We start from the raw sequence: 111,153 nt of genomic DNA, 5'->3' as shown, positions 1-111,153 counted from the left end.
CCGCGCGTGCCGATCATCGCCTTCTCCCCCGACCAGTCGATCCGCCGCCGCCTCTCGCTCTACTGGGGGGTGGTGCCGAAGGTGATGGCGCCGGTCATCGACCCGGACGTGATGAGCGACATGGTCTCGCAGCGGCTCCTCGAGGAGGAGCACGCCCGGCCGGGCGACCGCGTGGTGCTGGTCTACGGCTCGCCGCTCGGGATCCGCGGCGCCACCAACTCGATGCGGCTCCACGAGGTGCACCCGCCGGTCGCCCCGCGCAGCGGGGAGTAGCGTCCGCCGCCCGGCGGCGGTAGATCCGGCCGCATGGACATCGCCGCCCTGCAGAAGACGCTGCGTGAAGAGCGACTCGACGGCTGGCTGCTCTACGACTTCCACGGCCAGAACCCGACGGCGCGCGACGCGCTCGGCCTCGGCGGCCACATGCTCACCCGGCGCTGGTTCTACCTCGTGCCGGTGGAGGGACCGCCGCGCCTCCTCGTGCACGCCATCGAGCTCGGGAGCTTCCCGAAGGACGTCCCCGGCGAGCGGCTCGCCTACACCTCGTGGCAGTCGCTCCGCGCCGGGCTCGAGCGGCTCGTCGGCGCGCTGCCGCCGCGGCCGCAGGTGGCGATGGAGTACTGCCCGCTCGCGACCATCCCGTACCTCTCGCGCGTGGACGCCGGGACGCTCGAGCTCATCCGCGCCCTCGGCGTGAGCGTGGTCTCCTCGGCCGAGCTGGTGCAGCGCTTCCTCTGCCGCTGGAGCCCGCACCAGCTCGCGAGCCACGTGCGCGCGCTGCGCGCCATCGACGACGCCAAGGACGCCGCCTTCGAGCAGATCGGCCTCGCACAGAAGGCGGGGCGCGAGATCACCGAGACCGCGGTGCAGCGCTTCCTGATGCAGGAGTTCGCGCGGGCGCGGCTCCAGACCGACCACGCGCCCATCGTGGCGGTGAACGGCCACGCCGGCGACCCGCACTACGAACCCTCCGAGACGCGCCCCACGCCCATCCGGAAGGGCGACCTCGTGCTCATCGACCTCTGGGCCAAGGGCGAGAAGCCGGACGACGCCTACGCCGACATCACCTGGGTCGCCTTCTGCGGCGACCGCCCGCCGGAGAAGCTCCAGGAGATCTTCTCGGTGACCGCCGGCGCCCGCGACGCCGGGCTCGCCGCGCTGCGCGAGGCCTGGGCCGCGAAGAAGGTGCTGCAGGGCTGCGAGGTGGACCGGGTGGTGCGCGACCACATCGCCGCGCGCGGCTACGGCGACCGGTTCCTGCACCGGACCGGCCACTCCATCGGCGCCTCCAACGTCCACGGCGACGGCGCCAACCTCGACGACCTCGAGACGCACGACACGCGGCTCCTCATCGAGGGGCTCGCCTTCTCCATCGAGCCGGGCATCTACCTGCCGGAGCAGGGGCTCGGGGTGCGCAGCGAGATCGACGTGGTGATGACCGGCGACGGGCCGCAGGTCTTCTCCAAGGTGCAGGAGGAGGTCGTGCGGATCTCGTGACGGGGCGCTACACTCGAGGTGCAGCGCAGCCCTCGTCCCGCGACATGAGCGCCACCTTCCCCGGCCTGCCCCCCGCCCCGCCCCCGACCGATCCCGTGCCCGCCGCCGCGGTGGTGCTCTGGCGCGCCGGGCCGCAGGGGCGCGAGCTCTACTGGGTGCGGCGCGGCGAGCCGCTCCGGTTCGCGGGCGGCTTCCACGCCTTCCCCGGCGGGCGGCTCGACCCGGCCGACCGGGAGCTGCCGGTGCGCGGCGCGGCGGGCGAGCAGGCGGCGCTCGTGGCCTGCGCCTGCCGGGAGCTGTTCGAGGAGACGGGCGTGCTCCTCGCGCGCGGCGCCGAGCGGGTGCCGGCGGCGGCCCGCGAGTCCGCCCGGCGGGCGCTGCTCGAGGCCTCCACGGTCCGGCTCGCGACGGCTGGCGTGCCGGTTCCGGGCGGCGCGGGGCTCTCTTCTCCCCCGCCGCGCGGAGGAGCTCCGGAGGGGGCCGGCGAGCCGACCGACGCGGCCCTCTTCGCCCGCTTCCTCGAGGCGCAGCGGCTCACGCTCGACGCCGCGCTGCTCACCCGCGCCGGCCGCTGGATCACCCCGCACTTCCTCCCGCTCCGCTACGACGCGCGCCTCTTCCTCGCGCCCCTGCCCGCGGGCGAGGCCCCGGAGGTCTGGCCCGGCGAGCTCTCCGGCGGCGAGTTCATCCCCGCCGTCGAGGCGCTGGCGCGCTGGGCCCGCGGCGACGCGCTGCTCCACCCGCCGAACCTCTGGGCCGTCACCTGCCTCGCCCGCCACCCGCCCGACCGCGCCGCCGAGGCGATGCGCGAGCCGCCCGAGTGCGCCGCCCACGTCCCGGCCCGCATCGAGTTCCAGAAGGGCGTGTTCCTCTGCGCGCTGCGCACCCCGACGCTCCCGCCGGCGACGCACACCAACTGCTGGCTGCTCGACACGGGCGACGGCGGGCTCGCGCTCGTCGATCCCGGCTCGGGCGAGCCCGCGGAGCTCTCCCGGCTCGACGCGCTCCTCGCCCACCTCGCCGGCGAGGGGCTCCGGGCGCGGGAGATCTGGCTCACCCACCACCACCCCGACCACGTCGGCGGCGTCGCCGCGCTGCGGGCGCGGGGGCTGCCGCTCCTCGCGCACCCGCGCACGCTCGAGCTCCTCGGCGACCTCGGTCGCGGCGGCGAGCCGGTGGGGGACGCCGCGCTCCTCCACGGCCGCTGGCGCGCGCTCCACACGCCCGGCCACGCCTCCGGCCACCTCTGCTTCCACGACGAGCGGACCCGCGCCCTCTTCTGCGGCGACATGGTCTCGACCCTCTCCACCGTGGTGATCGACCCGCCCGACGGCGACATGGCCGAGTACCAGCGGCAGCTCGCGCGGCTCGTGGACCTCGCGCCGCGCACGCTCTTCCCGGCGCACGGCTCGCCCGCCCCCAACGCGGTCGCGAAGCTCGAGGGCTACCTCTCGCACCGGCAGGAGCGCGAGGACCGGATCCTGGCCGCGCTCTCGCCGCCCGCGCCGCTCGCCGAGGTGACCGCCCGCGCCTACCCGGACGCGCCGCGCCTCATGCTGCCGGCCGCCGAGCGGAGCTGCCTCGCCACGCTCCTCAAGCTCGAGCGCGAGGGGCTCGCGGCCCGCGACGAGGACCGCTGGATGCACGCCTGAGGCCGCGGGCGCCCCTCAAGGCTCGCTCCGGATCTCCTCGTGGTCCATGCGCCCGAGCTCGCGCCCGCCCTCGTCCCAGGTGGTCCAGCGGCCGCACTGGATGCCGTGGCAGTAGCGCCCCTCGACGCGCTTCCCTCCGCCCGCGAAGAAGGTCGCGAAGCGGCCGTGCAGGATCCCGCGGTCGTAGCCGGCCTCCTCCGCCGGGCGGCCGTCCTCGAACCAGGTGGTCCAGCGGCCGTCCTTCTCGCCGTCGCGCCAGGCCCCCTCGCGCGCCTTCTTGCCGTTGCGGTGGTACTCGACGAACGGCCCGTCGAGCCGTCCCATCTTCCAGGTGGACGCGAGCTGCGGCGCGCCGTCGTCGTACCAGGTCCGGTACGGCCCGTGCTTCTGCGGGCGCCCGGCGTCGTCGGGCTTCTCGCACCACTGCTCGAAGCCGTCGGGGTACGCCGCCCCGGCCACCGCGGCGCCCGGCGGGCACGCGAGGGGCGCCGGGCCGCCGGCGGCGAGCGCGAGGCCCAGGGCGAGCGCGAGCGCCGTCACGCGCCGCGCTCCAGCGCCTTCGCCGGCGCGTCGTGGGCGGCGAGCCAGTCGCGCACCGGACCGAAGACCTCCTCCGGCGCCCGGACGCCGAAGAGCAGGTCGGAGTGGCCGTAGTCGCAGGCGTGGCCGCCCGCGAGGCCGATCTCGAGGTAGGCCTTCTCGCCGCCCCAGAGGTCGCGCGCGGCGCGCACCACCTCGGGCGGCGCGAGCTTGTCCCGGTGCGCGGCGACGAAGAGCGCCGGCTGCCGGCAGCGGGCGAGGAGCGCGCGGTAGTCGGCGGCGCCGTCCGCCGCCGCGAAGCGGTCGTGGGCCACCCAGTCGCCGAACTGCCGGAGCACGCCCGGCGGCATGTCCTCGACCACGTTCGCGAGCACCCGCCGGAAGACGGGCCGCGACACGTTGCGGCCGTTGATGGCCACCTCCGAGATGGGCGGGTGCCAGAAGCCGGAGAACGGCGCGAGGCAGCGCGCCAGGAAGCGGTTCACGCGCGCGAGCAGCCGGATGGCGAGCCGCTCCGGCGGGAGGAGCGGGCGCTGGGACCGGAAGTGGGTCGGGGCGGCCAGCGCGACGACACCGGCGACCGCCTCGGGGTAGAGCGCGCAGGCGGCGAGCCCGAGCAGCGCGCCCTGGCTGTGCCCCACCCAGAGGACGCGGGCGGCGCCGGTCTCCCGGCGCACCGCGTCGAGGGCCGCCGGCACGTCCTCCCGGACGTAGGTGTCGAAGGTCCAGTCGCGCGGGAGCCCTCTCCGGGTCGGGCGGGAGGCGCCGTGCCCGCGGAGGTCGAGCGCGAAGCAGTCGAACCCGGCCGCCGAGAGGAAGGCGGAGAGCGACCACCGGACGAGGCCGAAGTCCATGGCGCCCCGGTTGGCGGCCAGGCCGTGGCAGAGCAGGACCGGGGTCGCCCGCGGGGCGCCGCGCGGGCGGCGCCGGGCGAGGGCGAGCCGCCAGCCGTCGCGGGTGTCGGCGAAGACCAGCGCGTCCTCGCGCCCCGGCAGCCGGAAGCGCCAGCTCCAGAACAGGTAGTGGAGCCAGGTGGCCAGGGCGAGCGCCGCCGCCGCGGCGAGGGCGAAGGAGACCTCTCTCATGTCGTCGAACAGTGTAGCGGGTCGTGGCCTGCCGGTTGCACCCCGAACGCCCGGCGGAGAACCTTGACCCCATCCACACCGCCAGCGTAGCGTCCGGATCCACACCGCCAACTTCCCGTAGAGGTGAGCCGTGAAGAAGGTCGAAGCCATCATCAAGCCGTTCAAGCTGGACGAGGTGAAGCAGGCGCTCTCCGAGGTCGGGGTCGCCGGCCTCACCGCCACCGAGGTGAAGGGCTTCGGCCGTCAGAAGGGGCACACCGAGCTCTACCGGGGCGCCGAGTACGTCGTGGACTTCCTCCCCAAGGTCAAGGTGGAGGTGGTGGTCTCCGACCAGCTCGTCGGCCGCGTGGTCGAGGTGATCGAGCGCGCCGCCAAGACCGGCCGCATCGGCGACGGCAAGATCTTCGTGGTCCCGGTGGAGGAGGTCGTCCGCATCCGCACCGGCGAGCGCGGCGAAGAGGCGCTCTAGCCGTTGGCGAGAGCCCCCAAGCTCCCGGCGCTCCCGGCGACGCTGGCCCGGGCGGCGCTCGACTCGCTCGGCGACGCGGTGGTGGTGGTGGGCGCCGACGGCGGCGTCCTCCACGTCAACCCGGCGGCGGAGGAGCTCTTCGGGCACAGCCGCGAGCGGGCGGTCGGCCTGCCGGCCCGCGCCCTGCCCGGCGGCGCCCAGCTCGCGATGCTGGCGGAGCGGGTGCGCGTCTCGCAGCAGGGGGCGCGCATCGACTTCCCGGCCCCCCACGACAGCGGCATCTCCATCGGCGCCGAGGCGAGCCCGCTCTTCGACGGGCCCACCTGCGCCGGCGCGGTCATCGCCATGCGCGTGCCGCGACAGGGGGAGCGGGCGCTCGACTTCGAGGCGCTGGCGGCCGGCCTGGCGCACGAGATCAAGAATCCTCTCGCGGGGTTGCAGGGATCGGCGGAGCTGCTCGCGCGCGAGGCCGAGGGGCCCGCGCGGCAGTACGCGCTCGTCATCGCCCGCGAGGCGAAGCGGGTGGACGGGCTGGTGCGCGAGCTGCTCGACCTGGCCCGCCCGGCCGCGCTCGCCACCGGGCCGGTGAACGTCCACACCGTGCTCGGCGACGTGATGCTGCTGGCGCGCGGCATCCCCGGGGCCGACCCGGTCAAGCTGGTCCAGCGCTTCGACCCCTCGCTGCCATCGGTGAGGGCCGACCAGGAGAAGCTCACGCAGGTGGTGCTCAACCTGGTGCGGAACGCCGTCGAGGCGGTCGCCGGCGCCTCCGCGCCCGAGGTGGTGCTCGAGACCACCATGTCGCCGCTCCGGCTGCGCGAGGCGAGCGGCCGGAGCCGGCCGATGATGCGGCTCTCGGTGCTCGACAACGGGCCCGGGATCTCCGACGCCATGCTGCCGCGGCTCTTCACCCCCTTCGCCACCGGGAAGCCGCACGGCACCGGCCTCGGGCTCGCCATCTCGCGCCGCATCGTGGAGGCGCACGGCGGGCGCATCGACGTGAAGAACCGGCACGGCGGCGGGGCCGAGGCGAGCGTGTACCTGCCGCTCGACGTCTAGGCTCCCGCTGGCCGCCCCTCCCCGACCCTCCCCGCCCGGCGGGGAGGGAGGGCAGCGCGGTCGCCCCGGAGCTGCCCACGACGCGCGCCGCTTCCCCTTTCCCGCGAAGCGGGGGAGGGACGGGAGGGGCCGCGGCTCACGCGAGGTCGATCAGGATCACCTCCGCCTCCTTCCCCAGCGCCCGGAGCCGCAGCGCCTCGGCGCCGGTGATCCGGCCCTGGTCCCCCTCCTCCAGGCGGGTCCCGTCCAGCGCCACCGCCCCCTCGATGACGAACAGGTACTGCCGCCGCCCTGGCCGGACGCGGTGTTCCAGCTCCACCTCCGGCACCAGGGTGCCCAGGTAAAAATCCACGTCCTGGTGGATCTTCAGCTCGCCCGGCCCGGGGTCGCGGGTGACGACGCGCTCGAGCCGCCCCCGGCGCGCGGCCCGCTCGAACCGGCGCTGCTCGTAGCCGGGGCGGAGGCCGGGGGTGTCGGGCAGCACCCAGATCTGCAAGAGGTGGGTGGCCTCGCTCTTGCTAGGGTTCCGCTCCGAATGGGCGATCCCGGTCCCTGCCGACATGCGCTGGACATCGCCGGCCACGAGCCGCGCCGAGCCGCCCGAGCTGTCCCGGTGCTCGAGGGTCCCGGCCAGCATCACGGTCACGATCTCCATCTCGCGGTGGGGGTGGCGGTCGAAGCCGGAGTCGGGCGCGATCCGGTCGTCGTTGAAGACGCGCAGCGCGCCGAACCGGACGTTCGCGGGGTCGTAGTAGTGGTCGAAGGAGAAGTGCCAGCGGGTCTCGAGCCAGCCCTCCTTGAACCCGTACCGCTTTTCCGCAGGAACGTGGGCAAGTTGCATCGCCTTTCCTTAATCACCCGCCCCGGGCCGCGCCTCGCGCCGGCCGGGGCCCGAGCGACGAGAGGATGCCGTTGATGCGCAAGGTTCTCATCGTGGACGACGAGCCCAGCGTGCGGTTCGTGCTGGGGCGCACCTGCGAGCGGGCCGGGGTGCCGTTCCTCGAGGCCGGCAGCGCCGAGGAGGCGCGGGAGCGGCTCGACGCGGCGGGCACGCGGCGGCCCGAGGGCGTCGGCCTGGTGCTCCTCGACGTGCGCCTGCCGGGCGACGACGGCCTGAAGCTCCTGGGCGAGCTCTCCGCCCGCCCCGACGCGCCGTTCGTGGTGGTGATGACCGCCGAGGACACCATGCGCTCCGCCGTCGAGGCGATGAAGCGCGGCGCCGCCGACTACCTCGGCAAGCCCTTCGATCTCGCCCGCGTGGAGAAGATCGTGCGGGACCTCGCCATCGGCCCCGACGAGCCGCCGCACGAGGAGCACCGGAACGGCGCCTCCGACTCGGGCCTCGCGCCCATCGAGCCGCTCCCCGAGCAGCGCCACTACCGCGAGATCGCGCTGCCCGACACGCTCATCGGCCGCTCCCCGGCCATGGTCGAGGTCTACAAGGAGATCGGCCGCGTCGCCCGCACCGAGATGACGGTGCTCCTCATGGGCGAGAGCGGCACCGGCAAGGAGCTCGTCGCCCGCGCCATCCACGCCAACTCGGCGCGCGCCCGCGGCCCCTTCGTCACCGTGAACATGGCCGCCATCCCTCGCGATCTCATGGAGAGCGAGCTCTACGGCCACGAGAAGGGCTCCTTCACCGGCGCGGTCGATCGCCGCCCCGGCAAGTTCGAGCTCGCCACCGGCGGCACGCTCTTCCTCGACGAGATCGGCGAGATGCCGGTGGAGCTGCAGGCGAAGCTGCTGCGCGTGCTGCAGGAGCGCGAGGTGGACCGGGTGGGCGGCAACCGGCCGCTCCCGGTGGACGTGCGCATCGTGGCCGCCACCAACGCCGACCTCGCCCGCGCGGTGGAGGAGGGGCGCTTCCGGCGCGACCTCTACTACCGACTCGCGGTGGTGCCGATCCGGCTGCCGCCCCTGCGCGAGCGCGAGGGCGACGTCATCCTGCTCGCCCGCAACTTCGTCTCGAAGTACGGCGAGCAGCTGCGCGGGCGGCCGGTGACGCTGGCCCGCGACGCCGAGGCGCCGCTCCTCGCGCACAGCTGGCCGGGCAACGTCCGCGAGCTGCAGAACGTGGTGCAGCGGGCGCTGCTCAAGCTCTCCGGCCACCGGCTCACCTCGCGCGATCTCGTCGGCTTCCTCCCGGCCGCGGGCAGCAGCGACCGCGGCCTCACCGGGCTCGTCGAGGCGCTCCTCGACGGCCCCGAGCCGGAGGGCGGCCGGCACACCGCCGCGCTCGCAGCCATCGAGGCCCCGCTCATCAGCGCCGCCCTGGCCCGCACCAAGGGGAACCAGCTCCGCGCCGCCGAGCTCCTCGGCATGAACCGGAACACCCTCCGGGAGCGGATGCGCGCCCTCGGGATGAAGCCCCGGTAGCCCCCTGTTCCACCCCGCGCCCACGCCCGCTTTCAGGGCAAGCGCTGCTCGCTTTGCAGGCAACTCGCTGCCCGCCCGACGGGCAGCCCGGACGCCTGGACCCCGCGCCCCCGGGGCTTTGAGGGGCGTTCCACCGTGGCACATGAAGTGCTAGACGATCCGCCCACGACGCACCACCTGACCCCTGGAGACAGTACAGAGATGGCGAACCTCACCCCCAAGCAGGTCCTCGCGCTCGCGGCCGAGAAGAAGGCCGTGATGGTCGATCTGAAGTTCATGGACTTCATCGGCCTCTGGCAGCACTTCACGATTCCGCTCGGCGAGCTCTCGGAGGAGATCTTCGAGGAAGGGCTCGGGTTCGACGGCTCGTCGATCCGCGGCTGGCAGGCGATCCACGCCTCCGACATGCTCGTGATGCCCGACCCGACCACGGCGGTCATCGATCCGTTCATGTCGGACGTGACCCTGTCGCTCATCTGCAACGTGGTCGATCCGATCACGAAGGAGCCGTACTCGCGCGACCCGCGCAACATCGCCATCAAGGCCGAGAAGTACCTGAAGTCCACCGGCATCGGCGACACGGCGTTCTTCGGCCCGGAGCCGGAGTTCTTCATCTTCGACGAGGTCCGTTACGAGAACACCGTCAACGGCTCGTTCTACAAGGTGGACTCGGTCGAGGGGCAGTGGAACACCGGCCGTGAAGAGGCCGGCGGCAACCTCGGCTACAAGCCCCGCTACAAGGAGGGCTACTTCCCGGTCGCCCCGACCGACAGCCAGCAGGACATCCGCTCCGAGATGTGCCTCCTGATGGAGGCGGTCGGCATCAAGGTGGAGCGCCAGCACCACGAGGTCGCCACCGCCGGCCAGGCCGAGATCGACATCCGCTTCGACTCGCTGGTGAAGTGCGCCGACAACCTCCAGTGGTTCAAGTACATCATCAAGAACGTCGCCCGCCGCCACGGCAAGACCGTGACCTTCATGCCGAAGCCGCTCTACGGCGACAACGGCTCGGGCATGCACACGCACCAGTCGATCTGGAAGGGCGGCAAGCCCCTCTTCGCCGGTGAGAGCTACGCCGGCATGTCCGAGCTGGCGATGTACTACATCGGCGGCATCCTCAAGCACGGCCCGGCCCTCGCCGCGCTCTGCAACCCCTCGACGAACAGCTACAAGCGGCTCGTCCCCGGGTTCGAGGCGCCGATCAACCTCGCCTACTCGGCCCGCAACCGCTCCGCCTCGATCCGCATCCCGATGTACTCGCCCTCCCCCAAGGCGAAGCGCATCGAGTTCCGCACCCCGGACCCGAGCTGCAACGGCTACATCGCCTTCGCCGCGCAGCTCATGGCCGGCCTCGACGGCATCGAGAACAAGATCAACCCCGGCCAGCCGCTCGACAAGGACATCTACGGCCTCTCCCCCGAGGAGCTGAAGGAGATCCCGAAGATGCCGGGCTCGCTCGACGAGGCCCTCGAGGCGCTCCGCAAGGACCACAAGTTCCTGCTCAAGGGCGACGTCTTCACCGAGGACGTGATCGAGACCTGGATCCAGTACAAGTACGACAAGGAAGTGACGCCGGTCCGCAGCCGCCCGACGCCGCTCGAGTTCTCCCTGTACTTCGACATGTAGCTCTCGGCGGGCCATCCGACAGGCCCAGCGCAGCACGGCGGCCGCTCCGATCCCGGGGCGGCCGCTTCCTTTTCGCGGGCCCCCGCCGGCGGGCCGCGCGGGCGCGCATCGACAGCCTCCGCGCCCCGCGCTAGAAGCGACGCTCCGTGACGCACCTCCGCGACCTCCTCCGCCAGCGCCTCGGCGGCCTGCCCCGCGCCTACTGGGCGCTCTGGGCCGGCGCGCTCGTGAACCGGCTCGGGACGTTCGTGGTGCCGTTCCTGGCCCTCTACCTCACCGGGCAGCGCGGGCTGCCGGTGTCCACCGCCGGGGCGGTGGTGTCGCTCTGGGGGCTCGGGGCGATCTTCTCCTCGGCGCTGGGCGGGTGGCTCGCGGACCGGGTGGGACGGCGCGCCACGGCGATGACCGGGCTCGCGCTCGGCGGCGCGGCGGTGCTCGCGCTCGGGTTCGCGCGCGGGGTGCCGGCGATCGCCGCGGCGACGCTCGCGGCGGGGTTCCTCTCCGAGCTCTACCGGCCGGCGATGCAGGCCGCGGTCGCCGACCTCGTGACCGACCCGGTGAAGCGGCTGCGGGCCTTCGCGCTGATGTACTGGGCGGCGAACCTCGGCGTGTCGTTCGCGCTGGTGGTGGCCGGGTACGTGGCGAAGCGGAGCTACCTCGCGCTCTTCGCCGCCGACGCGGCCACCACGCTCGCCTTCGCCGCCATCGTCTGGCGGTTCGTGCCGGAGACGCGGCCGCAGGCGGGCGCCCCGGCGGCCCACGCGGCGGACGGGGACGGGGCCCGGCCGGGCGCGAGGGAGCGCGGCCCGCTCGCCGACCGCGTCTTCGTCGCCTTCCTCGTCCAGAACTTCCTCTTCGCCTTCGTCTTCTTCCAGCACCAGGTGGCGATGCCGATCGACATGGCCGCCCACGGCCACTCGCCCGCCACCTTCGGCCTCGTCACCGCGCTCAACGGGGCGCTGGTGGTGCTGCTGCAGCCGCTCGCCGGCCGCGCCGTGGCCCGGCTCGACCCCTCGCGCGCGCTCGCCGTGGCGGGCGTGCTCACCGGCGCCGGCTTCGGCCTCTACGCGGTCACCACCTCGGCCGCCGGCTACGCCGCGGGCGTGGTGCTCTGGACCGTCGGCGAGATCTTCGGGCTGCCGGTGGCCGCGGCGCTCGTCGCCTCCCTCGCCCCGGCGCACGCGCGCGGCCGCTACCAGGGCGCGTACACGAGCACCTTCGGCCTCGCCGCCTTCGCCGCGCCCGGCGCGGGGGCGTGGGCGCTGCGCCACCTCGGCGCGCCGGCGGTCTGGCTCGGGTGCCTCGGCATCGGCCTCGTCTTCGCCGCCGCGCAGCTCGCCTCGGGTCCCGCGCGGCGGGAGCGGCTGGGCTCGCGCTAGCCGCGGCTCACCCGTACCGCTTCGCCGGCTCCTCCCCCGCGAGCACCCGCAGCGCCCCTTCCGCCAGCGCCCGCAGCTCGTCCTCGCCGGGGTAGAGCGCCACCGGCGCGATCCACTCGACCCGCGGCCGCACCCGCTCCACGAGCGCGGGCTCGTTCACCGCGCCCCCGGTGAGCAGGATCGCGTCCACCCGCCCCTCGAGCACCGTCGCCATCTCGCCGATCGCCTTCGCGAGCTGGTAGGCGGCGGCGTCGAGCACCAGCGCCGCCTGCGCGTCCCCCTCGCGGGCGCGGCGCGCCACCTCGCGGACGTCGCGCGTGCCGAGGTAGGAGTGGAGCCCGCCGTCGCCGAAGAGCCGCCTGCGCAGCGCCCCGCGGTCCGCGCCCGGCGCGAAGCAGAGCTCGATGAGCGCGGTCGCGGGCACGCCGCCCGAGCGGTCGCCGGAGAACGGCCCCTCGTCCTGCGGGTTCACCACGTCCACGAGCCGGCCGTCGCGCACCGCCGCGAGCGAGGCGCCGGTCCCGAGGTGCGCCACCACGAGCCGCGCCTCGGCGAACGGCCGCCCCGCGGTCCGGGCGTGCCGCCGCGCCACGGCGCGCATGTTGAGCGCGTGGCAGAGGCTGGTGCGCTCCACGCCGGCGAGCCCGGAGATCCGGGCCACCGGCTCGAGCTCGTCGAGCGAGACCGCGTCCACCACCAGCGCCGGGCAGCCGTGCTCGGCCCCGAGCTCCGCGGCGAGGAGCGCGCCCAGGTTGGCGGCGTGGTCGCCGCGCGCGCCCGCCTCGGCGTCGCGGAGCATGGCGTCCTCCACCAGGTACGCGCCGCTCTCGAGCGGCTTGAAGAGCCCGCCCCGGCCGACCACCGCGGCGAGCTCGCCGCGACGCACGCCGGCCCGCGCCAGGAACTCCCGCGCCGCCGCGGCCCGGAGCGCGCGCTGCGCCGCGACGCGCCCCAGCGCCGCGAGCGCTCGCTCGTCGTGCCGCTCCACGTGCTCGGACACGAGCGCGGCGCCGCGGAAGAGCCCGAGCTTGGTGGAGCCGGCGCCGGGGTTCACCGCCAGCAGGAGCGGCGCGGCCGGGGGGCTCGCCTCGCCGCCCCCGCTCACCGCCCACCCCGCGCCACGAGCACGCCCAGCGCCAGCGAGCAGAGCTTGTCCATGCTGCCCTCCGCGCGCGAGGGGATGAGCACCGGGGCGCGCGCCCCCTCCACCACGTGGCCGACCCGCTTCTCGGCGAGCCAGGTGAACGACTTCCCGAGCGCGTTGCCGGTCTCGATGTTGGGGACGAGGATCACGTCGGCCTTCCCCGCCGCCGGGTGGCTCATCCCCTTGGCGCGGGCGGCGCCCACCGAGAGCGCGCCGTCGAGCGCCACCGGGCCGAACGGCTCGCACCCCTCGAGCTCGCCCCGCTCCGCGAGCGCCTGCAGCGCCGCGGCCTCGGCGGTGTGCGGCATGGCCGGGGTCACGGTCTCGATGGCGCAGAGGAGCGCCACCTTCGGCCGCTCCACCCCGAGCCGGTGGAAGACCCGCACCGCGTTCTCGAGGATGCGCCGCTTGTCCTCGAGCGAGGGCGCCACGTTGAGCCCGCCGTCGGTGACGCCGAGCAGCCGCGGCTCGCCGCCGGGCGCCTCGGTGACGAGGACGTCGGAGAGGAGCCCCGGCCCGCGCAGGCCGTGATCGCGGTCGAGCACCGCCCGCAGGAGCTGGGCGGTGGAGAGGCTCCCCTTGAGGACGATCTCCGCCCCCTCGCCGCGCACCAGCGCCACCGCGCGCCGCGCGGCGCGGTCGAGGTCGGGCTCGTCCACCACCGGGTAGCGGGCCGGGTCGGCGCCGTACGACTCGAGGGCGGTCACGATGGCGGCCCGGTCGCCGATGAGCACCGGCTCGACGAGCCCCCGCGCCTCGCCCTCCAGCGCCGCGCCGAGCGCGGTCTTGGAGTCGGCCCCCGGCACCGCCACGCGGCAGGGGCCGAGCGCCGAGGCCCGCTCCACCAGCTCGCGCATGTTCCGGATGGGCGTCATGGGCGCTCCCGGTCCCCGAGTCTAACCGGAGCCCGGGGCGGCGGTCGCCTGCTCCGGCGCCCCCCGGGCGCGGGCGTCGAGGTACGACTTGAGGGCGGTCGCCCCGATGACCAGCGCGCCGCCGACCATCGTCGGCAGCCCGGGCCGCTCGCCGTGCACCGCCCAGGACCAGATGGGGTTGAGGGCCGGCTCGACCAGGAGCAGCAGCGACGCCTCCAGGGCCCGGACGTGGTGCACGCCGCGGCCGAGCAGGAAGTAGGCGAGCCCGATCTGCACCACCCCGAGGAAGAGGATGGCGGCGACGTCGGCCGCCCGGACCGGCCCGAGCGGCAGCGCCGCCGGGAGGCAGGCGGCGAAGGCGAGCGCGTTTCCGAGCACCGTCGCCGCGAGCGGGCCGCCGCCCTCCGGGTCGGCCGAGGCCCAGCGCAGGCCGAGGATGGTGAGCGCCCAGGTGACGCCCGACACGGCGGCGATGACGTTTCCCTTGAGCGGATCGGGCGCGGTGCGCAGCGGCGCGTCGGCGCCGAAGAAGAAGAGCGCCATCCCGGCGGCGACGAGGACCATGAAGCCGAGGTCGGCGCGCGACACCCGCTCGCGCAGCAGCAGCGGCCCGAGCAGGAGCACGTACAGCGGCGCCGTGTCCTGCAGGAAGATGGCGCTCGCCGAGGTGGTGAGCTTGTTGGCGGTGACGAAGAGCGTGAGCGTGGCGGCGTAGGTGACCGCCACGAGCGCGCTGCGCCGGCCGAAGCCCCGCCGCGCCTCGGGGATGAAGAGGACGAGCGCCGCCGCGGCCACCGCCGAGCGCAGGCTCGCCACCTGCCAGGCGCCGAGCGTGGTGGCCTTGATGGCGGCCCCGCCCGTGGAGAAGAGGAGGGCGGCGAGGACGATCTCGAGGCGGGCCTTGGACTCGGTGCGCACGGCGGCGGAGCATCGCACGGTCCGGACCCCGCCGGAACCCCGGCCCGGGCCGCGGGGCTGCTATGCTGCGCGGTCCATGCCCGACGCGCGCGCCCTCGCCCAGGAGTCCCGTCCGGCCGCGGCCCCGGCGCGCGCCGCCCGCGGCGGCCACGCCCCGCCGCCCCGGCTCGCGAGCGGGGCGCTCTGCGCGGTGGCGTCCGGCCTCTGCTTCGGCGCGCTCCCCATCTTCGCCCGGGTGGCCTACGCGGCCGGCGCCGACACCCAGACGCTGCTGCTGCTCCGCTTCACCTCGGCGGCCGCCTTCATGTGGCTCGTGGTCTTCCTCCGCCGGCAGCCGGTGCCGCGCGGGCGCACCCTCCTCACCCTCGCCGGCATGGGGGCGCTCGGGTACGCCGGGCAGGCCTTCTCCTACTTCACCGCGGTGCGGCTCGGCTCGGCCGGGCTGGCGGCGCTCCTGCTCTACCTCTACCCGGCATTGGTGGCGCTCCTCGCCCGCGTCGTCTTCCACCACCCGCTCTCGCGGCTGCAGCTCGCCGCCCTCGTCGCCGCGCTCGCCGGGAGCCTCCTCACCATCGGCAAGGCCGGCGAGGGCACGCCGGTGGCGGTCGGCTTCGGGCTCCTCGCCGCCTTCATCTACGCGGGCTACATCCTGACCGGCAGCCGGCTCCCGGAGCGGGCCGGGGCGGCCGCCTCGACCGCGGTGGTCACCAGCGCCGCGGCGGTGGTCTACGGGGTGGTGGCCTGCGCCGGCGGGCTCAAGCTCCCGGGCACGCCGGCGGGCTGGTGGGCGGTGGCCGGGATCGCGGTCGTCTGCACCGTGCTCGCCATCGGCCTCTTCCTGGCCGGGCTCGAGCGGATCGGCCCGGTGCGCGCGTCGGTCTACTCCACCGTGGAGCCGGCCTGCACCCTCGTCCTGGCCGCGACCCTGCTCGGCGAGCCGCTCACCGCCTCGCGCCTCGCCGGGGGCGCCCTCATCGTCGGGGCGGTGCTCCTCCTGGCGCGGGCCGACCTCGGGCCGCGCGCCCGCGGGGCCTGAGGGGCCTTCGCCAGCCAGGTACCGGCGCGCCGGGCCGCGCCCGAGCATATCGACCGGCTGCAGCCGAGCCGGAATCCGCTTGACCGGATGACTATCTGTTATTAGAGAGGGCCACCATGCGAACCCTGAAGACCGCGCTGCTCGCCGCCGTCCTCCTCGCCGCGGGCGCCGCCCGCGCCGCCCCGCCGCTCACCGTGGGCACCGAGGGCACCTACGCCCCCTTCACCTTCTTCGACCAGGCGAAGAACCTCACCGGCTACGACGTCGAGGTGATGAAGGAGGTCGGCAAGCGCGCCGGCTACGACGTGAAGTTCGTGCCGACGCCCTGGGACAGCATGTTCCTGGCGCTCGAGTCGCGGAAGTTCGACCTCATCGCCAACCAGATCGCGAAGACCCCGGAGCGCGAGAAGAAGTACGCCTTCACCGCCCCGTACCTGGTCTCGGGCGCGCAGATCATCGTGCGCGGCGACCGCAAGGACATCCACGGCCTCGACGACCTCCGCGGCAAGCGGGTCGGCACCGGCGTCGGCAGCAACTACACGAAGCTGCTCGAGGAGTACAACAAGACCCACTCCCCCAAGATCGAGCTCAAGTACTACGAGGGCAACCTCCCGGTGGTGCTGCAGGACATCGCCGCCGGCCGGCTCGACGCCACCGTGAACGACCGGCTCACCGCCGGCTACAACGCCAAGCAGCTGAAGATCGACGTGAAGCTGGTCGGCGAGCCGATCGAGCTCGTGCCGTCGCACTTCGTGGTCCGCAAGGACGCCGCCGGCGAGGCGGTCGCGAAGAAGGTGGACCAGGCGCTCGCCTCGCTGCGCCAGGACGGCACGCTCGAGAAGCTCTCCAAGTCCTGGTTCGGCGCCGACTACACGAAGTAGCGCGTGCAGCCGCTCCTCGACTTCGGCTTCATGTGGGAGGTGGTGCCCGACCTGCTCCGGGTCGTGCCCCTCACCCTGCAGATCACGGCGGTGTCGCTGGCCCTGGCCCTCCTGGTGGGGCTGGCGACGGCGCTGATCCGGATCTACCGGACGCCGGTGCTCTCCCAGCTGGCGGCGGTGTACGTGTCGTTCATCCGCGGCACGCCGCTCCTGGTGCAGATCTACCTCGCCTACTACGGCCTGCCGAAGCTGCTCGCCTGGCTCGGCGAGCGGTACGGCTGGAACGTCGACGTGGCCGGGATCCCGGCCATCACCTTCATCTACTTCGCCTTCACGCTCAACGTGGGGGCCTACTCCTCCGAGTCGATCCGCGCCGCCATCCAGGCCATCGACAAGGGGCAGCTCGAGGCGGCGCTCTCCATCGGCATGACGCCGTGGCAGGGGATGCGCCGCATCGTGCTGCCGCAGGCGCTGGCGGTGGCGCTGCCCAGCATCGGCAACACCGCCATCAGCCTGGTGAAGGACACCTCGCTCGCCTTCCTGGTCTCGGTGGTGGAGCTCATGGGCGAGGCCAAGATCCTGGGCGCGCGCGGGCTGCAGTTCTTCGAGGTCTACATCGTGGTGGCGCTCATCTACTGGGTGATCTGCATCGGCATCGAGCGGGTGGTGGCGGTGCTCGAGCGGCGCGTGCGCCGGTTCGAGGGGATGCAGCCGGCATGATCGCGGTCCAGGGGATCGAGAAGCGCTTCCACCGCACCCCGGTGCTGAAGGGGGTGAGCCTCGCCGTCCCCAAGGGTGAGGTGGTGGTGATCGTCGGCCCGAGCGGCTCGGGCAAGTCCACCCTGCTCCGCTGCGTCAACTTCCTCGAGCGGCCGGACGCCGGCACCATCACCGTGGGCGACCTCACGGTGGACGCGCGCCGCGCCACCCGGGCGGAGGTGCTGCGGATCCGGCGCTCCACCGCCATGGTGTTCCAGCAGTACAACCTGTTCCGGAACAAGACCGCGCTCGGGAACGTGATGGAGGGGCTCACCCAGGTGCGCCGGCTCCCCGCGGCGGAGGCCCGCGGGCGCGCCGAGGCGGTGCTCGCCAAGGTGGGGCTCTCGGACCGGCTGCACCACTACCCCTCGCAGCTCTCCGGCGGGCAGCAGCAGCGCGTCGGCATCGCCCGCGCGCTGGCGATGGACCCGGAGGTGATCCTCTTCGACGAGCCGACCTCGGCGCTCGACCCGGAGCTGGTGGGCGAGGTGCTGGGGGTGATGAAGGCGCTGGCGAAGGAAGGCATGACCATGGTGGTGGTGACGCACGAGATGGCCTTCGCCTGCGAGGTGGCGAGCAAGGTCGCATTCATCGACGGCGGCGTGATCGTCGAGGAGGGGACGCCGGCCGAGGTCTTCGAGCGGACGCGCGAGGAGCGCACCCGCCAGTTCCTCGCGCGGGTGCGGCGGTGACCGCGGCCGACGCGCCGGAGATGATCCGGCTGGAGCGGCTCGAGAAGTCCTTCCCGGGCGCGGGCGGCCCGGTGCCCGTGCTCCGGGGCATCTCGCTCACGGTCCGGCGCGGCGAGATCTTCGGCATCATCGGCCGGAGCGGCGCCGGCAAGAGCACGCTCATCCGCTGCGTGAACCAGCTCGAGCGGGCGAGCTCGGGCAAGGTGTTCGTGGCCGGGCAGGAGCTCTCGGCGCTCTCCGGCAGGGAGCTCCGGGCGGCGCGGCGCCGCATCGGGATGATCTTCCAGCACTTCAACCTGCTCTCCTCGCGCACCGCGCTCGAGAACGTGGCCCTGCCGCTCGAGCTCGCCGGCGAGAAGAAGGACGCCATCCGGGCGGCGGCGCTGCCGCTCCTCGAGCTGGTGGGGCTGGCGGGGAAGGCGGACCGCCATCCCTCGGAGCTCTCCGGCGGCGAGAAGCAGCGGGTGGGCATCGCTCGCGCGCTCGCCTCGCGGCCGGAGGTGCTGCTCTGCGACGAGGCCACCTCGGCGCTCGACCCGGAGACCACCCGCTCCATCCTGGGGCTCCTCAAGGACATCAACCGCAAGCTCGGGCTCACCATCGCGCTCATCACCCACGAGATGGCGGTCATCAAGGAGATCTGCGACCGGGTGGCGGTGCTCGACCACGGCCAGGTGGTGGAGGAGGGGAAGGTCTTCGACGTCTTCACCGCCCCGCAGGCCGAGGTGACCCGCAAGTTCCTCGAGGACGTGGTGGACCGGGCGCTGCCGCCCCGGCTGCGCGAGCGGCTCGCGGCGGGCGCGCCGGGGCGCGGCAACCCGGTGATCCGGGTGATCTTCACCGGCGCCCGGGCGCACGACCCGATCATCTCGGAGGTGGTGCGCCGCTACGACGTGCTCCTCAACATCCTCCAGGGCAGCATCGAGTACATCCAGGAGGCGCCGTACGGGAACCTGCTCGTCGAGGCCATCGGCTCCGACGAGGCCATCGCGGCGGCGCTCGACTACATCCGCAGCAACCACCTCGGAGCGGAGATCCTCGGCCATGTCGCAGGCGATGCTTGAGCTGCTCTGGGACGCGCTCGTCGAGACGCTCCTCATGGTCGGCGTCTCCTCGGCCCTCTCGGCGCTCCTGGGGCTGCCGCTCGGCGTGCTCCTGCACGTGACGGGGCGCGGCCAGCTCCTCGAGCACGGCCCCTTCAACCGGCTCCTCGGGGCGGTGGTGAACGCGGGCCGCTCGGTCCCCTTCATCATCCTCCTCGTGGCGATCATCCCCTTCACGCGGCTCGTGGTCGGGACCTCGCTCGGCACGGCGGCGGCCATCGTGCCGCTCACGGTGGGCGCCATCCCCTACGTGGCGCGGCTCGCCGAGGCGGCGCTGCGGGAGGTGGACCACGGGCTCGTGGAGGCGGCCCAGGCCATGGGCGCGTCGCCGCGGCAGGTGATCCTGAAGGTGCTCATCCCCGAGGCGCTGCCGGGCCTGGTGGCGGCCTTCACCATCACGGTGGTGACGCTGGTCGGCTACTCGGCGATGGCCGGCGCGGTGGGCGGCGGCGGGCTCGGGGACCTCGGCATCCGCTACGGCTACCAGCGCTTCCAGCCGGAGGTGATGATCGCGGTGGTGATCGTCCTCATCGTGCTCGTGCAGGGGCTGCAGAGCGCGGGCGATCGCCTCGCGCGGCGGCTCGACAAGCGGAGGGTGCGGCAGGAGCGGGGGTAAGGTGCTGGGCCGCTCTGGCATCGAGGAGAGCGGCGAGTCGGCCGCAGCGCCGCGCGGCACTCCCTCTCCGCAGGCCCCGAGGTACTCCCTCCCCGCTCGGGCGGGGAGGGCCGGGGAGGGGCGGCCAGCGGTGCAGCGCTCCGCCCCCACGTTCGCCGCCCGCGCCGCGGGGCCGCCGGGAGCCCACCGCTGCGGTGCTCGCTCCGGCGGCTCCGCCGGTCGCGGTTCGGCGAGCGGCGCCGTGGGCGCAGAGCGCTCGACCCCGCTGCGGTTCCGATCGGGCTGAGGCGTGCGGCTCCGGCTGCGGAGCTGCACGGGGGAGCGGCGCTTCCATCGTGTCACGCGGTCCGACGCCGGCGGGCGGCCCGCCTGCGCTGCGCTCCTCGGGAGGGCTCCCGTCGGCCTGGGGGAGCGGCGCTGAGTGGATCCTGGCGCCAGCGAGGCCCCGTTCACCCCCTCCCCGTCCCTCCCGCCGCGCCCCGCTTCGCTGGGCTCGCGGGGCCAGCGCCGAACTCCCTCCCCGCCGGGCGGGGAGGGCTGGGGAGGGGCGGCCAGGGGAACCGCGGTCGGATCGGCAGAAACGAGACCGCCCGCCACCGGCGCTGAGGCCGGGGCGGGCGGGGACGGAACGGGAGGGTCGGTCGAGCTAGAAGCCGGGCACCACGACGCCCGGGTACTTCTGGAGGATCCAGCTCTTCACCTCGGGCGAGTGGTAGGCGGCGACGATCTTCTGCACCCAGGGCTTCGCCTGGTCGGCCTTGCGGACCACGAGCACGTTCACGTACGGGGAGTCGGCCGCCTCGCGGGCGATGGCGTCCTTGGCCGGGTCGAGCTTCCCCTGGATGGCGTAGTTGGTGTTGATGACGGCGGCGTCCACGTCGGGGAGCAGGTGCGGGAGCTGCGCGGCGTCGGCCTCGACGATCTTGAGCTTCTTCGGGTTCTCGACGATGTCGGCCGGGGTCGGGCTGAGGCCGCTGCCGGGCCTGAGCTTGATGAGCCCCTTGGCCTGGAGGAGCAGGAGGCCGCGGCCGCCGTTGGTGGGGTCGTTCGGGACGGCCACCTTGCCGCCCTTGGGCAGCTGGTCGAGCGACTTCACCTTCTTCGAGTAGACGCCGATCGGGAACACGATGGTGCGGCCCACGCTCACGATCTGGAAGCCGCGGTCCTTCACCTGCTGGTCGAGGTAGGGCTGGTGCTGGAAGGAGTTCACGTCGAGGTCGCCGGCCACGAGCGCCGGGTTCTGCTGGGCGTAGTCGGAGAGCTCGAAGACCTTCAGCTCGATGCCCTGCTTGGCGACGAGCTTCTTCACCAGCTCGGCGATCTCGGCGTGCGGGCCGTTCTCGACGCCGAGCTTGATGGTCTCGGCGGCGCGGGCGGAGGGGGCGAGGCCGAAGGCGGCGAGCGCCACGGCGGCGAACAGGGTGCGGCGGAGTGCGGACGTCATCGGGGGTGCTTTCCTCTTCTCTCAGGTGGGTGTCGAGGGAGAATCTTGCATAGCGGACGGGTGTCCTGTCAAGCGGAGGAACGTGCATTCCGCTCGAAACACGACACACCGCTGTCCGTTATGACGGACGCTCCGCCTATCGCCGCCACCTATCGGCTGGCCAGGAACGACCGCAGCCGCTCCACGGCCAGCTCGAGGTTGGGCCTCGAGGTGGTGTACGCGATCCGCAGGTGGCGCTCCGGCAGGTGCTGGCCGAAGTCGCGGCCGGGCGTGAGCGCCACTCCGGCCCGCTCCAGGATCTCGAGCGCGAAGGCGAAGCTGTCGGACGAGAAGCGGGCGCAGTCGGCGTACAGGTAGAACGCGCCCTCCGGCACCACCGGCAGCCCGAAGCCGAGCTCGCGCAGGGCGGGCAGGAGGAAGTCGCGCCGGGCCTGGAACTCGCGCCGCCGCCCCTCGAGGAGGTCGATGGTGGCCGGCTCGAACGCCGCGAGCGCCGCCTGCTGCGCCACGGTGGACGGGCAGATGAACAGGTTCTGCTGCAGCTTCTCGAGCTCGCGCACGTACTCGGGCGGCGCGACCAGCCACCCGAGGCGCCAGCCGGTCATGTCGAAGTACTTGGAGAAGCTGTTCACCACGAACACCCGGTCCGACAGCGCGAGCGCGGTGCGCGCGTCCAGGCCGTAGGTGAGCCCGTGGTAGATCTCGTCCACCACGAGCACGCCGCCGCGCGCCTCGACCAGCGCCGCGATCCGGCCGAGCTCGGCGTGATCGATCATGGTGCCGGTCGGGTTGGCGGGAGAGGCCACCAGCGCCGCCGCGGTCCGCTCGCCCCAGTGCCGCCCGAGGAGCTCGGCCGTGGGCTGCCAGCGCGTCTCCGGCCCGACCGGCAGGCAGCGCGGCTCGCCCCCCATCACCCGGATGAACTGACGGTTGCACGGGTAGCAGGGGTCGGCCATCAGCACCTCCTCGCCCGGGTTCACGAGGACGCCCATGGCGAGGAGCAGCGCGCCGGAGGCGCCGGCGGTGACCACGATCCGCTCCGGCGCCACCTCGACGTGGTACCGCTCGGCGTAGAAGCGCGCGATCGCCTCGCGCAGCGCGGGCAGCCCCAGCGCCTGCGTGTACGGCACGCTCCCCTTGGCGGTCACCCGCGCCGCCCGCTCGAGCACCGGCCGCGGCGTCTCGAAGTCGGGCTCGCCCACCTCCATGTGGACGATGCTCCGGCCGGCGGCCTCGAGCGCGTGCGCCCGCGCCAGCACGTCCATGGCGTGGAAGGGCTCGATGGCGCGCATCCGGGCGGCGAGCCGGGCGGGGGAGGCGGGTCGGTCGGTCATGGGTCGGTCCTACACCTTCAGCGCCGGGAGGAGGAGCTTCAGCGAGAGCGCGACCAGCGCCGTCCCGGCGGCGAGATCGACGAGGCGCGCGGCCCGTTCGTAGACGGCCTGCGCGCGCGAGGTGGAGAGGGTGAGCGCCACGGTCGTGTACCACGCGACCGACATCGCGATGACGGCCCCGAGGACGAGCGCCCGCTCGCCCGCCGGCACGTCCGGCGCGAGCATGGCGCCGAAGATCCCGAGGAAGAAGATCACCGTGTGCGGGTTCGAGAGGTTGGTGAGGAGGCCGCGCGCGAAGTCGCCGGAGGCGGGGCGCGGCGCGGCGGCGGCCTCGAAGCGGGCCCCGGGGCGCAGCACCGCGAGCTTCGCGCCGACGAAGCCGAGGTAGAGCGCGCCGCCGACCGTGAGCGCCCGCAGCGCGCCGGGCACTCCCGCGACCAGGGCCGAGATCCCGAACAGGCTGGCGGTGGCGTAGATCGCCGTCCCGAGCGCGACGCCGAGCGCGGTGCGCGCCCCGGCGCCCCGCCCGGCGGCGAGGCTGCTCCGGGCCACCACGATCACGCTCGCGCCGGGGGTCGCGGCGGCGGCGGCGTAGGCCACGAGGATGGGGACGATGCGGGCGGAGGAGAGGAGCACGGGGGCGGGACTATAGCGCCGCGGGGGCGCGGAGCGCCTTCGCGCAGCTCTTCGGTGGCGACCGCTCGCGGCCCCGACGGGCGCGTCAGGGCCGGCGATGCCCTGGCCGCGCCGCGTTGCGGCCGTGCGAAGGTCGTAATAGGGTCATCGCACCTCGCGGGGGGTGCGACAAGGTGGCCATCCATGGCGACGAAGCCCCGGTTCGGTCTCGCTGTAGTCGTCGCGGCACTGACGGCGTGCGGAGCCGGAGGCTCCCAGTCCCCCGGCTCACAGACCAGCGGCGTGTGCTCCGTGAGCTGGACCTGCTCCGGGACGCAGTGCGCCTCGGTCATGGGCGGCTACAGCGGCACCGCGGGGCCGTTCGCGGACGCGGCCGCCTGTGAGGCCTGGCGCCATACGTACATCCTGACGTCGGTCTGCTCCTGCGAGGGAGCGGGGGGCGGTGGCTCGACGCCGCCGTCCATCACGGGCCTGAGCGTCGCGGCGGGCGCTCCAGGCAGCTCCGTGACCGTGACCGGGACCGGCTTCCCCGCCACCTCGACGGGCGTGAGCGTCTCGCTCTGCGGCGTGAGCGCCGCCGTGACCAGTGTCTCGACGACACAGGTGGTCTTCACCGTCCCGGCGATGAGCGCGTCGAGCTGCCCGGTGGAGGTCGTCACGCCGTCGGGCACGGCCTCGTCCACCGGCTCCTTCTCGGTGCTGCCCGCGCCGGTCACGCTCGGCCAGAGCGCCGGGGCGTGGGGGATCGCGGTGGACGCGACCTCCGTCTACTGGACGGAGACGGCCGGGGCGGTGAGGAAGATCGCCCGCGGCGGCGGCGCGGCGACCACGCTCGCGACCGGCCTGACGAACCCGCAGGCGATCGCGATCGACGCCACCAGCGTCTACTTCGCGGAGAACAGCCTGAGCGGGACCCTCCAGAAGGTCCCGCTCGCCGGCGGGAGCGCCACCACCTTGGCGAGTGGGCTCGCCCAGGTGACCGCGATCGCGGTGGACGCGGCCAGCGTCTACTGGGTGGAGTACCAGCCGGCCGGCGCCTTGAAGAAGGTCTCCATCGGCGGCGGGAGCGTGACGACGTTGGCCTCGGGCCTGGACTGGCCGGTCGGGGTGGCGGTGGATGGGAGCGCCGTCTACTGGACCGAGTCGAGCGGAGCGGTCAAGAAGACCGGGCTGAACGGGGGGACCGTCACGCTGCTCGCCACCGGAACGGGCGCGGGGCTCCTCGCGCTCGACGCGACCAGCGTCTACTTTCCGTCCAACTACGGCGTCGCGAGCGTGAGGAAGACCGGCGGCATCGCGTCGCTGCTCGCGTCGGGCCAGCCGAACATGGCGTACGGGGTCGCCGTCGACGGATCGAACGTCTACTGGGTCGAGCAGGCGACGATGTCGTCGATCCAGGACGGGGCCGTGAAGAAGGTCCCCCTCGCTGGCGGGGCCGTGGTCACCGTGACGACGCTCGCGTCCGGGCTGGCCTCTCCGAAGTGCATCGCCGTGGACGCAGCGAACGTCTACTGGACCGAGGCCGCCGGCCCGAGCCCGCGGAAGATCGCGAAGTAGCGCTCGCGCCGGCCCACCGGCCAGGCCGCGCTCCCGAGAGCGCCGGAGCCGCGGCACCGAGAACACCGGACGCCCCTGGCCGCCACCTCGACCGCTGGACGGCCGCCATGGACGAGCGCGCCCGGACGGACTCGGCTAGGCTCGGGGGTCCGAGGTCCCCACCGTGATCGTCTCGCTCCACGTCTACGTCGCCTTCCTCGCCGCCGGCGTCGCGCTCAACCTGACGCCCGGCCCCGACATGCTCTACGTGCTCGCGAGCGGCTCGCGCGCCGGGCCGCGCTCGGGCGTGCTCGCCGCCTGCGGCGTGGGCGCGGGCTGCGCGGTGCACACCTTCGCCGCCGCCACCGGGCTCTCGGCGCTGCTCGTCTCCTCGGCCACCGCCTTCACCGCCGTGAAGTGGGCCGGGGCCGCGTACCTGGTCTACCTGGGCGGGAAGGCGCTCCTCGCGCCGGCCGCGCTCGCCGCCACGCCGGCCCCGGGCGCCCGGGCCGAGGCGGGCCCGGCCGAGCGCGTGTTCCGCCGCGCCGTGGTGACGAACGTCCTCAACCCCAAGGTCGCCATCTTCTTCCTCGCCTTCGTGCCGCAGTTCGTGGATCCGGCGCGGGGGCGGATCTGGCTGCAGTTCCTGGTGCTCGGGCTGAGTTTCTGCGTGACCGGCACCCTCGTGAACGCGGTGGTCGGCGTCGCGGCCGGGAAGGTGCGGCGCACCATGGACGCGCGTCCGCGGGTGGCCCGCGCGCTCGACCGGATCACCGGCGCGGTGTTCCTCGGCCTGGGGCTGCGGCTGGTCTTCGCTCCCCGGAGCTGAGCCCGGCCGCCGGCAGCCAGACGGCCATGCCCCCGCCCACCCGTCCGTCGGGCGGCCCGCCCCTTCCGTGATAGGGACCGGCGGCCCATGCCCGCCGCCTCCGCTCCCCGCCGCAAGCTCTCGCTCACCCACCAGATCGCGATCGGCCTCGCGGCCGGCGTGCTCCTCGGCTGGCTCTGCCCCGGCTTCGCCGTGCAGCTCCGGCCGGTGGGGCAGCTCTTCCTCCGGCTCATCAAGATGATCGTGGGCCCGCTCGTGCTCACCTCGCTCGTGGCCGGCCTGGCCGGCGCGGGCGGGAAGATGGCCGGGCGGCTCGGGCTGAAGGCGCTGCTCTGGTTCGAGGCCGCCACCACGGTGGCGCTCTTCATCGGCCTCGCCGGCGCGCACCTCGTCCACCCGGGCGCGGGGGTGGGGCTCGCCGCCGACGCGGCCACCGCCGGCAAGCTCGCGCACGCCAAGGGCGCGGTGGACTTCCTGCTCGAGGCCTTCCCCACCTCCATCTTCGACGCCCTGGCCCGCAACGACGTGCTGCAGATCGTCGTCTTCGGCGTCTTCCTCGGCCTCGGGATCGCGGCCGCCGGCGAGAAGGCGGCGCGGCTCCGCGAGCTCGCCGAGCAGGGCGCCGAGGCGATGTTCAAGGTGGTCGGGTTCGTGATGCGCTTCGCGCCGTTCGGCGTGGGCGCGGCCATGGCGAGCACCCTCGGCGCCAAGGGGCTCGGCGTGCTCCTGCCGCTCGCCAAGGTGATCGGCACGCTCTACGGCTCGCTCCTCGTCTTCTTCGCGGCGCTCTTCCTCGCGGTGCGCCTCCTCACCCGCGTCCGCGTCTCGGCGCTCCTCGCCGCCATCCGCGAGCCGGCGATCGTGGCCTTCACCACCACCTCGTCGGAGGCGGCCATGCCGCGCGCCATGGAGGCGATGGAGCGGCTCGGCGTCCCGCGCGCGGTGGTCGCCTTCGTGATGCCGGCCGGCTACTCCTTCAACCTCGACGGCTCCACCCTCTACCTCTCGGTGGCCGTGATGTTCGTCGCCCAGGCGGCGGGGGTGCACCTCTCGCTCGTGGAGCAGCTCGCGATCATGGGCACGCTCATGCTCACCACGAAGGGCGTGGCCGGCGTCCCCCGGTCGGCCCTGGTGGTGCTGGCCGGCGCGCTCACCGCCTTCCACCTGCCGCTCGAGGGCGTCGCCATCCTGCTCGCCATCGACGAGCTCATGGACATGGGGCGCTCCTGCGTGAACGTGGTCGGCAACTGCGTCGCGACCGCCGTGGTCGCCTGCTGGGAGGGCGTGGTCCCCGCGGGCGCGCCGCTGCTGCGCGCCCCCCGGCTCGCGGCCGCCAACGCGCCCGAGGCCCCGGCTCGCGACCGCGCCTCGGGCGAGTGAGCGGAAGGCGCCCGTCCGCCCGGCCGCGGCGCATCGGGAGCCCTCCCCTTCGGCCCGCCCCGCCGCGGTTGCCGCGCGCGCGCCGGCCGCCACCATCCTTGCCCGCGGGCGCCCGTCGCGCCCGCAGGAGGATGGTGGCATGGCGAAGCTGATGGTGAAGCAGTTCTCGCAGGCGGACGAGCGCAGGCCCTTCCAGGCGCACGGCCGGGTCGAGCTCGTGGACACGGGCGAAGGGATGGTGGGCCGGGCCGTCTTCGAGCCGGGCTGGCGCTGGTCCGCCGACGTGAAGCCGCTCGCCGGCACCCGCACCTGCGAGGTGGCCCACTCCGGCTACGTGCTCTCCGGCCGGATGCACCTCGTCATGGACGACGGCGAGGAGCGGGACATCGGCCCCGGCGACTACGTCGTCATCCCGCCCGGCCACGACGGCTGGACGCTGGGCGACGAGCCGTGCGTGTTCCTCGACTTCGCGGGGGCGGCGAACTACGCGCGGGCCCAGGCGGGGAGCCGCGCCCAGCCGGGCGCGAGCGGCGCGGAGGCGGGCGCGCCGATGCACTGAGGCGCCGGGGCGGGGGCGCTGCCGACCGGGCGGCGCCCCTACCTCCCCTTCCGCCCCACGAGCTGCCCCGCGAGCCGCCCCACCAGCCGCACCGCGACGTCCACCCGCTCGCTCCAGGGCTCGCCGCAGGAGAAGCGGATGCAGCTCGCGTGGACGTGCGCCGCGGAGAAGATGTGCCCCGGCGCGATCGCCACCCCGGCGTCGTGCGCGCGCCGGTGGAGCTTGAGCGCGTCCACCGACGGCGGCAGCTCGACCCAGAGGAAGCAGCCGCCCCGCGGCCGCGACACGCGGGTGCCGGCGGGGAAGGAGCCGGCCACCGCCTCGCCCACCCGCGCCACGTTCTGCTCGAGCCGCGCGCGCAGCGTGCGCAGGTGGCGGTCGTAGCCGCCGTCGGCGAGGAACTGCACCAGCGCCTGCTGCGCCGGCGTGGCGGTCGCGATGCTGGTCGCGAACTTGAGCACCTCCACCCGCTCCTTGAACCGGCCCGCCGCGACGAAGCCGATGCGGAACCCGGGCGCGAGCGTCTTCGAGAACGAGCCGCAGTAGAGCACCGTGCCGTCTCGGTCGAACGCCTTGGCCGGGCGCGGCCGGGAGGGGGCGAAGGCGAGGTCGCCGTAGACGTCGTCCTCGATGAGCGGGATCCGCCGCGCCGAGAGGAGGGAGACGAGCCGCTCCTTCGCCTCGTCCGGCATGCTGCTGCCGAGCGGGTTCGAGAAGACCGGCACCGCCAGCACCGCCGCCACCCGGTGCAGGTCGAGCCGTCGCGAGAGCTCGTCCACGTCCATGCCGGTCTCGGGGTGGCACGGCACCTCGAGCACGCGCAGGCCGAGCGCCTCGAGGGCGAGCAGCGTGCCGTAGTAGCAGGGCGACTCGACGGCCACGGTGTCGCCGCGGTTCGTCACGGCGAGCAGCGCGAGCTGGATCGCCTCGGTGGCGCCGGCGGTGACGAGGAGGTCGTCCTCGCCGAGGGCGCAGCCGGTCGCGACGAGCCGCTGCGCCACGAGGCGCCGCAAGGACCGCAGCCCCGGCGGGTAGGCGAGCTCCACGCCGCCGGAGCCGGAGCGGCGCGTCGCCGCCGCGAGGGCCCGGGCGAGCGCGGCGCTGGGCAGGAGCGACGGCGCGGGGGTCGCGGCCCCGAGGTGCACCAGGGAGGGATCGCTCGCCGAGTGGTAGAGGTCGGCCACGAGCGCGCTCACGCCGTCGAGCGGCGTGCCCGCCTCGACGCCCGGCGCCGACGGCCGCGGCACCGGCAGGGAGGTCCGCGCCCGCACGAAGTACCCCGACCGGGGCCGCGCCTCGATGAGCCCCGACGACTCGAGCTGGGCCAGCGCCTGGAGGACGGTGGAGGCCGAGGTCCCCTCGTCGGCCCGCAGCCGTCGTACGGACGGGAGCTTTTCGCCGGGGGCGAGCGTCCCCTCCCGGATGGCCTGGGCGAAGCGGCGCGCGATGGCCTGATACCGCGGGATCTGGGCCTCCGATGCGGCCGGGGAGGCGGTCTGCTGCTCGACGGATGACGCCATTCCCCCTGACTAGCACACATCGAACAGATGCGCATCTGTACCGGTAACAGTTCGCTCGGTCTGTATCTGTACCGGGACCCGGCGCGGGCGTAAGGTCCTCGCCATGATGAACCACAGCCACACGACCCAGGGCCCCTCCATCGCTCCCCCCCGCGCCGCCGTCACCGGCACGGTGGACCTCGACGAGGGGAAGGCCTGGAGCGCGGAGGGGCGCCGGCACGGCGTCGCCATCCGCTGCGAGACCGGCACCGTCTGGATCACGGTGGAGGGCGACCCGGAGGACCACGTCCTCCAGGCCCCGGCGGTCTTCGAGACCCACGGCCGCGGGCGCGTCGCCGCGCAGGCGCTCCAGAAGTCCCGCATCACCGTCCAGCCCAACTGAGCGGGCGGGAGGCTCGTCCTCCCCGCCGGCCGGCGCGCCTCTCCGGGGTGAGGCGCGCCCTCGCTGGAACGCGCAGTAAAGCGGGCGATTCGCGGCGGCGAGGGCGGCGCGAGGACCCCCTTGCACCGCCCGGTGCGGGGGCTATGCTGCGCCGCGAGATGGGTCGCCTAAACGAACGTTTCGCCCCCGACTGCACCATCCTGGTGGACGGCCACCGCGTCCCGGCTCGCGCCGGCGAGCGCGTGACCTCGGCCCTGATCGCCGCCGGGCGGCCGCTCCTGAGCCGCAGCCCCAAGTACCACCGGCCGCGCGGTCCCTTCTGCCTCGCCGGCTCCTGCGCCTCCTGCCTGGTGCGCGTGGACGGCGTCCCCAACGTGCGGGCGTGCGAGACGCCCTGCCGCGACGGGATGCGGATCGAGACGCAGAACGCGGTCGGCGGCGCGTCGCACGACCTCCTCGGCGCCATCGACTGGCTCCTGCCGAAGGGGATCGACCACCACAAGATGGCGACCTGGAACCAGCTCGCGAACCGCGTGGCGGTGAAGGCCTCGCGCCAGCTCGCCGGGCTCGGCCTCCTGCCCGACGAGGTCCCGGCGCCGTGGCCCGCTGCGAGCGACGAGCGGTTCGAGGCGCTCGTGGTCGGCAGCGGCCCCGCCGGCCTCGGCGCCGCCCTGGCGCTCGCCCGCGCCGGCAAGAAGGTGCTGCTCGCCGAGCGCGAGCCGGCCCTCGGCGGCCGGCTCCGCTGCCGGCTCGGCCTCCCCGGAGATCCGGAGCTGGCCTGGGCCGCGGAGGTCGCCGAGGCGGTCCGCCGCGCCGGCGGCGAGGTGGCGACGGGCGCGGCCGTGATCGGCCTCTACCCCGGCCAGGAGGGGACGCAGGCGGCGGTGGTGCAGCGGGGCGAGCCCTCGCGGATGCGCCGGATCCTCGCCCCTCGGGTCGTGCTCGGCAGCGGCAGCTGGATCCAGCGGCCGGTCTTCGAGCGCAACGACCTCCCCGGCATCCACGCCGCCCGCAGCCTGGCGGTGCTCCTCGCCGAGGAGGGGGTCACGCCGGGCGAGCGGCTCGCGGTGCTCGGCAAGGGCCCGGAGGCGGCCGCGGTGGCGAAGCGGTTCTCCCAGGCCGGCCTGAAGGTGGAGCTGGTGGAGGGCGAGGTGGCGCGCGCCCGCGGCCGCAGCCGCATCTCCGGCCTCACGCTGGTGGACGGCGGCGAGGTCTCCTGCGACGCGCTCGCGGTGGCGACCGACCGGATGCCGGCGGCCGAGCTGGCCCGCGCCTGCGGCGCCACGCTGGCGCTCGACGCCGCGACCGGCGCCTTCCGGGTGAAGCCCGGCGAGGCGGGGCGGATCGCACCTGGAATCCATGCGGCCGGCGAGGTGACCGGCCCCTGCAGCGCCGCCGAAGCGGCGGAGGCCGGCCGCGTGGCCGGGGAGGCGGTGGCCCGTGGCTAGGACGTTCATCTGCACCTGCGAGGACGTGACCGTGAAGGACGTGCGGCGCGCCTTCGAGAAGGGCTACCGGGATCTCGAGTCGGTGAAGCGCTACACCGGCATCGGCACCGGGCCGTGCCAGGGCAAGACCTGCCTCGCCATCGCGGCGCGGGAGCTCCTCAAGCTCGGCGCCACGCCGGGCGAGGTGATGCCGTTCACCGTCCGCCCGCCGCTCCACCCCACCTTCTTCTCGGCCCTGGCCTCGCTCGACCCGGAGGCCCTGCCGCTCGACGAGGGCGTGCCGCGCAAGCCGGCGCCGGTCGAGAAGCCGCGCCCCTCGGGCGCGCTGCCGAAGAAGGCGCACGTGGTCATCGTCGGCGGCGGCATCATGGGGCTCGGCCTCGCCTACAACCTCGCCAAGCGCGGGGTCACCGACGTGGTGCTGATCGAGCGCGGGTACCTCACCGGCGGCGCCTCCGGCCGCAACGGCGGCGGCGTCCGCGCCCAGTGGACCACCCCCACCATGATCCGGCTGGCGCAGCGGTCGCTCGCGATCGGCGACTCCTTCGCGGCGGAGATGGGGATCAACACCTGGTTCCGCCGCGGCGGCTACCTCTTCCTCGCGCCCTCCAAGAAGCAGGTGGAGCGGATCGAGAAGAACGCGGTGCTCCACAACGAGCACGGGATGCGCACCCGCGTGCTCACGCCCGCCGAGGCGAAGGACGTGGTGCCGGAGCTCGACCCGACCCGCTTCCTCGCCGCCTCCTGGAACCCGGACGACGCGGTGGTCTTCCCCTGGCCGTACGTCTGGGGCTACGCCACCCGCGCCGAGGCCCTCGGCGTGAAGGTGCTCACCTTCACCCGCGTCACCGGCTTCGAGAGCGAGGGCAAGCGGCTCACCGCGGTGAAGACCGACCAGGGCACCATCCAGGCCGACATCGTGGTGAACGCGGCCGGCGCCTGGAGCCCCGAGGTGGCGGCGCTCGCCGGGGTGAAGCTCCCCAACGAGCCGGAGCGGCACGAGATCCTGGTGTCCGAGCCGCTCAAGCCCTTTCTCGGCCCCCTGGTCTCCAACCTCGGCAACGGCCTCTACTTCTCGCAGAGCCTCCGCGGCGAGATCGTGGGCGGCATGGCCGATCCCAACGAGCCCGAGGGGATCCAGATGGGCTCGACGCTGCGCTTCCTCTCCCGCTTCGCGCGCGCCCTCACCGAGGTGATGCCCATCACCGGCGGCGTGAAGGTGATGCGCCAGTGGGCCGGCTGCTACGACGTCACCCCCGACAACAACCCGATCCTCGGGGCGGCCGGGTACGACAACTTCCTCCAGCTCAACGGCTGGGTGGGCCACGGCTTCATGATGGCGCCGGCGGTCACCGAGCTCATGGCCGGCTGGATGGCGGGCGACCCGCCGGACGAGATCTTCGAGCGGTTCACGCTCTCCCGCTTCGAGCGGGGCGAGACCGCCGGGGAAGATTTCATCATCGGATAGCGCTAGAACACTCCTCCTTCTTTCCGTCCCCCGCACCCCGGAGGCACAGTCCATGTCGTCGTTCGGCAACTTCCGCATCCCCGCGCCCTTCAACGAGCCGGTGCTCTCCTACGCCCCCGGCACCGCCGAGCGGCGCGCGCTCAAGGCCCGCATCGGCGAGCTCTCCCGCGAGGAGCTCGAGATCCCGCTCGTCATCGGGGGCAAGGAGGTCCGCACCGGCAAGCTCGCCGACGTGCGCGCGCCCCACCGCCACGCCCACCGCCTGGCCCGCTTCCACCAGGCCGGCGAGGCCGAGGTGAACGCCGCCATCGCCGCCGCCCGCGAGGCGCGCCCGGCCTGGGCCGCGATGCCGTACCAGGCCCGCGCCGCCATCTTCCTCAAGGCGGCCGACCTCCTCGCCGGCGGCTGGCGCCCCACGCTGAACGGCGCCACCATGCTCAACCAGTCGAAGACGCCCTACCAGGCGGAGATCGACTCCTGCTGCGAGATCGCCGACTTCTGGCGCTTCAACGCCGCCTTCGGCGAGCAGATCCTGGCCGAGCAGCCGATCTCGTCCCCCGGCGTCTGGAACCGGGTCGAGTACCGCCCGCTCGAGGGCTTCGTCTTCGCGGTGACGCCCTTCAACTTCACCTCCATCGCCGCCAACCTGCCCACCGCCCCGGCGCTGATGGGCAACACGGTGGTCTGGAAGCCGGCCTCCAGCACCGTCTACTCGAACTGGTTCGTGCTGAAGCTCCTCGAGGCGGCCGGCCTGCCCCCGGGCGTCATCAACTTCGTGCCCGGCTCCGGCCGCGCCGTCGGCGACCCGGTCCTCGCCAGCCCCGAGTTCGCCGGCATCCACTTCACCGGCTCCACCGCGGTGTTCCAGGGGATGTGGCGGACCATCGCCGGCAACCTGCCCCGCTACAAGGGCTACCCGCGCATCGTGGGCGAGACCGGCGGCAAGGACTTCATCTTCGGCCACGCCTCGGCCGACCCCGACGCGCTCGCCACGGCGCTCTGCCGCGGCGCCTTCGAGGCCCAGGGGCAGAAGTGCTCCGCCGCCTCGCGCGCCTACGTGCCGGAGAGCCTCTGGCCGCGCGTAAAGGAGAAGCTCCTCGCCCAGGTGGCCTCCATCAAGATGGGCGATCCGGCCGAGGACTTCTCCGTCTTCATGGGCGCGGTCATCGACCGCGGCGCCTTCGACAGCATCAAGTCCTACGTCGAGTTCGCGAAGTCCTCGCCCGAGGCGAAGATCCTGGCCGGCGGCGAGTGCGACGACTCGGTCGGCTACTTCGTCTCGCCGACGGTGGTCCAGGTCACGAACCCCCGCCACAAGCTGATGGAGGAGGAGATCTTCGGGCCGGTGCTGACGATCTACGTCTACCCGGACGCGAAGCTCGACGAGACCGTGGCGCTCTGCGACGCCACCAGCCCCTACGCGCTCACCGGCGCCATCTTCGCGCAGGACCGCGCGGTGGTGGAGCAGCTCGGCGAGAAGCTCCGCGACGCCGCGGGCAACTTCTACGTGAACGACAAGCCGACCGGCGCCGTGGTGGGCCAGCAGCCGTTCGGCGGCGCCCGCGCCTCGGGCACCAACGACAAGGCCGGCTCGATGTGGAACCTCATCCGCTGGGTCTCGCCGCGCACCATCAAGGAGAACTTCGCGCCGCCGACCCGGATCGAGTACCCGCATCAGGCCTCGGGAGAATAGCGCGCGCGATATCGACCCTCGCCGCGATGCGGCGAGGGTCGGTGCACCTGCTCCATCCGGGACGCGTGTGTGAAATCGTCCTTCCCGGGCGGCGCGCGTTGGGGTGAAATGCGCCGCGTCGCCTCTTCCCCCGAAACGAGGAGAATCCAATGAAGAAGATGATGGGCCTCGCGCTGGCCCTCGGCCTCTCGGCCACCGGCACCGCGCGCGCGGCGGACACGATCAAGATCGGCCTCATGGCCCCCATGACCGGCTCCTGGGCCAGCGAGGGCCAGGAGATGAAGAAGAACGTCGAGCTGCTGGCGCAGGAGCAGAACGCCAAGGGCGGCGTCAACGGCAAGAAGATCGAGGTCATCGTCGAGGACGACGGCGGCGATCCCCGCACCGCCTCGCTCGCCGCGCAGCGGCTCTCCACCAAGGGCATCGCGGCGGTCATCGGCACCTACGGCTCCGCCGTGACCGAGGCCACCCAGAACATCTACAACGAGAACGAGATCGTCCAGGTGGCGAACGGCTCCACCGCCGTGCGCCTCACCGAGAAGGGCCTCAAGTACTTCTTCCGCACCTGCCCGCGCGACGACGAGCAGGGCAAGGTCGGCGCCAACACCGTGGCCAAGATCGGCGCGAAGCGCATCGCCCTCCTCCACGACAGCTCGGCCTACTCGAAGGGGCTCGCCGACGAGATCAACGGCATCCTCAAGGCCAAGCACGCCAACGTGGTCTTCTTCGACGCGCTGACGCCGAAGGAGCAGGACTACTCGGCGATCCTCACCAAGCTCAAGGCCGCGAGCCCCGACGTCGTCTTCTTCACCGGCTACTACCCCGAGGCCGGCCTGCTCCTGAAGCAGAAGAAGCAGATGGGCTGGAACGTGCCCTTCATCGGCGGTGACGCCATCAACAACCCGGACCTCGTGAAGATCGCCGGCAAGGAGGCCGCCGCGGGCTTCGAGTTCCTGTCGCCGCCGGTCCCGGCCGACCTCGACACCCCCGAGGCCAAGGCCTACCTGGCCGCCTACAAGAAGGCCTACGGCGGCGCCCCGGCGTCGATCTACGGCGTGCTCGCCGGCGACGGCTTCCGCGTGGTGGTGAAGGCCATCCAGGAGACCAAGAGCACCAAGGCCGCCGACATCCGCAACTACCTCGTGAACAACCTGAAGGACTTCCCCGGCTACACCGGCAAGATCTCCTTCAACCAGAAGGGCGACCGCGTGGGTGAGCTGTACCGCGTCTACAAGGTCGACAAGGCCGGCAACTTCGTGATGCAGAAGTAGCTTCCGCAACACCCGGGGCGGACTCCGCGCGGCCTTCCGGGGGGCCGCGGGGTCCGCCCCTCCAACGCCTGATCCCAAGAGCCCCCATGGAGCAATTCTTCCAGCAGCTCACCAACGGCCTCGCCGTGGGGGGCATCTACGCGCTCATCGCCCTCGGCTACACGATGGTGTACGGGGTGCTGAAGCTCATCAACTTCGCCCACGGCGACCTGTTCACCTACGGCGGGTACCTGGGGCTCACGCTCCTCACCTCCTTCCTGCTCCAGGACCGGATGGGCGTGATGGCCGGGATCGGGATCCTCACCGTGATGGTGATGGGGCTCGTGGGGGTGATGGGGGTGGTCCTCGAGCGCGCCGCCTACCGGCCGCTGCGCGAGGCGCCGCGCCTCTCGGCGGTGGTGTCGGCCCTGGGGGCCTCGATCTTCCTGCAGAACGCGCTGATGCTGATCTACGGCGCGCAGTTCCAGACCTACCCCGAGGGCCTCCTGCCGCAGACGGCGGTGAGCCTCGGCGGGATCCAGATCCCGCTCATCCGCATCCTGGTGGTGCTCGCCTCGATCGTCATGATGGCGGCGCTCTACCTCTTCGTGCAGAAGACCAAGATCGGCACCGCCGTCCGCGCCGCCGCGATCGACCAGGGCGCCGCCCGCCTCATGGGCATCGACGTGAACAAGGTGGTCTCGCTGGTGTTCCTCATCGGCCCCGCCCTGGGCGGCTCGGCCGGCCTGCTGGTGGGGCTCTACTACGGCCGCGTGGACTTCACCATGGGGTGGGTCTACGGCATGAAGGCCTTCACCGCCGCCATCCTCGGCGGCATCGGCAACATCCCCGGCGCCATGGTGGGCGGGCTCCTCCTCGGCGTCATCGAGGCGCTCGGCGCGGCCTACCTCTCCATCGCCTGGAAGGACGCCTTCGCCTTCTGCGTGCTCATCCTCATCCTCATCGTGCGGCCCACCGGGCTCCTCGGCGAGCGCGTCGCGGAGAAGGTCTGAGATGAGCAAGAAGCTCCTCGCCGGCTACGCGGTGGTGGCCGCGGCGCTCCTCGCCGCGCCGCACCTCCTCGACTCCTACTGGCTCGACGTGCTCAACAGCGTCGGCCTCTACGCGCTGCTCGCGCTCTCGCTCAACCTCATCCTCGGCGACGCCGGCCTGTTCAACATGGGCCACGCCGCCTTCTACGCGGTGGGCGCGTACACCGGCGCCATCGTCAGCACGCGCTTCGAGCTCCCCATCCTCTACGCGGTGCCGCTCGCCGCCGTGACCGCGGCGATCTTCGCGGCGGTGGTGGCGCGGCCGGTCATCCACCTGCGCGGCGACTACCTGCTCATCGTCACCATCGGCATGGGCGAGATCGTCCGCATCGCGCTCGTGAACGACGTGTTCGGCCTCACCGGCGGCGCCAACGGCATCTTCGGCATCCCGCGCCCGGTGCTCTTCGGCCACAAGATCCGCAAGCCCGAGGAGTTCCTCTACCTGATCTGGGGCTTCGTGGCCGCCACGGTGTTCCTGTTCCACCGGCTCGAGCAGTCGCGCTTCGGCCGCGCGCTCAACTACCTGCGCGAGGACCCGGTGGCCGCCGAGGGCAGCGGCGTCAACACCGCGCGCTACAAGCTCATGGCCTTCGTGCTCGGCGCCGCCTGGGCCGGCATGGCCGGCAGCATCTACGCGGCCAAGATGACCATCATCTCGCCCGAGTCCTTCAGCTTCTGGGAGTCGGTGGTCCTGTTCCTCATCGTCATCCTGGGCGGCTCCGGCTCGATCCCCGGGGTGCTGCTCGGCGCCGCCCTGGTGGTGGGGCTCCCCGAGATCTTCCGCGGCTTCGCCACCGCCCGCATGCTGGTGTTCGGCCTGGTGATGATGGTGATGATGGTGGTGCGGCGGCAGGGGCTCCTCCCCCTGCGCCGGATGCGCTTCAAGCCCTCCGATCTGAAACGGGCCGAGGCGGCGCGCGCCGCGCAGGCGCCGGCGGAGGTGGCCCGGTGAGCGCGCTCCTCGACGTCCACGGCATCACCAAGACCTTCGGCGGCCTCACCGCCGTGGACGACGTCAGCTTCGACGTCGCCCCGGGCTCGATCGTCGGCCTCATCGGCCCGAACGGCGCCGGCAAGACCACCACCTTCAACCTCATCACCGGGAACTACCGGGTCGACAAGGGCACGGTCACCTTCGAGGGCCGCTCGCTGGTGGGGATGCGGACCCACAAGATCGTCCAGCTCGGCGTGGCCCGCACCTTCCAGAACATCCGGCTCTTCCAGCAGCTCTCGGCGCTCGAGAACGTGCTCGCCGGGCGCCACTGCCGCACCAAGGCCGGCCTCTTCTCGGCCATGTTCCGCCCGCCGTGGCAGGCGCGCGAGGAGCGCGAGGCGGTGGGGCGCTCCATGGCCGAGCTCGAGTTCGTCGGGCTCGCCGACCGGCCGCTGGAGGAGGCGCGGAACCTCTCCTACGGCAACCAGCGCAAGCTCGAGATCGCCCGCGCGCTCGCCACCGAGCCGAAGCTCCTCATCCTCGACGAGCCGGCCGGCGGCATGAACGAGCAGGAGACCGACCAGCTCGTCGAGCTCATCCAGCACATCCAGAAGCGCGGCGTCACCGTGCTCCTCATCGAGCACGACATGAGCCTGGTGATGCGCGCCTGCGAGAAGATCGTGGTCCTCGAGTACGGCGGCAAGATCGCGGAGGGGACGCCGGCGGAGATCCAGAAGAACCCCAGGGTGATCGAGGCCTACCTCGGCACGGAGGAGGTCTAGCCATGTCGACGCCCATCCTCGAGATCCGCGACCTCCACGTGAAGTACGGCAACGTCGAGGCGCTGCACGGCATCGGCCTCACCGTGAACCAGGGGGAGATCGTCACCATCCTGGGCGCGAACGGCGCCGGCAAGTCCACCACCCTGCGCGCCATCAGCGGGCTCCTCAAGCCCTCGGGCGGCGAGATCCGCTTCGAGGGCAAGCCGGCCCACACCGTCCCGGCCCACGAGCGCGTGAAGCTCGGCATCGCCCAGTCGCCGGAGGGGCGGCGGGTGTTCGGCACGCTCACCGTGCGCGAGAACCTGATGCTCGGGGCGTTCACCCGCTCCGACAAGGCCGGCATCGCCGAGTCGCTCGCCTGGGCCTACCGGCTCTTCCCGGTGCTCGAGAAGCGGCGCGACCAGCTCGCCGGCACCCTCTCCGGCGGCGAGCAGCAGATGCTCGCCATCGGGCGGGCGCTCATGGCGAAGCCGCGGGTGCTGCTCCTCGACGAGCCGTCGCTCGGCCTCGCGCCGCTCCTCGTGAAGGCCATCTTCCAGGCCATCCGCGAGGTGAACCAGACCACCGGCCTCACCGTGCTGCTGGTCGAGCAGAACGCCCGCGCGGCGCTCAAGCTCGCCCACCGCGGCTACGTGATGGAGGTGGGCCGGATGGTGCTCGAGGACACCGCCGAGGCGCTCATCGCCGACCCCAAGGTGCAGAGCGCGTACCTGGGCGGGCGGAAGTAGGGCGACGCGGAACCGCTGGCCGCCCCTCCCCGGCCCTCCCCGCCCGAGCGGGGAGGGAGCGCAGCGAGGCACCTCGAGAGCGCCCCGCAGCGCCCCTCTTCCCCTCTCCCGCGTGAGCGGGGGAGGGAAAGGGAGGGGGCGCGGCGCCGGGAGGCCGGTGCGACTAGACCAGCGACGCCGGATCCACGAACGGCAGGCCGAGGCTCTCCGCGACCGGCGCGCAGGTGAGCTTGCCGTCGTGGGTGTTGAGCCCGGCGAGGAAGCCCTTGTCCGCGGCGAGCGCCTTCTTCCAGCCCTGGTTGGCGAGCTTGAGCGCGTACGGCAGCGTCGCGTTGGCGAGGGCGATGGTCGAGGTGCGCGGCACCGCGCCCGGCATGTTGGCGACGGCGTAGTGGAGCACGTTGTCGACGAGGTAGACCGGGTCGGCGTGGGTGGTGGCGTGGGTGGTCTCGAAGCAGCCGCCCTGGTCCACCGCCACGTCCACCACCACGCTGCGCGGCTTCATGAGCGAGAGCATCTTGCGGGTCACGATCCGCGGCGCGTGCGCGCCGGGCACCAGCACCGCGCCGATGACCAGGTCGGCCTTGGCGATCGCCTCCTCCACGTGGTGCTCGCTGCTCCAGAGCGTGTCGATCCGGTTCCCGAAGATGTCGTCGAGGTAGCGGAGCGTGGGCAGGCTCTTGTCGAGCGCCGTCACCCGCGCGCCCATCCCGGCGGCGACCTTGATGGCGTTGAGCCCCACCGTGCCGGCCCCGAGCACCACCACGTTGGCCGGCGGCACGCCGGGCACGCCGCCCATGAGCACGCCGCTGCCGCCGTTGCCGGCCTGCAGGTAGAACGCGCCCACGTGCGCGGCCATCCGGCCCGCCACCTCCGACATCGGGGTGAGGAGCGGCAGCCGGCCGGCGGCGTCGGTGATGGTCTCGTAGGCGATGCCGGTGATCCCCTTCTCGAGGAGCCCCTTGGTCTGCTCCGGGTCGGGCGCGAGGTGCAGGTAGGTGAAGAGCACCTGGCCCACGTGCATGGCGGAGATCTCGACCGCCTGCGGCTCCTTCACCTTGATGACGAGCTCCGAGCCGTCGAAGACCTCCTGCGCCGTCTTCACCACCACGGCGCCGGCGGCGGCGTACTCGGCGTCGGGGAACCCGCTCCCCACGCCGGCGCCGGCCTGCACGAGCACCTTGTGCCCCGCGGCGACCATCGACCGCGCGCCGCCGGGGGTGAGCCCCACGCGGTTCTCGTTGACCTTGATCTCCTTGGGGCAGCCGACGTTCATGTGCGTCTCCGATGCTGGAAGAGGGGGCGAGGACCCGGACCCGGGAGTATGGCGCGAATGCGCGCCGTGTCCAACCGCGGCCGCGACTCGGCCGGGCCGGGTGCGCCGCGGCGCGCTAACATGGAGCGCTTCCGGCGCCCGCGGGTCCCCGGCCGGCCCTCCCCTCGCGCGGGCGGGCCCGGGCGGCCCCGCCGCGGCGCCGGCCACGAGACGAGGAGGCGCGGCATGGCGGAGAAGGCGATGGGCGGCGTGGAGCGGGTGCGGGCGGCGCTGGCCGGGCACGGGCTGGGCTGCGAGGTGAAGGAGCTCTCCCAGAGCACCCGGACCGCGCAGGAGGCGGCCGCGGCGGTCGGCTGCGACGTGGGGCAGATCGTGAAGTCGCTCGTCTTCAAGGGCGCCGCGAGCGGCCGCCCGGTGCTGGCCCTCGTGAACGGCGCCGCCCGCGCCAGCGAGGCGCGCCTCTCGGAGCTCCTCGGCGAGCCGGTGGCCCGCGCCGACCCGGCCTTCGTCCGCGAGAAGTCGGGCTTCGCCATCGGCGGCGTGGCCCCGGTCGGCCACCGGGAGCCGCCGGTGGTCCTCATCGACCGCACCCTGCTCTCCTACGCCGTGGTCTGGGCCGCCGCCGGCGCGCCGAACGCCGTCTTCGCGGTCGCGCCGGGCGAGCTCGCGCGGGTCACCGGCGGCGCGGTGGCCGACCTCGTCGAGCCCTGAGGTATCTTCCCGCCGATGCAACCCCTCCCCGCCCACTGGACGCGCCGGGCCGAGTTCCTTGCCGGCTGCCGCGCCGAGCTGCCGATCATCCTCGGCGTGGCGCCCTTCGGCATGATCTACGGGGCGCTCGCCGTCGGCGCGGGGCTCTCCGCCTTCGCCGCCCAGGCGATGTCCTCGGTGGTCTTCGCCGGGTCGGCCCAGTTCATCGCCGCGCAGCTCATCCGCGAGGGCTCGCCCGGGCTGGTGGTGGCGGTGACGGTGCTCGTCGTGAACCTGCGCCACCTCCTCTACAGCGCCTCGGTCGCGCCCTACCTGCGCCACCTGCGCGCCGGCTGGAAGGGGCTCCTCGCCTACCTCCTCACCGACGAGGCCTACGCGGTGGCGATCGGCCGCTACCTGCGCGACGGCGACCGGACCGACGCCGACCCGGTCTCGCCCAACCGGCACTGGTACTTCCTCGGCGCCGGGCTCGTGCTCTGGGGCTCCTGGCAGGTGAGCACCGGCGTCGGGATCTTCCTCGGCGCCCTCGTGCCGGCGAGCTGGAGCCTCGACTTCACGCTGCCGCTCACCTTCATCGCGCTCGTGTTCCCGTCCCTGCGCGACCGGGGCGCCTTCGCCGCGGCGCTCGGCGGCGGCGGCATCGCCGTGCTCGCCTTCGGCCTGCCCTACAAGCTCGGCCTGATGCTGGCGGCGGTGGGCGGCATCGCCGTCGGCCTCGTCGCCGACCGCGCGGAGCGCGAGGCGTGAGCTGGCTCCCGACCCTGGCCGTCGCCGGCCTCCTCACCTTCCTCATCCGGCTCTCGTTCATCGCGCTGCTCGGGCGGGTCGAGACCCCGCCGCTCCTGGCGCGCGCCCTCCGGCTCGTCCCGCCGGCGGTGCTCTCGGCCATCATCCTGCCGGAGCTGCTCCTGCGGCGCGGCGCCGTGGACCTCTCGCTCGGCAACGTCCGGCTGCTCGCCGGGCTCCTCGCCACCGGCGTCGCGATCTGGACGCGCAACGTGCTCGCCACCATCGGCGCCGGGATGGCCGCGCTCTGGCTCCTGCAGTACCTCGTGGCGCGCTGAGGTCCGGCGGCGCCAGGCACTCCATCAGCGCCGCCCCCCCGGCCGACGGGAGCCCTCCCGAGGCGCGCAGCGCAGGCGGGCCGCCCGCCGGCGTCGGACCGCGTGACACGATGGAAGCGCCGCTCCCCCGGGCAACGCCGAAACCGGAGCCGAGCACCAGAGCCAGGACGGCACCGCAGCGGGTTCGAGCGCTCTGCGCCCACGGCGCCGCTCGCCGACCAGCGACCGGCGGAGCCGCCGGAGCGAGCACCGCAGCGGTGGGCTCCCGGCGGCCCCGCGGCGCGGGCTGCCGAGCAGGGGCAGGGAGCGGAAAAGGAGAGGGCCGCGACCTCTCGGCCGCGGCCCTCGAAGCTACGTCAGGCTCGTCTTCGACCTAGAACAGGTTGAAGTGCGACACGAGCTCGCCGCGCCACTCCTCGCCCTTGGCGCCGGAGAAGGTCTCGCGACGGTTGTAGTAGAACTCGGCGCCGACCCAGAAGCTCTTCGCCGGGCTGTACCGGGTGTTGAAGCCGGCCGTGTAGACGCTCTTGTTGAAGCCGCCGTAGGAGCCGGCCGAGGCCGCCTCGACCGCCGCCTTCACGTCGGAGTCGTCCTTGGTCCAGGTGCCGCTGCCGATGAGGTTCGAGGCCACCTGCGGCGTCCAGTTGTGGGTGAAGCCGAGCGAGGCGCCGACCACGGTCCAGAGCTTCATGTCGGTGCCGGCCACGACCACGTCCTCGGGAGCGTCGAGGGTGGTGCCGTAGATGTACGTGCCGATGCCGGGGCCGCCCGAGACGTCGAGGACGAGGGCGTCACCGCCGATGTTGAAGGCCGCGCCGACGGCGCCGCCGAAGCCGAACTTGCTGGCGACGTCGTTCTTGTACTGCTTCGCCACGCCGCGGACCGAGAAGCTGCCCATCGAGAAGGGCACGTCCACGCGGCCGATGATGTCCGGAACCGTCCAGTACGGGTTGCCGTAGGCGGTCACGTTCGCCTTGTTGCTGAGGCTCGTGTAGTACGGGTCCTCGAGGGCGAGGGTGAGCTTCACCGGCCCGGTCGGGGCGGTCAGCCGGATCATCGGGGCGCGGAGCGCCGCGAGGTTCGTGACCGGGTTCTCGTCCATCTGATCCGGGAAGGCGTTCAGATCGGCGAACGTGCTCCAGGTCTGGCCGATGAGGAGCCAGTCGCCCACGGTGCCGTAGGCGTGGCGCACGCGCAGGGTGGCCGAGTGGGTGTCGGAGGCGCCGGCGAGCTGGTAGCCCTTGGCGGCGTCGAGCTCGAAGCGCATGCCGATCGCGCCGATGCTGGAGGGCGTGGTGCTCTGGAGGCCGAACCGCGAGTAGGCGACGGTGAGGGCGGCCTGCGGGGCGTTGGTCTTCTGGCCGTCGAGGGCGATCCCGTTCGGGCAGAGGAAGTAATCGCAGGCCGTCTGCAGGTCGTGGTAGCCGCCCGAGAGCTCGTACATCACGGCCGCCTCGGCGAAGCCGTTGAACTTGAGGGTGGTGTCGGTGCCCGGGATCTTGAAGGCGCCCGGATCCTCGGCGCGAGCCGCCCCGGAGAGGGCGAGCCCGAAGGCGGCGAAGGTGGCGATGAGCTTCGTTCTGGTCATTCCTTGGTTTCTCCCCTCCGGTGCGGCTGGAGGTGCTGGGTGGAAGTCCCCCATTGCCCAATCCGAGCACAATGGTTTGGGCACGATACCAGCTTCTGGAGCCGCGTCTAATTAAAGATGTCGCGGAGTGGATTGTCCTCGAGTGAAGGGACGACAGCACGCGCCGGGCCAAAGGCTGCCCGGAAATCACTCACACTTTTGCCCGATGCCCAGGCATTCCCGATCGCGGACGACCCCAGAAAGGGTACTGCGGCGTACAAACGTTCGCTTATGGAAAAGGCTTCGTTGACTCACCGATATGTCGTGCTAAGCACTAGAGGTTTTCCCCACCCCCGGAGGATCGATGAGAATTCATCGCGCGTTGGCGGTGGCCGCCCTGGCCTTCGCCGTGGTTGGCTGCCAGCAGAAGAAGGAAGAGGCCGCGCCGGCTCAGGCGCCCGCTGCAACTCCCCAGGCCGCCCAGGCCGCGCCGGCCGGCGACAAGATCGTCTTCGGCCACGTCGGCTCGATGTCGGGCAACGAGGCCACCTTCGGCGACTCCACCGACAAGGGCATCAAGCTCGCGGTGGACGAGCAGAACAAGAAGGGCGGCGTCAAGGGCAAGCAGATCGTCGTGAAGACCCTCGACGACCAGGGCAAGCCGGAGGAGGCCGCCGTGGCCGCCACCCGGCTCGTCACCCAGGACCACGCCACCATCCTCCTCGGCGAGGTGGCCTCCAGCCGCTCGCTGGCGATGGCGCCGATCGCCGACTCGAACCAGGTCCCGATGATCTCGCCGACCTCGACCAACCCCAAGGTCACCAAGGACGGCGACAAGACCCGCCCCTACGTCTTCCGCGTCTGCTTCATCGATCCCTTCCAGGGCACCGTGATGGCGAAGTTCGCCACCGAGAACCTGAAGGTGAAGAACGTCGCGATCCTCCGCGACGTCGGCAACGACTACTCGGTGGGCCTCGCCGACTTCTTCGCGAAGAAGTTCCAGGAGCTCGGCGGCAAGATCGTCTCCGACCAGAGCTACAAGGCCGGCGACCAGGACTTCAAGGCCCAGCTCACCGCCATCAAGGGCAAGAACCCCCAGGCCATCTACGTCCCCGGCTACTACACCGACGTGGCCCTCATCTCCCGCCAGGCCCGCGAGCTCGGCATGAAGCAGCCGCTCATGGGCGGCGACGGCTGGGATTCGTCCAAGCTCTACGAGATCGCCAAGGGCGCGCTCGACGGCTCGTACTTCTCGAACCACTACACGCCGGAGGATCCGTCCCCGGTGATCCAGGAGTTCGTGAGCAAGTACAAGGCCGCCTACGGCAGCGTCCCCGACGCGCTCGCCACCCTGGGCTACGACGCGGCCAAGGTCGCCATCAACGCGCTCGAGAGCGCCAAGGACCTCACCGGCCCCTCGATCCGCGACGCCATCGAGCAGACCAAGGGCTTCAAGGGCGTGAGCGGCGTGATCACCCTCGACGCCGACCACAACGCCGTGAAGTCGGCGGTGGTGCTCGGCATCGAGAAGAACAACGCGAAGTACGCGGCCACCGTCAATCCGTAGCCGCCTGATCCAAGGAGGGGGCGGGCCGGTCGCGGGGCCGGTCCGCCCCCTCCATCATTCCCCCGACTCGCCCGCCCCCCCGGGCGGATGCTAGAAGAGATCCCGTGACAGAATTCCTCCAGCACCTCGTGAACGGCCTCTCGGTGGGGACGATCTACGCCCTCATCGCGCTCGGCTACACGATGGTCTACGGCGTCCTCAAGCTCATCAACTTCGCCCACGGCGACGTCTACATGGTCGGGGCGTTCTCCGGCCTCTACCTCGCGCGCGGGCTGGGGGTGGACGAGCACCCATCCCTCTGGAAGGCCCTCGTCGTCTTCGTCGGCTCCATGGTCATCTGCGGGGCCCTCGGCGTCATCATCGAGCGGTTCGCCTACCGGCCGCTCCGCCAGCGCCCCCGCCTGACGGCCCTCATCACCGCCATCGGCGTCTCCTTCCTGCTCGAGTACGGCTTCCAGCTGCCGCCGGCGATCGGCAGCAGCGTGCCGTTCCCGCCCGGGCCTACGCCGCGCTTCTTCCCCGAGCCCTTCCCGCGCGTGGACTTCGAGCCGTTCGGCGTCCACGTCAGCAACTACGACATGGTCTCCCTGGCCACGGCGGTCGCGCTCATGTTCGCGCTGCAGTTCGTGGTCTACCGAACCCGCTTCGGCACCGCCATGCGCGCCGTCTCCTTCGACGCCGGCGTCGCCGGGCTCATGGGCATCAACGTGAACCGGGTGATCGCCTGGACCTTCGCGCTCGGCTCGGGCCTCGCCGCCGCGGCCGCGCTGCTGGTGGCCGGGTCGCGCCCCACCATCAACCCGCTCATGGGGCTCCTCCCCGGCATCAAGGCCTTCGTGGCCGCGGTGTTCGGCGGCATCGGCAACGTGCCCGGCGCCATGGTCGGCGGGCTCGTGCTCGGCCTGGCCGAGGAGTTCGTGGCCGGCTACGCCCTCTCCTCCTACCGGGACGGCATCGCCTTCGCGATGCTGATCCTCGTCCTCCTCGTCCGCCCCGCCGGGCTCTTCGGGCGCGTCCGCGCCGAGAAGGTGTAAGCGTGGACACGCTCAAGCTCGCGGGGCGCTCGCTCCTCCCGTTCCTCGTGGCCCTGCCGGTCCTCTGGATCGCCGAGGGCTCGCTGGCCGACTCGAAGTCGGCCCAGATCATCCTCATGGCGGCCGGGATCAACGTCATCCTGGCGGTCTCCCTCAACGTGGTGAACGGCTTCACCGGCCAGTTCTCCATCGGCCACGCCGGCTTCATGGCCGTGGGCGCCTACACCGCGGCCAAGATCATCGTCGCCACCCGCGGCCTGCAGCTCGTCGGGCTGCCGCCGGCCGTGTCCGATCAGGTGCTCTTCTTCCTGGCGCTCCTCGCCGGCATGATCACCGCGGCCGGCGCCGGCCTCCTCGTCGGCATGCCGTCGCTGCGCCTCCGGGGCGACTACCTCGCCATCGTCACCCTCGGCTTCAACGAGATCATCCGGGTGATCATCGAGAACACCCCCTTCCTCGGCCAGGCCACCGGCATCTCCGGCCTGCCCCGCCGCACCACGCTCGTCTGGGTGGGCATGGGGGTGGTCGCGACCCTGGTCATGGCGCGCCGCCTCGTCGGCTCGACCCACGGCCGCGCCCTCCTCGCCATCCGCGAGGACGAGGTGGCGGCCGAGGCGATGGGCGTGGACACGGTCGGCTACAAGGTCCGCGCCTTCGTCATCTCCTCCGCCTTCGCCGGCCTGGCCGGCGGCCTGCTCGTGCACCTCATCCAGCTCTGCACCCCCCGGTCCTTCACCTTCGTGAAGTCGATCGAGGTCGTGGTCATGGTGGTGCTGGGCGGCATGGGCTCGGTCACGGGCTCCGTCGTCTCGGCGCTCGTCCTCTCCTTCGCCCTCGAGGGCCTCCGCGAGGCCCAGCAGTACCGCATGGTCCTCTACTCGATCCTCCTCATCGTGCTCATGCTCACCCGCCCCACCGGCATCTTCGGCACCCGCGAGATCTGGGACATGCTGCCCCGGCTCAAGCGGCGCCGCGCCGAGGGAGGCGCCCAGTGAGCGCCCCCGAGAACGTCACCCCCGTCATCGAGGCCCGCAAGGTCACGATGCAGTTCGGGGGCCTCAAGGCCCTCTCCGAGTTCGAGCTCGAGCTCAAGCCGCGCGAGCTCGTCGGCCTCATCGGCCCGAACGGCGCCGGCAAGACCACCGCCTTCAACGCCCTCACCGGCGTCTACGCGCCGAGCTCCGGCGACGTGTTCGTGAGCGGCGAGCGGGTGAACGGGCTGCGCCCGTACGTCATCTGCCAGAAGGGCATCGCGCGCACGTTCCAGAACATCCGCCTCTTCAAGGACCTCACGGCGGTGGACAACGTCCGCGTGGCCTGCCACCACCGGCGCGAGGCGGGCTTCACCGCCGCCTTCCTGCGGAGCGCGGCCTTCATCAAGGACGAGGCGAGCATCACCCGGCGCGCCGAGGAGTACCTCGACGTCATGGGGCTCGCCCACCGGCGCAACGAGCTGGCGCGCAACCTCCCCTACGGCGAGCAGCGGCGGCTGGAGATCGCGCGCGCCCTCGCCACCGGGCCGAAGCTCCTCTGCCTCGACGAGCCGGCCGCCGGCATGAACGCCTCGGAGAAGGTGTCGCTCCTCGAGCTCATCCGGAAGATCCGCGACGAGTTCGGCCTCGCCATCCTCATCATCGAGCACGACATGCGCGTGGTGATGGGCGTGTCCGAGCGGCTCGTCGTCCTCGACCACGGGGTGATCATCTCGCGCGGCCCGCCGGAGAAGGTGCGCAAGGACCCGAAGGTCATCGAAGCCTACCTCGGCGACGCGTACCTGGCCGAGAAGCAGATCTCCGTCCCCGGAGAGGGCGCGTAGCGTGAGCGAATCCATCCTTTCGATCAAGGACCTGCAGGTCAACTACGGCGCCATCGAGGCGCTCCGCGGCATCTCGCTGGAGGTCCCGGACAAGCAGGTGGTGGCGCTCATCGGCGCGAACGGCGCCGGCAAGACCACCACCCTGCGCGCCGTCTCGCGCATGCTCCGGCCGGTGGCCGGCTCGGTCACGTTCCAGGGCGAGGAGATCTCCCGCCTCCAGCCGCACGAGATCGTCGCCCGCGGCCTCGCCCACGCGCCCGAGGGGCGCGGCATCTTCCTGAACCTCACGGTGCAGGAGAACCTGGAGCTCGGCGCCTTCCTGCGCACCGACAAGGACGGCGTGGCCGAGGACATGGAGAAGTTCTTCGGGCTCTTCCCGATCCTGAAGGAGCGGCTCCACCAGGTGGCGGGCACGCTCTCCGGCGGCGAGCAGCAGATGCTCGCGGTGGCGCGCGCGCTCATGAGCCGGCCCAAGCTGCTCCTCCTCGACGAGCCGTCGCTCGGCCTGGCGCCGCAGGTGGTGGAGCGCATCTTCCAGGTGCTCCGCGACGTCTCGGCGCAGGGCGTGGCGCTGCTCCTGGTCGAGCAGAACGCCCACAAGGCCCTCCAGATCGCGCACCGCGCCTACGTCCTCGAGACCGGCGAGGTGGTGATGCAGGGCACCGGGCAGGAGCTGCTCGACTCGCCCGAGGTCCGCAAGGCGTACCTCGGCGAGTAGCCTCGAGGGCGCGCCGATGAACCTCACCGAGTCGCTCCTCGGCGCGCTGCGCGACCACGGCGCCCGGCAGATCTTCGGGATCCCGGGCGACTTCGCCCTCCCCTTCTTCCGGATCATCGAGGAGTCGGGGATCCTCCCGCTCCACACCCTCTCGCACGAGCCGGCGGTCGGCTTCGCCGCCGACGCCGCCGCGCGGGTGGGCCAGGGGCTCGGGGTGGCCGCCGTCACCTACGGCGCCGGCGCGCTCAACATGGTCAACGCGGTGGCGGCCGCCTACGCGGAGCGGTCGCCGCTGGTGGTGCTCTCGGGCGGCCCGGGCCGGGGCGAGTCCCGCTCCGGGCTCCTGCTGCACCACCAGGCCCGCAGCCTCGACTCGCAGCTCGAGATCTTCCGCGAGCTCACCTGCGACCAGGCCCGGCTCGAGGACGCGGCGCGCGCGCCGGCCGAGATCGCCCGGGTGCTCGCCGCCTGCGTGGACCGGTCGCTGCCGGTCTACCTCGAGCTGCCGCGCGACATGGCGGCGGCCCCGTGCGCGAAGGTGTCGCCGCTCCCGACCGCGCCCCCCGACCGCGAGGTGCTCGACGCCTGCGCCGACGAGGTGCTGGCGCGCCTCTCCCGGGCCCGCTCCCCGGTGCTGATGGTGGGCATCGAGGTGCGCCGCTACCGGCTCGAGGAGAAGGTGGCGGAGCTGGCCCACCGGCTCGGCGTGCCGACCGTCACGAGCTTCATGGGGCGGGGCCTGCTCACCGGCGCCGACGCCCCGCTCCTCGGCACCTACCTCGGCGTGGCCGGCGACCCGGGGCTGACGCGCCTCGTGGAGGACTCCGACGGGCTCTTCCTCCTCGGCGAGCTCGTCTCCGACACCAACTTCGGCGCCTCCGAGCGGTCCATCGACCTGCGCAAGACCATCCACGCCTGGGAGGGCGAGGTGAAGCTCGGCTACCACGCCTACCAGGGCGTGCGGCTCGCCGACCTCGTGGACGCGCTCCTCGCCCGCACCGCCCCCACCTCGCGCCACTTCGCCGTGAGCCGGCCGGTCTACCCGCGCGGCCTGGTGGCCGACGGCGCGCCCATCGCCCCGGCCGACCTCGCCGCGGCGGTGAACGACCTCATGGCGACCCACGGCACCATGCCGATCGCGAGCGACGTGGGCGACTGCCTCTTCACCGCCATGGACGTGGACCAGACCGAGCTCGTGGCGCCCGGCTACTACGCCACCATGGGCTTCGGCGTGCCGGCCGGCCTCGGGCTGCAGGCCGCCACCGGCCGGCGCCCGCTGGTGCTGGTGGGCGACGGCGCCTTCCAGATGACCGGCTGGGAGCTCGGCAACTGCCGCCGGCTCGGCTTCGACCCCATCGTCCTCGTCTTCAACAACCAGAGCTGGGAGATGCTCCGCACCTTCCAGCCGCAGTCGCGGTTCAACGACCTCGACGACTGGAAGTTCGCCGAGATGGCCGCCGGCCTGGGCGGCGACGGCGTCCGGGTGCGCACCCGGGCCGAGCTCGCGCAGGCGCTGGCGCGGGCCGCCGCCACCCGCGGCCGCTTCCAGCTCGTGGAGGCGATGATCCCGCGCGGCGTGCTCTCCCCGACCCTCAAGAACTTCGTCGAGGGCGTGAAGCGGCTCAACGCCGGGAAGGCCTAGCGGCCCGCGGCGAAGCGCGGCGGCTCAGCGCCCCTGCGTCGAGTCGCTGTCGTGCACGTCGCCGTCGTTGTCGGGATCGCGCGCGCTGCCGGTGCCGCCGCTCGCGCCGCTGCCGGTCCCGGTCGCCGAGCTGTCGCTGCTGCCGGTGCCCGACTCCTCCGACGTCCTGCGCGCCCGCTTCGCCTTGTGGTGCCGCATCCCGCCGTCGAGCGACTGGAGCTTGTCGTCGTCCGAGGTGCCGCCCCCGCTCTTGTCGCTGCTCGGCGACGACTCGGCGCCGAGGCCGGTCCCCGTCCCGCCCCCGCCGGCGCCCGCCCCGCCCCCACCGCCGCCGGCGCCCTGCGCCCAGGCGCCGCTCGAGACGAGCCCGGCGCACGCGGCCACCACCACCAGCTTCCGAAGTCCGTTCATGCCACCCTCCGGGGGAAACGCTGCGCACCCCGGGCCGCCCGCACAAGCGCGCTCCAGCGCCCGCCCGAGGCGCGGCCGCGCGGGCGCTCGGCGGGGGGCACGCGTGCGCGCGCCACGACGCCTCGCGCGTCCGGGGCTCAGCGCCTCTGCGCGCCGGCTTCCGCGCGGCCCGCCGCGGCCCGCGCCCCCACCGGCCACGTGCCGACCACGGCCCCGCCCACGATGAGCCCCATGGCGAGGAGCGCCGGCCCGCCGAGCCGCCCGGCGCCGAAGGCGGTGAGGAGCACCGTCGAGAGGAGCGGGGTCAGGTAGGCGAGCGTGCCGATGACGCGCGGGTCGCCGCCCTTGAGCGCCCGGTCCCAGAGGTAGAACGCCGCGCCCATGGGACCGAGCCCGATGAGCACCAGGAACGGCAGCTCCCCGGCGGACGGGACGTAGCGCGGCTCGAAGAGCGCGTGGCACCCTAGGGAAAGCAGCCCGGAGGCGAGGCAGAAGCTCGAGATGGCCGAGGTGGGGAAGCTGCCGAGCCGCTTCGAGAGCAGCGAGTACGTCGCCCAGATGAACGCCGCCAGGACCGCGAGCAGGTAGCCCAGGAGCCCCTCGCGCGCGAAGCCGAGCCGGCCGCCGGTGACGAGCAGCGCGGCCCCGCCGAACCCGAGCAGCGCGCCGGCCACGTGCCGCGGCCCGAGCCGCGCGCCGGGCACGAGCGCCGGGCTCAGCACCACGATGAGGAGCGGCCAGAGGTAGTTGAGGAGGTTCGCCTCGACCGGCGGCGCCAGCCGGAGCGCCAGGAAGAGGCAGAAGTGGTAGGCGAAGAGCCCGTAGACGCCGAGCAGCAGCACCGGCCCGCGCACGGCGCCGGCGCGCAGCCCGCGCAGCCCGCAGAGCGCGCCGAGCAGGAGCGCGCACCCGACGAGCAGGAAGGGGGGCACGCCGCGCAGCTTCAGCCCGAGGAGCGCGAGCGTACCCCAGAGCCCGATCGCCCCGAGGGCGTCGAGGGTGGCGCGCCGGGCGCGGGCGCCGCTCATCGGCCGGCCCCCGCCGCCGCCGGGCGCCGCGAGAGCGCCACCGCCTCCGCCGTGTAGATGACGAGCGAGAGCCAGATGCAGCCGAAGGCGATGGCGTGGTCGCGCGTGAAGAGCTCGCCGAAGGCGAAGACCGCGATGAGGAACTGCATGGTGGGGTTGAGGTACTGCAGGACGCCGATGGTCGAGAGCCGGAGCCGCTGCACGCCGTTGGCGAACCAGATGAGGGGGACGGCGGTGACCACGCCCGCGGAGGCGAGGAGCGCGCTCCGCCCGAGCCCCCGGCCGAAGTGGCCGGCCCCGGCGCCGCCGAGCCAGAGCAGGTAGGCGAGCGCGACCGGCGCGAGCACCGCCACCTCGGCGAGCAGCCCGGGCACCGCGTCCACCCGCACCCGCTTGCGGATGAGGCCGTAGGCGCCGAAGGTGAGGGCCAGCGCGAGCGCGATCCAGGGCACGTGGCCGGCGCGGACCACGAGCGCCAGCACCCCGGCCCCGGCGAGGCAGATCGACACCACCTGGATCCGGCTCAGGTGGTCGCGCAGGAAGATCACCCCGAGGAGCACGGTGACGAGCGGGTTCACGAAGTAGCCCAGGCTCGCCTCGAGGACGTGGCCGTTGTTGACCGCCCAGATGTAGGTGAGCCAGTTGAGCGAGATGAAGATCGCGCTCACGGCCAGCGTGGGGACGGTGCGCGGGACGCGCAGCTGCCGCAGCGTGTCGCCCCAGCTGCCGCGCGCGGTGACGAGGAGGGCCACGAACGCGGCCGACCAGACGATCCGGTGCGCCAGGATCTCCGGCGGCGGCACGCCCGCGAGCGTGCGGAAGTAGGCCGGGAAGAGCCCCCAGAACAGGTAGGCGGCGGCGGCGTAGGCCACCCCGGCGGCGGCGCGGGAGCGCTCGGGCGTTCTGCTCATCTCTCTCCTTGGCCGGACCGGGCGCGGGCCGGGCGGACAGAACTAGCGGACTCGGACCCGCCGGGAAAGCCCCCCGTTTCCCGGCGCGGCGCCCCGGCCTGCGCTACCCTCGCCCGATGTCGCTGCGCCAGGACCTCTCCTTCTCCGCCGTGGTCGCCGGCTTCGTGACCGTGCTCGTGGGCTACGGCAGCTCGGCCGCCATCGTGTTCCAGGCGGCCCGGGCCTGCGGCGCCGGCCCGGCCGAGGTGGCCTCGTGGATGTGGGCCCTCGGGGTCGGCATCGCCGTCACCGGCGTCGGGCTCTCGCTCCGCTACCGGATCCCGGTGGTCACCGCCTGGAGCACGCCGGGCGCGGCGCTCATCGCCACCGGCGCCGCCGGCCTGCCCATGTCGGCGGCGGTGGGCGCCTTCCTGGTCTCGGCGGCCCTCATCCTGCTCTTCGGCGTGACCCGCTGGTTCGAGCGCGGCATGTCGTACATCCCGGTCTCGCTCGCCTCCGGCATGCTCGCGGGCGTGCTGCTCCGCTTCGGGCTCGACGTCTTCACCTCGATGCGGACCCAGCTCCTCCTCCCGCTCGCCATGTTCGCGGCCTACCTGGCGGGCCGCCGGCTCTGGCCGCGCTACGCGGTGGTCGGGGTGCTCGCGGTCGGGACGGCGCTCGCCGCCGCGCGCGGCCAGCTCGACTTCGCCTCGTTCCACTTCGCGCTCGCCCGCCCCATCTTCACCCGGCCCACCTTCGGCCTCGGCGCGGTGATCGGCCTCGGCGTCCCGCTCTTCGCCGTCACCATGGCCTCGCAGAACGTGCCCGGGGTGGCGGTGATGCGCGCCTCCGGGTACGGCGAGGCGCCGGTGTCGCCCATCGTGAGCTGGACCGGGCTCGCCACCCTGCTCCTCGCCCCCTTCGGCGGCTACGCCCTCAACCTCGCCGCCATCACCGCGGCCATCTGCATGGGGCGCGAGGCGCACGAGGACCCGCGCCGCCGCTACGTGGCGGCGGCCGCGGCCGGCGTCTTCTACCTCCTGCTCGGGATCTTCGGCGCCGCGGTGGGCGCGCTCTTCGCCGCCTTCCCGAAGGAGCTCGTGGCGGCGCTCGCCGGGCTGGCGCTCTTCGGGACCATCGGCAACGGCCTCGCCGCGGCGATGCGCGACGAGCTGCAGCGCGAGGCGGCCCTCATCACCTTCCTCGTCACCGCCTCCGGGGTGACGCTGCTGGGGGTGGGCTCGGCCTTCTGGGGGCTGGTGGCCGGGGTGGTGTCGCTCGTCGTGCTGCGGCGGACCTGAGCGGCGGCGCGCCCCCGCCGGCCGGGCGCGGCGCCCGCGCTTGGCGCTGCTCGCGCTCCGGCTCACCTGCTATGGTTCCCCCGATGCCCAGGATCCTGGTGGTGGACGACAACCAGGAGCTGCTCACGCTCCTCGGCCGGCTCGTCTCCGGCGAAGGGTGGGAGCCGCTCCTCGTGAACCGCGGCAAGCCGGCCATCGAGGCCATCGCCGGGCAGCGGCTCGACGCGGCGATCGTGGACGTCCTCCTGCCCGACATGATGGGCTACGAGGTCGGCGCCTGCTGCAAGAACGCGGGCGTGCCGTTCGTCTTCGTCACCGGCGTCTTCAAGGGGCCGCGGGCGGCGCAGGAGGCGAAGGCGCAGCACGGCGCGGCCGGGTACTTCGAGAAGCCCTTCGACGCCAAGGCCCTGATGGCGGCGATCCGCGCGCTCCTGCCAGCCGCGCCCGCCGCCGCCACGCCCGCTCCGGCGCCCGCGCCGGCCGACGCGCCCGACGACTTCGACGTCGAGGTGGCGGTGGACGACGAGGAGGCGGAGGCGCCGGCCGACGCGGAGCCCGCGCCCACCCCGCCGCCGGAGGGAGCGCTCCGCGACAACCTGCCCGACCTGCTCGCCGCCTTCTACCTGGCGCAGCAGACCGGCGAGCTCACCGTGCAGCGCGGCCCGGTGAGGAAGACCGTCTTCTTCGAGCAGGGGCTGCCGCGCTTCGCCATCTCCAACCTGCGCTCCGATCGGCTCGGGCCGTTCCTGGTGCGGGTGGGCAAACTCACCGAGGAGCAGCTCGGGGAGGCGGTGGCGATCGTGGACGCCACCCGCCGGCGCATGGGCGAGGTGCTGGTGGAGCTCGGCCACCTCGATCCCGACGAGAAGGCCTACTACGTGGGCCAGCAGGTGAAGGCGATCATCTACACGCTCTTCGGCTGGGAGGAGGGGGCGTACCGCTTCCACTTCACCGCCGCGCGCGAGAGCGAGGAGATCAAGCTCGCCATCCACCCGGCGTCGCTCATCCTGCGCGGCGTGAAGCGGCTCTACCGGCGGGAGCGGCTGCAGCGGCTGCTGCCCGACGCGGAGCGGCTCGCGCCCTCGCTCGCGCCGGTCTTCCCGCCCGGCGAGGTGCCGCTCGCGTCGTGGGAGAAGCAGCTCCTCACCCGCGTGGACGGGGTCCGCACGGTCTCGGAGCTGGCCCGGGAGAGCGGCAAGGCGCTCGACGAGGCGCGCGGGTCGCTCTACGGCATGCTGGCGGCCCGGATCCTCCAGCGGGCCTGACCCCCGCCTCTACGCCGTCGGATCGCGCCCCACCGCGAGCGGCGGGATCCGGCCCACCAGGGCGAGGTGCTCCGGCGTGCGCAGCGCACGGCGCACCGCCGCGGGGTCGGGCGGCGGGCCGGCCCAGGCGAGGAGCCGGTCCACCCGCGCGCCGGCCTCGGCGAGCCGGGCGCCCGGGACCTCGCCGCGCTCCACCGCGGCGCGCGCGAGGTCGATGGCCCGGTGCTGCTTCTCGGGGGTGTGGCAGACGAGGAGCTGGTCCACCCCGGCGGCGAGCGCGGCCGGGACCGCCTCCTCGAGCGCGAAGTGCTCCGCCACCGCCTTCATCTCGAGGTCGTCGGAGACCACGCAGCCGCGGTAGCCGCAGGCCTCGCGGAGCAGCCGGAGCACCGGCGCCGAGAGGGTCGCCGGGAGGCGCGGGTCGAGCGCCTCGAACACCACGTGCGCCGTCATCACGGAGGCCACCCCGGCCCGGGCGAGCGCGCGGAACGGCACGAGCTCCACCCGCTCCAGCCGGTCGAGGGCGTGCGGCAGGCGCGGCAGGTCCTGGTGCGAGTCCTGGCTGGTGTCGCCGTGGCCGGGGAAGTGCTTGGCGCAGGCGGCCACGCCGGCCGACTGGAGCCCGCGCGCGAGCGCCGCCCCGAGCCGGCCCACCTCGGCCGGATCGCGCGACAGGCTGCGGTCGCCGATCACCGGGTTGGCGGGGTTCGTGTCCACGTCCACCACCGGCGCGTAGTCCTGGTCCACCCCGGCGGCGCGGAGCTCGCGGCCGAGCAGCGCGCCCACCTCGAAGGCGAGCCCCTCGTCCCCGAGCTGGCCGACGGCGCGCATGGGCGGCAGCTCGGTGAAGCCCTGCGGCGCCCGCAGCCGCGCCACCCGCCCGCCCTCCTGGTCGATGGAGACGAGGAGCGGCCGGCCGGCCGCCCGCTTGAGCGCCGCCGAGAGCGCCGCCACCTGCTCGGCGTCGGCGACGTTGCGGGCGAAGAGGATCACGCCCCCCACGCCGCGCCGCACGAGCTCCAGCACCTCCGGGGTCGGGCTCGTGCCCTGGAACCCGACCACGAAGAGCCGGGCGATCTCCTGATCGAGCGTCGGCACGCGCGTCCGCCAGCCGGAGCCTTCGCAGGCCCTCAGGCGCCCTCGATGCGCATCCCCTTGGGGATGACCACGATCCCGCTCTCGGTGACGTGGAAGCGCTTCTTGTCCTCGTCGAGGTCGTAGCCGATGGAGGTGCCCGCCGGAATGTCCACGTGCTTGTCGATGATGGCCCGGCGGATCCTGCAGTGCCGGCCGATGTTCACGTTCTCGAAGAGGATCGAGTCCTCCACGAAGGCGTAGCTGTTGATGCGCACCTTCGGCGAGAGGATGGAGTGGTGCACGTGGCCGCCGGAGATGATGCAGCCCTCGGAGACGAGCGTGTCGGTGGCGTGGCCGACGCGGTGCTCCTTCTCGTTGTTGAAGACGAACTTGGCCGGCGGGTAGTTGTACTGGATCGTGTAGATGGGCCAGCGGTCGTTGTAGAGCGAGAAGACCGGGTCCACCGCGACCAGGTCCATGTTGCACTGGTAGTAGGCGTCGAGGCTCCCGACGTCGCGCCAGTACCCGCGCTCCTTCAGGCTCTGCCCGGGCACCTCGTTCTTCGCGAAGTCGTACACGAACACCCGCTTGCGCGGGTACATCGAGGCCACGATCGACTTGCCGAAGTCGTGCGCGCTGTTCGGGTCGCCGGCGTCGCGCACGATCTCCTGGACCAGCGCCTCGGTGCCGAAGAGGTAGTTCCCCATCGACGCGAGGCAGCGGGTCGGGTCGCCCGGCATGGTCTTCGGGTCGCTCTTCGGCTTCTCCACGAAGCCGATCATGCGGCCGTCCTCGTCCACCTCGATGATGCCGAACTCGCTCGCCTCCTCCTTGGGGATGGGGATGGCGGCGACGGTGAGGTCGGCGCGCTTCTCCTTGTGGAAGTCGAGCATCTGCCGCACGTCCATGCGGTAGACGTGGTCGGCGCCGAAGACGAAGGTGTAGTCCGGCTCCTCGTCGGTGATGATGTTGAGGTTCTGGTAGATGGCGTCGGCGGAGCCCTCGAACCACTTGGGCCCGACGCGCATCTGCGCCGGCACGATCTCCACGTACTCGCCGAGCAGCGGGGTGAGCCGCCAGGCGCGCTGCACGTGGGTGTTCATCGAGTCCGACTTGTACTGCACCAGCACCTTCATCTGCAGCACGCCGGAGTTGGCGAAGTTGGAGAGGACGAAGTCGATGATGCGGTAGCGGCCGCCGAACGGCACCGCGGGCTTGGCGCGCTCGCGGGTCAGCGGGTCGAGCCGGCGCCCCTCACCGCCGGCCAGGATCATCGCGAGCACTTTTGCCATTTGTGTACGTCCCCTCCGTCACCGCCGACTGTCGCCCAGCCGCCCCGAGGTGGCAAGAAACGGGCGGTCAGGCCATCAATGTGCGCGCGGGCGGGTGCCCGTGCTATGGAGTCGGCGCCGTGAGAGAGAACGCTTCCGCAGCCCTGGCCGGGCCCGCCCTCGCGCCGGTGCCTCCTCGCTGCTACCTGTGCGGCGGCGGCCGGCTGGCGCTCCGCTTCCCCGCCCGCGGGGCCGCCCCGGCGCCCGACGCCAGGGCCTACAACTGTACGAGCTTCGGGCACCGCGCTCACCCGCCCATCTGGGGTTGCCTCGACTGCGGCCTGCTCTTCCAGTGGCCGCTCCCTCGCAACGAGGACCTGCTCGCGCTCTACGCCGACGTGGAGGACCCGGTCTACCTGGCGGAGAAGGAGAACCGGTACCTCACCTTCCGGCGCGTGCTGCCGCTGCTCGGCGCGCCGCGCGGGCGGCGCCTCCTCGACGTGGGCGCGTACTGCGGCTACTTCGTGGACGTGGCGCGGCAGGGCGGGTTCGCGGCCGAGGGGATCGAGCTCTCGCGCTGGGCGGCCGGGCACGCCCGCTCCCTCGGCCTCACCATCCACGGCGAGACCCTGGCCGAGCGCGCCGCGAGCGGCGAGGCCTACGACGTGCTCACGCTCTGGGACGTGGTGGAGCACTTCGCCGACCCGCGGGCCGAGCTCCGGGAGGCCTTCCGGCTCCTGCGCCCGGGCGGGCGGGCCTACCTGTCCACCATCGACGCCGGCAGCCTGGTGGCCCGCGCGCTCGGCGCCCGCTGGCCGTGGCTCATGGACATGCACCTCGTCTACTTCGACCGGAGCACGCTGCCCTTGCTCCTGCGCGAGGTGGGCTTCGAGGTGGAGGCGGTCCGGAACTACAGCCACACCGTCTCGGCGGGCTACCTGCTGCGCAAGCTCGCGGCCGCCTTCCCCCGCCTCGCGCCCCTCTTCCGCGCCGCCCGCTTCCTCGTGCCCGACCGGCTGCCGGTCCCCGTGAACCTCGGGGACAACATGGTGGTCCTGGCGCGGCGGCCCTAGCGGCTCACCCGCAGCAGCGGCGCGTGCGCCGCCTCGTGGGCGAGCAGCCAGCGCTTCGCGTCGAGCCCGCCGGCGTACCCGCCGAGCCGGCCGCCCGCCTGCACCACGCGGTGGCAGGGGACGAGGATGGCGACCGGGTTCCGCCCGTTGGCCGCCCCGACGGCGCGCGCCGCGCCGGGGCGGCCGAGGGCGAGCGCGATCTCGCCGTAGGTGCGCGTCTCGCCGAAGGGGATCCGGAGCAGCTCCTCCCAGACCGTCCGCTCGAACTCGGTGCCGCGCAGGTCGAAGGCGGGCAGGCGCGGCGGCGCGCGGCCGGCGAAGTAGTCCTCGAGCGCCGCGAGCGCGTCCTCCACGTGGCGGCGCGTCAGCGCCGACACCGGCGGCCGGGCGGGCGTGCGCGCGCCGAGGTGGAGGGCGCAGACGCCCTCGTCCGACGCCTCCACGGCGATCGGCCCCAGGGGCGAGCGGTAGCGGGCGAGGGCGGTCATGGCGCTCCGGATTCTACGCCTTCCAGGCCTTGCGCGGCAGAGGCTCCGGGCGCCGCCCGGCCGAAGACTCCGGACGGGCGCGGAGCTCGGACAGGGTAGACTCCGGGCCAATGAATCCCGGCGATCACGCGACGATCCGGAAGCTCCTCGACGACTACCTCCGGATGTACGCCTCCCGCGACGACCGGCTCACCGGCTTCTTCAGCGAGGACTTCTCCGGCTTCGCCGGCGGCGGCGACGTCCTCGTCAAGGACCGCGAGGAGTGGGTCGCGATCACCCGCCAGGACTTCTCCCAGGTCCGGGACCCCATTCGCCTCGAGCTGGAGGACGTCGCCCTCCAGTCGCTGTCCGAGACGATCGCCGTCGCCACCAGCTTCTTCAAGATCCACCTGCCGATCGAGGACCACGTGCTGTCGCGGGAGACCGCCCGCCTGGTCCTGATCTTCCGCAAGGAGACGTCGGGCTGGAAGATCACGCACAGCAGCATCTCCATTCCGTACCACCTGGTCCGCGAGGGCGAGGTGTATCCGCTGAAGGAGCTGGAGAGCCGCACGCAAGTCCTGGAACAGCGGGTGGCCGAGCGGACCCGGCAGCTCTCCGAGGCGAACGCGGGCCTGGCGAGGGAGGTCGCCGAGCGCAAGCAGACGGAGGAGCGGCTCCGGGAGAGCGAGACGCTCTACCGGTCGATCCTGAACGCGTCTCCCGACGACATCACGATCGCCGATCTCGAGGGCCGGGTCCTGATGGTCTCGCCCAACGCCGTGACCATGTTCGGCTTCGAGAGCACGGAGCAGGGCATGGGGCTCAAGGTCACCGACTTCCTGGTGCCGGAGGACCGGGAGCGCGCCATGTCCAGGGTCGCCCTCCTCTTCCGGGGCGAGGTGTCGGGTCCGAGCGAATACCGGGGGCTGCGCCGGGACGGCAGCACCTTCGACATCGAGGTGAACAGCGCCCTCATCCGCGACGCGGAGGGGCGACCGACCAGGCTGGTGGTGATCGCCCGCGACATCACCGCCCGCAAGCGAACCGAGGCCGCCCTGCAGAAGGCGGTCGCGCAGATCAAGACGCTGCGCGGCCTCCTCCCCATCTGCATGCACTGCAAGAACATCCGGGACGACCGGGGAAACTGGAGCCCGATGGAGGTCTACGTCCGGGAGCGCACCGGCGCCGAGTTCAGCCACGGCCTCTGCCCGACCTGCCTGGCGACGAGGTATCCCGAGTTCACGCGGGACGAGGGCGAGGACGAGCAGGCCTGAGGCGGACGGGATGACCGGGCCGCGCCACGGTCGGCCCACGACGGGCCAGGCCGTTCGCCGCCGAGGGAGGCGCCCCCCTCTACGCCTCCCTGGCGTTCCGCGGCAGCGACTCCACGAGCTTGGGCGGCGCGCCGTGCTTCGCCAGGACGGCGGCGATCTCCTGGTTCACCGCCTTGAGGAGGTCGGCCTTCTCCCGGTACGGGAGGAAGGCGCTCTTGAACCCCGACACGATGAGCGTGCAGAGGTCCTCGAGCGTGAAGCCCATCTCGCGGTGGGCGATGCCGAGCTCCTTCGTCAGCGTGGTGTCGGTGATGAGCCGGTTGTCGGTGTTGATGGTCACCCGCAGGCCGAAGTCGAAGTAGAACTTGAGCGGGTGGCTCTTCATGTCGGCCACCGACCCGGTCTGCACGTTCGACGACGGGCACATCTCGAGCGGCACCCGGTGGTCGTTGATGTAGTTGAGGAGGTCGCCGTTCTCGCGCAGCCGCACGCCGTGGCCGATCCGGTGGGCGCCGCAGTAGTGGACCGCCTGCGCGATCGACTCCGGGCCGAAGGCCTCGCCGGCGTGGATGGTCACGTTGACGTTGTTGGAGAGGATGAGCTGGAACGCCGCCTGGTGGTCCTTCGAGGGGTAGCCCTCCTCGGCGCCGGCGAGGTCGTATCCCACCACGCCGCGGTTCTTGTAGGCCACCGCCAGCTCGGCGAGCCGGAGCGAGGTCGCGGGGTCGATGTGCCGGATCCCGCAGATGATGACGTTCGACTTGACGTGGGTCTCGCGCTTGGCGACCCGGAGCCCCTCGAGCACCGCGTCCACGATGGTGGTCGGCTTGAGGCCGAGCCGGGTGTGGAGCACCGGCGCGTAGCGCACCTCGAGGTAGCGCACGTTCTCGCGCGCGGCGTCGATGGCGAGCTCGTAGGCGGCCCGGTAGAGCGACTCCTCGGTCTGGAGCACCGAGAGGGTGACGTCGAAGGCCTCGAGGTACTTCTCGAGCGAGCCGGTGTTCTGGCCCATGTGGATGGCCCGGGCGAGCCCCTCGGGCGTGTCGGCGGGGAGCCGGACCTTCTGCTTCTCGGCGAGGTCGAGGATGGTCTCGAGGCGCAGCGAGCCGTCGAGGTGGCAGTGGAGGTCGGTCTTGGGGAGGGCCCGGAGCAGCTCCTCCGTCACGGGGGGGAAGTCGCCGGGGTGGGGCGTCGAGGTCGCCATGCCCTAGTATAAAGGGGGCGCGAGGGCGGGGCGACCGGCTATCGTGAGGGCATGTTCGCGCACGTCGCCGCCTTCCTGGTCCGCTGGGCCGCCTCGGCCGTGGTGCTGATGCTCTCGGTCGGGTGGGTCACGCCGGGAAACCCCCGGAACACCTTCGGGACGGCGCTGCTCGTCGCCTTCCTCCTCTCGGCGGCCTGGTACCTCACGCTCGCGAAGTTCCTCTGGTTCCTGCTCCTGCCGTGGCTGCTCTACGTGGTCATCTGGCTCGCGACGGTCACCTTCGCCTACGGGGTGGGGGTGGGGCACGCGCTGCTCATCGCCATCGCCATGGCGATCATCTCGTTCCTCGTGTCGCTGGTGTTCGGGGTGAGGACGCTCTGAGCGCTACCCGGGCCTGAGGAACCGCGCCAGCACCCGCTTCTCGCCGGCCCCGAAGAACGCCACCGTCACCTTGGCCTCCGCGCCCGCGCCGTCGCAGGACTTCACCACGCCCTCGCCGAGCGACGGGTGCACCACCCGGGCGCCGCGCGGGAACGGGGCGCCGCCGCCGGAGGCCTGCGACTGGTCGTAGGAGTAGTCGATCTCCGGCTCGCCCCGGGGCGCGGCGGGGCGGCGGAGCGGGGGCGCGGCGCGGGGCGGCGGGCGGGACTCCTGGAACCCGTCGGCCTCGTCGAGCTCGATGACCGGCTCGCCGGGGAGCGCGCCCGGGTGGCGGCGGATGACCGGCCCCGACGGGCGCGGCGCGGCGGCGGGGGCGCGCGCGGGGAGGCCGAAGAGCTCGGGCGGGAGATCGCCCAGGAAGCGCGAGGGCTCGGTGGCGCGGAAGCTCGGGCCGTTCTCGCCGAACCCCATGCGCCGGCGCGCCAGCGACAGGGTGAGGAGCTTCTTCGCCCGCGTCATGCCGACGTAGCAGAGCCGCCGCTCCTCGTCCTGCGCGGCGGCCACCTCCGCCGGGCCGTCGTCGGACCAGGGCCGCTCGTACGGCAGCGTGCCGTCCTCCATGCCCGCCATGAAGACCGCGTCGAACTCGAGCCCCTTGGCGGCGTGGAGCGTCATGAGCGCCACCCGCCCCTCGGGCGTGGGGGCGTCGGCGTCGCCGAGGAGCGCGAGCTGCTCGAGGAAGCGCGCCACCGGCGAGGGGAGCTGCTCCTCCGGGTCGCGCGGCGGGGGCTCGCCGGCGTGGGCCTCGTCGAACTCGCGCGCGGCGGCGACCAGCTCGAGCAGGTTCTCCACCCGCTCCACCCCCTCGTCGCTCCCCTCGGCCCGGAACTTCTCGATCATCTCGGAGCGGGTGAGCACCTCCTGCACCGCCACGCCGGCGTCGAGCCCGCCGATGTCGCGGTTCAGCCCGAGGACGAGGTCGTGGAAGGCGGCGAGCGCCTTCCGGGCGGCCGGCTTCAGCTCGGAGATGGCGTCGCGGTCGCCGAGCGCCTCGATGAGCGGGAGCTCCTTCACGGCGGCGTAGGCCCGCAGCCGCTCCACCGTCTTCTCGCCGATGCCGCGCGCCGGCCGGTTGATGACCCGGGCGAGGTCGAGGTCGGAGCGCGGGTTGAGCGCGAGCCGCAGGTAGGCGGCGGCGTCCTTCACCTCGGCCCGCTCGTAGAAGCTCTGGCCCCGGACGATGACGTAGGGGAGGCGGGCGCTCCGCATCGCCGCCTCGAGCGGGCGCGACTGGGCGTTGGTCCGGTAGAGGACGGCGATCTCGTCGAGCCGCACCCCCTCGGCGCGCAGGCCGGCCGCGGCGCGGGCCACCTTCTCGCCCTCCTCGTGCTCGTCCTGGGCCACGAGGAGCCGGAGCGGCGCGCCCCCCTCCTGCGCGGTCCAGAGCTTCTTCTCCCGCCGCCGCGCCGCCTTGGCGATGACGGCGTGGGCGGCCTCGAGGATGCGGCTCGTGGAGCGGTAGTTCTGCTCGAGCTTCACCACCCGCGTGCCGGGGAAGGTCCGGTCGAAGTCGAGGATGTTGGAGACGTCGGCGCCGCGCCACCGGTAGATGGCCTGGTCGTCGTCGCCCACCACGCAGACGTTCCGCGCCGCCCCGGCGAGGAGCTTCACCAGCTCGAGCTGGATGGCGCTCGTGTCCTGGAACTCGTCCACGAGGAGGTAGCGGAAGCGGCCCGACCAGTAGCGCAAGAGGTCGGGGTCGGACTCGAGGAGCTCGAGCGGCCGGAGCAGGAGGTCGCCGAAGTCCACCGCGCCGGCCCGCGCGAGCTGCTTCTCGTAGCGCCGGTAGATCTCGAGCGCCGCCTGCCCCTCCACGTCGTAGTCGCCCACCTTCACGCCGCCCGGCAGGTGGCCGGCGCTCTTCCAGCGGTCGATGCGGGTGAGGACGGCGCGCGGGCCCATCCGGTCGTCGTCGCCCATGCCGGCGGCGGCGAGCTCCGACTTCACCAGGCGGAGCTGGTCGTCGTCGTCGTAGATGGCGAAGTCGGGCGGGAGCCCGGCGCGGTGCGCCTCGCGCCGCAGGAAGCGGGCGCCGAAGGCGTGGAAGGTGCTGAGCCAGAGCTCGCGCGCCTGCGGCCCGAGGAGCGCCTCGAGCCGCTCGCGCATCTCGCCGGCGGCCTTGTTGGTGAAGGTCACCGCGAGCACGTGCCACGGCATCACCCGCCGCTCGGTGACGAGGTGGGCGATGCGGTGCACGATGACGCGGGTCTTGCCGGAGCCGGCCCCGGCGAGGACGAGCAGGGGGCCGTCGCCGTGCAGCACCGCGGCGGCCTGGGCGTCGTTCAGGTCCTGGAGCAGGTCGGGCGCGGACATCGGGGCGCAACATAATCCATTCCGGCCGGGAGGGCCGGGGTCGCGCGCCAGAGGTCGCTCCCGGGCTCACGCCGCGGGCGGCGGCGGCCCCTCCGGCGGCGGCCGCTCGCGCCAGAGCCGCACCCCGCGCAGCACCAGCGCGACGCCGATCCAGGCGCCCAGCACCAGGAACGGCGCGAGCACGGCGCGCGGGTAGAGGCCGGTGACGACGACGAGGCCGAGGAGCGCCAGCCCGGCGAAGAGGAGCAGGCTCGCCTCGGCCGGCCCGAGCAGCCGGTGCCCGCTCAGCGCCGCGCCGACGGCGTTGCCGAGCCGCATGGCGCCGGCGGTGGCCACCGCCGAGCCCTCGCGGACGCGCGGCCGCGGCGCGGGCGGCCCGTGGACCGGCCGCCGCCTCCGGCTCAGCACCACCTCGGTCGCCGTCGCCAGGTCGGCCTCGAACTGCCGCTCCATCTCGGCGCCGAAGGCCTCGTCCTCCACCGCCACGTCGAGCTCCCAGTTGCCCATGAAGCTCGAGGCGTTGAGGTTGGACGAGCCGACCCGCGCCCAGCGCCCGTCGGCGACCGCGGTCTTGGCGTGCAGCATGGGGCCGGACCACTCGAAGAGCCGGACGCCCGCCTCGAGCAGCGGCCGGTAGCCGGCGGTCCCGAGCCGCTTCACGAGGCCGAGGTCGCTCCGGCCCGGCACGAGGAAGCGCACGTCCACCCCGTCGGCCGCGGCGCCGCGCAGCGCCTGCACGTAGCTCGGCATGCCGACGTAGTAGGCGTCGGTGATCCAGAGCCGCTCCCGGGCGACGGCCGCGATGAGCTGGTCGAGCCGGAGGAGGCCGGCCGTGGCGGGCTCGGTCGCGACCACCCGCACCGCCGTGTCGCCGGCCGCGGGCAGGTCGGACGGGTCGGGGAGCTCGCCCAGGGGGATGGCGGGGCCGGCCTCGGCCCAGGTCCGCGCGAAGGCGCGCGCGAGGTCGGCCACCGCCGGGCCGCGGACCTCGAGGCCGCTGTCGCGCCAGGGCGGCTCGCCGCGGGCCGGGTCCCCGCACCAGCGGTCGGCGACGCAGAGGCCGGAGACGAAGCCGAGCTCGCCGTCCACCACGGTGCACTTGCGGTGGTCGCGCCGGAGGAAGGCGAGCGGGCTCTCGAGGCGCGGCGGGTTGAAGCAGCGCACCTCGACGCCGGCCGCGGCGAGCCGCCGCCAGAAGCCGCGGTCCGCCTCGCCCAGCCCTCCGAGCCAGTCGTGCAGCACCCGCACCTGCACGCCCTGCCGGGCCTTCTCGGCGAGCGCCCGCGCGAAGCGGGTCCCGATCTGGTCGCCGGCGAGGATGTAGGCCTCGAACCAGACGCTCCGCTCGGCGCGCTCGATGGCCCGCAGCCAGGCCGGGAAGTTCTCGGCGGCGTCCCGCAGGAGGCGCACCCGGTTCCCGGGGACGAGCGGCGCCCCGGCGGCGCGCGAGAAGGCCTGCTCGCCCAGGGGCCGCAGCCAGGCGCGCTGCGCGCCCGGGCTCGGCGGCGCGGGGGCGGGGCGGGCGCGGAGGGACCACGGGCCGGGCATGGGGGGATCATCGCCCGGCCGGCGGCGCGGCGGAAGGCCCAGGAGGGCCCCGGGGCGGAGGGCGCGCGCCAGCGGCCGCCGGAAGGGCGCCGGGGCCGGGCGCCCCGTTATAGAGTGCGCGGCCCATGGCACCCCCCGTCCGCATCGCCGCCCTCGGAGGCCTCGGAGAGGTCGGCATGAACTGCACCGCCTACGAGTGCGAGGGGCGGATCGCGGTCGTGGACTGCGGCATCCTCTTCCCGAACGAGAACCTGGGCGTGGACGTGATCGCCCCCGACCTCTCCTGGCTCAAGGAGCGCAAGGCGCAGGTGGGGGCGGTCTTCGTGACGCACGGCCACGAGGACCACATCGGCGCCCTCCCCTTCCTCCTGCGCGACGTGCCGGTGCCGGTCTACGCGCCGCGCTTCGCCCTGGAGCTGCTGCGCGGGCGCTGCGCCGAGATGGGGATCGCGGCCGACCTGCGCGAGGTCCGGCCGGGCGACGTCCGCGACCTCGGCGAGGGCTCGCCGCTGGCGGTGGAGTTCGTGAGCGTCACCCACTCGATCCCCGACGCCTGCGCGCTCGCGATCTCGACGCCCCAGGGCACGCTCGTCCACACCGGCGACTTCAAGATCGACGAGACGCCGGTCTCGCGGCGCGGCTTCGACCTCGCCCGCCTCGAGGCGCTCGGCCGGGAGGGGGTGCGGCTGCTCCTCTCCGACTCCACCAACGCGGAGCGGCCGGGGAGCTCGCTCTCGGAGGCGGCGGTGGCGCCCGGGCTGGCGGCGCTGTTCGAGCGGGCGACGCGGCGGGTCTTCGTGGCCTGCTTCGCCTCCAACATCGACCGGATCCAGCAGGTGGGCCAGGCGGCGCGGGCCGAGGGGCGGCGGGTGGCGCTGCTCGGGCGGTCGATGGAGCAGAACGTCCGGCTGGCGCGCGAGCTCGGGTACCTCTCCTTCGCCGGCTGGCAGGGCTGCACGCCCGAGGAGGCCCGCGAGCTGCCGCCGCGAGAGCTCTGCGTCGTCACCACCGGCACCCAGGGCGAGCCGCGGAGCGCGCTGGCCCGCCTCGCCCGCGGCGAGCACCCGGAGCTGACGGTCGAGCCGGGCGACCTCGTCATCCTCTCCTCGCGCCACATCCCGGGGAACGAGCTCGCGATCGGGCAGGTGGTGAACGACCTCTGCCGGCGCGGCGCCGAGGTGGTCTACGAGGGCGGGCCGCGGGTCCACGTCTCCGGTCACGCCGCCGAGGACGAGCAGCGCCGGCTCATCCGGACGCTCCGGCCGGAGCGCTTCGTCCCCATCCACGGCGAGTACCGGCAGCTCTCCCGCCACGCCGCCCACGCCGCCGCCGAGGGGGTGGCCCACCGGCACCTGCTCCTCGACGGGGACGTGCTCGAGCTCTCCGACGACGGCGCGCGGGTGCTGCCGGAGAAGCTGCCGGTGGGGCGCGTCTACACCGATCGCGAGGCGCTCGCCGGGGAGGACATCGGGGCGCTGGTGGTGAAGGACCGCCGGCTGCTCGCCGAGGCGGGGCTCTGCACCGTGGTGCTGGTGGTGGACAAGGCGAGCGGCGAGGTGGTCCGCGGGCCCGATCTCTTCGCGAAGGGCGTGGCCGGCTTCGAGGGGACCGAGGCCGAGCTCCGGGGCGAGGCGCTCCGGGCGGTCGAGGAGCTCTCGCCGCAGGCCCGGGCCGACGTCGCCGAGGTGCAGGAGGCGCTGCGGGTGGCGGTGCGCCGCTACTTCCGCAAGAGCGGCGGCCGGCGGCCGACCGTGTTACCTGTGGTGCTCGAACTTTGAGGGAGGTTACGCACGGCCATGCCCAGCTTCGACATCGTCTCCGAGCTCGACATGATGGAGGTGGACAACGCCTTCAACCAGGCGCGGAAGGAGCTCGCCCAGCGGTACGACTTCAAGGGGACGAGCACCGATCTCGAGCGGGACAAGGACGGGGCCATCCTCATCAAGGCCAACAGCGAGGGGCGCTGCGAGGCGGCCCACCAGGTCCTGATGGAGAAGCTCGCCAAGCGCGGCGTGCCGCTCGAGGGGCTCGATCCGCAGAAGGTGGAGCCGGCGGCCGGCGGCCACGTGCGGCAGCTCGTGAAGCTCAAGAAGGGCATCAAGAGCGAGGACGCGAAGAAGATCGTGGCCCTCGTGAAGGAGAGCGGGCTCAAGGTCCAGGCCAGCATCCAGGGCGAGGCGGTGCGGATCTCGGGCAAGAAGAAGGACGACCTGCAGGGCGTGATGCACGCGGTGCGGGCGAAGAACTACCCCTTCCCGGTCTCGTTCCAGAACTTCAGGGACTGAGGCGCAGGGAGCCCCCTCCCGCTGCCTATTGCCCCGCGCCCTTCTCGATCACCCCGCACGCGATCCGCGCGCCGGAGTTGCCGGCCGGATCGGTCTTCTCGTCGTCCGGATCCGCGTGGATGACGAGCGCGGTCCCGCCCGGCTGGAACAGCGACCTCTCGCCGCCGCCCAGGGTCACGCCCTTCAGCGTGACCAGCTCGCGGGCCCGGCCGTCGGGCTTCACCTCGAGGTTGGCGAGGTCGCCAGCGTGCGGGCCCTGCGGGTTGTGGAGGCCGTGGTGCTTGTTGCCCGGGTTGAAGTGCGGCCCGGCGCTCTTGAAGTCGGGCGGGTCGCACTTGCCGACCGCGTGGACGTGGATGCCGTGCTTCCCGGGCGGAAGGTTCGCGACCATCAGCTCCATCTTCACGCCCCCGTCCTCCTCGACGAGCTTGGCGGTGCCGAGCTCCTGCCCCTTGGCATCCACGAGCCGGGCGTGGGCGGGGGGCTCGGCGAGGGCGGCGCGGGGCAGCAGCGCGGCGGCGAAGAGGGCGAGGGGGGCGGCGAGGGCGAGGCGCCTCATGGTGATTCCTCCTGTCGGGCCGTGGGCTTAGCGGGAGGGTAGCCGGGCGCACGTCGCTTCCGGGGTCCCGCGAAAGGAGGATCTCCGGCACCGGGTACTCGCCAAGGTCGCGAATCTCCGGCACCGGGGTCCGGCACCGGCGTCCCTGGCTGCTTCCACAGTAGACCCGCAGACTGGCGCCTGTCCGGCCATTCTGATAATGCGTCGCAACCTCATGGACCCCATCGAGAGTTCCCAACCTGACGAGCACCTCCCCCACCTCTCCGTCGCCGAGGTGGCGGCCGCAGTGCGCGAAGGCCGCTACGGCGCCGAGTACCAGCCCATCGTGTCGGTCGGCACCGGCGAGGTGCTCGGGTTCGAGGCGCTGTCCCGCTTCCACGCCGAGGACGGCGCCCCCATCTCCCCGGCCGTCGCCTTCGCCGCCCTCCATCGCCAGCCCGCGCTCCTCTTCGAGATCGAGCTCGAGATGAAGCGCTTCCAGCTCGCCCACGCGCCCCCCGCCCCGCTCCACCTGAACCTCGACCCGGACAGCTTCGCCGCCGGCTGGCGGCTCGACGGCTCGAACGCCCTCCTCGACCTGCTCGCCGCCCCGGCACCCGCCCCGCGGGTGGTGGAGGTGATCGAGAACGTCACCGTGAGCGACGCCGTCCAGGGGCGCGCGCTGGTGGCGGCGCTGCGCCGGCGCGCGCTCTGCGTGGCGCTCGACGACATCGGCGCCCCCGACACGCTCCTGTCGCTCGAGGCGCTCCAGGCCGCCGCCGTCTGGAAGCTCGACCGGAGCTGGGTGGCGCGCGCCAGCGACCCGGGCCAGCTCCGGCTGCTGGAGGCGCTCGTGGCCCTGGCGGTCCGGCTCGACAAGCGGACGGTGCTCGAGGGCGTGGAGACCGCCGACCACCTCCGGCTCGCCGAGGCGCTCGGCGTGGACGCGGTCCAGGGCTTCCTGCACCGCGAGCGGTTCACCTCCGCCCGGGCCCGCGCCGCGCCGGCGCTGCCGCGGCTGAGCGGACTGGACCTCTCGCAAGAACCTTGATAGTGAGTCGCATGTTCATCTAGAAGCTCCATCGAGGTCTCCTCCGGAGCCCCCGATCCCACCACGAGGCCCGCGGTCGCCGAACCCAGAGCCCGCGGGGCGCCATCGCGCCCCACTCGAGCCTGGACATGCGCCCGTTGACCCGGCTGGCGGTGCTCTGCCTGCTCCTCTCCGCCGCTCCTCGCGCCGCGCGCGCCGGCGACGCCGAGGTGATCGCCGAAGCCCTCTTCCTCCCCGACGCCCTCCCGCCCGGCGAGGCCGGCGTCGTGCTCAGCACGGCGCTGCAGCAGGGAGACCCCGACACCTCGGGCGGGGCCGCGCCCCTGCTCGCCCCCTCGCGGCTCCAGCTCGCCCTGCCGCTCGGCGACCGGCTCGGGCTCACCGCCGACGTGGGCGTCACCGACGGCCGCGCCGTGGGGCTCTCCACCCCGGCCGCCTCCCTCAAGCGGCCTCGCCGCGTCGCTCGACGCGGTCGGCGGCGACGCGCCCGGCGACACCGAGCTGCTCCTCGGCCTGGGCGCGCTCCGCCCGGTCGGCCACGTCACGCTCCGGGCCGCCATCGCCGCCGGAGCGAGCGTGGGAGCGCTCGCGCCGCACCTCCAGGCCGGCGGCTCGGCCGCGCTCGCCCTCACCGCGCGCTGCCGGGCGCTCGTGGAGCTGGTGAGCGACTTCAGCGTCGATGGTGCGACCGTGGCGCTGGGCACGAGCCTCAAGTGGGCCCTCGGCCCGCGCACCGCGATGGCGCTCGGCGCGCTGCTCCCGCTCGACGGCAACGCCGTCTCGGGCGCCCTCCAGCTCTCGCAGTCGCTCTAGCCGGCAGCCCGCGAGGCCGCCGCGGCGCGGCGCGGGAGGATCGCGGGCCGGCCGCGCGTTGCGATCCGGTGCGCCGACCTGTTAGATCCGCCGCCCTCATGAGCACCCGCGTCTACATGCACACCCTCGGCTGCCCCAAGAACCGGGTGGACTCCGAGGTGATGCTCGGCACCCTCTCCGACGCGGGCTACCGGCTCACGCAGGATCCGGGCGAGGCCGAGGTCATCGTCGTCAACACCTGCGGCTTCATCGAGAGCGCCAAGGAGGAGTCGATCCAGGCGATCCTCGCCATGGCCGAGCAGAAGCGCGAGGGGCGCTGCAAGCAGCTCGTCGTCGCCGGCTGCCTCACCCAGCGCTACCACGCCGAGCTCTCCGCCGAGATGCCCGAGGTGGACCACTTCGTCGGCACCGGCGCCTACGCCGACATCGCCCGGATCGTCGGCGACGCGCAGGCGAAGCGCGTCATCGCGCCCGACCCCGACTTCGTCCACGCCGCCTCCACCCCGCGGGTGAACTCGCTCCCCTCGCACACCGCCTACCTCAAGATCTCCGAGGGCTGCGACAACGCCTGCGCCTTCTGCATCATCCCGAAGCTGCGCGGGCCGCAGCACTCGCGGCCGGTGGACGACGTCCTGGCCGAGGCCGAGGCGCTCGCCGCCCAGGGCACGGTGGAGCTGTCGCTCGTCGCCCAGGACCTCACCGCCTACGGCTACGACCTGGCCGGCAAGGTGCGGCTGCACGACCTCCTGCCCGAGCTCTGCAAGGTGGACGGGATCCGCTGGATCCGGCTCCACTACGCCTACCCCCGCGACTTCCCCGACGCGCTCATCGACGTGATGGCGCGCGAGGAGAAGATCGTGAAGTACCTCGACATGCCGCTGCAGCACTCGAGCGACCGGCTGCTCCGGTCGATGCGGCGCGGCCGCGACTCGCAGTTCATGCGCGACCTCCTCGCGAAGCTGCGCGCCCGCGTCCCCGGGCTGGCGCTCCGCACCTCGCTCATCGTCGGGCTCCCCGGCGAGACCGAGGAGGACTTCCAGGATCTCCTCCGCTTCGTGGAGGAGCAGCGCTTCGAGCGGCTCGGCGTCTTCGAGTACTCGCGCGAGGAGGGCACGCTCGCCGGGGAGATGGAGGGCCAGATCCCCGAGGCGGTGAAGAAGGCGCGGTACGCCACCGTGATGGAGCGGCAGCAGGAGATCGCCCGCGCCCACCAGGAGGGCGTGGTGGGGCGGCGGCTCGAGGTGCTGGTGGAGGGGGCGAGCGAGGAGTCGGAGCACCTCCTCGCCGGCCGCCACGCCCAGCAGGCGCCGGAGATCGACGGGGTGACCTACGTGAACGACGTCGCCGACGGCGGCGGCGCGGTCTACCCCGGGCAGTTCGTGACCCTCGAGGTGACCGAGGCCGGCGACTACGACCTCGTCGGCAAGGTGGTGGCGCGCGGGCCGAGGCCGGCGGAGCGGCCGCTCGCGGCCCGCAAGGCGCCGAAGGGGAGCGGGCTCAGGATCCTCTCCTGACGGCGGGCCGGTCCGTGTAGAAGGCGAGGGCGGCGCGCGCGATCGCCCGCGTCCCGCTCCGTCCACCTCCCCGCACCGAGGCGCCATGAAGTCCCCGCTCCTGTTCCTCCTCGTCGCCGCCCTGGGGAGCGTCACCTACCACCTCGGGCAGCGGACCAACGCCGCCCGGGCGAACCCCATGGTGCTGCTCATGGCGGTCTACGCGGTGGCGTTCCTCCTCTGCGCGCTGGCGGCGCCCCTCTTCTCGGCCGGCGGCCCCACCTACGCCTGGAGCCGCGACCTCGTGCGCTGGCCGGTGCTGCTCCTCGCGCTCGGGGCGGTGCTCATCGAGATCGGGTTCCTGCTCGCCTACCGGAGCGGGGCGATGATGCAGTGGTCGGCCGTGGCGGTGAACGGCGTCGCGGCGCTGCTGCTCGTGCCCCTCGCGTGCCTCGTCTTCCGGGAGAGCTTCTCGCCGGCGCGGGCGGCGGGGATCGCGCTCACGCTGGCGGGGCTGGGGCTGCTGACGAGGGGGTAGCGGGGCTCGAGGAGCCGGCGCTACCCCACCCTCCTCGCCACGAGGCTCTCGAACTCCTTCACCCTTCCGTCCGGCGAGGGGAACGAGCCGGGCTTGAAGAAGAGCGTCTCCCACCCGGCGAACCGCTCGGCGAGCTCGCCCTTGCGGAAGAGGTAACCCTCGGCCCCGCCGAAGACGTCGAGGAAGGTGGTGCCCTCGGTGAGCACGGTGACGGCCATCACCCCGCCCGGCCTCACCTGCGCCTGCAGGTCCAGGAGGCGCGCGCGGGCCAGCGGCTCGGGGAAGAACATGAGCACGCCGATCGCCGCCACGGCGTCGAACGGCCCTGCCGGCTGGTAGTCGCCGAGCTCGGCGCGCGCCGCCTCCACCGGGAGCTGCTCGGCCTCGGCGGCGCGCCGCACCCGCTCCACGGCGGTGGGGCTTCCGTCCACGGCCACCACGCGGCAGCCGCGCCGGGCCGCCTCGAGCGAGAGGTTCCCGAGGCCGCAGCCGAAGTCGAGCAGCCGGCCGGAGAGGAACGGCAGCGCGTCCTGCTCGAAGGGGTTGAGGGCGAACTCGCCGCGCGCCACCTGGCGCTGGAACTGCTGCTCGAAGAACTCGACCGAACCGGACATGCGCGCCTCCCTGACCGGGAGAGAGCCTAGCGGGGGCGGAGCGGTTCGTCAGCGAGGCCTCGCGGGTGCCGCGCCCCTGCGGGAGCGGCGAACCGCGCCCTACTCGCCCATCGCCCGCCCGAGCGCGATGCGCGCCCCGGCGTAGGCGTAGCGCGCGCGGGTGAGGTTCTGGCGCGCGGTGGTGAGCGCCGACTGGGCGTCGAGGAGGTCGGTGGTGGTGGCGCTGCCGGCGCGGACGAGGGCGTCGGTGACGCGGTAGGCCTCCTCGGCGCTGGCGATGGCGGTGCGGGCCACCTCCACGGCGTTGCCGGCGGCGAGGGTGGAGGCGAGCCGCGCCGCCACCTCGGTCTCCACCTGGTCCTGCACCTGCGCGGCCTGCGCGGCGGCGGCGTCGGCCTGGGCGCTGGCGGCGCCGCGGGCGTACCACTTCGCGCCCCAATCCCAGATCGGCCAGTCGGCCTTCACGCCCACGAAGCCGGAGTCCACCGGCTGGAAGGCCTGCCCGCTCACGTGCAGGTAGGCGGCCTCGGCGTTCACCTCGGGCAGCAGGTCGAGCGCGCGCGCGGTGGCGCGGCGGCCGGCGGCGGCCTCGACGCGGTGCGCGGCCTCGAGCTCGGGGCGCTTCGCGCGCGCCTCCTTCACCGCCGGCTCGAGCGCGGGCGGCGCGGCCGGCTCGGGGAGCGGGGGCTCGGCGAAGTCGGCCTGCGCGTAGGGGCTGTCGCCCACGGCGATGAGGAGCCCGGCCTTCTCGGCCTGCTCCTGCGCCTGCGCCTGGATCACCTGCTGGCGGGCGTTGGCGAGCGCGGTCTCGACGCGCAGCGCGTCGGCGTTGGTCTGCACGCCGGCCTGCACGCGGGAGCGGGTCACCTGGAGCTGGTCGGTGAGCTGGGCCACCGAGGCCCTCGCGATCTCGCCGAGCGCGCGCGCCTCGTGCAGCCGGAGCAGCGCCTGGCGCACCTGCTCGCGCACGGCCGCCTCGGTGGCGCGGACGTCGGCGCGGGCGGCGTCGGCCTGCGCGCCGGCGGCCGAGACATCGGCGCCGAGGTGCAGGAGCCCGAGCAGCGGCTGGCCGGCGGAGGCGACGAACGTGTTGGTGTCCTGCTCGCGGGCCACGAGCGCGAGCGGGGTGGGGCCGATGGGGAAGGCGATGCCGAAGGTGCTGTCCCAGTGCTGGAACTCGTCCGAGACGTTCACGGCCGTAAGGAGGTGGCCGCGCACGCTCGCGGCCTGCGCGCCGGCGGCCTCGGCGCGGGCGCGGGCGGCGCGGAGCGCGGGGCTGCGGGCGAGGGCGCGGCGGAGGACCTCGTCCTCGGAGAGCGGCTGGGATTCCCCCCTCCCTGGCCCTCCCCCTGCGGGGAGAGGGGATGACCTCTGGGGCTCGGCGGCCACGGGGGAAGCGGCGCCGGGCCTGGCTGGAGCGGGCGCCGCCTGGGCGCCGGCGAGCGCGGGGAGGAGGAGCAGGGCCGCGAGCGCGGCCGGGGGGGCGAAGGGGCGCATGGGGGCGGCTCCTACTTCGTGTAGACAGTGACGTCGGCCGAGAGGCCGGCGGCGAGGCGGACCGCGGGCGGCTTCTCCCAGGCGATCCGCACCGGCACGCGCTGCACCACCTTCACGAAGTTGCCCGAGGCGTTGTCGGGGGGCAGGAGCGCGAAGCGGGCGCCGGTGCCGCCGGAGAGGCTCTCCACCTTCCCCTCGAACTTCTTGCCCGGGAAGGCGTCCACGCTGATCTCCACCTTCTGCCCCGGCTTCATCTTCCCGATCTGCGTCTCCTTGAAGTTGGCGAGCACGTAGCTCCGCGCCGGCACGAGCTCGATGACCGGCTGCCCGGGCTGGACGATCTGCCCCTCGTGGACCCCGAGCTTCGAGACCACCCCGTCCTCGCTCGCGACGACGCGGGTGTAGGAGAGCTGCAGGTCGGCCAGCTTGGCCTGGGCGGTCGCGGCCTGGACCCGCGCCCGCGCCAGCTCGGCCGCCGCGTGGGCCGCCGCGAGCTGCGCCGAGACCGGCTTCGACTGGGCGAGCCGGCCGCGCGCCTCGCCGACCCGCGCCTCGGCGGCGCGCTTGCCCTCCTCGGCGGCCCGGACCTGGGCGCGCGCCTGGGCGAGGGCGGCGTGGGCCGCGTCGGCCGCGGCCTGGGCGTTGTCGAGCTGCTGCTGCGGCACCGCCCGCGCGGCCACGAGCTGCCTGGCGCGCGAGAGGTCGAGGTCGGCCTTGCGGACGTCGGCCTCCGAGCGGACGAGGCCGGCGCGGGCCGCGGCGAGCTGGGCGTCGGCGTTCGCGACCGCCACCGAGGAGCCGGACACCGCCGCCTCGGCGGTGGCGTAGCCGCCGGTCGCGCTCGCGCCGGCCACCCGCTCCTGCGCCTCGGCCGCGTCGGCCTGGGCCTCGGCGGTGCGCAGCTCGGCGTGCGCCACGGCGGCGCGGGCCTCGTAGTCTGCCGGGTCGATCTGGAGGATGAGGTCGCCCTTCTTCACCGGCTGGTTCTCGGTGGCCGACACCTGGAGGACCTGGCCGCCGACGCGCGGGGCGAGCGGCACCACGTCGGCCTCCACCTGGGCGTCGTCGGTGTTCTCCTGGCCGGCGGTCACGAGCAGGTAGAGGCCGAGCCCGAGCAGCACCGCGACGGTGAGCCCGCCGAGGATGATGAAGGGCTTGCGGCGCGAGCGGTCCGGCCGCTCGGGCGCGGCCTGCGCCGGCGCGGCCGGCTCGACCGGGCGGAGCGGGTCCTGCTGGCGGGGGGCGGGGGTCTGGGCGGTCTCGTTCATGATCACATCTCGACGTGCACGGGCTCCGACGGCCCGCCGTGGGCCGGGGAGCGGAGGAACCAGAGGAGCGGCAGCACCGCCATGAAGACGATGCCGGCGATGAGGAAGACCTTCTCGAAGGAGAGCACCATGCCCTGCCGCTGGACGGTGCCGGCGAGCGCCTGCAGCGCGGCGGCCTTGGCGCTCGCGACGTCGTAGCCCTTGGCCTGCAGCGCGGCCTGCAGCCCGGAGAGCCGCTGCCAGGTCGCGGCGTTGGTCTCGCCGACGTGGGCGGTGACCGCCGCGGTGGCGATCTTGCCGTGGTGGCTGATGAGGGTCGCGAAGACCGCCAGCCCCACCGAGCCGCCGATCTGGCGGAAGAGCGAGTTGAGGCCGGTGGCGTCGCTCATGAGGTGGCGCGGGACCTTGGAGAGCGCGACGGTGGTGAGCGGCACGAAGAGGAAGGCGAAGCCGATCCCCTGCACGCCGATGGCCCAGATGACGTCCTGCTGGCTCGAGACGAGCGTGAGCTGCCCCTGGAACCAGTTGCCGAGCGACACCATGACGATGCCGAAGCCGACCATGAGCCGCGGCGAGACGTGGTTGTAGAGCTTCCCCACGAACGGCGTGACCAGCATCATCACCAGCGTGCGCGGCATGAGCGCGAGGCCGGACTGGGTGGCGGTGAAGCCGAGCAGCTCCTGCATGAAGAGCGGCAGGAGGAACATGTTGGCCATGAGCATGGCGAACATCACCGCGCCGATGAGCGTGCCCGAGGCGTAGACCTCGTCCTTGAAGAGCCGCAGGTTCACCACCGGCACCCGCGCCGTGAGCTCGCGCGCCACGAAGAACGCCAGCGAGACCATCGACACGATGAAGCAGAGGGTGATTGCGCGGTCCTCGAACCAGTCGTTCCGGGCGCCCTCCTCGAGGAAGTACTGGAGGGTGGCGAGGCCGACGAACATGAGGGCGATGCCGGCGTAGTCCACGTTCTTGCGCTGCGCGGCGGCGAGGGCGTGGTTCTGCTCCAGGATCTCCGGGTCCTCGTGGACGAAGCTGTAGACCATGAACATGCCGAGGAGGCCGATCGGCACGTTGATGTAGAAGATCCAGGGCCAGCTGTAGTTGTCCACGATCCAGCCGCCCAGCGTCGGGCCGATGGCCGGGCCGAGCATGACCGCCATGGCGAACACCGCCATGGCCATGCCCTGCTCCTTGGGCGGGAAGGTCTGGCGCAGGATGGCCTGCTCGGTGGGCTGGAGCGCGCCGGCGCCGGCGCCCTGCACGGCGCGCCAGAACACCAGCGTCCAGAGCGAGCGGGCGGTGCCGCAGAGCACCGACCCCACGATGAAGAGCGCCAGGCAGGCGAGGTAGACCCGCTTCTGCCCGAACATGCGGCCGAGGAAGCCGGTGAGCGGCATCACCACCACCGTGGCGATGACGAAGCCGGTGCTGACCCAGGTGATCTCCTCGATGGTGGCGCCGACGGCGCCGCGCATGTGCGGCAGGGCGACGTTGACGATGGAGATGTCGATGGCGCCCATCAGCGTCCCGAAGGACACCGAGAGGGTGACGAGCCACTTGTTCACCTTCGGGCGCGGGGCGGCGGCGGTCATCGGTGCCCTCCGGCGCCGTGCAGGAAGAAGCGGGCCAGCCGCGGCGCCTCCGCCACCTCGGGCGGCGCGCCGCGGGCGCAGAGCTGGCGGGTGAAGAGGCCGCGCAGCATGGCCACGAGGAAGGTGGGGTAGAGGTCCGCGTCCTCGGCGCGGAGCGCCCCCTGGCGGACGCCGCTCGCGACGAGCTGCTCCGCCAGCCGGTGCATCGGCTTGAGGAGCGCCGGGCGGCGCACCGGGCGGGCGGGGAGCCGCCCCTGCTCCAGCTCCTCCTGGACCAGGATGGCGAAGAGCCGGAAGTGGGCCTGCTGGTGCTCGAGCACCTTCGCGAAGAAGCGCTCGAGCTGCTGGACGAACGGGCCCTCGGCGAGGAGTGCCGGGTCGCCGAGCCGCTCCTCGAGCTCCCGAGCGCTCTCCTCGAGCACCGCCAGGAGCAGCGCGCTCCGGTCGTCGAAGTAGTTGTAGAGCGTCCCGACGGCCACCCCGGCCTGCTCGGCGATCTCCTCCATGCGCGCCGCGCCGAAGCCGCGCGCCGAGAAGACCGCCTCGGCGGCCTCGAGGATCGCGGCCCGCGTGGCGCGCCGGACCCGCTCGCGGAGCGGCTGAACGCCCGGTCCATTTCCTGAATCACGATTCATCGGATGAGGGAGATCTACAACCCTCCCCCTCCGGGCGCAAGCGGGCCCGGGGTCGCGCAGGGCGCCCGGCGCCGGACGACGCCCCCGCCGGCCCGCTCAGCGCCCGGGGGCGGCCACCCGCCGGACGTCGGCCGGCAGCTTCAGCTCGAACCGGGAGTCCTTCAGCCCCACGTTGCGCCGCGCCCCCTCGAACCGCACCTCGTTGACGTTCCCGCCCTCGTCCACCACGCGCGTGGACGTCACGTCGCCCGCCGCGTCCACGCCGAGCGCGATGCGGGCCACCCGCCCGTCGGGCCGGCGGGGCACGAGGACGAGCTCGCCGCGCTCGCCGATCGACGGCTCGAACTCCTTCTCCAGGCTCCCCTTGCCGAGCAGGAAGGTGACCGCCGCGCTCATGGCCGTCGCGTCGAAGTGGTCGTCCACGTAGGCCTGGTTCACCTCCGGCTCGTACTGCACGAGCCGGCTCCCGTTCACCACCACCGTCTTGTGCGCCGGCTCCTGGTAGTCCCAGCGCATCTTGCCGGGCTTCTTCACCTCGAGCGTCCCGCGCGACACCTGGCTGCGGCCGAAGGCGGCGTAGGTGTAGGTCTGGACGAAGCGGGCCTCGAGGTCGCGGGTACGCTCGTAGGCCGCCTGCACCTTCGCCGCGAGCTGCTGGGCCTCGGGCGCGGGCGCGGCGGCGAGGGCGCAGAGGAGGAGGGTGGTCTGCATGCGGTCCTTCTAGCAGACGGCGGCGGGGGCGGCGCATTCACGCGGGGGCCGGCCGGGCCCTCACGCCTCCTGGCGGCGCCGCGCCAGGAGCGCCCCGGCGAGGAAGGCGCCCACGGCGAGGGGCACGCCCCGGAGCGGCGTCCGCTTCCCGGCGGCCCGCTGGCGCGCCCGCGCCGCGGCGGCCCCCGGCAAGGGGCGCCCGTCCGGGCCGCGGCCGGTCTCGCGCGCCACCTGCTCCCCCGCCGGCAACGAGCTCCCCGAGTCGACGAGCCGCTTCGCCCCCGCGCGCTTCCCCTCCTCCGAGCGGTGCTCGATGACGGCGTTCACCTCGGCCCCGACCAGCATCACCAGGACCGAGATCCACATCCAGAGGAGGAGCACGATGATCCCGCCGACGGAGCCGTAGGTGGCCTCGTACGAGCCGAAGTGGGAGACGTAGACGGAGAACCCCCAGGAGGCGATCACCCAGACCACCACGCCGGCCACCGAGCCCGGGGTGATGAACTTGAAGTCCTGCTCGACGTCGGGCAGCGCGTAGTAGAGGAGCGCCCAGAGGAACATCATGACGAGGCCCGCCACCGGGAGCCGCAGCCAGACGAGCGCGGTGCCGAGGGGCCCGCCGACGGCGTCGGCCACGGCCGGCGTGACGATCGCCACCAGCGCGGCCGCGAGCGCGAGCAGGCCGGAGACGATGGTCATGAGCAGCGCCAGCCCGCGCGCCTTCCAGAACGGCCGCTGCTCGGCCACCCCGTACACGGTGTTGAGCGCGTGCATGAGGGCGGTGATCCCGCCCGAGGCGGCCCAGAGGGCGGTGACGGCGCCGATCGACAGGAGCCCCACGCTCGGCGAGCCGGCGATGGAGCGGATCCGGTCGCCGAGGATCTTGGTCACCTCCGCGGGCGCCACGCCCGAGAGCGAGTCGACGAGCTGCTCGGCCTGCTCCGGCTTGATGATGAGGCTCGCGAGCGAGAGCAGGAAGAGCACGAACGGGAAGATCGCCAGGATCCCGGAGTAGGTCACCGCGCCGGCCACGTCGGTGATCTGATTGCGCGAGATCTCGCCCTGGACCGACTTCAGGAACTCCTTCCAGCTCATGCCAGCGCCGGGCAGCTTCACGGGCCACCTCCCGCTCGGAAAGGTGCGTCGCGGCGCCGGGCGGTGCACCGCGCGCGCCGCACCGCCGGTTGACTTCCCGCGGAGCGCCCCCAAGCGTTCAAGACGACCCACACAAGGAGGGATCGATGCGCACCCGTCACATCGCGGGCCTGTTGCCGCTCGCCGCCCTGCTCGTCGCCGCCGGCGGCCAGCAGGGCTCGAGGAGCAGCCAGGGGCAGTCGTCGTCGAGCGACCCGCAGCAGTCGGCCGACGAGCAGGTGAAGAGCCAGCAGGAGCGCTCGGAGAAGTCGCTCTCCAGCGCGGAGGACGCACAGAAGAAGGCCACGAAGCAGCAGAAGAAGGTGAAGGACGCCCACCAGCAGGCGCTGGACGCGGAGAAGAAGCTCTCCGAGGCCCGGAAGAAGGAGCAGCAGGAGCAGCAGAAGGCGCAGCAGCTCCAGCAGCAGGCCAGCGCGGAGCGCCAGAAGGCGGAGCAGCAGGCCGGCCAGGCCCAGCAGCAGGCGGGCCAGCTCCAGCAGCAGCAGGGCCAGGCGGTGCAGCAGCAGAGCCAGGCCGAGCAGCAGGCGCGGCAGCAGGCGCAGGCGAGCGGTCAGGCCATGCAGCAGCGGAGCCCGCAGTCGATCACCGGGCAGGTGCAGCAGGCCGGCCAGGACCAGGTGACGGTCCAGACGGCCGACCGGGGCGCGATGAAGCTCAAGGTGAACGGCCAGACGCAGGTGACCATCGACGGCCAGCAGAGGTCGCTCTCGGACCTGCAGCAGGGCGCGCAGGTGCGCGCCTCGTACCAGGGGAGCGGCGACCAGGCGACCGCGACGCGCCTCGACGTGACCCGCGCCCAGGAGTCGGGCCAGGGCTCCTCGGGCAAGTAGCCGGCGCCATCCGGCGCGCCCGCCACGCCGGCGGGCGGGCCGGCGGCCGGTGGCCGGGCGCCGCGGCGGGCCCTCCTGTCCCCGCCCGGCGGCTGGCGCCCGCTCCCAGGGGAACCCAACGTGGAAGGAGAGCGGCGCGCCGTCGCGCGCCCAGGGAGGAGAACACCATGACGCTGAAGCTGACCGCGCTCCTCGCCGCGGCCGGATTGGCCCTCGCGGCCTCGCCGGTGCGGGCCGAGGACGAGAAGACGGACACCAGCACCTCGGTCGAGAAGAAGGACAAGGCCGACGGCACCACCGAGAAGAAGGTGGACAAGAAGGTGAAGCACAAGAAGAAGGGGATGAAGACCTCGAAGAAGCACGTCGAGGACAAGACCACCACCGACGCCAACGGGAACGTGGTGGACCACCAGCACACCGAGAAGTAGGGGCGGGCCCGCGCGCGCCGCCGGCAACGCTTGACGTTTGCCGGCGGCGCGGCGATCCTCCGCCCCTCGATGCGCGTCCTCCGACCGTTCGCCGCCGCCGCCGCCCTCCTCGCCCTCGCCGCCTGCGGCAAGTCGGCCTGCGAGCAGCTGGGCAACCGGATCTGCAGCTGCGAGGCGACGTCGCTCCAGGACTCCTGCAACAACGCCGTGAAGAACCAGCTCTCGACCCAGTCGCCCTCGAGCGCCGACGAGGCCTCCTGCCAGGCGCTGCTCGCGACCTGTCTCGGCTCCGACAGCCCCGGCTTCTGCGACACCATCAAGACGCCGGCGGGCAAGGTGGCCTGCGGCGAGGCCTGGACGGCGAGCCCGTAGCGAGCCGGGCCCCGGTCCGGCCCACCCCCCTCAGCGAAGCCCGAGGTACCGGGCGAATCCGGTGACCGAGCCGCTCCGGACCGCGCCCGGCCAGGGCGCGAGGAACCGGTGGGTCGGCCCCTCGCCCTCGGCCCGCACCCGCGGGCGGAACGCCGGCGGGACCTCGCCGTCGCCCACCACCAGGAACGGCTCCCCCGGCCGCGGCCGGTCGCCCCAGACGTCGAGCTGCGAGGGGCGCTCGGCGGTGAAGCCGAAGCGGCGCCAGCCGCCGTAGTACGCGAGCTCGGAGGCGAGCTGGTAGCTCGAGGCGAAGACGAACGGGTCGGAGGGGTCGCACCCGGCCTCCGCGCAGGCGGCGCCGGCGGCGGCGCGCGCCTCCCGGGCGAAGGCGCGCCAGCCGTGGAAGCGCTCGGCGGCCGCGGTGCCGGCGATGAGCGCGGGCCGCCGCTCCTCCTTCCCGAAGGCGACGACCAGCACCAGGCCGAGCGCCAGCGAGAGGGCGAGCAGGCGCCGGGCGAGCGGCTCCGCCAGCCGGCAGAGCCCGGCCGCCGCCGCCGCGCAGAGCGCCGGGTACGCGAGCGAGGGCCAGTTCGCCTCGACCGGGCCGCGCAGCGCCGACCAGGTGGTGACCGCGAACGGCAGCAGCGTCGCAGCGGCGACCCGCTTCTCGGCGGAGCTTCGGGCCCGGACCAGGACGGCGAGCCCGAGGGCCAGCGTCACCGGCCCGGCCCCGAGGAGCTGCCCGGCCACGTACTCGCCCACGCGGCGCAGCGACGTCCCGCTCCCGAAGCCGTGGTGGAGCTGGAAGGCGATGGAGGCGAAGCCGCGCTCCGCGTCCCAGCGCAGCGTGGGGAGGAAGAGCGCCACCGCGAGCGCGCCCGCGAGCCAGGGCCAGGGCGCGCGCAGCTCGCGCCGGAGCGCCGGGTCCCAGAGGACGAGCAGGAGGAGCGCCGGAGCGAGGAGCGCGGCGGTGTACTTGGCGAGGAGGGCCAGCCCCACCGCCAGCCCCGCCCAGAGCCACCCCTTGCCGCGGGCCCGCGCGAGGAGCCAGGCGGCGGCGGCGTAGGCCGCCTCGGCCGGCGCGTCGGGCAGGCAGAGCGCGCCGGTGAGCGAGAGGAGCGGGGCGGCGGCGGCGAGGAGCGCGCCCCAGATCGGCGCGCGCGGGTCGCGGGAGAGCTCGCCGGCGCAGAGCCCGGCGAAGAGCACCGCCAGCCCCCCGCAGACGACGAAGGGGAGCCGGAGCCAGCCCTCCCCGCCCGAGAACGAGGTGCCGAGCGCGGCGAGCCACGCCACCATGGGCGGGTGGTCGAAGTAGCCCGGGGCGAGCCGCCGCGACCAGAGCCAGTAGTAGGCCTCGTCGGAGTAGAGCTCGAGCCCCGCGACCATCGCCGCCCGCGCGACGGCGGCGAGGGCGGCGATCCCGAGCAGTTTGGCGAGCGCGCGGCGGTCCACCGCGCCATCTTAGGGGTTTTTCGGGCCGCGACAGCGGCGTGATAGAAAGCGCGGCGTGACTTTTCGAGAAGCGGCAGAGCGGCGCGTCCTGGTCTTCGACGGCGCCATGGGGACCCAGATCCAGGGGCAGCAGCTCAAGCCCGCCGACTTCGGCGGGCAGGACGGGGCCAACGACCTCCTCACGCTGACCCGGCCGGACCTCATCGAGGCGATCCACGGCCGCTACTTCGCCGCCGGCTGCGACGTGGTGGAGACCAACACCTTCGGGTCGTCGCGGCTCAAGCTCGACGAGTACGGGCTCGGCCACCGCACCTACGAGGTGAACTTCCGGGCCGCCATCCTGGCCCGCCGCGCCGCGGAGCGGCACGCCACCCCCGGCCAGCCCCGCTTCGTGGCCGGCTCCATCGGCCCGACCGGCATGCTGCCGTCGTCCTCCGACCCGGCGCTCTCCAACATCACCCCGCGAGCGCTGGAGCAGATCTTCGCCGAGCAGGCGCGCGGCCTCGTCGAGGGCGGCGTGGACGCCGTCATCATCGAGACCCAGCAGGACATCCTCGAGCTGCGCGCGGCGGTGCTGGCGGTGGACGAGGTGCGGCGCGAGGCGCTGCGCGACGTCTTCGTCATCGCCCAGCCGACCCTCATCGACCAGAACGGCCGGATGCTGCTCGGGACCGACATCGCGAGCGCGCTCGCCACCCTGGAGCGGCTCCCGGTGGACGCGGTCGGCCTCAACTGCTCCACCGGCCCCGCCGAGATGCGGGAGAGCGTGCGGCTGCTCTGCGAGCGGTCGAGCAAGCTCGTCTCGGTGCTCCCCAACGCCGGCCTCCCCGAGAACGTGGAGGGGAAGGCGGTCTACAAGCTCTCCCCGGAGGCGCTGGCCGAGGCGCTGGCGGGCTTCGTGGAGGAGCTGGGCGTGGACCTGGTGGGCGGCTGCTGCGGCACCACCCCGGCCCACATGCGGGCGGTGGTGGAGCGGCTCGCCCGCGTCACCGTGCCCCGCCGCAAGCGCCCGGCCCCGCTGCCGGTGCTCTCGTCGGCCATGAAGGCGGTGCCGCTCGACCTCGAGCCCAGGCCGCTCATCGTGGGCGAGCGGGTCAACGCGCAGGGCTCGCGCAAGGTGAAGGAGCTGCTCCTCGCCGACGACTACGCGGGGCTCCTGCGCATCGCCCGGGACCAGGTGGAGGCGGGCGCCCACGTGCTCGACGTCTGCGTGGCGCTCAACGAGCGCGAGGACGAGGGTCACCAGATGCGCACCCTCACGCGCCTGCTCGCGCAGGCCGTGGACGCGCCGCTGATGATCGACTCGACCGAGGCCGACGTGGTCGAGACCGCGCTGCGGAGCTACCCCGGCCGCTGCATCGTCAACTCGGTCAACCTCGAGAAGAGCGGCGAGCGGGTGAAGAAGGTGGTCCCGCTGGTGAAGCGCTACGGCGCGGCGGTGGTCGCGATGACCATCGACGAGAAGGGCATGGCCCAGACCGCCGAGCGCAAGGCCGAGATCGCGAAGCGCACGGTGGCCATCGCGGCCGAGTACGGGCTCGCACCCGACGCGCTCTGCTTCGACGCCCTCACCTTCACGCTCGCCACCGGCTCGGCCGAGTACCGGCACAGCGCCGTGGAGACGCTCGAGGGCATCCGGCGCATCAAGGCCGAGCACCCCGGCGTCTTCACCTGCCTCGGCGTCTCCAACGTGAGCTTCGGGCTCGCGAAGCCGGCGCGCGAGGTGCTGAACTCGGTCTTCCTCTTCCACGCGGTGAAGGCGGGGCTCGACCTCGCCATCGTGAACCCCAAGGACCTCCGCCCCTACCCGGCCATCCCGGAGGAGGAGCGCACCCTCGCCGAGGACCTGATCTTCGACCGCCGCGAGGACGCGCTCGCGCGGCTCATCGAGCACTTCGCCGGCAAGGCGCCGCAGGCGGCGGTCGCCGCCGAGGACCTCTTCGCCGGCAAGACCGCCGAGGAGCGGATCCACCTGCAGATCCTCCACCGCCGGCCGGAGGGGATCGAGGCGCTCCTGGACGAGGCGCTCACGCGCCGCTCCGCGGTGGACGTGCTCAACTCGGTCCTGCTCCCGGCGATGAAGGACGTGGGCGACCGGTTCGGCGCGGGCGAGCTCATCCTGCCCTTCGTGCTCCAGTCGGCCGAGGTGATGAAGCGGGCGGTGGCCCACCTGGAGCGGTTCCTCGACCGCGTCGAGGGGGTCACGAAGGGGAAGGTGGTGCTCGCGACCGTGTACGGCGACGTGCACGACATCGGCAAGAACCTCGTGAAGACCATCCTCGCCAACAACGGCTACACGGTCTTCGACCTCGGCAAGCAGGTGCCGGTGGCGACGGTGATCGAGAAGGCGGTGGAGGTGGGCGCCGACGCCATCGGCCTCTCCGCGCTGCTCGTCTCCACCTCGAAGCAGATGCCCTACTGCGTGGAGGAGCTGGCGCGGCGCGGGCTCGAGTTCCCGGTGATCATCGGCGGCGCCGCCATCAACCGGCGCTTCGGCTACCGCGCCCACTTCCTCCAGGACGGGAGCGCCTACCCGGGCGGCGTGTTCTACGCCCGTGACGCCTTCGAGGGGCTCGAGATCGTGGAGGCGCTCGCGAGCCCGGAGAAGCGGGCCGCCTTCCAGGCCCAGGTGCGCGAGAAGGCGATCGCCAACCGCGACTCGCCGGTGAGCGGGGCGCCGAAGCCGCGCGCCGAGCCGGCGGGGCGGCGGCTGGTGAAGCCGGCGGCGCGGGTGCCGCGGGCGCCGTTCCTCGGGCGCAAGGTGATCCCGGCCGGCGAGATCCCGGTCCGCGCGCTCTGGCCGCACCTCGACCTCGACGAGCTCTTCAAGCTGCAGTGGGGCGTGAAGCTCAAGGGCGACGCCTACCGCCGGGCCATCGAGACCGAGTTCGGCCCGAAGCTCGAGGCGCTGAAGGCGGAGGTGGAGCGGGAGGGCTGGCTCACGCCGCGGGTGGTCTACGGCTACTTCCCCTGCCACGCCGACGGGAACGACCTCGTGCTGCTCGACCCGGAGGGGCGCCGGCAGGAGCTGGCGCGGCTCCAGTTCCCGCGCCAGGGCGAGGAGCCGTTCCTCTGCCTCCCCGACTACTTCCGCGAGGAGCCCGGCGCCGACGTCTGCGCGCTGCAGGTGGTCACCGTCGGCAGCGACGCCTCGCGCGTGGCGCACGAGCTCCAGGAGCAGGGCGACTACGCGCGCGCCCTCTTCCTGCACGGCCTCGCGGTGGAGGCGGCGGAGGCGCTCGCCGAGCTCTGGCACCGCCGCGTCCGCGCCGAGCTCGGGCTGCCCGACGGCCAGGGCAAGCGGTACTCCCCGGGCTATCCGTCCTGGCCGGAGCTCACCGACCAGCGCCAGCTCTGGCGGGTGCTCGACCCCGAGCCGGCCATCGGCGTCTCGCTCACCGAGGCCGACCAGATGGTGCCGGAGCAGAGCACCTCGGCCATCGTGCTCCACCACCCGGACGCGGTGTACTACACGATCCGGTAGGGTCAGGCGCCCCCGGTCCGCCTCCGCGGCTGCGAGCCGGGCGCCGGGCCGCGGCGGGCGTGCGCCCCTCGCGACGGGCGCTCAGGACGGCGCCGGGGGCTCCTCGCTCGCCTGGATCCCGGTGGCGACCTCGGGGGCGATGCCGAGCCGCTCGTAGATGGGTCGGACCTGCGCGCGCAGCGCCGGGAGCTCGCGGGCGAAGAGGGCGCCCGCGACGAGGCAGGCGGCGCCGCCGAGCGCGACCGTGAGCGGCGCGCCGAGCCGGCCCGCGAGCGCGCCGGCGGCCAGGCTGCCGAGCGGCATGGTCCCCATGAACGCGACGGTGTAGAGGCTCATCACCCGCCCGCGCTTGTCCGGGTCCACCAGCGTCTGGAGGATGGTGTTGGTGGACGCCATGTGGACCATCATCCCGAAGCCGACCACCGCGAGCACCCCGCAGGCGAGCCACTGGGTCCGCGCCAGCGCGAGCGCGATGAGCCCGGCCCCGAAGGCCGAGACCGCCCACACGATGACCGACCCGAGGCCGCGCACCGTCCGGCGGCGGGCGAGGAACAGCGCCCCGGCGAGCGCCCCGAGGCCGATGGAGGCCACCAGGAACCCGAGGGTGTGGGCGCCCCCGCCCAGCACGTCGCTCGCGAACATCGGCATGAGGACGCTGAAGGGCGTGCCCACGAGCCCCACCAGGGCGAGCAGCAGGAGCGCGGCGCGGATGGGCGCGAACCCGCCGGCGTAGCGGAGCCCCTCGGCGAGGTGCGCCCAGACGTTCGGCGCGGCCGCGGCGCGGCGCGCCCGGGGCGGCACGCGGATGGCGAGCAGGGCCCCGATCACGGCGACGTAGCTGAGCCCGTTCAGCAGGAACGCCAGCCCCTCGCTGAGGAGCCCGATCACCACGCCGGCGATGGACGGGCCCACGAGGCGGGCCACGTTGAAGACCGAGGAGTTGAGCGCGATCGCGTTCGGCAGGTCCCGCGGATCCGGCACCAGCTCGATCATGAACGACTGGCGCGCCGGCACGTCGGCGGCGCTGATGAACCCGAGCAGGAGGTTCAGCCCCAGGATCTCGGGGATGGTGGCCTTCCCCGAGAGCACGAGCGCCGCGAGCGCCAGCGCCTGGGCCATGAAGAGCACCTGCGTGCCGATGACCATCCGGTGCCGGTTCCAGCGGTCGGCGAGGACGCCGGCGAGCGGCGAGAAGAACAGGCTCGGGATCTGCCCGAGGAAGCCCGCCAGCCCGAGCAGGAAGGGCGAGTGGGTCAGGCGGTAGATGAGCCAGCCGAGCGCCACCGTCTGCATCCAGGTGCCGATGAGCGAGATGAACTGCCCGACCACGAACAGCCGGAAGTTGCGGTGCCGCAGGGCGCGGAAGCTGTGGGTGGCGGCGCTCGTCCCGACCGGCATGGCGGCTACCTACCCCGCGGCCGGCCGGCGGTCACGCCGAAACCGGGCCGTCGCGCGGCCTGGCGGCGCCCGGGCGCGCGGTGGTTCTACCTGCCGCTCGGCGCCTGGATCATCGCCTCGCTCTGGCTCGTGCCGCTCCACGAGCACTTCGCGTCGTGGAACGACGTGGTGGTCGGCGTCATGCTGCTCTTCATCCCGGTGACGGAGCGGCTCCTGGGGAGCGGCGCGCGCGTGGCGGCCTGAGGGCCGGTCCGCGCCGGGCGGGGTGACGCGGCCGGAGCGCCCCAACGATCCCGGCGGCGCGGCCCGTGGCCCGGCGCGCCGCTGAGTCGCGGGAGGAGCCGCTACGGCCCGAGCGCCACCGTCTGCACCCCGTACGGCCCGCTCGGCAGGTAGGCCGTCGCGCCGTCCACCACCACGTCGGCGATCCAGCCGTTGGTGCGCACGAACCGCTCGAAGGCGGGCCGCGCCGGGTCGGCGAGGTCGTAGACCAGCACGCCGCTCCGGTACCACCCGGCCTGCAGGAAGAGCTTCCCGCCCGCCGCCCGGGCGAGCGAGCCCCACGCCACCGGCAGCGGCTCGTTCGAGGTGACCCGCATCGAGGCGAGCTCCACCGCCGCGAGCCGCGCGCCGCCGGCGTCGGCGGGCCAGGTCTCGAGGTAGGCCTGGCCGCCCGCGAGGAGCGCCCCGCCGCCCCAGCCCGGCAAGGTGGCGCTCGCCGCGAGCCGCGCCTTCCCGTCCGCCGTGAGGTCGAGCGCGTGGAGCGCGGTGGTGGGCGCGTCGCCCCAGGTCCCCTCGAGCGTGTAGAGCCGCGCGCCGCTGCCGCTCGCGCCGGCGAAGACGCCGGGCACGTTCACCTTGGGCAGGAGCACCGGCCGGTCGGGATCGCCGGCGTCGATCCGATCCACGTAGTAGCGGACCCGCCCCTGCGCGTCGTCCGGCACCCACTCGAGGTGGGTGATCCAGAGGTAGGGCCCCGCCGCCGCCAGCCCCCAGGACCAGCCGCCGCTCGGGAGCGCGACCACGGCGGCGCGGCGCGGGTGGTCGGGGTCGGCGAGGTCGAAGAGCCGCACCTCGTCGGCCGGGGCGCCGGCCGCCGCTCCGCCCGGCGCGGCCGCCGCGAGCGGCACGGCGTAGCCCCCGCCCGCCCGGTGGAGCGCCAGCACCTTCCCGGCGAGCACCGCCTGGTCGCCCCAGCCCCAGGACCCGGCGAACCAGCTCCCCGCCTCCTCGGGGGTGAGGTCGAGCCGGCCACGCAGCCGCGGGTGCGCCGGATCGGAGAGGTCGACCGCGAGGAGCGCCGCGGTCCCGGTGCGCCAGTCGGAGGTGAGGAGCCAGAGGAGGTCGCCGTCCTGGAAGAGCCTCGCGGCGCCGTCGGGGAGGGCGAGCCGCGCCAGCGGCGACGCCGAGTCCGGCTCGCTCGCCGGCGCCACCACCAGCTCCTGGCGGCCGGTCGTGAGCTCTCCGCAGAGCTCCGCCGCCGCGCCGCGCACGATGGCGAGCGCGTTCACCGGGCGGGACAGCTCGAGCCGCGCCAGCTCGGCCGGGTGGTCGCGGTCGGAGGCGTCGAGGAGCTGCAGGGCCTCGTCCGAGAGGGCGGCGAGGCGCACCGCCGCGCCGTCGAGCGGGAAGGCCCGGGTGATGAAGCCCGGGTGGGAGAGGAAGCCGCGCAGGACGAGCGGGCCCGGCGCCCCCGGCGTCCAGTCGAAGAGCTGCGTGCCGCCGCTCCAGGCCTGGCGCTGCCAGTCGTAGCCCTGCACCGGCACGAGCACCAGGCCCGCCCCGTCCACCACGGTGAGCGCCTTGCGCAGGTCGTCGCGCGAGGCGGCCACGAAGCCCCAGGTCGCGCCGAAGGGCACCTGGGACAGCTTGACCGGCGCGCCGCCGGACAGGTCGAAGAGCGACAGCGCCAGGGTCGCGCCGGCGCCGCTGGGACCGGGCGCGTGGCCGAGCGCGAGGAGCTGGTCGCCGCGCGGCTCGAGCGCGTCGAGCCAGCCGGGCAGGTCGGCCTGCCCCAGGCTCACCGGGTGATCGGGGTCGGAGGTGTCGAGCACGAAGAGCGGGTCGATGCGCGCCGCCGTGGAGAGGTAGGCGCGCGCCCCGTCGAAGCGGGCGGCGGTCAACGCCTCGCCGTCGCCGACCGTGAGCGAGCCGGCCGGGACCGCCGCCGAGACGTCCGGCGCGCGCCAGAGCCGGAGCGTGCCCCCGCTCGTCCCGTTCGCCAGCGCCGCGCGGAAGAGGCCGCTCGCCGGGTCGAAGTCCATCGCGAAGCGGTCGAGGACGGCGCCCTCGGCGTCGAAGGACGCGCCGGCCACGAGCGCGCCGCCCGGATCGGAGACGTCGATCGGCTGGAAGCGCGTGGTCGGACCGCCGGGCGCGTAGCCGGACAGCGAGAGCACGATCCGCGCCGCGCTCCCGCAGCGGGCCGGGTCCGCGCAGGCGGCGATGGCGGCGTGCGCGTCCCAGCCGGTGACGTCGAGGGTGAGCGCCTGCACCTGGCGCACGTCGCGCGGGTCGCCGAGGTCGAAGCTCGCCACCGACAGGTCGTCCGCGCCGGCCGGGGCGCCGCCGCCCGCCACGCCCGTGCCCCCCGCCGACCCCACCGCGACGACGCCGCCCGGAGGGGGCCCGAGCGCCCACCAGCCAGAGCGGCGCGCCACCGTGTAGAGCACGTCCCCGACGATGCGGCTCTCGATGAGCTCGCCGTCGAGCCGGAAGCGCGAGAGCACCTGCGGCGCGGCCGGCTGCGACACGTCCACCGCGAGGAGCTCCGAGCCGAAGAGGGCCTCCGGCCCCGCGCCCCCGGCCGAGGGCGCGTACTCGAACGCGCCGCGCACGCCGAAGAAGGCCACGTCGCCGCGCCGGTAGAGGTGGACGGGCTCGCCGAGCACCGGGACCCGCGAGAGGAGGCGCGGCTGGAGCGGGTCGGCGAGGTCCAGCACCAGCAGCCCGCGCCAGGCGTCGAGGACGAGGAGCGTGTCGCCCTGGCGCTGGTAGAGATCCGACTCGACCACCGGCCTGGGCGTCGCCGCGCCGCTCGCGCCATCGGTGGTGGCCGGCGCGCCGGTCGGCACGGCCGGGCCGCCGCGCCCGCCGCCGGGAGGCTGCGACAGGAAGTCCACCTGCCCCGGATCGCGGGGACCGGTGGAGCCGGAGCAGGCGAGCACCAACGCGACGGCAGCGCCGAGGCACGCGTGAACGCGCATGCGACCCCCCTTTGACGATCGGAAGTTAGCACCTCCGGCTGGCGGCCACCCGCCCCCCTCGGCGGAAGCCTGGAGCCGCACCCCGAGTGCGGGGCGCTCGCGCCCCCCCGCGGGCCGGGCCCGCCAAACCGGGGTCGGGATGTAGACACGTGTGCGGGGCGCGATCACAATGCCCGCATGCTCGCGCCGCGCGTCTCGCGCCGCTCCTTCGAGGAGAAGAACCGGCTGGTCCTCGACGGGCTGCGGCCGCTCGACGCGGCCGACCTCCGCGTCTGGGAGCAGGGGCGCGACTGGCTCGCGGCCCGCGCGCTCGCGGACGAGACCGGCGCGGTCAAGCGCCGCCACCCGCGAGCGCGCGTGACCGTCCAGGCGCACCTCGCCGGCTACGGCGGCGCCTTCACCGACGACCTCGGCTTCGGCGGCGTGGCCCTGCGCACCCACCGCAAGCCGCCGCTGAAGCGCGGCGACGAGGCCTTCGTCCGGCTCAAGCTGTCGGGCCGCTCGGTCTACGTGTCGGGAGAGGTGAGCTGGACCGACGCGACCCGGCTCGGGATCTCCATCCGCGGGATCCACCCCGGGGACGAGCGGCTCCTGCAGGCCCTGGTCTGCGAGAAGCTTCTCCACCGCTGGGAAGGGCTCAACTGACGCGGCCCGCCGCGCGCAAGATGCCGCTGTGCCAGAGGGTTTTTGTCCACAGCCCTCCACCGCGAGATCACAGGTTTTCCACCGACTATCCACGGTGATCGCCGTCGGGGGGCGCTGCTAGACTCCGCGCCCGCATGCCCCAGGACGATCTCGCGCGCCGGACCCCGCCCCCTCCGGTGCAGCTCCCCGGCGGCCTCGATCTCCCGCACAACCTCGAGGCCGAGCAGGCGGTCCTCGGGGCCCTGCTCATCGACGAGACCGCCTTCGATCAGGTGGCCCCCATCCTCAAGACGGAGGACTTCTACCTCCTCGCCCACCAGCACGTCTTCTCGGTCTGCGTGGAGCTGTCGCAGCAGTCGAAGGCGATCGATCCGGTGCTGATCCAGCAGCGGCTCGACGCCAAGGGGCTCCTCGGCGCGGCCGTGCCGACCGACCTCGTCTTCACCCTGTTCCGGGGCGTCGGGACCGCCGGCAACGTCGGCCACTACGCCGCGGTGGTGGCCGACCTCTCCCGGCTGCGGCGGATGATGATGGCCGCCCAGGGCGTGGTGGCCCGCGGGCACCGCGCCGGCGACCGGGTGGGCGACTTCCTCCAGGAGGCCCAGGCCGAGATCGCCGCCGCCGCCGAGGGCTCGCGCGCGAGCACCCTCCGCAGCGTGAACGAGGCGGTGATGGTGGCCCTCGAGAAGCTCGAGGCGGTCCACAAGCGCGAGCTCGAGGGGCAGTCGCACATCACCGGCGTGCCGACCGGGCTCCCCACCCTCGACGACAAGACCCTCGGGCTGCAGCCCGGCGCGCTCGTGATCCTGGCCGCCCGCCCCTCGGTCGGAAAGACCGCCCTCGCCCTCAACTTCGCGGCCCACGCGGCGGTGAAGATGGAGAAGCGGGTGGCCTTCTTCTCGCTCGAGATGCCGTCCGACCAGCTCGCCATGCGCCTCCTCGCCGCCGACGCCAAGCTCGACTCGGAGCGGGTGGCGAAGGGCAAGCTCGGCCAGAGCGACTGGGACAAGGTGGGCATCTCCGGCGACCGGGTGGGGCGCGCCCGCATCTGGTTCGACGACAACTTCGTGCTCACCCCGCTCGACCTGCTCGCCAAGTGCCGCAAGATCGCCCGCGAGGCGGGCGGGCTCGACCTCGTCTGCGTGGACTACCTGCAGCTCATGCAGGCGCCGGCGTCGAACCGCGCCAGCCAGTCGCGCGAGCAGGAGATCGCCACCATCAGCCGCGGCCTGAAGGCCCTCGCGAAGGAGCTCTCCTGCCCGGTGCTGGCGCTCTCGCAGCTCAACCGCGCCGTCGAGAAGCGCAAGGGCGAGCGCCCCGTGCTCGCCGACCTCCGCGAGTCGGGCGCCATCGAGCAGGACGCCGACATCGTCATGTTCCTCCACCGCCCCGAGCCGGAGAAGGAGGAGCAGGAGGCGCACATGAACTCCGACGTCGTGGACGTGGAGCTGGTGGTGGCGAAGCACCGCCAGGGCGCGCTCGGCATCATCCCCATGGTCTTCTTCCGCAAGTACACGCTCTTCGCGGAGAAGACGCAGCACGGGGGAGGGCCGGGGTAGCGGGCGGGCACCCGGGGTCACCCGGTTCCCCGCCGGAGGACCTCGTCGGCGAGCTTTCAGCGGTCGAAATTCTCCGCGAGAAGTCGGCGCAGCTCCTCCGAGCGAGCGCGCGTGATGCTGGCCCTGCAGTACAGCTCGATCTGGGGCCGTATCGTCCCGCCTTCGTACAGCGCGCCTTCGAGCCGAACCTCGGCGTCGCGGTATCTCTGCCACGCCTCCTGGGACGCCCGGAGCGCCTTCCTGTGCGACTCATCTGTCAGCTTGGAAAGCACCTTGGAATAGATCTGCTGCAGGTCCTTCTCCGCCGCTTCCAGGCTGGCTGCGGCGCACGCCCTCATCTCGATCGTCGTCTCGGGGCGGTCGCAGGCGGCAGGGCCGGGCTGCTGACCGAGTCCCTCGTGCGGTCCAGCGGCAAGCATCGTCGCCACCGCGGTTGCAGCCCATCTCATCGCGTCCCCCGGATCCTCGCGGTCGAATGGCACACCGAGCCATCGACGCTGACACGCACGTTAGCCTGCTCCTTCATTCCGCGTCACGGTCCCGCTCGGTGACAGGCGACGGGGGATGCTCCGAGCACCGCAGCGCAGGCGGGCCGCCGGCGATGATCGAACCGCGTGACCGCTGGGGCGACGGTCCCCCGTGGAAGACAGCGCCATAGCCGAGCGCCGTGACCAGTAGAATGACGCAGCGGGGTCGAGCGCTCTGCGCCCCCGGCAGCGCACCGGTATCGAGAACTGGCGGAGCCGCCGGAGCGAGGCGCGCAGCGAGCGTCCCCCGGCGCCGGAGCGGTGACGGGTGCCGCGGCAGGCGCTGGCCACACGGCGGGCGAGGCGCCTACGGGACCTACCCCGCGGCGCCGTCCAGGTACCGCTCCACCAGCGCCTTCCCCCGCGCCACCGCCTCGGCGAGCGGGAGCCGCTGCGCCAGCAGCGCCGCCACGGCGCTCGCGAGCCGGCAGCCGGTGCCGCGGGCGGTGCCCTTACGGCGGCGGCCCTCGAAGCGGGTGACGCGGCGCCCCTCCACGAGCAGGTCCACCGGGGCGCCCCGGCGGTGGCCGCCCTTCACCAGCACCGCGCGGCAGCCGAGCCGGCGCGCCGCCTGGATCGCCTCGGCGTCGGTCCGGACCGGAAGGCCGGTGAGCGTTCGGAGCTCGAGGAGGTTCGGCGTGGCGAGCGCCGCCCGCTCGAAGAGCGGCTCGAAGGCGTGCAAGAGCGTGAGCGGTCCGGGATCGAAGAGCGCGGCGCCGCTCGTGGCGGCGAGCACCGGGTCCACCACCACCGGCACGCGCGCCAGCGGCGCCCGGCGCAGGCGGGCCGCCAGCGCCGCGGCGTTCCGGGCGCTCCCGATCATGCCCACCTTCACCGCGGCGATCCGCTCCGGCCCGCCGACGAGCGCGTCCACCTGCGCCACCAGCAGCTCCGGCGTGACGGCGCAGTAGCCGCGCGCGCCGCCCTGCCCCTGCGCGGTGACGGCCGCGGCGGCGGCCCAGCCGCGCGCGCCCGCCGCCTCGACCGCCGAGAGGTCGGCCAGGAGCCCCGCCCCGCCGCTCGGGTCGTGGCCGGCGGCGATGAGCACCCTCGAAGTCCCCCCCCGCTTCCTCATCTCCGCAGATCCCTCGCCGCCTCCACGAGCCCGCGGAAGACCGCCGCGTGGCGCGGCTCGTGGACCGCGCACGCCTCCGGATGCCACTGCACGCCGAGCGCGAAGGGCAGGTCCGGCAGCTCGATCGCCTCGACCACGCCGTCCTGCGCGCGGGCCGAGACGAGCACCCCGGTGCCGGGCCGCTTCACCGCCTGGTGGTGGGTGCTGTTGACCGCGAGCGGCCCCGGCCCGACCAGCCGGGCGAGGAGCGTGCCCGGGGCCACGTCGACGTCGTGGCTCGGGCGGTCCTTGGGGGCGGGCTGCTCGTGCGAGATCTGGAGGTCGTCGGGCAGGTGCTGGTGGAGGCTCCCGCCCCGGACCACGTTGAGGAGCTGCATGCCGCCGCAGATGCCGAGCAGCGGCAGGCGCGAGGCGATCGCCGCCTCGACGAGCGCGCTCTCGAACGCCGTCCGCGCCGGGTGCTCCGGGCCGCAGCCGGCGCGCCGCGCCTCCCCGTACCGGGCCGGGTCGATGTCGAAGTCGCCGCCGGTCACCACCAGCGCGTCGCAGAGCGCGAGGTAGGCGCCGGCCGCCGACTCGTCGCCGTAGGCGATGAGCACCGGCAGGCCGCCCGCCGCGAGCACCGCGTCGGCGTAGGCGCGCTTGAGCTCGTAGCGGGCCGCCGCCTCGTCGAGGTCGAGGGTCACGCCTATCCGCGGACGCCTGGTCATGGACCGCCCCTTTCGCCGCGCGCGAAGGCGGCCGAGAGCCGCTCCGCCCGCGCGCGCACGTCGCCGTTCCCGAAGAGATCCCCGACCACCGCCGCCGCCGCCGCGCCGGCCGCGGCCACCCGCTCGATGCTCGCCTCGTCGATGCCGCCGATGGCCACCACCGGTGCCGGCAGCGCGGCCGCCACCTCGCGCAGCGCGTCGAGGCCGCGCGGGGGGACGGCGAGCTGCTTCGTGCGGGTGGCGAAGATGGGGCCGAAGCCCACGTGGTCGGCGCCGGCGGCGAGGGCCGCGCGGGCCTCGTCGAGGGTGCGGGTGGTGCGGCCGACGAGCCGCGCCGGGCCGAGGAGCCGGCGCGCCTCCTCGGGCGGCAGGTCGTCGTCGCCGAGGTGCACCCCGTCGGCGTCGGCGAGGAGCGCCAGGTCGGCCCGGTCGTTCACGATCACGAGCGCGCGCCCGGCGGCGAGCGCCACGATGCGCCGCGCCGCCTCGAGCACCTCGCCCGCGGGGCGGTCCTTGAGCCGGAGCTGCACCACCGAGGCGCTGCCCGCCACGGCCGCCCGCGCCTGCTCCACCGGGTCCGGACCGCAGGCGACGGCGTAGAGGCCGCGCAGCCGCGAGCGCCGCTCGACCCATCTGGCGTCCTGCCGGGGCATGTACGTTGCGGTAGCACGCACTTGACGGGGTCGCAAGCGCCCGCCTATTTTCCGGGCCTCCCCCCAAGAGGAAGAAATGGCCGAATACGAGAACAAGCTCGTCGACAAGCGCGTGGTCGCCCGCTACATCAAGAAGGGCGTCGTGGACGAGAAGGACTACGAGCAGCTCCTGAAGAAGCTGCCCGACCTCGCCGATCAGGCCGTCCCGGTCGAGGCCGCGATGGACCTCGACGACTTCGACGACGAGGAGGAGGAGTCGCCTGCCGCCGAGGGTCCCGAGGCGTAGCGCCGTGCGTCGTCGCAGAGCCTGTGAGGTAATCCCCGGACCGAGCCAGGCGAGCGAGACGCGAGCAGCGCAAGGCGCGACGACCGAGCATACCTGCAAGGTATGTGAGGGAGAAGCAACGCAGCGATGCGATGCGGATCGTTCGCCGCGGCGACGGGAGGGGATTTCTTCACCGGCTCTCCACGCCGCGATCCTCCTGCTCGCCGCGCTGACCGCCCCCGCCGCCTGGCCCGCGCGGGCCGCCGGGGGCGGCGCGCTCCCCAGCGCCGAGAGCCGCCCCAGCTCGAACCGCCGCACCCCCGTGGTGGCGGCGGTGGAGAAGGTGCGGGCGGCGGTGGTGAACGTCTCCGCCGAGGAGCTGGTCCGGATCCGCGTGCCCTCGCAGCGGCAGGGCGGCGACGTGGCCGACCTGCTCTTCGGCGACCTGTTCGAGCGCCCGCGCTACCGCAAGGGCTACCAGGTCACCTCGCTCGGCTCCGGCGTCATCGTCTCGCCGGAGGGGTACGTCCTCACCAACAACCACGTGGTGGAGCGCGGCGCCCGCTTCCGCGTCGGCCTCCTCGACGGGCGCGAGCTCACCGCCAAGGTGGTCGGGACCGATCCGTCGAGCGACCTCGCGGTGCTCAAGCTCGAGGCGCAGGAGCGCATGCCCTTCGTGGCGCCGGGCCGCTCCGACGACCTCCTCATCGGCGAGACGGTGATCGCCATCGGCAACCCGTTCGGCCTCTCGCACACCGTCACCACCGGCGTGGTCTCGGCCGTGCACCGCAACTTCAAGGCCGGCGACCGGACCCTCTTCGACTTCGTCCAGACCGACGCCTCCATCAACCCCGGCAACTCGGGCGGCCCGCTCCTCAACATCGACGGGCAGCTCATCGGCATCAACACCGCCATCCTGGGCGACCGGAACGCCGGCATCGGCTTCGCCATCCCCATCGACCGGGCGCGGCGCGTGGCCGAGGACCTCATCCGCCACGGCGAGGTGCGCGAGGGCTACCTCGGCCTCGACGTGCAGGACCTGAAGAAGAAGGAGGGCGGCCGGAGCGCGCGCGGCGTGGTGGTGGCCGCGGTCGAGCCGGGCTCGCCCGCCGCCTCGGCCGGGCTGCGGCGCGGCGACGTCATCGAGTCGGTGGACGGGCAGCCGCTCGAGAGCGCCGAGGAGTACCGCTTCCGCGTCCGCGACCTCGCCATCGGCGAGACGGCGCGGCTCGAGGTGCAGCGCGCCGGCGGCCGGGTGGCGGTGCCGGTGAAGGCGGTGGACCTCTCGCCGGAGCGGGTGGAGCAGCTCGTGGCCCGCCGCGTCGGGCTGGACCTCGCCGAGACCCGCGCGCGGGTCCTCGTGATCCGGTCGGTGCACCGCGGCTCGCCGGCGGCGCGCGAGGGGCTCGAGCCGGGCGACCTCGTCCGCGAGGTCAACTCGCGCGAGGTGACGAGCCTGGCCGAGTTCCGCCGCCAGGCCGGCAAGGCCCGCCGCAGCGGCCGGATCGTGCTGCTCGTCCAGCGCGGCTACGCCGCCGAGCGGTTCGCCTTCGACCTCGACTGAGAGCCTGACCGCCCGCCGGGCGGCGACGTACAAGGAGAGCGCGCATGGCCGACGATCCCCGCACGCCCCGCAGCATCGACTTCACCACCTTCCTCGTCTCGCTCGGCTCGTCCGCCTTCGTGCACCTCGGCGACGCGCCGCACCCCGAGACCGGCAAGCCCGAGGTGAACCTGCCGCTGGCCCAGCAGACCATCGACCTGCTGGCGCTGCTCCGCGAGAAGACGCGCGGCAACTGCACGCCGGAGGAGGACCACGTCTTCGAGACCCTCCTCACCGACCTGCGGCTCCGCTTCGTCGAGAAGAGCGCCGGCCTGGCGCCCTGAGCGGCGGCCCTACAGCCCGGCCGACACCAGCGTGTCGGCCATGCGGCGGATGAGCTCGCGCCGCACGATGCGGCGGGTGCGCGACAGCGCGTCGGGGTCGGCGGGGTGCACACCCCGGCGGCGGCGGGCGGCGTTCACCACCCAGGCGATGCGGCGCGGATCGAGCCGCGCGCACGGACCCTGGCCGGGCTTGAGGAAGAAGTTGAGCCCCCGCTGCGCGAGGACCTGGTGAAGCGCGCGGCGCGCCTCCGAGCACAAGGTGAGATCGACGACGTTGGGCACGGGACGCAGATCTATTTGCGATCCGCGAGGCGATCCAATTTCCGTCCGATCGGCTCAAAACTTTACTTCGGCGAGCAGATCGGCGAGCCGCGACTCGCGCGCGATATCGATTTCCCAGGGCAGGGAAGCGATCACGCGCGCGCCGGAGAGCCGCTCGATCTCGGCCGCGTTGAAGGGCTCGGAGGGATCGCCCCCGGGCCCGGCGCGGTTCAGCACGACGCCCGCGACGGCGAGCCCGCGCGCGCGGAGCGCCTCGACGGTGAGTACGGCGTGGTTCACGGTGCCGAGCCCGGCGCGGGCCACCACCAGCACCGGCAGCCCGAGCGCGACGGCGAGGTCGGCGTAGGTCTCGCGCGCGGTGAGCGGGGTCATGAGCCCGCCCGCGCCCTCCACCAGCACCGCCGCGTGGCGCGCCGCGAGGGCGCGCACCGCCTCGAGCACGCGCGCGAAGGAGACCTCGCGGCCCTCCACCCGCGCCGCCACCGCCGGCGCGAGCGGCGCCGCGAAGGTGTACGGGCAGATCGCCCCCACGGGCTCGCAGCCGTCCATGGCGCGCGCGAGCCGCTCGGCGTCGCTCGCCTCGCCCGGCGCGTGGCCCGACTGCGCCGGCTTCGCGGCGACGAGGTCGAGCCCCCGCGCGCGAGCGGCGCGGAGGAGCGCGCAGCAGACCTCGGTCTTGCCCACGCCGGTGTCGGTGGCGGTGACGAACAGGCCGCGCATCACGCCTCCGCCGTGGCCCGCCGGATCGCCTCGCCGGCGATCCCGGCGAGCTCGCGGAGCTGCGCCTCCGTCATGGCGAGCGGCGGCATGAGCACCACCACGTTGCCGAGCGGCCGCAGGATGGCGCCGAGCGGGCGCGCCTCCAGGATCACGCGGTGGCCGACGTTCTCGGCGTACGGGTAGGGCTCGCGGGTGGCCCGGTCCTTCACGAGCTCGATGCCCACCATGAGCCCGCGCTGCCGGATCTCGCCCACGCGCGGGTGCTCGGCGAGCGGCCGGAGCGCGTCGGCCAGGGCGGCGGCCTTGGCCGGGAGCCCCTCGATCACGCGGCGCTCCCGGAGGAGCCGCAGGCTGGCGATCGCGGCGGCGCAGGCGAGCGGGTTCCCGGCGTAGGTGTGGCCGTGGAAGAAGGTCCGCTGCGCCTCGTGCGGCCCCAGGAAGCTCTCGAACACCCGCTCGGTGGTGCAGGTGGCCGCGAGCGGCAGGTAGCCGCCGGTGAGCCCCTTGGCGCAGGTGAGGATGTCGGGCGTGACGCCCTCCTGCTCCACCGCCCACGTGGTGCCGGTGCGGCCGAAGCCGGTCGCGACCTCGTCGCAGACGAGCAGCGCGCCGTGCCGGTCGCAGAGCTCGCGCAGCCGGCGCAGGTACCCCGGCGGCTGGGTGATCATCCCGTCGGCGCCCTGGACCAGGGGCTCGACGACGAGGGCCGCCACCTTGCCCCGCCGCCGCTCGAGCACCTCCTCGACCGCGCCGGCGCACTCCATGGCGCAGGTGGCGCGGCGCTTCCCGAGCGGGCAGCGGTAGCAGTAGGGCTGCGGCGCCTGGTTCACCTGGAACAGGAGCGGCTTGAAGATCCGGTGGAAGAGGTCGATGCCGCCCACCGAGATCGAGCCGATGGTGTCGCCGTGGTAGCCGCCGCGGATGGAGACGAACTCGCTCCGCTCGGCGTCGCCGCGGAGCTGGTGGTGCTGGTACGCCATCTTGAGCGCGATCTCGACCGCGGTGGCCCCGGCGTCCGAGAAGAAGATCCGGGTCAGCCCCCGCGGCAGGACGCGGGCGAGCTCCTCGGCGCACTCGATCGAGGCGGTGGAGGCGAGCCCGAGCAGGGTCGAGTGTCCGAGCTTGCCGAGCTGCGCCGTGATGGCGGCGTCGATCTCCGGCACCCGGTGGCCGTGGACGTTGCACCAGAGCGAGGAGACGCCGTCGAGGTAGCGCCGGCCGAGCGTGTCGACGAGGTACACGCCGTCGCCCTCGTCCACCACCAGCGGCTCCTCGGCGAGCCAGGACTGCATCTGGGTGAACGGGTGCCAGAGGTGGCGGTGATCGGCCTCGACGAGGCGGCGGTGGCGCGACAGGCGGTCTTCGGGCATGGCGCCCGAGGCTACTGCCGGGCCGGCCGGGTGGGAAGGCCCTCCGCCGCGATGCCGGCCGCCCGCGCCACCACCGGCCAGAGCGCCGCCGCCCAGCGGTCGTAGCCGGCCTTCGAGGGGTGGAAGCGGTCCTCGCAGAGCAGCTCCGGGTGGCCGGGCAGCTCGGCCTGGCTCTCGGTGTAGAGGTCGGCCACCGGGAAGCGGTGACGCGCCGCGGCGGCCAGGATCACGGCGTTCACCGCCTCGACCCGGCCGCGGATGCTGGCGCGCGCCACGTCGCCGCGCGCGAGCGGCGAGAGCGAGAGGTCCGGCACGTCGAGGACCACCACCCGGGCGCCGGTCGCGGCGAGCCGGTCGAGCAGCTCGCCGAACGCCTTCTCGAAGGCGGGCAGCGGCGTCGCGTTGGTCACGTCGTTGATGCCCACGCCGAGGGTGACGAGGTCGGGCTCGGTGGGGGCGAGGAGCGGGAGCTGTCCCTGCAGCACGTCGGCGGCGCGCGCGCCCGAGACGCAGAGGTTCGCGAGCTGCACCGGGTGGCCCGCGTCGCGCAGCCGCTCCGCGGTGCGCCGGACGTAGCCGCCGTCGTTGCCGGCGCCCACGCCCACGCCGGTGGAGTCGCCGAGGGCGGCGTAGATCACGGGGTGCTCCGCGGGGAGGGCGGCCGAGGCGAGCAGCGCGAGCAGGGCGAGGGACACACCGGGCAAGCTAGGTCGCCCGCGGCGAGGGGGAACCCCCGGGCCCGGCGCTACGCCTGCGGCCGCCGCCCGCGCTGGCGCTTCCACGGGGGCGCGGCGCGGGAGGGCAGCCGCTCGCCCGGCCGCAGCCGGCCGACGCGGCGCAGCGCCTCCTCGACGAGCGGCTTGCTCTCCGGATCGGCCCACCGGATGAGCGCCTTCTGCATCTTCTTCTCCCGCATGTCCTTCACCACGTGGATGGGCTTGCCGGACATGGGGTGGTAGCCGGACCAGTGCATGTCGGAGGCGAGCGTCATCGGCGTGGGCATGAAGTCCTGCACCTGCTGCGGCCGCCAGCCGTTCTGCCTCAGGTAGTCCATCAGCTCGACCGCGTCCTTCATGCTGCAGCCGGGGTGCGAGGAGACGAAGTAGGGGACGAGGTACTGCTCCTTGCCGGCCTTCCTCGAGTACCGCTCGAACTCGCCGCGGAACTGCTCGAACTCCTCGGGGCCCGGCTTCTTCATGGTCGCGAGCACGTCGCCCGACACGTGCTCCGGCGCCACCTTGAGCTGGCCGGAGACGTGCTGCCCGATGAGCACCTCGAGGTAGCGCTGGCCGTTCTTCCGGTCGTGGTGGGCGAGGTCGTAGCGCACGCCCGAGCCGACGAAGAGGTGCTTCACCCCCTTCACCCGCCTCGCCTTCTCGTAGAGCTGGATGAGCGGCCCGTGGTCGGTGCCGAAGAACTGGCAGACGGTCGGGTAGGTGCAGGAGAGGCGGCGGCAGGCGGCGTGCGCCTTCGCGCTCGTGCAGCCCATCTGCCACATGTTGGCGGTGGCGCCGCCGAGGTCGCTCACCGTGCCGCGGAACTTGGGGTCGCGCGCCAGGGTCTCCACCTCGCGCACCACGCTCGCCTCGGAGCGGCTGGTCACGTCGCGCCCCTGGTGCTCGGTGATGCAGCAGAAGGCGCAGCCCGCGGCGCAGCCGCGCAGGATCGACACGCTCCAGCGGATCTGCTCGAGCGCCGGGATGTGCGCGCCGCCGTAGAGGTCGTGCGCCTCGCGCCGGTAGGGGAGCTCGTGGACCCGGTCGAGCTCCTCGGTGGTGGGCGAGGGCATGGGCGGGTTCACCACCACCGTCCGCGCCCGCGGCCCGGCGCCGTGGCGCTGCAGGAGGATGCGCGCGTTCTCCTCGTTGTGCTCGAGGTGGTACAGGCGCGAGAACTCGGCGAAGCGCCTCCGGTCCTTCGCCACCTCCTCGAAGGCCGGCAGCTCGAGCGCCTTCCGCTCGCGCGACTCGAGGGCGGCGAGGGAGAGGTCGGCCACCGCGAGCGCGGTGCCGGGCACGTCCACGAGGCCGCACTTGTCCTCGCCCGAGGCGAGGCGGCGCGCGATCTCGAGGATCGGCTTCTCGCCCTGGCCGTAGACGACGAGGTCGGCCGCGCTGGTGAAGCAGATCGAGGGCAGGATCCGGTCGTCCCAGTAGTCGTAGTGGGCGATGCGCCGGAGCGAGGCCTCGACGCCCCCGGCGACGATGCAGAGGGAGTCGCCGAAGGCCTCCCGCAGCAGCCGGGAGTAGACGGTGACCGCCCGGTCCGGGCGCCGGCCCGCGGCGCCGCCCGGCGTGTAGGCGTCGTCGGACCGCTTCCGCTTGTGGGCGGTGTAGTGGTTCACCATCGAGTCCATCGACCCGGCGGTCACCCCGGCGAAGAGGCGCGGGCGCCCCAGCCGCTGCACGTCGGCGGCGGTGCGCCAGTCGGGCTGGGCCACGATCCCGACCCGCCAGCCCTGGGCCTCGAGGAGCCGGCCGATCACCGCCGCGCCGAAGGCCGGGTGGTCGATGTAGGCGTCGCCGGTCACGAGCAGCACGTCGAGCGCGTCCCAGCCGCGCGCGGACATCTCGGCGCGGGTCATGGGCAGGAAGGGGGCGGGCGGCGGAGCGGTCGTCGCACCGCCGACCACCTTGAGCGCGGGGTGGTGGGTCACGGCGCATTCATGCGCGTCGCGCGGGCCGAGATCAAGGGGCCCACGGCCTTTGGAGGGGGGCGAGGGCGCGCTATGATCGCGCGGCGCGGGGGCGCATCGAGGTCGAACATGCCCGAAGCCGACGTGCTGGAGGAGCTGCGCGCGCTGGAGGTCCGGCGCGCCGCCGGGGGCCTGCCGCCCGACGCCGAGGAGCGCCGGACGGAGATCCTGGCCGGGCTCGAGGGGGAGGCGCTGCGGCTCGAGCGCGACCTGGCCCGGGCCGCCGCCCGGCTGCGGCTCATCGCCGAGTTCCTGCCGCCCGAGGTGGCCGAGCGGGCGCTCTCCGCCGCCGGCCAGGCGAGCGCGCCGCTCGCGCCCGAGGCCGACGCCCCGGCGGAGCCCGCACCGGCCGCGCCGGCGCACCCCGCTGTCGGCGAGTACGACGCGGACCTCCCGCCGGCGGTCGCGGCGCCCTTCGAGCCGGCGGGCGCCGGCGCGGTGCCGGTGCTGGTCGAGGCGGCGCAGGATCGGGCGGCCCCCTGGCCCCCCTCGCCGCTCGCCGCCATGCTCACGCCGGAGGCGGCCCTGCCGCCCCCGGTCCTCGACCCCCTGCCGCCCGACGCGCCGCCGGACGCCGAGCCCTGGCCGCGGCTCACGCTCGGCGAGCTGCCGGGCGCGCCGCCAGACGCGGAGCCGCCGCTGCCGGCCGCCCTCGGTCCCGCTGCCGCCCCGGAGCTCGCGCTCGATCCCTCGGCCGAGCCGCCCTTCCCGCTCGTGGAGGCCACCCCCGCGCCGCGCGCGCCCCAGCTCGGGAGCTACGCCACGGACCTCGCCGGCTGCCCCGGGGAGCCGGGCGCCTTCGAGCCGCCCTTGCCGGAGGCCTCGGGAGAGGGCGAGGGGGTAGAGGAGGAGCCGGAGCCGCCGGTCGTCGCGGCCGACGGGGAGACGGAGGGTGGTCCGGCCGAGCCCGCGCCCGCGGCGGAGGAGCCGCCGCTCGACGCGCTCGCGCTCGAGGCGCTCGCGAGCGTGGTCGCGGCCGACGAAGGGGAGGACGGGTTCCCGGAGCCGGACGTGGAGGCGGAGCCGGAGCTCGAGGTGGTGGAAGGGGAGCCGGAGCCGCAGGCCGAGGCGGCGGGCGCGGAGCCCGAGCCCGAGCTGGAGGTGGTGGACGCGTTCGAGGTCGAGGACCTCCTGGCCGCCCCTCCCCTGCCCTCCCCGCCCGGCGGGGAGGGAGAGGGCCGCGGCGCGCTGCTCGCGGAGGGCGGCCCGGGGCTCCAGGAGGACGGCGGGCAGCCCGCCGCGCCCGAGCTTGAGCTCGAAGCCACACCCTCTCCCGCAGAGCCGGGATTCGAAGCCACACCCTCTTCCGCAGAGCCCGATCTCGTAGCCGCGCCCTCTCCCGCAGCGCCGGAACTGGAAGTCCCACCCTCTCCCGCGCAGCGGGGGAGGGCCGGGGAGGGGGCTCCCGCGTACCTCGCCGCCCCCGCGCCCGAACCGGAACCCGCCGGCGAGGCGGCGCCGGCCGCCCCGCTCGACCGGCTCGTCCCGGGCGAGCACCGCGTGGTGATCCACGTCGTGGACGGCCCGGTGAAGCGGGGCGTCCTCGTCGATCCCGACCTCCTCGCCCCCGACCTCTCGCTGCGCCCGGCGGCCGGGGCGCCGCCGGAGCCGGTCCGGTCGGACCTCGTCAAGGCGGTCTTCTTCATGGCCGCGCCGGGCGCCCTCCCGCCCCCGCCGGCGCGCCAGAAGGTCACCGTGACCTTCCGGGACGGCCGCCAGCTCGCGGGCACGAGCGACGACTACGAGCCGGGCGGCGTGGGCTTCTTCCTGGTCCCCGCCGACTGGCGGAGCGCGGCCGAGCGGATCTGGATCTACGCCGACGCGGCGAAGGAGATCGTCACGGGCTGAGCCTCGCCGGCGCGCGCCGGCGCCAGCCTCAGTTCATCCAGCGCGGCGGCTCCGACTCCTTGCCCACCACCTTGAGGTGGCGGGCCCGCCGGCGCGCGCGCCGCTCCTGCGAGCGGATCCGCATGGTCTGCCAGAGGCCGCGCAGCGAGTAGCCGCGCGCCAGCACCAGCATCATCGCCTCGGCGGCGAGGTGCGGCACGAAGGCGGCGAGCCCGCCGAACACCGAGTAGAGCAGCGTGCCGCCCACGGTGAGGTAGAGCAGCGCCTGGCCCGAGACCGGGAGGGCGAAGTAGAGCAGGATCTGCCGCTCCGGGAAGATCATCGCCCACGCCACCACCATCGCGTCGGCGACCGGCCAGATGCCGAGGTAGGGGTGGGCCCAGACCGCCGGCCAGAGGCGCGCCACGAGGCAGGTGACCACGCCGGCCGCCGCGCCGAAGGAGACGAAGGTGATGAGGAACCGACGCGGGCCCCAGGCGTACGACAGGTCGCGCCCGAACCAGTAGAGCATCATCGCCCCGAAGACGAGCGAGAGCGGATCGGACTCGAAGAACGGGTAGGTGACGACGCGCCAGAGCTGCCCGGCCCAGACCGCGCCGGGGAAGAGCACCGCCGCCGAGCGGAGCCCGGGGACGAGCGCGCCCGCCAGGCTCGCGATCACGAGGATCGCGATGAGGCCCCCCACCACCGACGGCACCCGTCCACCGAAGGTGAGCAGCTCGTCGAACGGAGTGTCCCGTCTGCGCATGGCGGCGAAGATAAGCGGAGCGGCGGCGCAGCGCCAGCGCGGCGCGGCGGCGGCGCGAGCCCTCCGGCGGGAGCCCGCCGAGGGGCGTCACGGGCTCTAGGCCCCGGCGTGGCTTGGATGGGTGGGACCGGCGCGCCGGCGGGCCTGCACCGCCCGGAAGGCGTCCACCACCTCGCGGATCTCCTCCTCGGCGAGCACGCGGTCCGAGCGCTTGGCCCGCTCCAGCACCGCCCGGAGCAGCGGCTCCGCGGTGGGGAGCCGCCGATGCAGGAGCCAGTAGCGCACGTTCGAGAGGCCGCTCATCGGACCGACCTCGATCTCCTGCTCGCGCCCGAAGAGCCCGGCCGGCACCGCCGAGTAGACCCGGTCGGCCAGCGCCTCGTCCCCCTTGGCGAGCGCCTTCACGATCGCGGCGGCGTGGACCCCGGTGGCGGTGCGGAAGGCGTCGGCGCCCGAGAGCGGGTAGTTCACCGGGATGGGCACGCCGGTGGCGCGCGAGGTGAGCCGCACGTACTCGACGAGCCGCCGCGTGTCGTGCGGCCAGGCGCCGAGGAGCTTGAGGTTCAGGATGAGCAGGTCGAGCGCGGTGTTCCCCACCCGCTCGCCGATGCCGAGCGCGCAGCCGTGGATCCGGTCGAACCCGAGCTCGGCGGCGCGCAGCGCCAGCGGCAGCGCCAGCCCGCGGTCGTTGTGGCCGTGCCAGTCGAGCGTGACGTGCTCGGCCCCGTGCCCGCGCAGCAGGTCGCGGGTGAATTGGTAGAGCCGGGCGAGGCCGTCGGGCGTGGCGTGGCCCACCGTGTCGCAGAGGCAGAGCCCCTCGGCCCCGGCGTCGATGGCGGCCCGGAAGAGCGCGTCGAGCGTGTGCGGGTGGCTGCGGGTGGTGTCCTCGGTCACGTAGACCACCCGCAGCCCCTCGCGCACCGCGAAGCGGACCGCGTCGAGGCTCTGCTTCACCATGAACTCGAGGGGCCAGTCCTCCGCCCACTGCCGGATGGGCGAGCTGCCGATGAAGGCGTAGACGGTGAGCGGCACGCCGGTGCGCTGCGAGAGCTCGGCCGCGCCGGCGAGGTCGGGCTCGATCACCGTCCGGCAGGCGACCATGGCGTCGAGCTTGAGCCGCGCGCGGGCGATCTCCTTCAGGAGCTCGGCCATGTCGGCGCGCGCCCGCGGCCCCGCGCCGGGAAGGCCGACGTCGAGCCGGGCCACCCCGAGCTGGTCCATGAGGTGGAGCAGGCGGAGCTTGTCGTCGAGCGCGGGCTCCCGCACCGAGGGGGACTGGCAGCCGTCGCGCAGCGTCTCGTCGAGGAGCGTGAAGCGGCGCTCCGCCAGCGCGGGCGGCGCCTCGAGCGCGTTCCAGTCGTAGACGACCTCCGACTTCCTCGGCCGGGACCTCATGACGCACCACCTTCCGGCAGCCGCCCGCCCCTCCCCGCGAACGGTGCGCCGCGCCCTAGAGCGCCTCCACGATCACCGCGATCCCCTGCCCGCCGCCGATGCAGGCGCCGCCGAGGGCGTACCGCCCGCCCCGCCGGCGCAGCTCGTACAACATGTGCATCGTGATGCGCGCCCCCGAGGCCGCGAGCGGGTGGCCGACCGCGATGGCGCCCCCGTCCACGTTGGTGAGGTCGCGGGGGAGCCCGAGCTCCTTCTCCACCGCGAGGTACTGCGGCGCGAAGGCCTCGTTCACCTCGAAGAGGTCGAAGTCGGCGAGCTTCGCGCCGGCGCGCTGCATCGCGTTGCGGAACGCCGGGGCCGGGCCGATCCCCATGATGGTCGGGTCCACCCCGGCGAAGCCCCAGTTGACGAGCCGCGCCAGCGGGCGGAGGTGGTGGGCGTCGGCGAAGGCGCGCGTCGCGAGCACCAGCGCCCCCGCGCCGTCGGCGATCCCGCTCGCCGCGCCGGCGTGGATGAGCCCGTCCTTCTTGAACACCTTGGGCAGCTTCCGGAGCGCCTCGACGGTGGTACCGGGGCGCGGGTGCTCGTCGCGGGTCACCTCCACCGGGCCCTTCTTCGTCTCGACCTCCAGCGGCGCGAGCTCGTCCCGCAGCCGCCCCGCCTCCTGCGCCGCGGCGAACCGCCGCTGCGAGAGCACCGAGTACTCGTCCACCTCGTCCTGCGTGACGGCGTACTGCTCGGCCAGCTTCTCGGCGGTGAGCGCCATGGGCAGCCCGGCGTAGCTGTCGGTGAGGGCCGACCAGAGCGTGTCCTCGATCGCCGGCACCTTGCCGAGCGGCACGCCGAAGCGGGTGCCCCGCAGCGCGAACGGGGCCTGGCTCATCGACTCGGCGCCGCCGGTGAGCACCACCTCGGCCTGGCCGGTGAGGAGGTGCATCGCCCCCTGCACCACCGCCTCGAACCCCGAGCCGCAGAGCCGGTTCACGGTCACCGCCGGCGTCGTCTGCGGCAGCCCGCTGCGCAGCCCGACGTGGCGGGCGAAGTAGATGGCGTCGGCGGAGGTCTGGGCCACGTTGCCCAGGACCACGTGGCCGAAGTGGTGCGCGGCCACGCCGGCCTGCTTGAGCGCGGCCTTGGCGGCGTGGACGCCGAGGTCGGTGGCGGTGAGGTCCTTGAGGGCGCCGCCGAAAGCGCCGAACGGCGTCCGCCGGGCGGCGAGGAAGACCACCTCGGTGGGGTGGGCGGGGTTCATGTGGCCTCCGGCCCGCGGAGGCGGGCGACCCTAGTGCATAAGGGCCCTCATGAAGAGGTTCACGCTCCCCACGAACAGCAAGAGGGCGACCAGGGCCGAGACGAGGCTCATGCCGAACATCCGGCGCAGCTCCGCCCGGCCGGGGCCGCGGTACCAGCGGCGCGCCAGGTCTCCCCGGGCGGCGAGCCCGTCGGCGCGGGGCGGCCCGTGCGCCGCCGCGAGCCGCGCCACCGCCACCTGGTGGGCCCGCCAGGCGCCGTCCAGGGTGGCGCCCGGCAGCCCGCCCGCCAGCACCGCCGGGCCCGACTGCGGCAGCCGCGCGTGGTTGGCGGTGAGGACCAGGGCGCCGTCGTCGAAGCCCGAGAGGAAGTAGGCGTAGGCCGGCCCGCCTCCGCGCGGCGAGAGGGCGAGCACGTCGGCGTAGGCGCCGACGCCCCGGTGCACCCAGGCGTCGGACGGGAGGTCGAGGCCGCGCAGCGGGCTCCGCTCCGCGCGCGCGCCGAGCCGCTCGAACCCGAGCGCCCGCAGGGCCTCCCCGGCGGCGACCTGCGCCGGCGTGCGCGGCGGGGCGGCCGGGTCGGCGCTCACGCGCACGAGCGACGGCGCGAGCACCAGCACCGCCCGCCGGCCGTGCTTCACGAGCATCCAGAGGGAGAGGAGGATGGCGAGGGCGGTGAAGAACATCGGCGCATCCTAGCGGAACCTGGCCTCGCCCCTCGCCGGATCGCGGGGGACGCGCCCTCCTCCGCGCGCGGGCTCAGGCGGTCCGGGCCAGCTCCTCGACCACGAAGTCGGCCACCGCCCGCGTCCCGAGCGCGCCGCCGCAGTCGGGCGTGAGCCGCCCCTCGCGGGCGGCCCGCTCCACCGCCGCCTCGAGGAGCCGCGCCTCGGCGGGGTGGCCCAGGTGCTCGAGCAGCAGCGCGCAGGTGAGGAAGGTGGCGCAGGGGTTCGCGAGGTCCTTCCCCGCGAGGCCCGGCGCGCTGCCGTGCACCGGCTCGAAGAGGCCGAGCCCGCTCTCCGGGTTCAGGTTGGCGCTCGCCGCGACCCCCATCCCGCCGGCGATGGCGGCGCCCACGTCGCTCGCGACGTCGCCGAAGAGGTTCGAGGTGACGACGACGTCGAACTGCTCCGGCGCGCGGACGAGCTCGAGGCAGAGCGCGTCCACGTAGAGGTGGCGCCGCTCCAGCTCCGGGTACCCCTCGCCGAGCTCGCGCCAGAGCCGCTGCCAGAGCGCGCCGGCGTGCGTCATCGCGTTCGACTTGTCGCTCATGCAGACCCGGCGCTTGCCATGGGCGTGGGCGAAGTCGAGCGCCGCCCGGAGGATGCGCGTCACGCCGCGGGCGGTGTTCACGTCCTGCTCGAGGGCCACCTCCTCCGGCGTGCCCGGTCGCACCCGGCCCCCGGCGCCGGTGTAGAGCCCCTCGGTGTTCTCGCGGAAGACGACGAGGTCCACCTCCCGCCGGGTCTTGCCCTTGAGCGGCGTGAGCCGGTCGTCGAGGAGCCGCACCGGGCGCAGGTTCACGTAGAGGTCGAGCCGGGTGCGCAGGCCGAGCAGGATGTCGCGGGCGTGGCGGTGGTCGGGCAGGCGCGGATCGCCGACCGCGCCCAGGAGGACCGCCGCGTACTCGCCGCGGAGGAGCGCCTCGAAGCGGGCCTCGGGCAGGGTCTCGCCGGTGGCGAGGAAGTGGTCGGCGCCGTACGGCCAGGGCTCGAGGACCAGCCCGAGCCCCCGCCGCGCCGAGAGCACCTCGAGCGCCCGCACGCCCTGCGGGATCACCTCCGGCCCGACGCCGTCCCCGGCGATCACCGCGATCCGCGCCATGCCGACTCCCTCCTGGAGCGCGCGCCATCCGGGCTCCCCCCGCTGCGCGCCACACTCCTAGGTAGAAAAATGAGACGGCGGCGCAAGGCGCCGGAGGGAGCGCCGGAGAGCGCCGCGGCCCGGAGGGATCATGGACGAGAAGCACCCCATGACGCTCACCCAGAAGATCCTGGCCGAGCACGCGCTCGGCCTGCCGCGGCCGTGGGTCGAGCCGGGCGACGTGCTGCGCGTCCGGGTGGACTGGACCCTCGCGAGCGAGCTCGCCTGGAACGGGATGGAGCAGACCTGGGTCGCGCTCGGCCGCCCCCCGCCCCGCGACCCGGCCCGCTTCTTCCTCGCCGTCGATCACACCGTCGATCCGGTGACGCTCGCGAGCGACCCGCGCGCGCGGCGGCTGGCGCAGCGCTCGCGCGACTTCGCCCGCGCCCAGGGGCTCGTCCACTTCCACGACGCCAACGAGACCATCCTCCACACCCGCTTCTACCGGGAGCTGGTCGAGCCGGGCGAGCTCGTGCTCGGCGCCGATAGCCACACGAGCTCGCACGGCGGGCTGGGCGCGTTCGCGGTCGGGCTCGGCGGCGCCGACGTGGCCGCGGCCATGGCGCTCGGCGAGAGCTGGATCGAGGTGCCGGAGGCGATCGAGGTGGCCTACCGCGGGCGGCTCCCCTTCGGCCTCGGCGGCAAGGACGTGGTG

104 protein-coding genes (2 of these 104 running past the window's edge) are annotated in these 111,153 nt (G+C 73.9%); 58 read left to right on the top strand and 46 right to left on the bottom strand.

All coding sequences use genetic code 11. From position 1 onward, the window contains the following. The 3 genes in view from pyk to AMPC_RS15175 are tightly spaced (at most 44 nt apart) and all read left to right on the top strand, a layout consistent with a single transcriptional unit that may run on beyond the window. Positions 1-273 carry the end of a pyruvate kinase gene (gene pyk, locus AMPC_RS15185; RefSeq protein WP_248342259.1) on the top strand. The gene continues 1,179 nt to the left of window position 1, outside the view, so only the last 273 of its 1,452 coding nucleotides appear in the window; the start codon falls outside the window, past its left edge; it ends in the stop codon at positions 271-273. A gap of 33 nt (positions 274-306) precedes the next feature. Continuing rightward, the gene (locus AMPC_RS15180; RefSeq protein WP_248342258.1) at positions 307-1,497 is read left to right on the top strand and encodes a M24 family metallopeptidase; all 1,191 of its coding nucleotides are present in this window, start codon (positions 307-309) and stop codon (positions 1,495-1,497) included. 44 nt (positions 1,498-1,541) lie between these two features. Beyond that, a complete protein-coding gene (locus tag AMPC_RS15175) occupies positions 1,542-3,149 on the top strand; it encodes an MBL fold metallo-hydrolase (protein WP_248342257.1) in 1,608 nt (535 codons plus the stop codon). A 15-nt stretch (positions 3,150-3,164) separates the two neighbouring features. On the opposite strand, the gene AMPC_RS15170 is transcribed toward AMPC_RS15175, so the two are convergent. Further along, entirely contained in the window at positions 3,165-3,689 is a 525-nt protein-coding gene (locus AMPC_RS15170; RefSeq protein WP_248342256.1) for a toxin-antitoxin system YwqK family antitoxin, read from the bottom strand. Next, positions 3,686-4,774: an alpha/beta fold hydrolase gene (locus AMPC_RS15165; protein ID WP_248342255.1), complete on the bottom strand. Its 1,089-nt coding sequence runs from the start codon at positions 4,772-4,774 to the stop codon at positions 3,686-3,688. Before AMPC_RS15165 ends, AMPC_RS15170 begins: the two co-directional genes overlap by 4 nt. Positions 4,775-4,904: 130 nt before the next feature. Here AMPC_RS15165 and AMPC_RS15160 point away from each other — a divergent pair, with 130 nt between their 5' ends. Then, the gene (locus tag AMPC_RS15160; RefSeq protein ID WP_248342254.1) at positions 4,905-5,243 is read left to right on the top strand and encodes a P-II family nitrogen regulator; all 339 of its coding nucleotides are present in this window, start codon (positions 4,905-4,907) and stop codon (positions 5,241-5,243) included. A 3-nt stretch (positions 5,244-5,246) separates the two neighbouring features. Beyond that, complete coding sequence (locus tag AMPC_RS15155) at positions 5,247-6,302, top strand: two-component system sensor histidine kinase NtrB (protein WP_248342253.1); 1,056 nt, start codon at positions 5,247-5,249, stop codon at positions 6,300-6,302. A 136-nt stretch (positions 6,303-6,438) separates the two neighbouring features. Here the strand turns inward: AMPC_RS15155 and AMPC_RS15150 are convergent, their stop codons facing one another. Next, positions 6,439-7,143 carry a pirin family protein gene (locus tag AMPC_RS15150; protein ID WP_248342252.1) on the bottom strand — a complete coding sequence of 235 codons (705 nt, stop codon included), beginning with the start codon at positions 7,141-7,143 and terminating at the stop codon, positions 6,439-6,441. Between the two features lie 74 nt (positions 7,144-7,217). Between AMPC_RS15150 and AMPC_RS15145 the strand changes: the two genes are divergently transcribed. From AMPC_RS15145 to AMPC_RS15135, 3 genes are all read left to right on the top strand, one after another. Then, positions 7,218-8,678 carry a sigma-54-dependent transcriptional regulator gene (locus AMPC_RS15145; protein WP_248342251.1) on the top strand — a complete coding sequence of 487 codons (1,461 nt, stop codon included), beginning with the start codon at positions 7,218-7,220 and terminating at the stop codon, positions 8,676-8,678. Positions 8,679-8,879: 201 nt separating this feature from the next. Beyond that, positions 8,880-10,304: a type I glutamate--ammonia ligase gene (gene glnA / locus AMPC_RS15140; protein WP_248342250.1), complete on the top strand. Its 1,425-nt coding sequence runs from the start codon at positions 8,880-8,882 to the stop codon at positions 10,302-10,304. A 146-nt stretch (positions 10,305-10,450) separates the two neighbouring features. Further along, complete coding sequence (locus tag AMPC_RS15135) at positions 10,451-11,683, top strand: MFS transporter (protein WP_248342249.1); 1,233 nt, start codon at positions 10,451-10,453, stop codon at positions 11,681-11,683. Positions 11,684-11,690: 7 nt separating this feature from the next. On the opposite strand, the gene buk is transcribed toward AMPC_RS15135, so the two are convergent. The 3 genes from buk to AMPC_RS15120 are packed head-to-tail and all read right to left on the bottom strand — an operon-like array spanning position 11,691 to position 14,620. Continuing rightward, positions 11,691-12,788 carry a butyrate kinase gene (gene buk, locus AMPC_RS15130; protein WP_248342248.1) on the bottom strand — a complete coding sequence of 366 codons (1,098 nt, stop codon included), beginning with the start codon at positions 12,786-12,788 and terminating at the stop codon, positions 11,691-11,693. Then, positions 12,785-13,702: a phosphate acyltransferase gene (locus AMPC_RS15125; protein WP_248342247.1), complete on the bottom strand. Its 918-nt coding sequence runs from the start codon at positions 13,700-13,702 to the stop codon at positions 12,785-12,787. The genes buk and AMPC_RS15125 overlap by 4 nt, the downstream gene beginning before the upstream one ends. A 21-nt stretch (positions 13,703-13,723) precedes the next feature. Beyond that, positions 13,724-14,620 (bottom strand): DMT family transporter, encoded by an 897-nt coding sequence (locus tag AMPC_RS15120; protein WP_248342246.1) that lies wholly within the window; start codon positions 14,618-14,620, stop codon positions 13,724-13,726. A gap of 76 nt (positions 14,621-14,696) precedes the next feature. Between AMPC_RS15120 and AMPC_RS15115 the strand changes: the two genes are divergently transcribed. From AMPC_RS15115 to AMPC_RS15090, 6 genes are all read left to right on the top strand, one after another. Beyond that, entirely contained in the window at positions 14,697-15,656 is a 960-nt protein-coding gene (locus AMPC_RS15115) for a DMT family transporter (protein WP_248342245.1), read from the top strand. Positions 15,657-15,772: 116 nt separating this feature from the next. After that, positions 15,773-16,537: a transporter substrate-binding domain-containing protein gene (locus AMPC_RS15110; protein WP_248342244.1), complete on the top strand. Its 765-nt coding sequence runs from the start codon at positions 15,773-15,775 to the stop codon at positions 16,535-16,537. 3 nt (positions 16,538-16,540) lie between these two features. After that, on the top strand, positions 16,541-17,257 hold the full coding sequence (locus tag AMPC_RS15105) for an amino acid ABC transporter permease (protein WP_248342243.1): 717 nt from the start codon (positions 16,541-16,543) through the stop codon (positions 17,255-17,257). Then, positions 17,254-17,988 carry an amino acid ABC transporter ATP-binding protein gene (locus AMPC_RS15100; protein WP_248342242.1) on the top strand — a complete coding sequence of 245 codons (735 nt, stop codon included), beginning with the start codon at positions 17,254-17,256 and terminating at the stop codon, positions 17,986-17,988. Before AMPC_RS15105 ends, AMPC_RS15100 begins: the two co-directional genes overlap by 4 nt. Next, a complete protein-coding gene (locus AMPC_RS15095; RefSeq protein ID WP_318654302.1) occupies positions 17,985-19,052 on the top strand; it encodes a methionine ABC transporter ATP-binding protein in 1,068 nt (355 codons plus the stop codon). The genes AMPC_RS15100 and AMPC_RS15095 overlap by 4 nt, the downstream gene beginning before the upstream one ends. After that, the gene (locus tag AMPC_RS15090) at positions 19,033-19,707 is read left to right on the top strand and encodes a methionine ABC transporter permease (RefSeq protein WP_248342241.1); all 675 of its coding nucleotides are present in this window, start codon (positions 19,033-19,035) and stop codon (positions 19,705-19,707) included. The genes AMPC_RS15095 and AMPC_RS15090 overlap by 20 nt, the downstream gene beginning before the upstream one ends. A gap of 646 nt (positions 19,708-20,353) precedes the next feature. On the opposite strand, the gene AMPC_RS15085 is transcribed toward AMPC_RS15090, so the two are convergent. The 3 genes from AMPC_RS15085 to AMPC_RS15075 all read right to left on the bottom strand — a co-directional run bounded on the left by AMPC_RS15085 (position 20,354) and on the right by AMPC_RS15075 (position 23,121). Further along, positions 20,354-21,151: a MetQ/NlpA family ABC transporter substrate-binding protein gene (locus AMPC_RS15085; protein ID WP_248342240.1), complete on the bottom strand. Its 798-nt coding sequence runs from the start codon at positions 21,149-21,151 to the stop codon at positions 20,354-20,356. Between the two features lie 149 nt (positions 21,152-21,300). Then, entirely contained in the window at positions 21,301-22,485 is a 1,185-nt protein-coding gene (locus AMPC_RS15080; RefSeq protein ID WP_248342239.1) for a pyridoxal phosphate-dependent aminotransferase, read from the bottom strand. 9 nt (positions 22,486-22,494) lie between these two features. Further along, entirely contained in the window at positions 22,495-23,121 is a 627-nt protein-coding gene (locus AMPC_RS15075) for a LysE family translocator (protein ID WP_248342238.1), read from the bottom strand. A gap of 291 nt (positions 23,122-23,412) precedes the next feature. Between AMPC_RS15075 and AMPC_RS15070 the strand changes: the two genes are divergently transcribed. The 4 genes from AMPC_RS15070 to AMPC_RS15055 all read left to right on the top strand — a co-directional run bounded on the left by AMPC_RS15070 (position 23,413) and on the right by AMPC_RS15055 (position 27,425). Further along, positions 23,413-24,678, top strand: coding sequence for an IPT/TIG domain-containing protein (locus AMPC_RS15070; RefSeq protein WP_248342237.1), 1,266 nt, complete (start codon positions 23,413-23,415; stop codon positions 24,676-24,678). A gap of 163 nt (positions 24,679-24,841) precedes the next feature. Continuing rightward, positions 24,842-25,486, top strand: coding sequence for a LysE family translocator (locus AMPC_RS15065; RefSeq protein WP_248342236.1), 645 nt, complete (start codon positions 24,842-24,844; stop codon positions 25,484-25,486). Between the two features lie 87 nt (positions 25,487-25,573). After that, complete coding sequence (locus AMPC_RS15060; RefSeq protein WP_248342235.1) at positions 25,574-26,866, top strand: dicarboxylate/amino acid:cation symporter; 1,293 nt, start codon at positions 25,574-25,576, stop codon at positions 26,864-26,866. A gap of 139 nt (positions 26,867-27,005) precedes the next feature. Then, positions 27,006-27,425 carry a cupin domain-containing protein gene (locus AMPC_RS15055; protein WP_248342234.1) on the top strand — a complete coding sequence of 140 codons (420 nt, stop codon included), beginning with the start codon at positions 27,006-27,008 and terminating at the stop codon, positions 27,423-27,425. A 38-nt stretch (positions 27,426-27,463) separates the two neighbouring features. On the opposite strand, the gene AMPC_RS15050 is transcribed toward AMPC_RS15055, so the two are convergent. Further along, positions 27,464-28,945: an aminotransferase-like domain-containing protein gene (locus AMPC_RS15050; RefSeq protein ID WP_248342233.1), complete on the bottom strand. Its 1,482-nt coding sequence runs from the start codon at positions 28,943-28,945 to the stop codon at positions 27,464-27,466. A gap of 103 nt (positions 28,946-29,048) precedes the next feature. Between AMPC_RS15050 and AMPC_RS15045 the strand changes: the two genes are divergently transcribed. The 9 genes from AMPC_RS15045 (at position 29,049) to AMPC_RS15005 (ending at position 38,682) form a co-directional block, all read left to right on the top strand. After that, the gene (locus AMPC_RS15045; RefSeq protein WP_248342232.1) at positions 29,049-29,327 is read left to right on the top strand and encodes a DUF2917 domain-containing protein; all 279 of its coding nucleotides are present in this window, start codon (positions 29,049-29,051) and stop codon (positions 29,325-29,327) included. 158 nt (positions 29,328-29,485) lie between these two features. After that, positions 29,486-30,775 (top strand): 2Fe-2S iron-sulfur cluster-binding protein, encoded by a 1,290-nt coding sequence (locus AMPC_RS15040; protein ID WP_248342231.1) that lies wholly within the window; start codon positions 29,486-29,488, stop codon positions 30,773-30,775. Beyond that, complete coding sequence (locus AMPC_RS15035; protein WP_248342230.1) at positions 30,768-32,243, top strand: FAD-dependent oxidoreductase; 1,476 nt, start codon at positions 30,768-30,770, stop codon at positions 32,241-32,243. Before AMPC_RS15040 ends, AMPC_RS15035 begins: the two co-directional genes overlap by 8 nt. Positions 32,244-32,295: 52 nt before the next feature. Beyond that, a complete protein-coding gene (pruA, locus tag AMPC_RS15030) occupies positions 32,296-33,936 on the top strand; it encodes an L-glutamate gamma-semialdehyde dehydrogenase (RefSeq protein ID WP_248342229.1) in 1,641 nt (546 codons plus the stop codon). Positions 33,937-34,085: 149 nt separating this feature from the next. Beyond that, positions 34,086-35,207 (top strand): branched-chain amino acid ABC transporter substrate-binding protein, encoded by a 1,122-nt coding sequence (locus tag AMPC_RS15025; RefSeq protein WP_248342228.1) that lies wholly within the window; start codon positions 34,086-34,088, stop codon positions 35,205-35,207. Positions 35,208-35,293: 86 nt separating this feature from the next. Continuing rightward, entirely contained in the window at positions 35,294-36,199 is a 906-nt protein-coding gene (locus AMPC_RS15020) for a branched-chain amino acid ABC transporter permease (protein ID WP_248342227.1), read from the top strand. A 1-nt stretch (position 36,200) separates the two neighbouring features. Next, positions 36,201-37,190, top strand: a complete 990-nt coding sequence (locus AMPC_RS15015; RefSeq protein WP_248342226.1) for a branched-chain amino acid ABC transporter permease — start codon at positions 36,201-36,203, stop codon at positions 37,188-37,190. Further along, positions 37,187-37,954, top strand: a complete 768-nt coding sequence (locus tag AMPC_RS15010) for an ABC transporter ATP-binding protein (protein WP_248342225.1) — start codon at positions 37,187-37,189, stop codon at positions 37,952-37,954. The genes AMPC_RS15015 and AMPC_RS15010 overlap by 4 nt, the downstream gene beginning before the upstream one ends. A gap of 2 nt (positions 37,955-37,956) precedes the next feature. After that, positions 37,957-38,682: an ABC transporter ATP-binding protein gene (locus AMPC_RS15005; RefSeq protein WP_248342224.1), complete on the top strand. Its 726-nt coding sequence runs from the start codon at positions 37,957-37,959 to the stop codon at positions 38,680-38,682. A 163-nt stretch (positions 38,683-38,845) separates the two neighbouring features. On the opposite strand, the gene ald is transcribed toward AMPC_RS15005, so the two are convergent. Beyond that, complete coding sequence (ald, locus tag AMPC_RS15000; protein ID WP_248342223.1) at positions 38,846-39,958, bottom strand: alanine dehydrogenase; 1,113 nt, start codon at positions 39,956-39,958, stop codon at positions 38,846-38,848. A gap of 225 nt (positions 39,959-40,183) precedes the next feature. On the opposite strand from ald, the gene AMPC_RS14995 reads away from it, so the two are divergent. Genes AMPC_RS14995 through AMPC_RS14985 form a run of 3 tightly spaced genes read left to right on the top strand, consistent with a single transcriptional unit; the run spans position 40,184 to position 41,733 of the window. Continuing rightward, a complete protein-coding gene (locus tag AMPC_RS14995) occupies positions 40,184-40,669 on the top strand; it encodes a YbaK/EbsC family protein (protein ID WP_248342222.1) in 486 nt (161 codons plus the stop codon). 15 nt (positions 40,670-40,684) lie between these two features. After that, positions 40,685-41,416 (top strand): AzlC family ABC transporter permease, encoded by a 732-nt coding sequence (locus tag AMPC_RS14990; protein ID WP_248342221.1) that lies wholly within the window; start codon positions 40,685-40,687, stop codon positions 41,414-41,416. Continuing rightward, positions 41,413-41,733: an AzlD domain-containing protein gene (locus AMPC_RS14985; protein ID WP_248342220.1), complete on the top strand. Its 321-nt coding sequence runs from the start codon at positions 41,413-41,415 to the stop codon at positions 41,731-41,733. Before AMPC_RS14990 ends, AMPC_RS14985 begins: the two co-directional genes overlap by 4 nt. Before the next feature lie 373 nt (positions 41,734-42,106). On the opposite strand, the gene AMPC_RS14980 is transcribed toward AMPC_RS14985, so the two are convergent. Further along, positions 42,107-43,321, bottom strand: a complete 1,215-nt coding sequence (locus AMPC_RS14980; RefSeq protein WP_248342219.1) for a DcaP family trimeric outer membrane transporter — start codon at positions 43,319-43,321, stop codon at positions 42,107-42,109. A 343-nt stretch (positions 43,322-43,664) separates the two neighbouring features. On the opposite strand from AMPC_RS14980, the gene AMPC_RS14975 reads away from it, so the two are divergent. The 6 genes from AMPC_RS14975 (at position 43,665) to ipdC (ending at position 50,077) form a co-directional block, all read left to right on the top strand. Beyond that, positions 43,665-44,867, top strand: coding sequence for an ABC transporter substrate-binding protein (locus AMPC_RS14975; protein ID WP_248342218.1), 1,203 nt, complete (start codon positions 43,665-43,667; stop codon positions 44,865-44,867). A 104-nt stretch (positions 44,868-44,971) separates the two neighbouring features. After that, complete coding sequence (locus AMPC_RS14970; protein WP_248342217.1) at positions 44,972-45,901, top strand: branched-chain amino acid ABC transporter permease; 930 nt, start codon at positions 44,972-44,974, stop codon at positions 45,899-45,901. 2 nt (positions 45,902-45,903) lie between these two features. Further along, positions 45,904-46,896, top strand: coding sequence for a branched-chain amino acid ABC transporter permease (locus AMPC_RS14965; protein ID WP_248342216.1), 993 nt, complete (start codon positions 45,904-45,906; stop codon positions 46,894-46,896). A gap of 47 nt (positions 46,897-46,943) precedes the next feature. Continuing rightward, positions 46,944-47,717 carry an ABC transporter ATP-binding protein gene (locus AMPC_RS14960; RefSeq protein WP_248346333.1) on the top strand — a complete coding sequence of 258 codons (774 nt, stop codon included), beginning with the start codon at positions 46,944-46,946 and terminating at the stop codon, positions 47,715-47,717. A 1-nt stretch (position 47,718) separates the two neighbouring features. After that, the gene (locus tag AMPC_RS14955) at positions 47,719-48,435 is read left to right on the top strand and encodes an ABC transporter ATP-binding protein (RefSeq protein WP_248342215.1); all 717 of its coding nucleotides are present in this window, start codon (positions 47,719-47,721) and stop codon (positions 48,433-48,435) included. Between the two features lie 16 nt (positions 48,436-48,451). Next, positions 48,452-50,077 carry an indolepyruvate/phenylpyruvate decarboxylase gene (ipdC, locus tag AMPC_RS14950; RefSeq protein WP_248342214.1) on the top strand — a complete coding sequence of 542 codons (1,626 nt, stop codon included), beginning with the start codon at positions 48,452-48,454 and terminating at the stop codon, positions 50,075-50,077. A gap of 24 nt (positions 50,078-50,101) precedes the next feature. Here ipdC and AMPC_RS14945 read toward each other — a convergent pair whose 3' ends face one another. The 3 genes from AMPC_RS14945 to rarD all read right to left on the bottom strand — a co-directional run bounded on the left by AMPC_RS14945 (position 50,102) and on the right by rarD (position 52,427). Further along, positions 50,102-50,488, bottom strand: coding sequence for a hypothetical protein (locus AMPC_RS14945; RefSeq protein ID WP_248342213.1), 387 nt, complete (start codon positions 50,486-50,488; stop codon positions 50,102-50,104). A 137-nt stretch (positions 50,489-50,625) separates the two neighbouring features. Beyond that, positions 50,626-51,516 carry a DMT family transporter gene (locus tag AMPC_RS14940; protein ID WP_248342212.1) on the bottom strand — a complete coding sequence of 297 codons (891 nt, stop codon included), beginning with the start codon at positions 51,514-51,516 and terminating at the stop codon, positions 50,626-50,628. Further along, entirely contained in the window at positions 51,513-52,427 is a 915-nt protein-coding gene (gene rarD, locus AMPC_RS14935; RefSeq protein ID WP_248342211.1) for an EamA family transporter RarD, read from the bottom strand. Before rarD ends, AMPC_RS14940 begins: the two co-directional genes overlap by 4 nt. 116 nt (positions 52,428-52,543) lie before the next feature. Between rarD and AMPC_RS14930 the strand changes: the two genes are divergently transcribed. Both AMPC_RS14930 and AMPC_RS14925 read left to right on the top strand, forming a co-directional pair. Further along, a complete protein-coding gene (locus tag AMPC_RS14930; protein ID WP_248342210.1) occupies positions 52,544-53,707 on the top strand; it encodes a benzoate/H(+) symporter BenE family transporter in 1,164 nt (387 codons plus the stop codon). 83 nt (positions 53,708-53,790) lie between these two features. Further along, positions 53,791-54,972 carry a response regulator gene (locus tag AMPC_RS14925; protein ID WP_248342209.1) on the top strand — a complete coding sequence of 394 codons (1,182 nt, stop codon included), beginning with the start codon at positions 53,791-53,793 and terminating at the stop codon, positions 54,970-54,972. 9 nt (positions 54,973-54,981) lie between these two features. On the opposite strand, the gene nagZ is transcribed toward AMPC_RS14925, so the two are convergent. Continuing rightward, on the bottom strand, positions 54,982-56,070 hold the full coding sequence (gene nagZ, locus AMPC_RS14920; RefSeq protein WP_248342208.1) for a beta-N-acetylhexosaminidase: 1,089 nt from the start codon (positions 56,068-56,070) through the stop codon (positions 54,982-54,984). A gap of 32 nt (positions 56,071-56,102) precedes the next feature. Then, positions 56,103-57,341 carry a glucose-1-phosphate adenylyltransferase gene (gene glgC, locus AMPC_RS14915; RefSeq protein WP_248342207.1) on the bottom strand — a complete coding sequence of 413 codons (1,239 nt, stop codon included), beginning with the start codon at positions 57,339-57,341 and terminating at the stop codon, positions 56,103-56,105. A 119-nt stretch (positions 57,342-57,460) separates the two neighbouring features. Between glgC and AMPC_RS14910 the strand changes: the two genes are divergently transcribed. After that, a complete protein-coding gene (locus tag AMPC_RS14910) occupies positions 57,461-58,393 on the top strand; it encodes a class I SAM-dependent methyltransferase (RefSeq protein ID WP_248342206.1) in 933 nt (310 codons plus the stop codon). Here the strand turns inward: AMPC_RS14910 and AMPC_RS14905 are convergent. After that, a complete protein-coding gene (locus AMPC_RS14905; protein ID WP_248342197.1) occupies positions 58,390-58,881 on the bottom strand; it encodes a methylated-DNA--[protein]-cysteine S-methyltransferase in 492 nt (163 codons plus the stop codon). The genes AMPC_RS14910 and AMPC_RS14905 overlap by 4 nt on opposite strands. A 110-nt stretch (positions 58,882-58,991) precedes the next feature. Between AMPC_RS14905 and AMPC_RS14900 the strand changes: the two genes are divergently transcribed. Next, complete coding sequence (locus AMPC_RS14900; RefSeq protein ID WP_248342196.1) at positions 58,992-60,137, top strand: PAS domain S-box protein; 1,146 nt, start codon at positions 58,992-58,994, stop codon at positions 60,135-60,137. A 79-nt stretch (positions 60,138-60,216) separates the two neighbouring features. Here the strand turns inward: AMPC_RS14900 and add are convergent, their stop codons facing one another. Next, entirely contained in the window at positions 60,217-61,341 is a 1,125-nt protein-coding gene (add, locus tag AMPC_RS14895) for an adenosine deaminase (RefSeq protein ID WP_248342194.1), read from the bottom strand. Positions 61,342-61,392: 51 nt separating this feature from the next. On the opposite strand from add, the gene AMPC_RS14890 reads away from it, so the two are divergent. Beyond that, complete coding sequence (locus tag AMPC_RS14890; RefSeq protein WP_248342192.1) at positions 61,393-61,722, top strand: hypothetical protein; 330 nt, start codon at positions 61,393-61,395, stop codon at positions 61,720-61,722. Positions 61,723-61,725: 3 nt separating this feature from the next. Here AMPC_RS14890 and AMPC_RS14885 read toward each other — a convergent pair whose 3' ends face one another. Together AMPC_RS14885 and AMPC_RS14880 are read right to left on the bottom strand one after the other, a co-directional pair. Continuing rightward, positions 61,726-64,095, bottom strand: a complete 2,370-nt coding sequence (locus AMPC_RS14885; protein ID WP_248342189.1) for an ATP-dependent helicase — start codon at positions 64,093-64,095, stop codon at positions 61,726-61,728. Between the two features lie 66 nt (positions 64,096-64,161). Then, a complete protein-coding gene (locus AMPC_RS14880) occupies positions 64,162-65,643 on the bottom strand; it encodes a phospholipase D-like domain-containing protein (protein ID WP_248342186.1) in 1,482 nt (493 codons plus the stop codon). Between the two features lie 125 nt (positions 65,644-65,768). Here AMPC_RS14880 and AMPC_RS14875 point away from each other — a divergent pair, with 125 nt between their 5' ends. Then, entirely contained in the window at positions 65,769-67,421 is a 1,653-nt protein-coding gene (locus AMPC_RS14875) for a ribonuclease J (protein WP_248342184.1), read from the top strand. Positions 67,422-67,439: 18 nt separating this feature from the next. Further along, positions 67,440-67,928 carry a YajQ family cyclic di-GMP-binding protein gene (locus AMPC_RS14870; RefSeq protein ID WP_248342181.1) on the top strand — a complete coding sequence of 163 codons (489 nt, stop codon included), beginning with the start codon at positions 67,440-67,442 and terminating at the stop codon, positions 67,926-67,928. 25 nt (positions 67,929-67,953) lie between these two features. Here the strand turns inward: AMPC_RS14870 and AMPC_RS14865 are convergent, their stop codons facing one another. Beyond that, entirely contained in the window at positions 67,954-68,487 is a 534-nt protein-coding gene (locus AMPC_RS14865) for a superoxide dismutase family protein (protein WP_248342178.1), read from the bottom strand. A 214-nt stretch (positions 68,488-68,701) separates the two neighbouring features. On the opposite strand from AMPC_RS14865, the gene AMPC_RS14860 reads away from it, so the two are divergent. From AMPC_RS14860 to AMPC_RS14845, 4 genes are all read left to right on the top strand, one after another. Next, positions 68,702-69,517, top strand: a complete 816-nt coding sequence (locus AMPC_RS14860) for an EAL domain-containing protein (protein ID WP_248342175.1) — start codon at positions 68,702-68,704, stop codon at positions 69,515-69,517. A gap of 576 nt (positions 69,518-70,093) precedes the next feature. Next, positions 70,094-70,330, top strand: coding sequence for a hypothetical protein (locus tag AMPC_RS14855; protein ID WP_248342172.1), 237 nt, complete (start codon positions 70,094-70,096; stop codon positions 70,328-70,330). A 98-nt stretch (positions 70,331-70,428) separates the two neighbouring features. After that, positions 70,429-71,844: a 30S ribosomal protein S12 methylthiotransferase RimO gene (gene rimO, locus AMPC_RS14850; RefSeq protein ID WP_248342169.1), complete on the top strand. Its 1,416-nt coding sequence runs from the start codon at positions 70,429-70,431 to the stop codon at positions 71,842-71,844. 85 nt (positions 71,845-71,929) lie between these two features. Then, the gene (locus tag AMPC_RS14845) at positions 71,930-72,361 is read left to right on the top strand and encodes a hypothetical protein (RefSeq protein WP_248342143.1); all 432 of its coding nucleotides are present in this window, start codon (positions 71,930-71,932) and stop codon (positions 72,359-72,361) included. A 20-nt stretch (positions 72,362-72,381) separates the two neighbouring features. Here AMPC_RS14845 and AMPC_RS14840 read toward each other — a convergent pair whose 3' ends face one another. The 7 genes from AMPC_RS14840 to AMPC_RS14810 all read right to left on the bottom strand — a co-directional run bounded on the left by AMPC_RS14840 (position 72,382) and on the right by AMPC_RS14810 (position 79,797). After that, on the bottom strand, positions 72,382-72,975 hold the full coding sequence (locus AMPC_RS14840) for a class I SAM-dependent methyltransferase (RefSeq protein WP_248342141.1): 594 nt from the start codon (positions 72,973-72,975) through the stop codon (positions 72,382-72,384). A 99-nt stretch (positions 72,976-73,074) separates the two neighbouring features. Beyond that, a complete protein-coding gene (locus AMPC_RS14835; protein ID WP_248342140.1) occupies positions 73,075-74,472 on the bottom strand; it encodes a TolC family protein in 1,398 nt (465 codons plus the stop codon). An 11-nt stretch (positions 74,473-74,483) separates the two neighbouring features. Continuing rightward, positions 74,484-75,740, bottom strand: a complete 1,257-nt coding sequence (locus tag AMPC_RS14830; protein ID WP_248342138.1) for an HlyD family secretion protein — start codon at positions 75,738-75,740, stop codon at positions 74,484-74,486. Positions 75,741-75,742: 2 nt separating this feature from the next. Next, positions 75,743-77,335 carry a DHA2 family efflux MFS transporter permease subunit gene (locus tag AMPC_RS14825; protein ID WP_248342135.1) on the bottom strand — a complete coding sequence of 531 codons (1,593 nt, stop codon included), beginning with the start codon at positions 77,333-77,335 and terminating at the stop codon, positions 75,743-75,745. Further along, on the bottom strand, positions 77,332-77,970 hold the full coding sequence (locus AMPC_RS14820; protein ID WP_248342125.1) for a TetR/AcrR family transcriptional regulator: 639 nt from the start codon (positions 77,968-77,970) through the stop codon (positions 77,332-77,334). Before AMPC_RS14820 ends, AMPC_RS14825 begins: the two co-directional genes overlap by 4 nt. 96 nt (positions 77,971-78,066) lie before the next feature. Further along, positions 78,067-78,681 carry a LolA family protein gene (locus tag AMPC_RS14815; RefSeq protein ID WP_248342122.1) on the bottom strand — a complete coding sequence of 205 codons (615 nt, stop codon included), beginning with the start codon at positions 78,679-78,681 and terminating at the stop codon, positions 78,067-78,069. 60 nt (positions 78,682-78,741) lie between these two features. Further along, positions 78,742-79,797, bottom strand: coding sequence for a YihY/virulence factor BrkB family protein (locus AMPC_RS14810; RefSeq protein ID WP_248342120.1), 1,056 nt, complete (start codon positions 79,795-79,797; stop codon positions 78,742-78,744). Positions 79,798-79,922: 125 nt separating this feature from the next. Between AMPC_RS14810 and AMPC_RS14805 the strand changes: the two genes are divergently transcribed. The 3 genes from AMPC_RS14805 to AMPC_RS14795 all read left to right on the top strand — a co-directional run bounded on the left by AMPC_RS14805 (position 79,923) and on the right by AMPC_RS14795 (position 81,466). Next, the gene (locus tag AMPC_RS14805; RefSeq protein ID WP_248342118.1) at positions 79,923-80,666 is read left to right on the top strand and encodes a hypothetical protein; all 744 of its coding nucleotides are present in this window, start codon (positions 79,923-79,925) and stop codon (positions 80,664-80,666) included. 167 nt (positions 80,667-80,833) lie between these two features. Continuing rightward, positions 80,834-81,094 (top strand): hypothetical protein, encoded by a 261-nt coding sequence (locus AMPC_RS14800; protein WP_248342115.1) that lies wholly within the window; start codon positions 80,834-80,836, stop codon positions 81,092-81,094. Positions 81,095-81,163: 69 nt separating this feature from the next. Next, entirely contained in the window at positions 81,164-81,466 is a 303-nt protein-coding gene (locus tag AMPC_RS14795; RefSeq protein ID WP_248342113.1) for a hypothetical protein, read from the top strand. Positions 81,467-81,496: 30 nt separating this feature from the next. On the opposite strand, the gene AMPC_RS14790 is transcribed toward AMPC_RS14795, so the two are convergent. Further along, the gene (locus AMPC_RS14790; RefSeq protein ID WP_248342110.1) at positions 81,497-82,918 is read right to left on the bottom strand and encodes a glycosyltransferase family 39 protein; all 1,422 of its coding nucleotides are present in this window, start codon (positions 82,916-82,918) and stop codon (positions 81,497-81,499) included. Between the two features lie 55 nt (positions 82,919-82,973). Here AMPC_RS14790 and metH point away from each other — a divergent pair, with 55 nt between their 5' ends. Next, positions 82,974-86,402, top strand: a complete 3,429-nt coding sequence (gene metH, locus AMPC_RS14785) for a methionine synthase (RefSeq protein ID WP_248342108.1) — start codon at positions 82,974-82,976, stop codon at positions 86,400-86,402. Between the two features lie 81 nt (positions 86,403-86,483). Here the strand turns inward: metH and AMPC_RS14780 are convergent, their stop codons facing one another. Together AMPC_RS14780 and AMPC_RS14775 are read right to left on the bottom strand one after the other, a co-directional pair. After that, positions 86,484-87,800, bottom strand: a complete 1,317-nt coding sequence (locus AMPC_RS14780; RefSeq protein WP_248342105.1) for an MFS transporter — start codon at positions 87,798-87,800, stop codon at positions 86,484-86,486. Between the two features lie 344 nt (positions 87,801-88,144). Continuing rightward, a complete protein-coding gene (locus AMPC_RS14775) occupies positions 88,145-91,006 on the bottom strand; it encodes a beta-propeller domain-containing protein (RefSeq protein WP_248342103.1) in 2,862 nt (953 codons plus the stop codon). A 177-nt stretch (positions 91,007-91,183) separates the two neighbouring features. Between AMPC_RS14775 and AMPC_RS14770 the strand changes: the two genes are divergently transcribed. Both AMPC_RS14770 and dnaB read left to right on the top strand, forming a co-directional pair. Beyond that, positions 91,184-91,651 carry a PilZ domain-containing protein gene (locus AMPC_RS14770; RefSeq protein ID WP_248342101.1) on the top strand — a complete coding sequence of 156 codons (468 nt, stop codon included), beginning with the start codon at positions 91,184-91,186 and terminating at the stop codon, positions 91,649-91,651. A gap of 134 nt (positions 91,652-91,785) precedes the next feature. Beyond that, entirely contained in the window at positions 91,786-93,210 is a 1,425-nt protein-coding gene (dnaB, locus tag AMPC_RS14765; RefSeq protein ID WP_248342094.1) for a replicative DNA helicase, read from the top strand. 56 nt (positions 93,211-93,266) lie between these two features. On the opposite strand, the gene AMPC_RS14760 is transcribed toward dnaB, so the two are convergent. The 4 genes from AMPC_RS14760 to thiE all read right to left on the bottom strand — a co-directional run bounded on the left by AMPC_RS14760 (position 93,267) and on the right by thiE (position 96,175). Then, positions 93,267-93,692, bottom strand: coding sequence for a lysozyme inhibitor LprI family protein (locus AMPC_RS14760; protein WP_248342092.1), 426 nt, complete (start codon positions 93,690-93,692; stop codon positions 93,267-93,269). A 361-nt stretch (positions 93,693-94,053) separates the two neighbouring features. Continuing rightward, positions 94,054-94,785, bottom strand: a complete 732-nt coding sequence (locus AMPC_RS14755; RefSeq protein ID WP_248342085.1) for a bifunctional hydroxymethylpyrimidine kinase/phosphomethylpyrimidine kinase — start codon at positions 94,783-94,785, stop codon at positions 94,054-94,056. Between the two features lie 23 nt (positions 94,786-94,808). Beyond that, positions 94,809-95,522, bottom strand: coding sequence for a gamma-glutamyl-gamma-aminobutyrate hydrolase family protein (locus AMPC_RS14750; RefSeq protein ID WP_248342082.1), 714 nt, complete (start codon positions 95,520-95,522; stop codon positions 94,809-94,811). Next, on the bottom strand, positions 95,519-96,175 hold the full coding sequence (gene thiE, locus AMPC_RS14745) for a thiamine phosphate synthase (RefSeq protein ID WP_248342081.1): 657 nt from the start codon (positions 96,173-96,175) through the stop codon (positions 95,519-95,521). The genes AMPC_RS14750 and thiE overlap by 4 nt, the downstream gene beginning before the upstream one ends. 76 nt (positions 96,176-96,251) lie before the next feature. Between thiE and AMPC_RS14740 the strand changes: the two genes are divergently transcribed. From AMPC_RS14740 to AMPC_RS14730, 3 genes are all read left to right on the top strand, one after another. Next, on the top strand, positions 96,252-96,461 hold the full coding sequence (locus AMPC_RS14740; RefSeq protein WP_248342080.1) for a hypothetical protein: 210 nt from the start codon (positions 96,252-96,254) through the stop codon (positions 96,459-96,461). A gap of 301 nt (positions 96,462-96,762) precedes the next feature. Continuing rightward, the gene (locus AMPC_RS14735; protein WP_248342077.1) at positions 96,763-98,004 is read left to right on the top strand and encodes a trypsin-like peptidase domain-containing protein; all 1,242 of its coding nucleotides are present in this window, start codon (positions 96,763-96,765) and stop codon (positions 98,002-98,004) included. A 44-nt stretch (positions 98,005-98,048) separates the two neighbouring features. Beyond that, a complete protein-coding gene (locus AMPC_RS14730) occupies positions 98,049-98,327 on the top strand; it encodes a DUF1844 domain-containing protein (RefSeq protein ID WP_248342075.1) in 279 nt (92 codons plus the stop codon). A 9-nt stretch (positions 98,328-98,336) separates the two neighbouring features. Here AMPC_RS14730 and AMPC_RS14725 read toward each other — a convergent pair whose 3' ends face one another. Genes AMPC_RS14725 through AMPC_RS14705 form a run of 5 tightly spaced genes read right to left on the bottom strand, consistent with a single transcriptional unit; the run spans position 98,337 to position 103,355 of the window. Continuing rightward, the gene (locus tag AMPC_RS14725) at positions 98,337-98,609 is read right to left on the bottom strand and encodes a hypothetical protein (protein ID WP_248342074.1); all 273 of its coding nucleotides are present in this window, start codon (positions 98,607-98,609) and stop codon (positions 98,337-98,339) included. 54 nt (positions 98,610-98,663) lie between these two features. Further along, positions 98,664-99,329, bottom strand: a complete 666-nt coding sequence (bioD, locus tag AMPC_RS14720; protein WP_248342071.1) for a dethiobiotin synthase — start codon at positions 99,327-99,329, stop codon at positions 98,664-98,666. After that, positions 99,329-100,699, bottom strand: coding sequence for an adenosylmethionine--8-amino-7-oxononanoate transaminase (gene bioA / locus AMPC_RS14715; RefSeq protein WP_248342070.1), 1,371 nt, complete (start codon positions 100,697-100,699; stop codon positions 99,329-99,331). The genes bioD and bioA overlap by 1 nt, the downstream gene beginning before the upstream one ends. A gap of 11 nt (positions 100,700-100,710) precedes the next feature. Beyond that, a complete protein-coding gene (locus tag AMPC_RS14710; RefSeq protein ID WP_248342069.1) occupies positions 100,711-101,394 on the bottom strand; it encodes an SGNH/GDSL hydrolase family protein in 684 nt (227 codons plus the stop codon). A gap of 50 nt (positions 101,395-101,444) precedes the next feature. Next, positions 101,445-103,355, bottom strand: coding sequence for a YgiQ family radical SAM protein (locus AMPC_RS14705; RefSeq protein ID WP_248342067.1), 1,911 nt, complete (start codon positions 103,353-103,355; stop codon positions 101,445-101,447). A gap of 108 nt (positions 103,356-103,463) precedes the next feature. Here AMPC_RS14705 and AMPC_RS14700 point away from each other — a divergent pair, with 108 nt between their 5' ends. Further along, positions 103,464-105,242, top strand: a complete 1,779-nt coding sequence (locus tag AMPC_RS14700; RefSeq protein ID WP_248342066.1) for a DUF6982 domain-containing protein — start codon at positions 103,464-103,466, stop codon at positions 105,240-105,242. 28 nt (positions 105,243-105,270) lie between these two features. On the opposite strand, the gene AMPC_RS14695 is transcribed toward AMPC_RS14700, so the two are convergent. From AMPC_RS14695 to AMPC_RS14675, 5 genes are all read right to left on the bottom strand, one after another. After that, positions 105,271-105,990, bottom strand: coding sequence for a rhomboid family intramembrane serine protease (locus AMPC_RS14695; RefSeq protein WP_248342064.1), 720 nt, complete (start codon positions 105,988-105,990; stop codon positions 105,271-105,273). 96 nt (positions 105,991-106,086) lie between these two features. Continuing rightward, entirely contained in the window at positions 106,087-107,385 is a 1,299-nt protein-coding gene (locus tag AMPC_RS14690) for a LeuA family protein (RefSeq protein WP_248342063.1), read from the bottom strand. Between the two features lie 55 nt (positions 107,386-107,440). Further along, complete coding sequence (locus tag AMPC_RS14685; protein WP_248342060.1) at positions 107,441-108,637, bottom strand: acetyl-CoA C-acyltransferase; 1,197 nt, start codon at positions 108,635-108,637, stop codon at positions 107,441-107,443. A 30-nt stretch (positions 108,638-108,667) separates the two neighbouring features. Beyond that, a complete protein-coding gene (locus AMPC_RS14680) occupies positions 108,668-109,321 on the bottom strand; it encodes a hypothetical protein (RefSeq protein WP_248342059.1) in 654 nt (217 codons plus the stop codon). A gap of 73 nt (positions 109,322-109,394) precedes the next feature. Continuing rightward, a complete protein-coding gene (locus AMPC_RS14675; protein ID WP_248342057.1) occupies positions 109,395-110,459 on the bottom strand; it encodes an isocitrate/isopropylmalate dehydrogenase family protein in 1,065 nt (354 codons plus the stop codon). Positions 110,460-110,589: 130 nt separating this feature from the next. On the opposite strand from AMPC_RS14675, the gene AMPC_RS14670 reads away from it, so the two are divergent. Then, a protein-coding gene (locus AMPC_RS14670) for a LeuD/DmdB family oxidoreductase small subunit (RefSeq protein ID WP_248342056.1) crosses the window boundary here: on the top strand, positions 110,590-111,153 show its start. 1,419 nt of this gene lie beyond the right edge of the window; only the first 564 of its 1,983 coding nucleotides appear in the window; the start codon lies at positions 110,590-110,592; its stop codon lies off the right edge, out of view.

This window comes from Anaeromyxobacter paludicola (assembly GCF_023169965.1).
GTDB lineage: Bacteria > Myxococcota > Myxococcia > Myxococcales > Anaeromyxobacteraceae > Anaeromyxobacter_B > Anaeromyxobacter_B paludicola.
The sequence above is the reverse complement of the archived record's forward strand: the minus strand, read 5'-3'. Positions and strand labels throughout refer to the sequence as shown.

Bases quoted from the DNA above. Each gene is read 5' to 3' on its own strand.
- AMPC_RS15180 (WP_248342258.1), top strand. From the start codon at position 307: ATGGACATCGCCGCCCTGCAGAAGACGCTGCGTGAAGAGCGACTCGAC.
- AMPC_RS15175 (WP_248342257.1), top strand. From the start codon at position 1,542: ATGAGCGCCACCTTCCCCGGCCTGCCCCCCGCCCCGCCCCCGACCGAT.
- AMPC_RS15165 (WP_248342255.1), bottom strand. From the start codon at position 4,774: ATGAGAGAGGTCTCCTTCGCCCTCGCCGCGGCGGCGGCGCTCGCCCTG.
- AMPC_RS15150 (WP_248342252.1), bottom strand. From the start codon at position 7,143: ATGCAACTTGCCCACGTTCCTGCGGAAAAGCGGTACGGGTTCAAGGAG.
- AMPC_RS15145 (WP_248342251.1), top strand. From the start codon at position 7,218: ATGCGCAAGGTTCTCATCGTGGACGACGAGCCCAGCGTGCGGTTCGTG.
- glnA (WP_248342250.1), top strand. From the start codon at position 8,880: ATGGCGAACCTCACCCCCAAGCAGGTCCTCGCGCTCGCGGCCGAGAAG.
- AMPC_RS15125 (WP_248342247.1), bottom strand. From the start codon at position 13,702: ATGACGCCCATCCGGAACATGCGCGAGCTGGTGGAGCGGGCCTCGGCG.
- AMPC_RS15115 (WP_248342245.1), top strand. From the start codon at position 14,697: ATGCCCGACGCGCGCGCCCTCGCCCAGGAGTCCCGTCCGGCCGCGGCC.
- AMPC_RS15110 (WP_248342244.1), top strand. From the start codon at position 15,773: ATGCGAACCCTGAAGACCGCGCTGCTCGCCGCCGTCCTCCTCGCCGCG.
- AMPC_RS15100 (WP_248342242.1), top strand. From the start codon at position 17,254: ATGATCGCGGTCCAGGGGATCGAGAAGCGCTTCCACCGCACCCCGGTG.
- AMPC_RS15090 (WP_248342241.1), top strand. From the start codon at position 19,033: ATGTCGCAGGCGATGCTTGAGCTGCTCTGGGACGCGCTCGTCGAGACG.
- AMPC_RS15085 (WP_248342240.1), bottom strand. From the start codon at position 21,151: ATGACGTCCGCACTCCGCCGCACCCTGTTCGCCGCCGTGGCGCTCGCC.
- AMPC_RS15080 (WP_248342239.1), bottom strand. From the start codon at position 22,485: ATGACCGACCGACCCGCCTCCCCCGCCCGGCTCGCCGCCCGGATGCGC.
- AMPC_RS15060 (WP_248342235.1), top strand. From the start codon at position 25,574: ATGCCCGCCGCCTCCGCTCCCCGCCGCAAGCTCTCGCTCACCCACCAG.
- AMPC_RS15055 (WP_248342234.1), top strand. From the start codon at position 27,006: ATGGCGAAGCTGATGGTGAAGCAGTTCTCGCAGGCGGACGAGCGCAGG.
- AMPC_RS15050 (WP_248342233.1), bottom strand. From the start codon at position 28,945: ATGGCGTCATCCGTCGAGCAGCAGACCGCCTCCCCGGCCGCATCGGAG.
- AMPC_RS15045 (WP_248342232.1), top strand. From the start codon at position 29,049: ATGATGAACCACAGCCACACGACCCAGGGCCCCTCCATCGCTCCCCCC.
- AMPC_RS15040 (WP_248342231.1), top strand. From the start codon at position 29,486: ATGGGTCGCCTAAACGAACGTTTCGCCCCCGACTGCACCATCCTGGTG.
- pruA (WP_248342229.1), top strand. From the start codon at position 32,296: ATGTCGTCGTTCGGCAACTTCCGCATCCCCGCGCCCTTCAACGAGCCG.
- AMPC_RS15025 (WP_248342228.1), top strand. From the start codon at position 34,086: ATGAAGAAGATGATGGGCCTCGCGCTGGCCCTCGGCCTCTCGGCCACC.
- AMPC_RS15020 (WP_248342227.1), top strand. From the start codon at position 35,294: ATGGAGCAATTCTTCCAGCAGCTCACCAACGGCCTCGCCGTGGGGGGC.
- AMPC_RS15015 (WP_248342226.1), top strand. From the start codon at position 36,201: ATGAGCAAGAAGCTCCTCGCCGGCTACGCGGTGGTGGCCGCGGCGCTC.
- AMPC_RS15005 (WP_248342224.1), top strand. From the start codon at position 37,957: ATGTCGACGCCCATCCTCGAGATCCGCGACCTCCACGTGAAGTACGGC.
- ald (WP_248342223.1), bottom strand. From the start codon at position 39,958: ATGAACGTCGGCTGCCCCAAGGAGATCAAGGTCAACGAGAACCGCGTG.
- AMPC_RS14995 (WP_248342222.1), top strand. From the start codon at position 40,184: ATGGCGGAGAAGGCGATGGGCGGCGTGGAGCGGGTGCGGGCGGCGCTG.
- AMPC_RS14990 (WP_248342221.1), top strand. From the start codon at position 40,685: ATGCAACCCCTCCCCGCCCACTGGACGCGCCGGGCCGAGTTCCTTGCC.
- AMPC_RS14980 (WP_248342219.1), bottom strand. From the start codon at position 43,321: ATGACCAGAACGAAGCTCATCGCCACCTTCGCCGCCTTCGGGCTCGCC.
- AMPC_RS14975 (WP_248342218.1), top strand. From the start codon at position 43,665: ATGAGAATTCATCGCGCGTTGGCGGTGGCCGCCCTGGCCTTCGCCGTG.
- AMPC_RS14960 (WP_248346333.1), top strand. From the start codon at position 46,944: ATGCAGTTCGGGGGCCTCAAGGCCCTCTCCGAGTTCGAGCTCGAGCTC.
- ipdC (WP_248342214.1), top strand. From the start codon at position 48,452: ATGAACCTCACCGAGTCGCTCCTCGGCGCGCTGCGCGACCACGGCGCC.
- AMPC_RS14945 (WP_248342213.1), bottom strand. From the start codon at position 50,488: ATGAACGGACTTCGGAAGCTGGTGGTGGTGGCCGCGTGCGCCGGGCTC.
- AMPC_RS14940 (WP_248342212.1), bottom strand. From the start codon at position 51,516: ATGAGCGGCGCCCGCGCCCGGCGCGCCACCCTCGACGCCCTCGGGGCG.
- rarD (WP_248342211.1), bottom strand. From the start codon at position 52,427: ATGAGCAGAACGCCCGAGCGCTCCCGCGCCGCCGCCGGGGTGGCCTAC.
- AMPC_RS14930 (WP_248342210.1), top strand. From the start codon at position 52,544: ATGTCGCTGCGCCAGGACCTCTCCTTCTCCGCCGTGGTCGCCGGCTTC.
- AMPC_RS14925 (WP_248342209.1), top strand. From the start codon at position 53,791: ATGCCCAGGATCCTGGTGGTGGACGACAACCAGGAGCTGCTCACGCTC.
- glgC (WP_248342207.1), bottom strand. From the start codon at position 57,341: ATGGCAAAAGTGCTCGCGATGATCCTGGCCGGCGGTGAGGGGCGCCGG.
- AMPC_RS14905 (WP_248342197.1), bottom strand. From the start codon at position 58,881: ATGACCGCCCTCGCCCGCTACCGCTCGCCCCTGGGGCCGATCGCCGTG.
- AMPC_RS14900 (WP_248342196.1), top strand. From the start codon at position 58,992: ATGAATCCCGGCGATCACGCGACGATCCGGAAGCTCCTCGACGACTAC.
- add (WP_248342194.1), bottom strand. From the start codon at position 61,341: ATGGCGACCTCGACGCCCCACCCCGGCGACTTCCCCCCCGTGACGGAG.
- AMPC_RS14890 (WP_248342192.1), top strand. From the start codon at position 61,393: ATGTTCGCGCACGTCGCCGCCTTCCTGGTCCGCTGGGCCGCCTCGGCC.
- AMPC_RS14885 (WP_248342189.1), bottom strand. From the start codon at position 64,095: ATGTCCGCGCCCGACCTGCTCCAGGACCTGAACGACGCCCAGGCCGCC.
- AMPC_RS14880 (WP_248342186.1), bottom strand. From the start codon at position 65,643: ATGCCCGGCCCGTGGTCCCTCCGCGCCCGCCCCGCCCCCGCGCCGCCG.
- AMPC_RS14875 (WP_248342184.1), top strand. From the start codon at position 65,769: ATGGCACCCCCCGTCCGCATCGCCGCCCTCGGAGGCCTCGGAGAGGTC.
- AMPC_RS14870 (WP_248342181.1), top strand. From the start codon at position 67,440: ATGCCCAGCTTCGACATCGTCTCCGAGCTCGACATGATGGAGGTGGAC.
- AMPC_RS14865 (WP_248342178.1), bottom strand. From the start codon at position 68,487: ATGAGGCGCCTCGCCCTCGCCGCCCCCCTCGCCCTCTTCGCCGCCGCG.
- AMPC_RS14860 (WP_248342175.1), top strand. From the start codon at position 68,702: ATGGACCCCATCGAGAGTTCCCAACCTGACGAGCACCTCCCCCACCTC.
- rimO (WP_248342169.1), top strand. From the start codon at position 70,429: ATGAGCACCCGCGTCTACATGCACACCCTCGGCTGCCCCAAGAACCGG.
- AMPC_RS14845 (WP_248342143.1), top strand. From the start codon at position 71,930: ATGAAGTCCCCGCTCCTGTTCCTCCTCGTCGCCGCCCTGGGGAGCGTC.
- AMPC_RS14840 (WP_248342141.1), bottom strand. From the start codon at position 72,975: ATGTCCGGTTCGGTCGAGTTCTTCGAGCAGCAGTTCCAGCGCCAGGTG.
- AMPC_RS14835 (WP_248342140.1), bottom strand. From the start codon at position 74,472: ATGCGCCCCTTCGCCCCCCCGGCCGCGCTCGCGGCCCTGCTCCTCCTC.
- AMPC_RS14830 (WP_248342138.1), bottom strand. From the start codon at position 75,740: ATGAACGAGACCGCCCAGACCCCCGCCCCCCGCCAGCAGGACCCGCTC.
- AMPC_RS14825 (WP_248342135.1), bottom strand. From the start codon at position 77,335: ATGACCGCCGCCGCCCCGCGCCCGAAGGTGAACAAGTGGCTCGTCACC.
- AMPC_RS14820 (WP_248342125.1), bottom strand. From the start codon at position 77,970: ATGAATCGTGATTCAGGAAATGGACCGGGCGTTCAGCCGCTCCGCGAG.
- AMPC_RS14815 (WP_248342122.1), bottom strand. From the start codon at position 78,681: ATGCAGACCACCCTCCTCCTCTGCGCCCTCGCCGCCGCGCCCGCGCCC.
- AMPC_RS14805 (WP_248342118.1), top strand. From the start codon at position 79,923: ATGCGCACCCGTCACATCGCGGGCCTGTTGCCGCTCGCCGCCCTGCTC.
- AMPC_RS14800 (WP_248342115.1), top strand. From the start codon at position 80,834: ATGACGCTGAAGCTGACCGCGCTCCTCGCCGCGGCCGGATTGGCCCTC.
- AMPC_RS14795 (WP_248342113.1), top strand. From the start codon at position 81,164: ATGCGCGTCCTCCGACCGTTCGCCGCCGCCGCCGCCCTCCTCGCCCTC.
- AMPC_RS14780 (WP_248342105.1), bottom strand. From the start codon at position 87,800: ATGCCGGTCGGGACGAGCGCCGCCACCCACAGCTTCCGCGCCCTGCGG.
- AMPC_RS14775 (WP_248342103.1), bottom strand. From the start codon at position 91,006: ATGCGCGTTCACGCGTGCCTCGGCGCTGCCGTCGCGTTGGTGCTCGCC.
- AMPC_RS14770 (WP_248342101.1), top strand. From the start codon at position 91,184: ATGCTCGCGCCGCGCGTCTCGCGCCGCTCCTTCGAGGAGAAGAACCGG.
- dnaB (WP_248342094.1), top strand. From the start codon at position 91,786: ATGCCCCAGGACGATCTCGCGCGCCGGACCCCGCCCCCTCCGGTGCAG.
- AMPC_RS14750 (WP_248342082.1), bottom strand. From the start codon at position 95,522: ATGACCAGGCGTCCGCGGATAGGCGTGACCCTCGACCTCGACGAGGCG.
- thiE (WP_248342081.1), bottom strand. From the start codon at position 96,175: ATGCCCCGGCAGGACGCCAGATGGGTCGAGCGGCGCTCGCGGCTGCGC.
- AMPC_RS14740 (WP_248342080.1), top strand. From the start codon at position 96,252: ATGGCCGAATACGAGAACAAGCTCGTCGACAAGCGCGTGGTCGCCCGC.
- AMPC_RS14730 (WP_248342075.1), top strand. From the start codon at position 98,049: ATGGCCGACGATCCCCGCACGCCCCGCAGCATCGACTTCACCACCTTC.
- bioD (WP_248342071.1), bottom strand. From the start codon at position 99,329: ATGCGCGGCCTGTTCGTCACCGCCACCGACACCGGCGTGGGCAAGACC.
- bioA (WP_248342070.1), bottom strand. From the start codon at position 100,699: ATGCCCGAAGACCGCCTGTCGCGCCACCGCCGCCTCGTCGAGGCCGAT.
- AMPC_RS14700 (WP_248342066.1), top strand. From the start codon at position 103,464: ATGCCCGAAGCCGACGTGCTGGAGGAGCTGCGCGCGCTGGAGGTCCGG.
- AMPC_RS14695 (WP_248342064.1), bottom strand. From the start codon at position 105,990: ATGCGCAGACGGGACACTCCGTTCGACGAGCTGCTCACCTTCGGTGGA.
- AMPC_RS14690 (WP_248342063.1), bottom strand. From the start codon at position 107,385: ATGAGGTCCCGGCCGAGGAAGTCGGAGGTCGTCTACGACTGGAACGCG.
- AMPC_RS14685 (WP_248342060.1), bottom strand. From the start codon at position 108,637: ATGAACCCCGCCCACCCCACCGAGGTGGTCTTCCTCGCCGCCCGGCGG.
- AMPC_RS14680 (WP_248342059.1), bottom strand. From the start codon at position 109,321: ATGTTCTTCACCGCCCTCGCCATCCTCCTCTCCCTCTGGATGCTCGTG.
- AMPC_RS14675 (WP_248342057.1), bottom strand. From the start codon at position 110,459: ATGGCGCGGATCGCGGTGATCGCCGGGGACGGCGTCGGGCCGGAGGTG.